The organism is Paenibacillus illinoisensis NBRC 15959 (assembly GCF_004000925.1).
GTDB classification, from domain to species: Bacteria; Bacillota; Bacilli; order Paenibacillales; family Paenibacillaceae; genus Paenibacillus; species Paenibacillus illinoisensis.
In genome coordinates, this window is the sequence record NZ_BIME01000001.1 from 1 (window position 1) to 115,343 (window position 115,343).

Sequence of the window (115,343 nt, forward strand, 5' to 3'; positions counted from 1 at the left end):
ACCGGCTGGACCTACTGCTCCAGTGGGACCCACCGGGCCTGCTATACCAGCTGGTCCAGGGAAACCTTGTGGTCCAATGGCTCCCGCTGGTCCAGGCTCGCCTTGCGGTCCTTGAGGTCCTATTAGCCCTTGTGGTCCGGGGATGCCCTGTGGTCCCATCGGACCTGCCGGACCAGCCTCACCCTGAAGGCCTTGTGCACCGGCTGGTCCAGGCTCGCCTTGAAGGCCTTGAGGTCCAATGAGGCCTTGCTCTCCAGGGGTACCCTGTGGCCCCATCGGCCCTGCAGGGCCAGCTTCGCCTTGTGGACCTCTTGCACCAGCTGGGCCAGGTTGCCCTTGAGCTCCTTGCGGACCTGCAGGTCCTCCTGCTGGTCCCGTTGGTCCAGGTGGTCCTTCAATACCTTGTTTCCCTTGAATTCCCTGTACACCCTGAGGACCAGGTTGCCCCTTAGGACCAACAACAGTTGGAGTAGAAACATTCACTTCAGGTGGAGGACATGTTACTCGTACTACTTTTTTAACAACTTTTACTCTCCGTTCTTTTCTTTTTCCTTTTGGCTGACATACAGATATGACTTTTTTCTTGCGCCTCTTTTTCTCTTCTGGACTACCCAAGTGTGGACACCTCCCTATGAACATAGATTACTGTACGTAGGTAGTTAGTTTGACGTATGGACGAACATCTATATTTAGCTAAACGGGAACCTAACTTTAAGAAAAAGGGCTACTTCACATGGAGGCTCTGTTCGTGAAATGCTGGAAAAGCCTTTATGAAGTAACCGATCTCCTGCCTTGGTTATACCTAAGTGTACACAAATAGACTCGAAAGATTGATTTGTAAGAAACACTACAGCAAATAGGATTGATACTCTCCTAAATAAATATTGCTTTTGGATTCAAATTGAAGTTCAAATCGTATTAGGTACTTGGAGTGCGTTAAGTATAATTATTTCAAATAAAAATCGCCCCCAATCGGGGGCGATCCGTTGATCTACCTACTTTTTCAGCTTGTTTGTTATTTATGCATACATCAGGTTCATGAAACCGCGAGTTGCTTCTGCTCCCTCCGCTTGTTCGGGTTCTTCTGGCTGTGCGTATTGTGCCATACAGGCCTTCACTTCTTCTTCGGTTGTGCAACGGTTGGCATCATCGCAATTGTAGCATAAGTGAAGCATGTATCTCGTTAATTCGTCCGCCTGCGTGAATTGAGTTTGTTCATTGGTTCTCATCTTCATCACTCCCATCTCTTCTTGAATTCAATATAACATCATTTAATATAAGTTATTGTGATTTATTTCACAAATTAGATAAAAAGAAAAGAAACACGACGGTTTCTCTTCTAAATAACGCCTATATTTAGCTTACCTACAGCACTTTCCACTGCATACCACCATCCACAGTCTGCAGGAGCAAGGATCTCTTGGTATCCGTATTCTCTACCAGAATCCAGCCCAGTTTCGAGGAAACCATCTGCAGCTTCACGATCTCCGGATAATCCTCCAGAATACCGTCCAGGACTTTACTGCCCGGAAGTGCCTTCCAGCTTTTTCCCGAATCCTTGGTCTGGTATGTTGTGCCCGACTGAACTACCCATCCTTCTGATGCATTCAGGAAAGCGGGAGTCAGATTACGATTGATTCCCTTCTGCTTATTCAGGCCGAAGGTCGATAATGTCCAGCTCTTACCTCCGTCATCAGTGAAGTATCCGTTGAACTTGGTATAATCTCCGCTGGAACAGGTTAAAGGCATCCAAGCCCCCTTCGCTTCCCGACCAAAAAACTGAGGTGAACCAATGTTGAAATTGCCACACCCATTGAAGTCGTTCCGGTCAAAAAATGTTGGTCCGGTCTTCCAATTCTCTCCGCCATCTGTTGTGACATACAGCTTCGGAGTTCCAAATTCAAGGGCTGTCAAGAAGCCGTGTTTCGGATCAGAAAAAGACAAGCCCGTTGTATATCCACGTGTCGGAATCTCGGCCGAAGCCGGCTGATCGTCCTCATCACTGGATGACATCTCCTTCCAGGTGATGCCTCCATCCTCGGTAACATACAGCTTTTTATCCTGCTTCCCGATGGAGGTATCCACCGTAGTCAGAATCCAGCCTTTCTCCGGGGATACAAAGGATATGGCAGTGACTTTGTCCGTCTGGGACAAGGAAGACAAGCTCCAGCTCACTCCCCCATTATTGGTGCGCAAGACCATCGTATCGGTTCCGCCCAGCCCTTCACGAACGATCCATCCATGGGTACGATCCACAAAATAAATGCTTTGCCCATACTGCGGATTGGCCGGAAATTGCACGTTCTCCGAAGGAGAAATATTCGTCCAGGTTACGCCCTGATCCTGAGTGTAGTATAAACGCAGTGCGTTTCTCGTAACACCCCACGCCAATCCTCCGTTGTCATTAAGCAGCTGGAAGTCGGTCAGACGTGTCTGGATCTGGTATTCCGCCGTATCCGTAGTCGCTTGTGTACTGTTATCAGGAGGAACAACCGTTAATGTCTGTCCGGTATTTCCGATCTCTTCCTGCTCTTGGGGCGGTTCTGCCACCGGGGTCTGACCTGTGTCGGTGCAGGCAGCCAGTAGGGCAGCTATTCCTATAGACAGCAATGCTGTCTGCGCGATTTTGGTCCATTGCAAACGCAAGTGGAGTTCACCTCTCTCATCCAATAGCAGGCGCGCATGCCTGTCCGATCGGTATACATTTTACGATTCATTCGAATCCACTTCTCCCATTCTACCACAAACCATGTCGAAAAGGCTCATCTTGGGTAACAGGGTGTCAAAAGGATCCCGTATCAAGTACTCGTTCCATAGTTGGATGCCCATGCCATACTTTCGACTCAATCTTCCTTAAACAGACAACGAAAGTGAAATATTTTATAGACATCGCTTTCTTTTCAAACATTTATACCTTAATATGGATGGAAGTCTACCCCAAAAAGGAGAGGATATGAACATGGTAAACAGTGCTTTGCTCAAGCCGAGTCGCGTAGTCATTATTGGCATGGGCGCGGTGGGAACAACAACGGGATATACGCTGATGTTAAGACAGCGCTCATCCGAGTTGGTATTTGTGGATGTGAATCATGATAAGGCTACAGGCGAAATGCTGGATATGAACCACGGGCTTCCATTTACCGGAGGCGTCAAAGTATGGGCTGGTGACTACTCGGACTGCAAAGACGCGGACATCATTATCATTACAGCCGGGGCCTCCCAGAAGCCTGGTGAAACCCGCATTGATCTGCTGAAGAAAAATGCCAGCATATTCAAAGATATCATTGAACGTATTACCGAAGTGAACTCTCATGGTATTTTGCTCATAGCCACCAATCCTGTAGACATATTATCTTATACGTCCTGGAAACAGAGCGGCTGGCCTGCTTCACGGGTGATTGGCTCCGGTACCTTGCTCGACAGCGCCCGCTTCCGCTACCTGATTGGTAAAAACAAAGGCATTGATCCCCGCAGTATTCATGCACACATCATTGGGGAACATGGTGATTCCGAAGTACCTGTATGGAGTTTAGCCAACGTGGCGGGAACAGATCTGGATCTCGACGAGGAAACGCAGCAGGATATCTTTGATCGCACCAAAAATGCGGCTTATGAGATTATTAATGCCAAAGGAGCCACTTCCTATGCAATCGCACTTGCTTTGGATCGTATTGTAGCAGCCATTTTGGGCAATGAAGGATCGGTCCTAAACGTATCTACATTGCTGGAAGACTACAATGGCGTTTCCGATGTTTATCTCGGAGTTCCATGTGTGGTGGATCGCAACGGAGTACGTGAAATATTACCGCTTCCACTGAATGAGACAGAGAAAGTCGCTTTCCAGGCTTCAGCAAACAAATTAAAGGAACAGATTGCAGGATTGGAATAATGTCATTATTTTAATATAACCAAAGGACCATCTGGATCGCATATCATGCTGATTCGGATGGTTCTTTCGTATGAAATCTATAATCGGTGGGCATATGATATGGTTCATTATCATTCGGTTTACATAACATTAGTTTCGTTAACCAAATGGATGTATTTGTCTTTAACCACACCCCGAACGAATACTGCGATTCATTGAATTGTTGATGTTGCACTGCTCGAAAATAAAAAAACCTGCCCTCATGGACAGGTCTGGATTGATACACGTTACTTTTCACTTGCAAACTCCGGAAGTTTGACTTCCAGCAGAGCCATCGCCTCTTCCTTCTCCCGGCTGGTAACGTGCGTATAAACGGTTGTGGTTTGAATCGATGCGTGACCGAGCAATTCCTGAACCGTACGCAGATCGGCGCCGCGTCGCAGCATCATGGTTGCGAATGAGTGTCGCAGCTTATGGCTTGAATAGTGCAGACGCTGATGAGTCGGAGACTCCAGTTGAAAACGTTCGAAGGTTTCCGTCGATATGAGCTGAATATTGCGAATGGATAATCGCTTCCCTTTTTGCGAAACAAACAAAGCTTCTTCCTTCGCCCGCCATGGAGATAATCTCTCTTCTACCGCTAAGGTTAACAGCTCAGCAACCATCTCCGGAACAGGGAGTGTACGCCATTTACGGCCTTTACCGAAGACGTCCAGCGTGCGCCGCTCCGCATTATAGTCTTTACAGTTGAGCGCATGGACTTCACCAACCCGCAATCCCATATAACCCATTAACAGAAAGATCGCAAGATTGCGTGTACGGTACTTTCCTTCTACCGATTGCAGGAATCGTTCCAGACCGCTCTCATCCAGAAAGACGGGGGCCCGATTTTTCTCGGTTTTGGATTTTTTGATTCCTGACGCAGGATTATTCGTTAACACTTCCAATTCAATGAGCGACTTGAAGAAGCAATTTACCGCTGCATGTTTGCGATTTCTTGTCGCATCACTAACTCCACGTTCGCGGGCACGTGACAGAAATGACAAGACATGCAGCTTCTTCACCTGCTCCAGCGACTTTCCTTGAATAGAAGAAAGAAATTCGGCGACGTCACCCGTATATGATTTTACAGTGTGTCCCGTGTAACCTGCGTCTTTCATCCATATGTGAAAAGCTTCAAGCTCATCAGCGTATTGCTCCTGAATTTCCTCGCTTATCATCGGTATTCGTCACCACAATTCATTCTAGTGTATAAGTAAGGCGAGCCATTTCGCTCACTTTATGTTCCTGAAATAAACTTTGTTTCATTTAATCAACAATGACGACATCAATGAGTGGGCTGATCTCCTTCGGACGACCTTCGCTGCGCGTTAGCACAAAGGATGGCAGCGGATTTTCATACAAACCGTTAACCGATTCGCAGATCTGCACATACAGGTCCATATGCAACGTCTCCCCTTCCCCTGATACATCGATCACGGGCCAATCCTTCGTGGCACATGCTGGCCAGTTGGCCAGTTCATGAGCAGGTACGATGCTTAACTGCTGTACAGCCGGTGCAATCCGGTAAACGCCTCTGAACTCAGGCTCCTCACCAAGCTTGTCCACTGCAAGTATGGAAGCCGCTTGCTTGTCGGGTGCGGAGTATATTGAGTAACACCACGGAGATACGCCCCACGCCATAGCCATGAGTCCTTCCTCCAATAAAGTGTCCGAGAGGTCACCCTCTCCGAATTGTTCAATCAAATTGTGATTACCAGAACCAATCAGCTCTTCCACTCGTTTTGACATGCGCGGCAGATCTGCCAATATAAATCCACCACTGCCATACCCGTCAAATACATGATGATCTCTGCTCCATGTGGATGAAACGGCAGATGAATGCCGATTTGCTTCTGCTGGAAATAAATTCATTAATACCGTAAGGACCTGAGCGTATTTTACCATAGCTTCTTGTTCAGGTTCCAGAGGACCTTCGGCAATCCGGGGAGTCTTCAGGTGCAAGGAAATCCGAAGCTCGTAATTACCTTCTGCAAAATCGGTCCATCCCCACTGTATAGGCTGCTGGATCCCATCTATGGAGTCTAAGAAAATCGTGCTTTCAGGTTTCAAAGAAACAGGATATTGAACGGAACCCAGTTCCTGACCATATATGATCGCAGCGTCATCCCGGTGAATCGGCGCATCAAGCTGCTGTGCAATAACGGATACTTTGCGTCCATCTTTCAACTTGCGATCCGGGTCAATTTCCAGCTGAGAGGCATTCTTCCCCTCAGGGTGTGAGATATTCACTTTTGCCTCTGCGAGTACGACAGAGTCTGCTAGTGCAAACCCGAAATTCGGATTCAGGTGAAGCTGATTCGTATGTATTGGTGTGTTCATGATACATCCCCTCTCCTATGTCTGATGGCATGTCACATCCCTCAATATATGGCATATTTGGACTAGCCGCAACCCCAAGCTGGGTATGGTCGAGTATGGACATGTACTTTAATAGATACCCGAATAGAGGTCTTAAGCCAACTTTTTTCTTTTTTCCCTTTGCTTTATAACAGAAAACCCCATATTGCTCTAGTGTAAGCTAGGCAGTATGGGGTAGTGAGTGCATCAGGATTATCTAGTGATACATAGCCATTTTATTTTATTATTTATTTCCCTTTGGCTTGACCGGCTGTTGATCAACAGCTATTGATCCCCGCCGCAGAGGATTCAGGTGACTGTAGTGACGTCCATACATGAAATAAATGATCAAACCGATAACCAGCCAAGCGAAAAACGTGATCCATGTCAGAGCAGCTAGACGGGTCATTAGATATACACAACCAATTGCACTCAGTATCGGAATCCATGGAACAAAAGGCACCTTGAAGCCGCGTTTGAGATCAGGGTTGTTTTTTCGCAGAACGATAATGCCCAGACTTACGACTGCGAATGCAAACAATGTACCGATGTTGGTAAGCTCGGCCAGATGACCGAGTGAGATGAACCCTGAGAATAGCGCAATGATGATACCTGCCACCCATGTACCTGTCGCCGGGGTTTGACTTTTACCACTGATTTTTGAGAATACCGGGGAGAGCAATCCGTCACGTGACATGGAATACAATAGACGGGTCTGCCCATACATCATAACGAGCAGAACGGTTGTTATCCCGGTGATTGCACCAAGAGCCACAATCCAGGACAGCCCATGCAGATTCACGAATTCAAACGCAAAAGCAACCGGATCACTAACATTCAGCATGTGGAAAGGCACGATGCCTGTCAAAATCAAGGATACAACGATATACAGCACGGTGCAGATCGCCAAGGAAGCAATAATGCCTATCGGCAAGTCGCGCTGAGGTCGTTTGACTTCCTCCGCTGCCGTGGAAACCGCATCAAATCCAATATAGGCAAAAAAGACCGTCGCCGCACCAGCGGTTACTCCTGAGATGCCAAACGGCAAAAACGGCTGCCAATTGGAAGGCTGTACATAAAACACGCCCACTCCGATAAAAATCAGCACAACAATAATTTTGATCGCCACCATAATGCCATTGGCACGGGCTGCCTCCTTGACTCCACGGGTGAGCAGAAAGGTGATCAGTAACGTGATGGCTGCTGCGGTAACATCGAAATAGGTCCCCTTTTCAGGATTGTATGCACTGCTGAGTGCATGCGGCAGCTGTAATCCGAAGCCTGACAGCAGCGACTGAAAATAACCGGACCACCCGCTGGCCACGGCCGCACTGGCGAATCCATACTCCAGAATCAGATCCCAGCCTAGAATCCAGGCAATGACTTCACCAAAGGCAGTGTAACTATACGTGTATGCACTCCCTGAAGCAGGTACGCTGGATGCGAATTCGGAATAGCATAGCGCAGCGAATGCACAGATGATGCCTGCAAGCAAAAAGGAGAGTACTAATCCAGGACCAGCATAATTTGCCGCTGCGACTCCTGTTAATACAAAAATCCCTGTACCGATAATTGCTCCTACTCCAAGCGTTGTTAAGTCCAAAGGACCTAGCGCTCTTTTTAACGCACTATTTTCTTCTCCGAAGGCAATTGTTTTTTTCCGAAGCAGCGAAGATCGTTTCTGATTCTCTGACATAGACATGTTCCTCTCATTACAAACGTAGAATGAAGTATACCTTCCAAGCTGCTTCATCTCGATCTGTTCTATAAAAAAGTCGTTTGTTCTATATTACCGATCACCTACAAAAATCTATCGTATTCTACACGTTGTCGCGTTGCTATACTAAATTTATTTTTGATCACTGTACTATTTTGTGCTTTCTAGGCGAATAATATCATGAACTGATGGATTGGTCGCATAATGAAAATCGATTTAAAACAAAACTGCGTATAATTTATATTATGCGCAGTTTTTTGAGTGCTTTTACAAAGGCATAAACCACTTTAATTCGTTGTTATAAGCATTATCATAAATAAAGGGCTTTTTCGTCTTTTTCTGCTGTCACTTCGCGCCATAATTCGTCTGAGGGCTACGCCATCCCCCTGCTCTCGTCTATAGTTAACTTCCTTTTGTTTAGATATAGAAAAAAGCCGCTACATTTAGCGGCTCCTTTCAATGCAATTTATTCTCGTGTCAGACAGGTATCTCTCGATAATTGTTTTGACTGAACGATTTATACGATCTCTACTCCCAGCTCAAATCCTGTCCATTGGTTTCAATCACCTTTTTATACCCGTAGAAACTGTTTTTGTTATTTGTCAACAACCCTTGCTTTAACCACGATTGGTTTTGAAAATACAACGAAATTGCTTATTCAATAAAAAAGAGCCGTGCCAAGAGTGACGGCTCTTTTACTTCACTTCTGCCCGATCCTTTAAGAAAATACAATCCGATCCGCATCAGACATCCGATACTGTGTTAATAAATATTCCTTACTTTCCATCGCTTTGCTTCGAATGTCGTCCAGGTTCACATGCAGCAGCTTACCATTTTGCTTCACAAGTTTTCCTGCAACAAAAACCGTGTCCACATTGGATGGATTGGCGAATTGCACAACAGCACCGATCGGATCGTGAACGGGGAACAAATTCAGATCGGTTGTGCGAATCATAATTAAATCCGCTTCTTTTCCCGGTGTGACTGAACCTGTTTTCCGCTCCAGCCCTAAAGCCTGTGCACCGGCCGAAGTTGCAAATCGCAGTACCTGACTCGCTTGCAAACTCAGCTCTCCCGGCATTTCAACTTGCGCCAGCAATAACTCGTTCGTTCTGGAACGCTCAGCTTGCAACGCAAATTTCATCTGTGAAAACATGTCTCCACCTGTCGAAGTCACCACATCCACTCCAAGCGTTGGCGTGCCACCATGTTCGAGAAAATATCCTGTAGCCGGATACCCATGTCCCATCATCATTTCTACTTCAGGCGTAACTGACAAAGATGCTCCCGTGTCTGCCAGCATTTTGAATTCATCCATGCCCATCGTATTGCCGTGAACGACATTAATTCGCGGGGTAAGCAGCCCTGCCTCGTACATTCGGTTAATGGAACGATCTGCAGATCCCCAGCTGCCAAACCCGACATGCATCGAACAAATTGCGTCCAGTTCTTCTGCGAGCTGAATGTCCTGCACCGTTGTATCCCAGTGGCTAAACTCTGGGCCGCGAATAGCAAGTCCATACGTGACCAATTGGTCACTAGAGGAGAAATAACGCTCCTTCACCCCTCTGATATTCTCCGGGTATGAAAGGGTACTTTCTCGATTCCAATAGGCGGTTTCCCCTGGAACACCGTGAGCAAAGACAGCCCGGATCCCTGCATCCTGCAGCCCACGAATAAGTCCATCGGTATGATCAGGTGAGTATGGCATGCTCCAATCAAGTACCGTCGTCACTCCCGCATTAAGCGCTTCCAAAGAACCCAGAAGATTGGCAATGTAGCTGTCCTGTGGTCGAAGCTTGCTTCCCATGGCACCATAGTACAGATTTTGCAAATACACGGGCAGCGACCAGTTCGTTCCAGCTGTTTTCACAAGAGATTCCCACATATGCCGGTGTGTATCCACGAGTCCAGGCATGACAATCATGTCTGATGCGTCGATCACCACAACATCTGCATCTGACACCTCGATATTCGGTTGCACGGCTGCAATCAACGAATCCTGAATAAGTACATCTGCCCTGTTAAACTGTCCAATACGAGCATCCATCGATAATACACAACCGTTTTTCAATAGATAACCTGTCCCCATGAGACACCTCTCCAATCGTAATGGTTTGTAAAATGATCTGATCCGCATTGCTTGTCCCTACATATAATTTGCGACTATATTTTCGCTAGTATATATACATTATATATCAGGTGTTAATATTTATCAAATCTGGACACCAAACTCCTATCTATAGTGATGACTAGTCTTACATCGTTAAACTTCATTCTTATCTCCGTTGGATTCCAGCTTACGTTTCGCTCGAAAACGTCTCACCTTCATTAGATTACCGCACATTTTATCATCGCAATATTTCTGTGTCCTACTGCGAGTATCGTCATAGAAGATCCAGCGGCAGTCCGGGTTGTCACAGCATCGAATTCTCTTTCCATCGCCCTCCACCAGTGTAGTTGCAAAGTCAGCAGCGACTTCTGCCATCACCTGAAACCAATGCGCATGGATGGGAACCAGCTTAACATCCAGTCTTTGATCCTCTGAAATTAGTTGTCTGATTACCCCACCACACCGCATAGAGTCATTTAACCATGCTTGATCCTTCTCCGTTAGGGGCGTTCCCGCTGACAAACGGATAGCCAGAAACTGTAACTCATCTCTAAAGCTTCTCATGGCGGATTCCTCTTCAGTCGATGCCGGAACTTGTGCTTCTAATTGCCAACGATTCAAGAAATCCTGCTGCCAGCCTGCTTTTCCCAGTCTGTCTTCAGATCGATCCCCGCCACGCCAATCATGATAGTCGCTATTTACAAAATCTGTCCATAATCTATCCATCTATACCTCCGGCATTGTAACTATCTAATTTTAAAAAAGATGGTTACTTTCTTTTGAATTGTGTTATATTAATTGTAACCATTTCAAACCATATTAGCTAGTTACAAGCATGAAGACGCAAGTCATGAGATGAGTTCCACTAGAGAGGAATGAACTTAAAAGATGACGTCTGTTACAACTGCATTAGATGTGTTGGTTATCCAAAAAGAAGATACCTGGGATCAATGTAACTGGATCGTCCCATTGTCAAAGGCGATTGAAGGGCTGACCGCAGAGCAAGCAGCTTGGATCCCTCCTTCAGGAGGACTAAGCATATGGCAGCTGGTCAATCATATGTATTATTACAACGAGCGGATCTTAGAGCGTCTTCAAGGTCATGCTCCATCTGTACCCGCAGCCGAATCGAATGAAGCTACGTTTGGCAAACCGGGTGACCCCTTGGACCAAATTGGCTGGAGCCAACTAGTGGAGCGAACCACTAAGCTGGCAGAGCAGTTGCACGATAACCTGGTTACGTTACAGGTTTCCAGACTTGAAGAAGCCTATTTGGATTCCGAACAAAATTGGGCTCAAACGCTTGCCCGCTGGGTTCTTCACGACGCTTATCACGCGGGTCAGATTGTACTTCTTCGCAGGCAGCAAGGAAGCTGGAACATCATATTCTAAAAAAATGCTTGAACTGCTAGCGCTTACAGGAATAAGATGAACTTATTAATGTTACAACTTGTACTATAACCTATAAATTGAATAGGATCTTCGGGGTAGGGTGCAATTCCCAACCGGCGGTGATGTTCCAATTGGAACCAGCCCGCGACTCGCTGTTGACTGCTTAGGACAACAGCGACTGACTTGGTGTGACTCCAAGGCCGACGGTACAGTCCGGATGAGAGAAGATCAACACATGACATACCGCCTATGGGAAGGTCTCTTTCCTGACGATATGTTCATGGATGAGCCCCCGTTTATTTGGTGTATGCCAAAACGGGGGCTTTTGTCGATTTTGCCAACTGAAGATTCCGTGTTCTGACGAAGGAGTCCTGAATATGGAAAAGACACAGCATGCATCAACCGTTTATCGCAAGGAACGAAGCAATACCGGATTTTGGCTCGTTGTTCTCGGTGCTGCCCTGTGGGGCGTAGATCCATTGTTCCGCATCATTTTGCTGCAAACAATGACCTCTACTCAAATTGTACTGGTGGAGCATATTATCGTGAGCTTAGTCGCTATACCCGTCTTATGGAAATTCCGCGCCGACCTGAAACAGCTGCGAGCCCGCCACTGGATCGCCGTTATCTTTATCTCATGGGGCGGCTCTGCACTGGCAACGGTATTATTCACGCTCGCACTGACACACAATGATCCGAATACCGTTTTGTTGTTGCAAAAAATGCAGCCCATCTTCGCGATTGTTTTAGCTAAGATCTTACTGAAGGAAACACTGCCGCGCCGCTTCGGCTGGTTATTCGTTGTTGCTCTTATCGGAACTTATCTGCTTACATTTGGGTTTACGCTTCCGCTTGGAAACTGGAACAACTGGATTCATGCGGGCAGCCTGTTGTCACTTGGCGCTGCTGCCTTATGGGGCGGTTCTACGGTGATGGGCCGACTGATGCTGGGGCAAACCCGTTATGAGACAGTCACCTCCCTTCGTTTCGTCGTAGCTCTGCCCTTGCTGATCTTCATGACCTGGAACGAAGGTGCAGCGTGGACCTTGCCTTCCGGTGCAGGAGAACAGGCAGCTGTTGCGCTCAACATTCTGGGGCAGGCGCTACTGCCAGGTTTACTTAGTCTATTGTTATACTATAAAGGTCTCTCGACCACCAAAGCTTCCGTAGCCACACTGGCTGAGCTGAGCTTCCCAATGGCGGGTGTGCTTGTGAACTGGATTGCATTCCGAACGCTCATCACATGGGAACAGTTGCTTGGATTCATTCTCATCTGGATTGCTTTGTTCGCTATATCCAAACAGCAGGAACGATCTACCACAGCTGCTGACGCAGCTCCTAAGCTTCGGACAGAGTAAGAAAGATCTTATTTATATCTTAAAGGCACTGCACATCCTTCTGGATCGGCAGTGCCTTTTGTCTTTTTATAATTCCAGTGGTACGATGACATATGGACAGGTATTTATACTATTTCATATTTTCGGAGAGGAACGATCGTCATGTCTTCATTTTCATATACGTCCTATGATGCCATAGGTCTGGCTGAACTGGTTCGCTCACGGGAAGTTTCCCCCCTTGAATTGCTGGAAGCGGCTTACGCTCGCCTAGAAGAAGTTAATCCGCTGCTTAATGCGGTCATTCGTACATATGAAACACGCGCACGCGAGGAAGCCGGCTATGTTCGTCCTGGTGAACAGCCTTTTGCAGGCGTTCCATTGCTCCTCAAAGACATCTCGCAATCGTTGGAGGGGGAAATTCTGACTTCCGGTTCCCGCCTTCTCAAGGATCATCGAGCTTTGCGCAATTCTAACTTTGTATCCAGACTTCGGGATGCAGGCTTCGTTATTATCGGACATACGAACACACCGGAATTTGGCCTCAAAAATATTACCGAGCCACGTCTTCATGGTCCGAGTCGCAATCCATGGAATACGAATCATTCACCAGGGGGATCTAGCGGCGGTGCAGCTGCCGCAGTTGCTTCGGGTATCGTACCCATGGCCGGAGCCAGTGATGGTGGGGGTTCGATCCGGATCCCCGCCTCCTTCAGTGGACTATTCGGACTAAAACCTACTCGGGGACGGACTCCTGTTGGACCAGGTGTAGGCCGTCAATGGCAAGGTGCATCCATCGACTTCGCGCTGTCCCGGACTGTGCGAGACAGTGCCGCCTTACTGGATACCCTGCAGGTCATTCAGCCTGAAGCCGCATTTCATGCCCCGCTCTTTCCAGGCAGTTACTTGGCCGATATGAACTATCCGCACCAACGCAAACTAAAGATCGCGTATACCACGGACTCACCAGTAGGCACCCCTGTTAGTGAGGATTCGAAGGAAGCAGTGTACAAGCTGGTTCGGTGGCTGGAAAAACAAGGTCATCACGTAGAGGAAAAATTGAGTCCGGTGAACGGTGTTCGGTTGATGGAGAACTATTATATGATGAACAGCGGTGAAATGGCGGCGATGATCGCCTCCATGGAGCATGCTATGGGCCGATCTTTGACTTCGGGCGATATGGAGATTGAATCCTGGGTGCTGGCTGAGGCAGGCAAAAAGGTATCGGCTGCGGAATTCGTTCACAGTCTTGCCGAATGGGACGTGGCTGCCGCACAGATGTCTACACTCTTCGAACGATACGACTTCTATATCACACCCGTTAATGCCTTTCCTGCACCAAAGGTTGGAGAGCTAACTCCTCATGAGGAGCAAATTCAGCATCTGATGCAGATTAGCGAATTGGATAAGGTGCATCAGCAGCAATTGATTTATGAAATGTTTGAACCAAGTCTCACCTACACTCCCTTCACCCAACTCGCCAACCTGACAGGCCAGCCTGCAATGAGTGTTCCGCTGCACCTCACAGCTGATGGCTTGCCGATGGGCGTGCAAGTGATGGCAACCAAAGGGCGTGAAGACTGGCTGCTCCATCTGGCTGGCCAATTGGAAGCATCCGGACTGTGGATCGGAATGAATGGAAACCCTCTTTTCCCTGCCTAAGTTAAAGAAAAAGGACAACGATCTAACTCCGTGACCACTTGAGTATATCAAGAGTCACGGAGTTAGTTGTGTGTTCGCTTTTATGGTAACAATAACATTGCGTTATGGATGTGTGTTCAATTTTCAGTTCCGAATTACGGACACCTATTCAGGGTATCCATTTTAGTATCCAATTGGTTTACATAATATATATTACGTAATAAAATGAGAATTTCTTAAATTTCAATGTCACATCCGTCAAAAGGTACATCTCGTTCAATGAGCTTAACAGCATTATCGATTGCGTTTAGTTGTTCTTCTGAAAGTAGATTTTCATCTCCATCCCAATCACCTAACCACCAGAAGAACGAGCTAATTTTGCGGTATTCCATAAACATAGGAATAGTCTTGATCCATCGTTAGCGAGAGCATGAATAAGCTGTGTAAGTACCAAGCCTCTTGGATGAGGTTTCTCGATATCATATTTCCCTGTGCAGCAAGGCATACCCGAAACATGTAAATCTACTAATCAGAACATTATTTATAGTGGTTATTACCGCTCACTAGCAAGTTATTATTAGATTACTCTACTGCCCCGGTGGCGGCGATCCGAAGATCAACTTCGACATCAAACTGGGCACGGGATAGCTCTTTTCCCCAATTGTCCTGCACTTCCTTGTACAACGGGTACTGATATGCCCGTGCATAGAACCCGAAACCGACAGGGTCTATTTCATGCTGCTGGAATTTTTCAATGATCTTCTCAATCGCTACTTTCATTCCCTCGCTCAATTTTTTTTCCATGCCATCGAAATCATCCCGGAGTTCAAATTCAAGAAACTTTTCCGTGATGGCAATAATTGATTTTACTTTTACCTTGTATCGGAATTTCCCGTTCTCATGAGAAGATTTAATCTTTACTGAGGTGCCTCCTAGAGTAAAACTTACTTTATCTATGTTATACGGAACCGTTTGTTGTAGTTTATCCACTGGAAAAGTAAGACTGATTCCGGGTCCCGCCTCCTTTTTCAAAATTTGAAGGAGCGACGTTTCCTGATAGGTTAAGGACGTTCGGTACTGGCCTTTCCGGGAAAGGAGAGTCGTTCCTTTAAGTAGGATCTTGTTATTCTCAATCTTGATTTCCGAGATGGCAGGGGTCATCGCCCGGTCATACAATTGTCGATGCAGCTCTTGCGCAGTTGTTGAGACCGTAGTCGAAATTTTGCTTCCTGATTCGACAATTGCTTTTAAAAAGATGAGTATTGGTGGCTGATCCTTCGATTGGAAGTTAAAAATATCCGAAACTGGACCATCAACTGCGATGATCTTGTCGGTAATTGTATTTCGCGGATCACGGAAAGTAACATCCAATACTTTAAACCAATCCTTGTATTTAAGTAGTTCTTTCCCTACAATAATAACCTGAAAATTCCGTCCTCCTACCGAACCTGGAAATTGAGCATCCTGCTGATTCTTGGACGATCTTAATCCCTCAGCTAACCCTGCCGCTTCGCGGCTTTTCTTTTGAATGTCTTTGCTGAATACAGGCGCGGAGACATAATAATGGAGCTTTTGGTCTTCGACATCCAAGCCCAATGCCAATGGAACGGTAGCATCTTCCAAATTGGTTTTGCCACTTCCGCACCCTGCGATTGAACACAACCATATGCAAAGTACAATAGAAATACCGGTTTTTTTAATCCATTTCATGTTCGTTTCCCTCCCTTCCATTTGTTGAAAATAACGACATACAAAAGAATGGCTGCAGGCAATACGAATTCCATCACAAATCCGATAAGATTGAGTGAATTGTTGATTTGTGCAGCTGCCATAAAACTCGGGCGATAGATGAAAAAACTGACCTGTATGACAATACACCATATAGCAAGGTGAATATTGTCCTTACCTTTTCCCAGCAACGAGACAGAGCATCTGGAAACAATGTGCATGGAGGGAATCCAAATACATGAGAAGATAAACAAATAAAATGCAATAAACAACACTTCGACCCGTTCGATAAATTGAAATTCAATAGACTTCAAAATACTGATCACCGGATCATTGTATTCTCCGATCTCATCAGGACTAAAATAAACAAAGCAAATAATGGTGATCCCCAAATATGCCAGGCAAGTAAGGGAATTGGAGATTACCATAGCCGTCATAGCCTTTTCTTTTTTCACTAAATGAGGGTACAGAAACAAAACCAGTACAATGCCAAGCAAGGGATAGATCATGATTTTTATGGAAGTAAATATGGGAAGCCAACCCTCTTTAAATAGCGGAAGCAAATACAGCCAATGAGCACGATTCAGCGTTGAAACATAAACCAGGGGAATCCACATGGAGAGCATCGAAACAATTTCGGTGTACCGCCCGATCACCTGAAACCCATGCTGCGCAATCTGATAGGTGGGAATCAGAAGCAGAAAGGCCAGAATATAAATTAACGTCGTCGGCAGCAACCAGAGTTTAATGACCAGCGTAGCAACCGCGTAACCGTCATATGCGAGCAGCAAAAAATAAATCATAAATAGAAAAGTAACCAGTTTTGCCGCCCATCGGCCCATATAACGCTGAACTAATTCAAGTATTGTATTGTCCGGATTATGGCTCATTAATTTCACCATTGCCATAGAGGCTAACATCGCGAGCCCCCATCCTAAAAAGACCGTCATCCAACCATCCGTTCCAGCATGTCTTGCAAGCTCTTTTGGAAGAGCCAGGAAGGCAACACTGATCTGGAAAGTAGAAATGATAAGGATGAATTGAAGCGTCGTTATCGGGCGATATGTCTTCATGTACTACTTCTTCTCCTTCCATTCCCTGCTATTTCCTTGTCGTCTTGTCTGGCGTGATCGCGTGCTGATCGGGCGCGTGTTCATCATCCATAACGGCAACCGGAGTAAGGTATCCTTCCAATCTACAGGTCTGAATGGAGCAATAGGTGTACTATAAGACGTGTTAAGCGAGTTTAACGTTATTAATCTGCCGATTATGGTCATCATGCCGACTACCAGTCCAATGAACCCGAACCAGGTGGCGAAAACCATCATCATAAAACGCATTAATCGTACAGCAGCAACCATATCCTGATTCGGAATAATAAATGAGGATATCGCCGTAAACGCAACAACGATAACCATGACATTGCTGATCAAACCAGCCTGTACAACCGCTTGACCAATGACAATACCCCCGACAATGCCCACCGTCTGACCAATTGGAGCTGGAAGTCGAACCCCTGCTTCCCTTAGCATTTCAAGAGTCAGTTCCATGATGATCGCTTCCACGAAAGGAGGAAACGGAACCTGGCCCCTTGATTCACCAAGCGTTAACAACAGCTTCATGGGTATAATTTCATAATGAAATGAAATAACGGAAATGAAAAAGCCCGGCAGAAAAATGGCGACAAAAAAAGCAAAAATTCGCAATGTTCTAAGAAATGACGAGATGGACCATCGGGAACTGTAATCATCAACCGTTTGAAAAAAGGACATAAACGTAACTGGAGCTACCACTACACTCGGCGAACCATCAACGACAACGACACACCGACCTTGCAGTATTTGCGAGGCAGCAGTATCCGGTCTTTCTGTCGTGATGATCTGGGGAAGCAAAGCTAGCGGTTGGTCTTCAATAAACTCAACTAATTCGCCCGTGTTAATAATGGCGTCTACATCAATGGATTGAATGCGTTCTTCAAGAACTTTTACGACCTCAGGATCAACCACATCCTCCAAATAAAGCAGGGATACGGCCGTCTGTCCTCGTCTCCCAACGATATACCGTTTAAGCTTCAGTTCTTTGTCCGCGATATAACGTCGAATCATGGCTATATTTTGAGAACCGTTCTCTATAAATCCTTGATGCGCCCCTTTCAGTGAAGGTTCTTGCTGTGGGTCCTCAATTGCGCGTTGAGGAATACCTTTGGTATCCAGTACATAGGCTTCACTACGCCCTTCAATAAAAAGCACACTATAGCCGATCATAATGGAAAGTTTGAGATCCTCCCATTTAGAATAAGGCTTTACATACCCGACTGTTGTGATGAAGTCTTCCGACGGGTTACCGGACTCTAGCTGAAGTGGAGCAAGGACATCATGATTAAGGATCGTTTTGTCAGTCATTTCGTCCATGTATATGATGGCAGCTTGTTCACCGGTTTGTTTAATGTATAGCTTCCGAATGATCAAGTCGGGAGTATTCGTAAAGATTTCTTGAATTCTGGCGGTGGATTCGTTCAAACTTGGTGTGATGTTATCATCTTTCGAGATTGTGCCAGATGGTTCGTTCATTTTTCACTTCACTCCCTTCTTCAAGCAGCATTTCCTTATTATGACGATTATTCTCGTGTATATGCATTTTGCTTTGGAAAGACACACTCCAAACTTGAAACAAAAAAGCCGCTAAACATAGCGACTTGTAATTGTGTACATTTTTTCCTGATCTGGCCGCTTCACCCGGATGATATAATGCAAGCAAATTAGTTTGCCTTGAGATGTCGGAGATCACTTTAATGATCTGTCCAATCTCCTGCGAGATCCGAACCAGATGATTGAGGCCATCCGACACATGGTTGACGGACTGATGGATGGTGCTCATTGGAGACCAACTTCAGATTCAATTCCAATGTAGATACTAACTACAGTTACCAATTAGACAATAAAATAAGAAACAGGGACACGTCATTACACGCGTCCCTGTTTCTTTCGTTATAAGGAAATATCTAATATACGATAATCTTGTAAAATTACATTTTCCAGCAAACTTGGTTTGATTACTGATGCTCTGCCTTCGCCGTTCAAATTATAGGCAGGAGTACACAACATTGCGCAAACGTCTCTGAACGTAAGGCTCTTGGCTATTAAGCAGATGCTGCGCATACATGACGGTGAGCCCGGAGTCGGGATCAATAATCGCCATGCATCCGGCAGCTCCGCTCCAGCCAAATTCGCCATGAGGGCTTAGTGAACCGCTCTCTGACTTGGATATATGCGTACGGACACCGAGTCCAAAACCATATCCGCCCATATGATCCCAAGAGTAATCAGGGCGCGTCATCTCATTCAGATGATCTGTCCGCATTAATTCCACGGATGCCTGCGACAAAATCCGAACACCTTCAGGGCTGGTACCATGACCAGTGAGTGCGTTCAGGAACAACGCATAATCGCGTACGGTAGATAACAGTCCTGCACCCCCGCTCTCCAATTCCGTACCAACACGGAACCCGTTACCGTCCATGCGGATGGCTTTTTCGAGTTCATCATTGTATGCGTATTGCGGAATCAGACGTGACTGCTGCTCATCGTTCAGATCGAAAGCTGTGTCGTTCATGCCGAGTGGTCCGGTGATTTCTTCCTGCAGATATGTCCCAAAACGTCTGCCGCTTACCACCTCAATCAATGCTCCCAGCACATCGTGACACATGCTATAGTTCCAATGTGTGCCTGGCTCAAACAGAAGCGGTTCCTTCGCGAGCGCTTTCGCAAACTCCCGTGTTGGCAGTTTTCCATCGGTGCTCTGCACGGCTTCTTTGATAGATGGCGCACCAACGTCATACGAGAAGCCTGCGGTCATCGTAAACAAATCTCGTACGGTAATGGCTCTTGTGGCTTTCTCCAATCTGATCTCACCATTCGGCATTATTTTCTTCACATTCATCTCTGCAAACTCCGGCAGATAGTCGGACACTGGATCACTGAGCAGCATATGCCCTCTTTCTACAAGTTGAAGTGCTGCAACGCAAGTCATGATTTTGGTCATGGAATAGAGATTGAAGATGGCCCCATCGGTGATTGGTGTGTTCTCCTCCAGATTAGCGTAACCATTACGATAGTGGAAAACGGTATCATTTTGATGGATGACCATCACCTCAGCCCATGGAATTCTCCAGGATGTGATGCGATCAATAAATGAAGCAAGCGGTTTAAAGTCCATGTTTATCCGTCCTTCTATGTAGAATCTTTTATTATTGCACACTGTGAACCATGGTCACGCCACGAATCACATATTACTACTATACGACCATTTGTAAGCGTTGACTACCATTCGAAATAACTTGTTCCACAAAAACAAAAAAAGCCGCTAAACTAGCGGCTTGAAGGTAACATACATGTCTCTAACTGCAACTAACTCTGTCTTAAACTTAATCTCATGCTGCCTTTTTGATGTTGTAACTACAACGACAAGATTTCAATATATCCTTCTGTTCCATGCACACGAATTCGCTGCCCGTCTTTTATACGTTTCGTTGCGTTCTCCACGCCAACCACTGCTGACAAACCGTACTCACGTGCAATAACGGCTCCATGGGTCATCAGTCCACCTACTTCGGTGACTAGCCCTTTGATGGACACAAATAGTGGTGTCCAGCTAGGGTCTGTAAAAGCAGTAACGAGAATATCTCCATCTTCCAGCTCAGCTTCCTCCATGTCCAGAATCACACGTGCACGCCCTTCGATAACACCGGAAGAGACAGCGAGACCCACTAATGCTTCGGCTGGGAGGTTATCTCTTTTATACTTACCTGTAATGATTTCGCCATCTGACGTGATCACACGTGGAGGAGTCAATTTTTCATATAGCTTATATTCGTCTTTTCGCCTGCGGATCATCTGGTCATCCACTTTACGGGTACTCACCACTTCACGAAGTTCTTCAAAAGTAAGATCATATATATCTTCTTTTTCCCGCAAAACACCCGCTTGAACTAGTCGCTCGGCTTCCTTGAGCAAAGCTTTCTTATAAATGAAGTAACGATGAACCATACCGTATTTGGGGTACTCTCTGTACCCACTCAAATTACGAATGATGTCGATCTTTTCTTTTGTTTCTTGTGCTTTCTGCTCTCCATCAGGCAGCTGCTTCAATCGCTTTAATAATTCCTCTTCTTTTCTCAAAGCCTCCTGTCGCCCTTGCTCAAACTTGCGGCTCCCTTCATTAGGTTTAAAGTTTTTGATATTACCCAGAATCAGTGGAACAAGTGTCAAAGGTTTTTCAATCCAGCGAGTTCGGGTTAGATCAATCTCTCCGGCACAGCGCATTCCATATCGCTCTAGATAGGCAATGATCGCTTCTTGTACTTCCTGGCCACCAGTGAATTGAACAAGATCATCCAGGAATTGATCCTTTTGTACATGTTGTAAGTATTGAACGACCTCAGGATAAGGACGAATCACATCTGCGACATCCAATAAGGCGAGCCCCATTTCGGAAGTGATATTGTTTGGAACAGACTGGGAGATCGCATCTGCTGCGTTTTTTTCACCTAACCATTCGTTCATCTTGTCATTGAGCCAGAATGAAGCATTCATACCCGTTGTTATTACAGCTGAACTTCGCGGGTCAAATAATATCTTTCTAAGTTCCTGGATATCTTCCTGAATAAAATCAATCAAGTCAGATCCTGATTTTGTATGAATCTTTTGTTTCAATTCTTCTATAGATTCTTCATTGTTCTTGATCAAATCCGTAACGATAGACGGATCCTGTTCATTGATTGGTGTTTGAGAGCCTGCTGGGGGCAAACCTCTATTACCTCTACCGGAATTCTCTACTGGGTTGTCGTTCGGTAATGATTTCACAAAATCTCCTCGCTCAATTACAGTCATTAAAGCGTCTTTGATAAGCGGATCGGATTTCCCAAGGGCATTCACAATGTTTTCTCTGGTGACAGGTGAGGCTAGCATAGGCGTTACATCCACGAACAACCTCCCGCCAGCTACACGCATGGGTGCAGGAGTTGTCATGAGATAAAATGACAGTCCGAGTGGTTTGATGGGATCAGTCATCATTTGTTGATGGGCAACAGAAACATACACATGATTTTCTTGATCATTCACTTCAGGGATCGGAAATAACCTTGTAATTGGTCGGCTCTGGACAATGTAGAACGTGCCATCGGACAAGCACCACTCAATATCCTGCGGGCAACCAAAGTAAGCTTCAATCTGTCTTCCTATCCGAGCTAACTCCAAAATGTGATGATCCGCGAGTGTTTGAGCTTTTTGCTGATCAGATTGAATTGTCCGCGTCTCAGTCCCGCCTTCTTTTCGAGCATAGATTGCGAGTTTTTTGGTTGCAATTCTTTTATCGACAATTTCTTCTTCCCTTACCTTATAACAATCAGCAGATACCAAGCCGGAAACCAGTGCTTCTCCCAAACCATAGCTGGCATCGATCGATAAGAGTTTTCGGCTGGACGTCATGGGATCGGCAGTAAATAAAATTCCTGAAGCCTGCGGGAAAATCATCTTCTGAATAATAACAGCCAAGTATACCTGGCTATGATCGAATCCGTTCTGCATACGGTAGATTACAGCACGATCCGTGAAAAGGGACGCCCAACATTTGCGAATATGCTCCAGTATGGCTTCCTTGCCGATGATGTTTAAATAAGTATCCTGCTGACCTGCAAAAGAAGCATGTGGCAAATCCTCGGCAGTTGCACTGGAACGCACCGCATATGCATGTTCATCTCCATACTGGCTGAGGTAGCGGCTTACTGCCTCGACAACCTCGTAAGGAATTTCTGAATTCATAATGATCTGCCGAATCTCTCTGCTGATTTCACCAATTTGATCTCGTTCTTCTACATGAAGCATGGTTAGTCGACTGAGCAAAGAGTGGTATGTCATGTTTTGTTCGATGGCTTTCTGGTATCCCAACGTTGTCACACAAAATCCCTCAGGAACTTGAATCCCTTCCCTCTTGGATAATGCTCCTAGATTCAAACCCTTCCCACCCACAAGCCAAAGCTGTGACTTTTCGATCTCCTGGAAACTGAGAACCATAGAACTCATTCAACATCTCTCCTAATCATCAAATTGAGAAAAAAATCCTTTGACAAGATATCAGCGGCATGCTAAAATAAAAATATAAGATAGACTATCTATACGTAAATACATAAATATACTCGTGAACTGATCATACCATCGTGTTACTTTATATGCAATAATTTTAAAAGGACCTGACTAAATGTCAGGTCCTTTTTTTTGCTATTTCGTTCAATTGTTCCTTCTTCATTTCCTTCCCCATGTGCCCCCTCTCAGACCTTTTTCAATACTCCCGAAAAACCTCACTCGACTTATTCAGTCTATATCAACAACCGCTTATATTTCGCGTTTAGAATCATTCCTCGTTTAGGGCGGTGAACAATTATGTCTTCAATTCTTTTCAAGCAGCTTGATTCGGTTATTCATTGAACAATTCGGAAATAATTTTCTCATACCGCCTATAGGAAGGAAGGACTTCATGAATTCCAACTCTCAATCAGAGAATGATGCTTATTTAAAAGAACTGGGTGCCTTATTTATCCCTTTGGACGAAATGGAGAATCTGGATCGAATGGTTGATGCAATCGGGGATGCAGATATTGTGCTCCTTGGGGAATCAAGTCATGGGACAGCCGACTTCTATCGATACAGGGCTGAACTTTCGAAAAAGCTGATTACAAACAAAGGATTTAACATCATCGGTGTTGAAGGAGATTGGCCCGCTGCTTATCGGTTGAATCGGTATATAAAAGGAGCACCGGGTGCCGATTCTTCGGCAGCAGACGCACTGGGTGATTTTACTCGCTGGCCGACTTGGATGTGGGCGAATACAGAAATTCGTAATTTTGCCGAGTGGCTGAAAGAACATAATGCAGCGAATCGGGATGGACACAATGAACGTTCGAAGGTTGGATTTTATGGAATAGACATGTATTCTTTGTGGGAATCGATGGAGGCCATTATCGGTTATCTGGAGAAAACCAAGTCTCCTCAACTGGAACAGGCGCGCCGGACGTATGCTTGCTTTGATCCATACAACAAGGATCATCAGAGTTATGGTATTGCAGCAGGGTTACTCTCCGAGAGCTGTGAGAATGAAGTGGTTGAACTGTTGAAGCAGATGCAGCAACGACGCATGGCGCACCCGGGTAGTGAAGAAGAATTGGACGCAGAGGTCAACATGCTGGTAACTTCCAGCTCAGAAGCATATTATCGAACGATGGTCCGCGGTGGCCCGGATTCCTGGAATGTACGTGACAGGCATATGGTGGAATCACTGAAGCGTATCATGTCCTATTACGGCTCCTCTGCCAAGGCCATTGTCTGGGAGCATAATACACACATTGGAGATGCGCGAGCAACAGACATGCTGGAAGATGGCATGGTGAATGTTGGTCAGCTGCTGCGTGAGGATGCACAACATCGGGTGTTTGCCGTTGGCTTCGGAACCTATAAAGGAGAAGTCCTTGCAGGAAGAGCCTGGGGAGATCCTGTTGAGAAAATGGTCGTTCCACCCGGGCAGCCGGGAAGCTGGGAGGATTACATGCATCAGGCAGGAGCTGGCCGTAATGGCATGGTCATGCTCTCCGAAGCGTCCTCGTTACTGCATAAAGTCATTGGTCACCGCGCCATCGGTGTGGTATATGATCCGAAGCTTGAACGCTACGGCAATTATGTACCTTCCAGCATGGCGGACCGTTATGATGCGTTTGTCCATATTGATCAGACAACCGCCCTTCAGCCTCTGCCGATCCATAAGGCAGTTGCAACGGAAGCACTTTTTTCGTCGTAACTCTGCTTGGATAAAGATCACATCTCAAAATAATATAAAAAGCGGCAGTCTCTGAATGCATCGATTCAATGATAGAGACTGCCGAAATGCTATTGGATACTACACGGGACCGTAAACCTCAAACTCCCAGATCGAATATCCGTATATGGTTGCACGAACGGTTCCATACATTCGAACATACCGTGCTTGCTCTTCGTCAAAGGTTATGGTCTCAATACCACCCTGACCTGTTGTGGTACTGTATACATCTCGCCAATTCCCCTCTTGACTCGGATCTTCGGCAACCTGTATTCGATAACTCTTGCCATAAGCAGTTTCCCAATACAACCTCACTTCATCTATTGTTTTAATCTCGCCTAAATCCACATATACCCAACCTGGGTCCACTCCCCGTTTTGAACCAAAGCGTGTAGTAAAATTCCCATCATTTACGTATGGGGCGGTATCTTCAACTCCATCACGAGATGAAGCTACTGCGGGACGATGAAGCGCTAAGTTGGTTCTGGGCAGTGGTTCCTCATCTTGAACAGGCCTGATTGTAATATCATCGTAATGTTCCTTGCTCAAAAAGTTCATCTCGTGAAGTGTAGTCGCCGGCTGGCTTGCTCCAGGCATATATATATTTTCAAAGGTCACATCCGTGATCTTGGCACCTTCCATGCCTTTCATTTTCGCAAAACTTTCGCCAGCGTCACGTACCGTAATATCCTTAATCTTGATATCACTGATGGGCCCAACACCGTTATTGCCAGCATTCACCGTAAATAGGGTCATCCAGGCACTATTGTCTTCGTTCTTCCCGCTAATGTCTTCCACATCCATGGATTCAAAGCGAACATCGCTCACCGTACCGGTGCCGTACTTGTGATGGATTGCGAACCCGACTGCTGCTTTATAAACAACGCCATTGCGAAATACGATATTGGACTGATTTTGCATAACACCTTGGCCTACCTTGTATCCATAGCATAACGTCCATGCAATCGTGTCCTCGAATAGCACATCGCGAACAGGCTCAGGACTACCCGGCCATGGCACTCTTCCGGAAGCGATATCCGTATCCGATTTCCATGATTTTGTGGAGAATGGATCATCAAGCGAGATACCAATGCTATTCTGTACAATGACATCTTGAGATTCACAAATATCGATACCATCGTTCTCCCCCATACCCAAACTGTTAAAGAGCTTTAGATTTCGGAAGACAAGATCATCTGAACGCACCGTAACCACAGCCCAGCCCGCTGATTCTCGGATGACAATGCCTTCCATCTCAAAGTGGGTCGTATCGATCGGAACAACCAGGTTATTAATCATTCCTTTTCCATTGGTACTTTTGTCATCATGCAGTGCTTGCCCATTACCGTCAATCGTACCTCGTCCATATATTCGAATGTTCTCGGATTGGAAAGCTGTGGAGATCCACCAGGTTGCCGGTCGTCCCATCGAATCCTTGAACCAGTGCTCCGTATAATCTGAAGTTTTGCCCGTACCTACCAGGGTGGCTCCGGGTGCCATATAGATCGCCGTATTACTTTTTAAGACCAGGTTGGCAATCAAATAAGTTCCTGCAGGTACATAAACTATCCCTTGAGTCCCTCCGCCTTTTAAAGTTCCGTAATGGCTGGCATCTTCTATGGCCTGTTGAATGGCCTGGGTCCTTGCTGAAACTCCAGTGGCTGACGAACCTGAGGATGCCACATGATACGGCGCGGCTCCGATATTAAAGATCCCCTCCCCACTTGAAGCAGGCACATCCGTTTCGAGTGGATCTGCAGCGATGACCATGCGGGTCTTTCGATTATTCATCATTACGATAAGGTATTCGTCAGATTGAGTCGTGAAAGTAATGGTTCTCCCCTCGATCTTGTCCGCTTGGATTCCGAGTTTCTTCGGACTTATCGAATACTCATGCACTTTGTCCGTGTTCAGGATCGTTAATTCGTAAGTGACGGGGCCATCTGACATCGAAAAATGCGCATAGTCATAATCGCTGAACCCCTTCACAACAGGAACAGGCACTCCGTTTGCCTTAAGCGTGTAATTCACGGAACGTGCATACCGGACCGATGGCTCGTAGGTTGTAATTGTCGCTGAACTCACCTGAAGATGCTGTTCTTCACTCTCCAATGCGTTAACGTGAGCATTCGAATAGGGTGTCAGCAGTAAAGCAAAAACTATAGTAAGCATAATGGTTGCACGAAAATGCGTTCTAACCCATGCCATTTCATATCGCCTCCAGTCATTTCATCACCTTAGAAAGCGCATACAATAATTCTCCAGCAAAATTATCCTTAGTTCTAATCATTCAGGAATACGAACCAATCTGGGAGTGGCAGAGAGTCCAAAAGGTACAAACGCATAACGCTCCTGGTAAATAGAAGTATTCGGATCCAGATCCTTATCCGTCCATCCCGGCTTATCCTTAAAGCTGTCTGGGCCTACTTTAACTGGCTCCCCTTTTATATGATGATGTGGCCCGAGCAAGTTCCTGCAGCTTCCGGTCAATTCCAGCTCAATGTGATTTTCTCCTGGTCTAAGAAAATCCGTGATATTGGAGACATACGGCTCCCATAAGAAAAGACGAATCTCTACTCCGTTAATCCTTAACCTGGTGACTGTTGCATCTGGTTGTGAACCAAAATCCCAAAGCCAGGAATCTCCATCACCGAATTGTATTTGGATCGTCTGCGCAACTCTAATGCTTCCTGCGAAGAACGGTAAACCCTGACTTACCAAATCGTCTTCCAGCGAGCATATTTGCAGAGAATCGGCGAGTATAAATGGTCCCTCCGTACATCTCACTCCATGTTCATGACTCACATAACCAGATTGGGAAATGACAGCAAAATCACCGATAATATATATGCTTTCAAGTTCCGTATCCAGTGTAAGCTTATTCGCTTCGGATTCGAATTGGTTTGCCCGAGCCATCGCTGCATACGTTTCAGGTGAATTCCAGAAGTACAGGCTGAACCTGATCTTGTTTCGTCCTTTGAATAGGCATCCTCCGATATTTATCTTTTGGAAAGAGATATCCCTCCACCAACCGCTGCTGATTGATTCAACATCTATTTCATTCACTACAATTTGCAGTTTTTCCGGGTTTTCCACGACTAAATACATCTCTTGCCCGTCAGCAGGTTCGAATGCAAGGTTAATGCTGAATTCCAACTCGATATGAACGGGGGAACCGATCTGCAGCAGCTTTTCCTGAATAAAAATAAGGGGCATTTCCGTAGACCATTCCCCATTCTTTACGCGATACCTGCAGGTATCCAGCGTGATGCTATTCACATCGATTTGCTCGATTTGCCACTGGTTATCCAGATGATAAATATGACTATTGCTTAGGTCCGTTTGAAGCAGATTTATTGGATCGGAGTGACTTTTCACATCATGCTGTGTAAGCAGGAACATATAGGACTGAACAGGATAGAGCGTCAATGCAACCCGCCTACCGCCATCAACCGTTCTTTGGTTCACTGATTTGAGGTCACCGCTTTCCAAATCAATAAGACAAAGCTTCCCCTTTTGATGAATGGTTATTTCAATATCAGAATATGACTCGTCACCTGAATTCACCAAATAGTATAGGTAAGAGTCGTCAAGCTTAAGTATCTGGACGTTAACCATATCAGATGCAATGGAGTTTCCCCACCTGTCATGTAATGAGATCGACGGCGCAACCTGACCGGATATCATCTCGGCTATGGATAAACGGGTATTGGCGGGTTTTAGGGCAGTTTGGATCAAACGATCGATTTCTTCATTCTGTTGTCCATCAATCAAATGAGGATAAGGCTCAAGTGCAATTAACATCCCCCCCTGGAGGATAAACTGATGAAGCAAATGGACTGTCGTGCTGCTTAATGTGACGCATGGAGGTATGACTACAACCGAGTAGCGGGCTTCCCCTACAACGAACTGTCCACCATCAATATTTCCATGTCGCTCCAACATCCCTTCACTTCCGTAATCATGTTCAATGAACGATTGACACAACCAGCGAGACAGCTGCGCAAACGATTGATGATACGGCTCTATCCCTGCTGAATCTGAACCCTGTTGTTCCACCCAGGCGGTGCTGATGGGATGCAGCAACAATACCTCCGCTCGCCTGGAGCCTTCGACCAGAAGCATCGATAACCGGGCAAAGTAATCGTTAAAGCGATGATAGTGTTCCCACCAAGGCTGCTGATAGAAGAGAGAAGGCGGATAATCTCGCTTTCGCAGACCTCTTAGCGAATATGCCTGCAAGTGCTGGCACATGAGATTCATTCCATGAACAAATTGCCACTCGCCGATTCGTTTCAGATCCCGAAAGCTGATATTCCACCCCGTACAACCGTAACTTTCAGTGATGGCCTTTTTTTGGCCGAGTTGACGTACAACAGAGCTGACCTGCTTGGGAACCAGCGGATCTTCGCCAACAGATCGGCCCAGCCAGTCACACCCTGGAATATGCAGGTACTCATAAAAGCAAAGAGGGTCGCCTACCGAGGTAACTTGACTCATAAGCGTTTGTTCGTCTACGACATGACCAACAGACATCCACCCTCTCTCACCGCACCACGTACCCACCTGCTTGGCATAGGCTTCTGTGAACATAGTAGTAACGCAAGACCAATAATCATACCTCATTTTGCGACAGTTATCCGTATCCAGAAACAGTCCTGGAAGAGCTTCAAGAATCGAATAACCGTAACGGCTCTCGAAGACATCCGCTAGCTCCAGTGACCACGGTAGATCACCTCGACCAAACTGCGGTTCATCCGTGAATATGCCTTTGATTGCAGAAGTGTATTTTGGCCCCAGCCTTAGCCAGTAAGCATCGTAAATCATCTCAATAAATGTGCTGACCACATGTTTGCTTAGCGTATCAATATAATACGGATTGACCTCATAATACACGCGGAAGTCAGGTCTGCGTGGATCATCTTGATCAAGGAGATGCAGCTGATCTTCAATCTGAATATAGCTGGCAATCGTCACTTTTTCTTCTTGATTAAAGGGTGCCCACTCGTACGACAGACGCTTTTGCTGATAGGAATGACCGAGGGCAGGCAGCTTTCCGTCTGCGTAACCGCTGGGCCAGCCATTTTCATCATACAGCCACACCTCCATCCCGAGTTCTTGGCACTTCTCGATACAGTATTGGTTTAAATCCATCCACTCCTCACCCATGTATGGTACCGTTAAGCCTCCTCGGGCGTGAATAAAAAAACCCCCAATGCCTGCCTCATGCATTGCTTCGATCTGCCTTAATAGCTCGTGCTTATTTAGATCGTCATTCCATGACCAGAATGGTTTTGTTCGATAACGAGCAGGCGGATCCTTTAGCAGGTTCCATACTGTCATAGTTTATCCACCTCGTTTTAATCGTTTAGGCATAGCTTGATCAGATCATCGATATGTGCCGTGGCCAAACATTCCACCGTATCCGCCGAGCCGTAATAGATTTTCACTTCACCATCAGATTCAAGGATCATCCCGCCAGGAAAGATTACGTTATTCCGGAACCCTCCCTCGATCTCGTAACTTACTTCTGGCGCCATTAAGGGTTCCTTGGCCCTGCCAATGATTTTCTTCGGATTATTCAGGTCAAGCAGCATCAAGCCAGCCGTATACCGCTTCTTCCAGGATGATTCCCATCCATTCTTCCCCCTTGCTGGATCAATATCTACGGCATGGAATGTGGTAAGCCACCCATGCTTTGTCTTGATTGGTGGAGCGGCAGGGCCGATCTTGTCATTGGCAAAAGCAACGTCTTCAACAGCCAGCAGCAAGTCGGAATTGCCCCAATATTTCAAATCCGGAGATTCGGATATCCACATATCGAACCGGTCCATTCCTCCTCGGCTGTACACGGTGAATGGCCGTTCAAGTCTCACGTAGTTTCCTCCGATTTTCTCGGGAAATAATACCATGTTGCGCAAATCCGGCGTGGATAGACTCAAAATTTCAAAGTTCTCAAAATCGTCCGTAACAGCAACTCCACCGCGAATACCATGCTTCGTATCCACGGCGAAACACATATAACAACGACCGTCTAGCACCGTAAGTCTCGGGTCATATGCCCGAATGATCTCTTGATCGCACAGCTTAAAACAAGGCTTAGGCCGTACTTCCCAATGGATACCGTCTCTACTGAAAGCGACTCCAAGGTCCGTGGTATGATGTGGTTCAAGTGTCATCTGTTCGGTGGAGCCGTAATCGTTCCGAAACACCATCACATACGTCCCGTTGAATTTGGTTACTCCTGCATTAAATACAAGTGCAGTCGGGTAAGGAACCCGGGATGCATCCAGAATCGGATTATCCGGATAACGTTGAATGACAGAACTTGAGGTCAAATCTCCGATATGAAGTGAATTCATGGCATATGCCTCCTGGTTAGATCGATTCCTGCTACCCCTTCAAGGAACCGGCGGTCATTTGCATAAAGGATTTGTTAGCAAAAATATACGCGATTAGAATCGGCAGAATAGAGAGGCACGCCCCAGCCATCATGAAGTGTGTCTGTGAAGCGGCGGCGACCCCGTATTTCAGATTGGCCAAACCGACAGTCAACGTCTGCAATTCAGGTTTGCTAAGCGTAAATACAAACGGGAGCAGATACTCGTTCCACGCGCCTCGGAAGGCAAACAATGCGCATACACCCAGCCCTGGCGTAAGCAAGGGAATGATGATTCTCCAAAATGTCCTTCCCGGTGAGCAGCCGTCGATCCGAGCTGCTTCGTCCAGCTCCCTGGGAATCCCGTTCATGAAACTAAGCAGGATAAAAAAGGCTGAAGCATGGGCGCTGATCAGAATCAGAATGACTCCCCACAGCGAGTCATGTAGATGAAGCTTAACCATAAGGTCAAATTGGGGTCGAAGCACAACAGCGCCAATGGCCACAAACATCGTGAATGCCTGAAGGCTGACGTAGATCTTTTTACCGATAAAATCCATGCGGTTCACGACATACGCTGCCATGGAAGCCACGAGTAATGTCCCGAGGGTCGAGGCACTTGCAACGAAGAGGCTATTCAGCGTGTACGTTGAAAAATTGGCCTGTTTCCATGCCTCAACGTAGTTGGAGAACTGCCAGTCAGCCGGCAGAAATGTGGCCCCGGCCGTTAGCTCAGCATTGGTTTTGAAAGAACCGAGAAAGGTGATTGCCACAGGGAACAGGGTCAGGAATGCAACGATGATTAGAAACGTCCATAGTGCGGTATTCCAAGCGATCTTCATGAACGTTCCTCCTTAATCGTTCTGACTCATTTTACGAGAGCCGTAGAAATAAAGTATTGTAATCACGCCGACAATCAAGGCCGTAACAAAGGCTGCGGCGCTCCCATACCCAAACTCCTGAATTTGCGTCGCCGCGGACCCGCCTGCCGGCGGGAAAAATAATTTGTACACGTAGAGGAACATGACATTCGTTTTCCCGATCGGACCTCCATCGGTCATGACCATGATGCTTTCATAACCTTTGAGTGCATTAATGATGGCGAGCATGATAATCATCTGCATGACAGGACCAAGCATTGGAATGGTGATGTATCTGAACTGCTGGAATTTGTTAGCCCCATCCAGTGCAGAGCTCTCGTACACATCTTGGGGAATGTTTTGGAGACCCGCCAGAAATAAAAGCATGTAATTTCCAATCGCTCCCCATACCGCCACAAGAATAACGGTCAGCATCGCATAATCCATGCCGAGCCAGTCGACGGCATTTTGAATAAAAAGATACTTCATCAGAAATTGATTCAGAATGCCATTATACGAGTTGAAGATTGTAAAAAAGACGACTGCCATGACCGCCGTACTTATAATCGTCGGCATGAAGAAAATGGCTCTAAGCAGATTTTTCCCTTTGATATTCCAGTTCAGAATCACAGCCAGGATTAAGGCAAGCGGAATCGATAGCAGAAGTTTGCCTCCGGCGTAAATGAACGTATTGGCAACGGACTCCCAGAACTGCTGATCTCCCATAATGCGTTTGAAGTTGGCCAAACCTACAAATCGCTCGGTGCCAAATCCTTTGTAGTCGTAGAACATATATCTCAGCGCCCATACCATCGGGTAAATGCCTAAAACCATGGTCAGAATAAAGCTAGGCAAAAGAAAACTGTATGAGAAGGCAGCATTCTTCGCTTTATTCATATCCTCTCAACTCCCTGTATTTCTTTCACTTTTTTTAATGGTAAGGATGGTATAAGCACCATCCCCGGTCTGCTTCTACTTCGCATATTGCCCCGCAAGATCAAGAGGATTAAAATCTGCTATTGGTTCCGCCTTCACATCCCCGCTTGCGATGGCAGCATCCAATGCGGCGTTATAACGAGTGTTCAAATCGCTAATGATGGAATCCAGATCGCCACCACTCAGCATATAACTGAAAAACGCATCATCCGACTTCATGCCTTGAACTGCTACAGACGGATATACTGGCCAGACACCGTCGTATTGATTTGGAAGGAATCCGTCAATCCCTTTCACTTCCGGCTTGGCGGCGACCGCACTAACGGAAGGAACCATGGATATGCCAAATCCTTTTTCCTGGTACTGTTTCAGGATGGATTCGTCGTACATGTACGTGAGAAATTTCCAGGCAGCTTCTTTATGTTCAGACTGAGAGCTGATGGCCAACCACTGCCCACCCAAGAATCCAGAGGCGCCATTGAATTGTCCATTAATGGATGGTACGGGTGCTGCGGCCCAGTCAATCTTCGCCGGGAATTGCGATTGGTAAACTCCTGCCTCTGCGGAAAAGGATAAATACATGCCAATTTTACCTTCTGCGAATTGTGCGCGCAGTGGGTCAATATCCAGCGACTCCACACCCGGCAGCATGCTGCCATCATCTTTGATTTTTTTGAAAGCCTCTATAATGGGCTTAAAACTACTGAAATCGTAGCGTGCGGTCTTAAAATCATATCCAAATCCCCCGTACCCGCTAACCTCTGCGATCACTCGCGCGGAGCGACCAAATGCACTCGAAGGACTCTTGAAATTCTGAGCGAATCCATAGGCTCCGCTGGCCTTCCCCACTTCGGTTATTTTCTTAGCTGTTTCGACCAGCTCATCCAAAGTGGTGGGGGGTTGCTTAATGCCTGCTTTGTCAAAAAGTTCTTTGTTATAGATCAATCGCATCGTCGTACCATAGTTAGGCAGGCTATAGCGTTTACCTTCAAAACTGTTCAAGTCCTCCATGACCGGGAACTTCTCCTTCATCTCGTCCGTCAAAAACTCATCAATGGGGGCAAGAAATCCTTTTTTATAGAACGTCTGGATGGTATTTTCCTTCACACGGATAATATCCGGCGGCTCTGAGGTCTGGTAGGACATATCCAGTGCCTGATCGAAATCGTCTCCCTTGATGACCAGCTCAACCTCGATGTTGTCCTTATTCGTTTGGTTGAATGTATTAATCGTTTCTTTGACATACTCGGAATCATGGCGATCTCCCGTCCAGTATGTGATTTTTGTCTTGGCATCCGCTTCTGTTCCCGATCCTTGTTCCGAAGGTTTTGGGCTGCTGCAAGCTGCCAAACTCCCTGTAAGCACCAAAAACATCACCGACATGAGAATTTTTTTGCTTATTTTCATCTACCTAACCTCCTCATCATATCTGCAATCTCGTTCTTTCTCCTTTAGTATAGGGGGTGCACTTCACTTACATAATGCGGGTAACCACACATCAAGGGCAGGTTTCTTCATCAATGTGCCATCATTCAAAAAAATAAGCCCTGCATCCTAATATCGTTCGGAAACAAGGCTTAATCTATAATGAGCAACTCTAGACCAGATCGGCAGGCGTACTGATTTTCCCAGTACTATATAGCTTGAACTCGGATGGAGTCATATTAGTATGCTTCTTAAACATTTCACTGAAATAGCGGCGATGCTCGTAACCAAGGCTTTGAGCGATCTCCTGAACCTGATAATCGTCGATCAGCATCTCTTTGGCCCTCTCCATCCGCTGGTGAACAACGAATTGTTGAAAGGATATATTCAGTACTTTTTTGAATAGATTCGAAAAATATCCGGGGCTGATATTAAACTCCTTGGCACAAACATCAAGGGATAAGTTCGTATGCAGATGTGTACATATATATTCTTTTGCCTGATAGATCAGTTTCGTGGATTCGTCGGATCGTTCATGTTCAATCCATGAACAAGCTTCAAGGCATATTCCCTTTACCGTCTCCCTCATCAATTGAAATGAAACATGACCTGAACGCCTTACTGCATTCCATTGATCTTCTAGCTTTTTCACCCGATCCGGTGGATAGTGCTCCGACATCACCCTACAGATTTTGGAGGATAGCTCATAGCATATGTTTTCGACTTGCTGCGGTTTCGGGAGGGGATCCCGCTGTAATAGATCATTAAAAATCTGCTCCAATATGAGCCGACACTTTTCGCGATGCCCGGAACGCAAGGAGAATAGCAATTCCTGTTCCGTCGAAACCGTATAATTCAAGAGCGTTTTCTCATCCTCCGAAGTGCTTATATAACTATTCATGCCATGGGTATAGAATTGATACTCCAGCGCATTTAAGGCCTTTTGGTACGAAACAGGCAGTTCATCAATCGCATCCACACAGGTTCCAACCCCAATGGAAATCGTTGAATGCGTGAATTGATACATGTTTGTTCGGCACGCTTCCGATATCCGTTCAGCCAGCTCGATGTCCCTGCAATTGATAAGACATACAAAACGGTTTAATGCCTCGCCAAAAACGACACCACGAGTGAAACCTCGAATCGTTTCCTCCAGAACATTTCGCAGACTGAAGCGAATGAGCTCCACTTCACGCGCAGGCTGCTGTTTATATTTGTCCATGAAACGATCCAATTCCACGATAAAGAGATTGAAGTCCCTAGAATCAAGCTGAATGCCGAGAGTTTGCCATCGGAGATAGGCAGTCGTTGCATTAGTTCGATGATGAATCAGGAGAGACAGGTGCTCTTGTTGCAGAGCGGGCAGGCTTTGCATCATATTTTGCTTCAGTTCCAACACTTTGCTATGTTCCTGCCATTCCTCCAAATAAGCCTTCTTCGCCTTTAATACGACTTGGACAATCTCGTCGATCGAGAACGGCTTCTTCACGAAGTCAAATGCACCTAAACGAATGGCCTGTCTCGTAAATGAAAAATCCGTATATGCACTTAGGATAACGATCTTGGTGGAAGGAGACTTTTCGAGGATTTCTTGAGTCATGGCTAGACCATCCTTTTTGGGCATACGGATATCGGTTAGCACAATTTCAGGCCTCTTTTCCTGCACAAGGCGAATACCTTCCTCACCATCCAGTGCTGTACCAACCACCTCAATGTGATGCTCCTCCCAAGAGGGCTTTCGTGCGATCATATCGACCACGCTTCGAATGTCATCGATGATGCAGAGTTTTATCATTTGCTGTTCAAGGATCATACTTCTACCTCCCCTTCTAGAATGGGCATCCATATTTCCGTTCTTGATCCTTTTCCAGGAAGACTGGTCAGTTTAATTCCGGCTTTTTCTCCATAAAAGAGGTTGAGCCGGTTCACAATGTTGTTCAAGGCATACCCTTTGTTGGTCATACGAGGTTCCCGCATCCGCCTGTCTACTTGCTCAACATCCATCCCTGTTCCGTTATCCTCTATGATTAGATGTAATAAGCGATCCTGGAGAGTGACATGCATTTGAATCCGGCCACCTGAGCTTATATCCTTAAAGCCGTGTTGAATGCTGTTTTCCACAATGGGCTGTAGCAAAATTTTCGGCAAGAGTGACGTTAATAGCGAATCGTGAGTCACCGTAACTTCAAAGTCAAACATCCCCTCGTAGCATTTTTGCTGAAGGAGGCAGTATTGTTTCACATGAAGCAGTTCTTCCTCAAGCGTGTTCCAGTCTTTCCCTCCGCTTAAACCTAACTGGAACATGTGGGACAAGGACATAATCATCTCGCTGACCTCATCATTTTCACCTAGTATGGATTTGCAATATATGGTGTTAAGGGTGTTGTATAAAAAGTGAGGTTCCATCTGCGCGGTTAACGCTCGCATCTCAGCCTTCCTTTTCCCGGATTCGCTGAGTTTCACATCATCGATGAGACGATTGATCTCATCCAGCATTCGGTTAAATTGATAGCCCACTTGAGCTACTTCATCGGTAGAACGGCTATTGAAGCGGACATTTAAGCGATTATCTTCTACCTCCTTCATGAGGCGCTGCAGCTTATAGAGCGGGTTTAACAGGAGTGCTGTCAATCGGGTGGATAAAAACCAGGTAAGAAGTAAAAAGAAAAGCATAATAAAAAAGGTGGTTCGTTTGACATTATTCATTTGCTCAAGCAGTTTATCCTTTTGCTGAATACCGAACAAACTCCAGTCATCCATAACGGAAGAACGGGTATAGTTCACCAGATAATCGGTATTGTCGAATGAATGAAAAAAGGAGCCCTGTGTGTCTTCGGATAAATTCATCAAAAGCATGCTGTCCTTCATCAGATTATGGCTGGAGGACCAAGCGGTTCGAATTACTTCCTCCCCTTTTGAATCAATGACAAAATAGTCACTGTCATCATTCAAGGAATGTTTGTTGACCGTACCAATCAATCCGCTCTCGTTCACGTTTACGACGATAAACACATTCGTATTGGAATTGTTATCTAGTGTTCCCTTCGTCACAAAGGATAGTGCGCGACTGTTACCAGTAAAAAACTTGTCAATGTGCCCCTTGATCCATATCCCCCCGTAGTTTTCCTTTACATCGTAATACATGCTGGACTCATAGAAGGAATGGTTTGGCGTACGCCGCTGCGATATTGGATAAAAGTCTCCGATGGGTGTAGCAATAAGGATGCTGTCGATTAGTGGTTCATTAAAGGAAACTTGGGAGAATACATACTGAAGTTCGGACAAGTGCACATAATAGTTCGATATATCTTTGCTCTGAACATCCAGCATCATGTCCTTAAAAGCGTAACTGAACATAAGAGAACGAACCGAATCGGAGATTCCCGACAGCTTATCGTCTAAGATTTGGTTCGTTTTGTTTACCGTCTCTTGGCTGGATTCAAACGCGTTCTTTTGAATTTCTTTGGAAGCAATCCAATACGTCGTCATGCCAACCGAACCTATTGCAAGCGTTATCATAATTATGAAGGCGAATCGAACTCTTTGTTTAAATGAGATGCCGTGAAGCCACCGGCTGAACGTTCCGGGTTCGAATTGAATTCGTTTAATCAAACTTCATCAACCTCTCCTGATCTACAAGACTTACCTTTCACCTTAAACTAATCGTTGCGAAAATATTGTACAATAGAATGCCATTTTAGCAACAGGTAAGTTTCCTCCAGAGCAACTTGGCCCCATGAACCTCCCATACAGCTAAAATCCTCCCAACATAGGATTTTTTTTGTTTGTACATGGTCAATCATTCGAACCAGTACCTCAAAATTAAAAAATGTCGCAGAAATCGCGACTTGGTCATCCTACTCTGCTTAACTATGACGAAAAAATCTCTAATAACATAAAATGCGTGTTTCCTGTCTTTTGAAAAAACGTTGTGACAGCATATTGCCATCATCAATCATCACTTTTAGCTTTCTTCAAGCAGACAACAGCTTTTCCGTTTACCCGACCTTCTCCCAGGTCACGAAGGGCCTGAGATGTTTCACTTAAAGTATATTCCCGACCAATACGGGGAGTAACCTGGCCTGATTCAACAAGCTCCTTCCAGATCATCTGGTCTCCATGGTTCGGTTTATGGATAAGAAGGCTTAATTTCTTCTTTTCCAGCCAAGAAACGAATGGACTCCCTACTAAGTTCAGCAAAATGTGCGGCATCAGTCCCCCGATCATGACATAGGTGCCTCCCTTCACTAACGCCCGCTTTAGTGCGAACGCAGAACGGTTGCCGACGACATCAAGAATCAGATTATAGCTTGGTCCGCTTGCCACGAAGTCTTCTTTGGTATAATCCAGCACATGATCGGCACCTATTTCAAGCAGCATATCCAGTTTCTCAGCACAATCAACCGCGGTCACTTCTGCTCCCAGCAATTTGGCATATTGAATAGCAAACGTCCCAACTCCGCCCCCTGCGCCATTAATCAGAACATGTTCTCCCTTTTGCAGATTCCCCTGATTTCTCAGTCCTTGCAGAGCCAGAACGGCTGCCTGTGGAATGGATGCAGCTTGCACATATGTGATCCCCGCTGGCTTGAGAGTCAGCGCCTCTTCGTTCGCGCACACATACTCCGCAAATCCGCCCCAACCGCAGCCGGACAGATCTCCGAACACTTCGTCACCCGGTTTGAATCGTTTGACACCCGATCCCACCGAGATCACTCTCCCTGCGATGTCTGCACCGAGAATCCGGTAACGCGGGTGACGAAAGGCACCTATCCGGTTAACAAACGGTTTCCCGCGAAGGAGATCCCAATCCCAGGAATTAACCGAAGTCGCATGGACTTCAATTAATACTTCGTTGTCCTTCGGCGCCGGAATGTCTACTTTTTCTACTCGCAGGACCTCTGGCGTTCCGTAGGTATCATAGACCACCGCATTCATTACTGTCGCGTTTAACTTTTCGGATATTCCGGTGTCAGTTAACCTCATTCCACTCATGGGCATTCTCCATTCAATAGAGATATCTTAGGCCTTCAAACAACTGATACGCTCGGAAAAAAGTGTCGTTTCATTTTGCGGATGCAGATGCCGATTTCATGTATAGATTTGAATGGTCCGGTTTAGAACAGCTATTCCAGCCGGCTTGACTCTGGTATTGTACCAGGGTTTATCGTAATCCATAGCAGATATGTTTTTTTACGAATCAGGAGGAATAATAATGTTTATCGATCCATTTGATCAAATATTTGAAATGATGAAGCAGTCATTTCCTGAATCAGAATACCGGGAATACGCGCAGCAGAAGAGATTGCTGGCTAATTCGCGTTATCAACTACTTACTGAGAAGAACGAGCAGAATGAAGTGATTGGCTTCCTCGCAGGATGGGAGTTCGAAAAATTCAGGTATATTGAGAATGTAGCCGTCTCCCCAGCTATTCGCGGTGGTGGCATCGGCAGACGGATGATGGAACGATTCATTAAGCAGTCCGACAAACCCGTTATATTGGAAGTTGAGTTGCCAGAGGATGAACTGAAACGCAGAAGAATCGGTTTTTATACACGACTGGGATTCCACTCGGAAGATTATGCATATGTTCAGCCAGCACTCCGTGAGGGGCAGCGGTCCTTTCCTCTTCAGATCATGAGTTATCCGAACCCTTTGACTTCAAGTGAGTTTGAAACGGTTCGAGACATATTGTATAAGGAAGTGTACGGCGTCTATGATTCTTACACGTACGTATTGAATAGATAAGTGCAGATAGAAGGGAAAACCATGAAAACCGATTATAAAATTAATGAAATCGCAAAGCTCTACGGCATAGGTGTTGATGCGCTTCGTTATTATGAGAAATTGGGGTTACTGTCTCCTGCGCGGGATAGCAACGGATATCGCCTGTATCGTCTTCAGGATATGTATAAACTGAATATCATCCGTGACCTGCGTCAGCTGGACTTCACCATGCAGCAGATCAAAGCGTATCTGGATGATCAAAGTGTTGAAAATACGCTTGAATTGTTGTTCAAGGAACAAGAGTTGATCCTGGCGCAGATTGCCAAGCTTGAAACGACGCAGCAGATCATCCAGAGCCGAATCAAGGTACTGACCGAAGCGATGCAGATCAAGACGGGCGTTTTTACCATCAAAACCTACTCCGATAGACCATGCTTGCAATTGAATACACGGATCACCAGAGATGAGGAGATGGATTATGCGGTTAAGAAGCTGCACCAGAAGCATAAAATTCATGTCTTGGATTTTGGTAATCAGTTGTACGGGGCATCAGTTTCTCTTGAGGACTTGAAGCATGGTATAAAAGATGTATTTAATTCAGTCTTCTTCATATTCAATTCAGATGAAGCAGAACGGATTGATTCTAATTATACGCTGCCTGCTGGTGATTATTTATCACTCTACTATCGGGGTCATTATCGTCAAAGTCACGAGAAAATGCTGGACGTGATTACGTATGCAAGCGAACAAGGGCTGAACATATCCGGAGATCCTTTTGAAATCTATGAAATTGATAATCGGGATACCATCGTTTCCGATCAATTCTTGACGGAAATCCAGGTGAGAGTCAAAACCGGATAAAATTAAGGTGAAGAAACAAATAAGCCGATCCAATAATGGATCGGCTTATTTGCGGGTTTCATCCGTTAAGCACGCTTGTTCTCAACAGATTTCATGCGGTTTTGATCGTCATCCTGCCGGTCATGACTGAATTCTTGCCCGGCTTCTACTTCGCCTTGACCTGAAACGCTTCGGGCAAAATTGGTGAACTGCCTTTTATGCTCATCCAGCTCGTGTTTTTGTTTAAGAAGTTCTTGTGGATCCTGATTCGTCATCTGCTAACCCTCCTACAAAATCAAAATGATCTCCACATTATGAGTTTTGCTGATGCTTGGATTCATCTTGAATTTCTTCACGGAATCCGGAAATGCTATGTTTACGGCGCTCATTCTTTTCCTCAATCTGACCTTTTTCCCGAGCTGGAATTTCATCTCCGAATTCTTCGAGATAATCCTCTGCTTCCCGGTAATTTTCGATTGTGTTTTGAACCGCATTTTGCAAATGCTGCACGTTGTCTTCACGGTTATCCGGTTTGCTCATACATCTCACCTCCCCAAAAATGGAATCCGTGCTGTTTAGTCGCACTACAGAAGTGTTCCATAAGAGAGCGAAGCTTATGCATGAAATTCAGTCTCCTATCCTTCGATAATGCAATGGCGAATGACCAGTGACTGCTTTGAATACCCGACCGAAATGGGTTACACTCCCGAATCCTACCTTCCTCGCAATCAAATTGACCTTGAGATTTGAGCTCTCAAGCTGCTTTTTTGCCTCCTTGATTCGCACACTATTGACGTATTCTACAAAAGCGAATCCTGTCGCTTCTTTGAACGATCGACTTAAATAAAAAGGACTGATATAGAACTGATCTGCCAGCAAATGAAGCGACAGTTCCTCCATGTAATGGTCGTTAATATAACGGACAATCTCTGAAATACGTTCATGCATGGGACTTGGAGATACCAGCTGTTCCGCATCATGCTGCCTGAATTGTCTACAGCACATGATAAGCAGCTGCACGGCAAGTGTCTGGGCATACAATTCGAAGCCGCTTCCGCGCTCCTTCATCTCCTGCATAATGGCTCTTGTGTGCATTTCAATCAGCTCTCTACTGCGCAGGGAACCTTTCAAAATCAAATAATCCCGCTGAAGTAGAGGTTGAAGCACTTCTTCATGGGAACCGTCCACCGAAAAATACTGTGCATGCATATTAATAATAAGCCGCTCATGCTTTGGCCGTTCCGCATTGGTCGTGCGATGCAGAACGTTGGGAGCAATAATAACCACGTCGCCTTCCGCGATGGTAATGGTCCGGTCCTGGATGAAAAATTCCCGCTGCCCAGACATCAACACATAGATTTCATACGTGCTGTGAAAATGGCTTACCGGCATATGATGGCTTAATGCTTTTCGGTGGGATACCAGAAATGTACTCTCCGAATTTTCAAAGTAAAGATTCCCCATAAAGTCATGCTCCCTTCCGTTCCGTCCTTGATGTTTATATTATATCGCAAGAAATAAGAAGAAATAGGCAATTTCCGCAAATCATGTACATAATCTGTTGGTAAAATGGGAGTACAACCAACCAAGGAGGAAGGAACCATGCAAACCACTTCATCTACCATGACGCCAATTCAATGGGCGTTAAAAGCCTGTGAAGCAATTATGGATACATTCGAGCCGGAGCATCTTCCGCCAGACCGATTCCATTATCATCAGGGTGTCTTTTTATCCGGGATGGAGAAATGTTGGCGACAAACCGGAGAACAGAAGCTCTATGATTACATGAAAGGCTGGGTTGATAGTCAGATTCTGGAGGATGGCAGCATCAAAAAGTATAAGTCTGACGAACTCGACGACATCCAGCCCGGTGTTCTTCTCTTCACTCTCTACGAACAGACGGGAGATGAACGGTACAAAAAGGCGCTTCACACCTTAGTTCCTCTGCTAAAATCCTGGCCCACAAATGCATCAGGCGGATTCTGGCATAAGGGACATTATCCGAACCAAATGTGGTTGGACGGTTTATATATGGCTGGACCTATCGCGGTGCAATTCGCCAAAACATTTGGTGAGAGCGATTACATCGATATGATGACCTATCAGGCGCTGCTTATGGAAAAGCATACAAAAGACCCTGTCACTGGCCTGCTCTACCACGGATGGGATGAGACAAAAGAAGCCAAATGGGCTGACCCTGTTACGGGTCTTGCTCCGGAATTCTGGGGCCGGGCCATTGGCTGGTATCCGGTAGCACTACTTGAAATGTTCGAATACATGCCTGAGGATCATCCGGACAAAGATAAACTCGTAACGATCGTACAGGATCTGCTGATCGCTCTGACAAATTACCAGGATCCTGCCACCGGATTATGGTATCAAGTCATCGACAAAGGGGATCATCCGGATAACTGGCATGAGAATTCCTGTACGGCTCTCTTTGCACATGCCATTGCCAAAGCCGTTCGATTCGGCTATCTGGACCCAAAATATTTGCAGTATGCATGGAAAGGTTACCAAGGCGTTATTGATACATTACACTTTGACGAGAACGGGAAGGTTATCATCGGTAATATCTGTATTGGCACAGGAATTGGCGACTATGAACACTATATTGCTCGGCCAACCAGTGAAAACGATCTACACGGGGCAGGTGCCTTCATACTCATGTGCGTCGAGATGAATTTGGCAGCAAAATAGGCTAAAACGCAAAGAAGACAGGGACAACAGTCTCTGTCTTCTTTATTTTCTTTTGTGTCTGAAGAAGGTAAACCATGACGATATTAAGCGGTCCTTCCTGTGCGTTTCCAAAATGCTCTGGACGTTGCTTTCCGGCGCATCAAGTTTGCTGATAACAACATTCCCGCAATGACGATAATACCACCAACCATTTGGGAAATCAGCAGTTCCTGACCAACCATAACGGATAGAATGGCAGTGAAGATGGGCATCAAATTCATTGTTATACTGGCTTTCCCCGGCCCTAGCTCCTTGACGCCCTGGTTCCAGAACAGAAATGAGCCGATGGAAGGGAATAAGCCCAGATATATAATACCGGTCATGCCAAAGGTCGTGATGTTATCCATACGCAGCGGCTGGAAAAATAACAACGGAATCATACATATAACACCGATAAAAGCTGTAAAGGCAACGAACGTAATTGGCGGGAGATGCTGTCCTCTTTTGCCCACTATCGAATAGATCGCCCATAAAAATACGGCCACCAGCATAATACCGTCTCCTTGGTTATAATGCGTACTGAATAACCCGAGTAAATGGCCTTTCGTTAGCACAGTCAGGACACCGAGGAACGATAATACCAACCCTGCGCCCTGCCATCCTGTTATTTTTTCTTTTAGGAAAACCAGGGACAACACGATCATCACGGCTGGAGTTAGACTGTTAATCAAGCTCCCGTTTGTAGATGATGTGTGCTGCAATGCCGTGTATGTGAGAAGTGTATAGGACACAACACCTACCAGGGATAAGAATAGCAGAATGCCCCAGTTATTCTTCCATACTTTCAGCCAGTTTGGTTTCTCCACCAGCTGCGCGAGCGGAATCAACACAATAGCCGCAATCACCCATCTTAGAAAAGACGCCCAGATCGGCGGAAAGTCGGACGTTACGGCCTTTCCAAACATCAGGTTTCCTGCCCAAAATAAATTAGCCAAGATCAAAAACAACCAGGCTCTTACTTTCATATCATCTTCCTCCTATCCGCTTGTATTCCAGATTCCGGATCTTTAGTGTGATGTGGAATCCGATACGTTTAGTTATTGCCTCTCTTTTCTGCTTTGCTATAAACATGATACAATACACTCGAATATAAATAAAATGAATATAACTTATGAGGGAGTTACCAAATTTGATATGAACAAATCTCTTCTGCAGTTAATCGTCACGATATCGGAGACCCGCAGTTTTACACTCGCCAGTGAAAAAATGAACATGACACAGCCCGCAGTCAGCCGTGCAGTCACAACTCTGGAGCGTGATCTCGGAGTTACACTACTTATCCGTGACCGTCGTCGCGGTGTTGCACTCACGCCGATCGGTGAACGTATCGTCCGGATCTTCCGGGAAATTCTGCAAGGTTTTGAGAAGATTGATCAAGAAATCTCGAGTGAAAAAGGATTGGAGATTGGCTCCGTCCGTATTGGTGCCTTCCCGGTAGCTTCGTCCTACTTTGTCCCAAAACTGATCCGTTACATGAAGCAGCAATACCCTAACCTGGAGTTCAGTATCGTGGAAGGCACGATTGCGGAGGTGCAGGATTGGTTGGATAATCGACAGATTGATGTTTGCCTGCTCATTCCTTCCGAAGAGACGACAGATTCGTTCCCTCTGTATCGTGAAGGCATATATGCTGTCATGAGAGAGGATCATCCTTTAACATCGAAAGACATCATTCACCCTGAAGATCTGCGGGAGGAGCCGATGCTTCTCTGGAAAGCCGGATACGAGCCGCCTGTCCTGAAGTGGTTTGAAAGTGCAGGAGTCACGCCACAAGTCGAATACATTCTATACAACTACAGAACGTCACTTCAGATGATTCTTGCCGGTGAAGGATTGGCTGTCATGTCCGAGTTGTCCCTCCTGGATTTGCCGCCGGGCATTTGTCTGAAACGCCTGTCACCTGAAGCCTATCGGGATATTCATGTTGCAGCGAGTCCTGAGAATGAACGTACCCTTGCAGTAAATGCCTTTATTGATGCTGCACAAGCCTTATTTCCATTTGAAGCGAATCGGAAGCCTTTGATTGACGTTTGAAAATACAAAATATAAAGAGCATTAAAAAAGGCCGCTATATTTAGCGACCTTTTGTTGTACCTATGTTTATGACTTTCCATCATGCTTAAGTATTAGTGAATATCTTTCTTTTTGAAGCTGCCACCCTTCACTTCTGCTACATCATACACAACTACAAAAGCGTTCGGGTCAATTTCATGAATGATCTCTTTAATTTTGCTCTCTTCCATACGGTTGATTACACAAGTGATTTCTTTAAACTGTTCATTGGAGTATCCGCCATATGCATCCGTATAGGTTGCTCCACGACCTAATCGGTCACGAATGGTTTCGACCATGATTTCGGGTTGATTGGTGATGATTTTAAACGTTTTGGAACCGCTCAAGCCTTCTTCAACGATATGAATAACTTTGGAAGCAATGAAATAAGCTAGCCCCGACAAGATGGCGCCTTGCAGACCAAACACAGATGAAACGACGATAAATACAAACATGTTTAGGAACAAGATTAGATCACTGGTACCAAAAGGAACCTTTCGTGAAAGCAGTACTGCGAGCATATCTATTCCGTCCAATGCCCCGCCATTACGAAGTGCCAGACCCATACCGAAACCGATGATAATCCCGCCGACAACGGTAACCAGCAAGGTGTCCCCTTCAATAATTGTAGGTACATGGTGCATCAGACTGGTACTTACTGCGAGTGAAGCAATACCGATAATGGAATAGAGAGCGAAGCTTTTACCGATTTGCTTATATCCCAGCCACACAAAAGGAATGTTGATTATACCGATCAGCATCCCCAGTGGCAATCCAAACAATTGTGAACCAACGATACTCAGTCCCGTCACACCACCGTCCGAGACATTGTTGGGAATCAAAATGGCTTCAAGACCATATGCCGTAATAAAAGCCCCGATGATGATCAATATAACTTTTGAAAAAATTCTTGCCTTATTCGATTTTGGTTTCTTTCTTTGATGCATTCAATTTCCTCCTTGGATAAGAACTCATAAAATATAGTTTATATTAATAATCACCATCTTGACAAATTTTTCGCATTAGTTATGACTGTTAGTATTGCTTTTTTTCGTTCTTGTTACCCGTTGTATCCCCTGACAAACCTTAAAAGTACGGTCATGAAATTTTCTAAAAAAACACAAACAAGCCGCTATATCAGCGACTTAAGGTGTGACGCATTTTATACCCACAAACACGCAATTACTTGTCATTAAGCCCCTTCCCATCAAGAATATGCGGGATGTACTTTTCAACTCTCGACTCTCGGGTCTTGGATTGTTTGGGTGAAGAAAAATGCATAATATATGCTCTCTGGCGTCCTGGTGTCAGTCCTTCGAAAGCTGTTTTCAGATCGGGTATTTCAACAAATTTGTTGGCTAATTCCTCAGGCAGGGTATACTCGTCATGCTTTTTAAGTTCAACTTGCAGACCCGCTTTCTCAATCTGAACGGCTTCCTCGATATAATCCTGGATGATCAGCTGCATTTCTTGAATCGTCTGAGCATTGGTGAACCGAAGCTGACGTGCTGCCTGTACATTCTCCGTTTGCTGAATCAGGATTCCATGAGGGTCTTTTAGCAGCGCCCCTTTGTGAAACAACAGGGCACAATACTCCTTAAAACCATGGATCAGAACGATATTTTTACCGTCCAAAGTATAACAGGGATGCATCCACTTAAAATCTTCTGTCAGCCCGCAATCCAGAACGATCTCCCGCAGCAGCTCGAATTCTTCTTTCCAATTCTTCAGCTTGTTGAAATAGGGATCAATTTTTGTATTTCTTTCACCTTTTAACATCGATGTCCCTCCTTAGATTATGCCAAAAGCTTCTCAAGCTCATCGCACCATTTACTCCAGCCATACTTGGCACCAGCCAGTGCTTGAGGATTGGAAATTCCGGTTTGTTCAAGGTGAAGGTTAACTTTACCGTTACCTAAATCTTGTAATGTCCATGTAACCATATGTTTCTCTCCGCTTTCCCAGGTATAGGACAGGCGATGTGGTTCTTCTACGATCAGAACTTCTCCTTTAATAATTCCGTCCCAGTACTCCGTTGCCTGCGTTCGAAATTGAAAACGGTGACCAACGACTGGTTTGAAATCATTCTCCATCCCTTGACCGGTATGAATATTGGCTACCCACTTGGCAAGCTTGCTTGAATCCGTTAAGGCTGACCAGAGCTTCTCGACCGACGTCGTATACTGATAATTCAATTCCAATGTTAAACTCATTCCTCTTCCTCCTTTAATAGTTGGTCCAGGCGCATCAGATTTATACTCCAGAACTTGCTGTAGAAAGCCACCCAATCTTGAACTTCTTGTAATGGTGAAGCATTGAGCCTATACCTCGTTTCCCTGCCGACTTTTCGGTCAACGACCAGATTCGCCTCTTTAAGAATGGTAAGATGCTTGGATACCGCCGTCCGCCCCATTTCAAATTGTGAGGTTAATTCATGAAGCGGTACCTCCTCTGCTTCGGTTAACATCTGCATGAGCCGACGTCTGGTTGGATCTGCAATGGCATCAAATACATCACGTGATCTTTGGTTCTCACTCACACCACTTCCCTCCAATCTGCTGTATCGGAACATGGATGATACGGAGGATTTGTTTTTAATGTCGCTATATATTTTTGTGATTGTTTTATTCAGACACCATTTGGTGTCGAATTGATTATATGACACCAAACGGTGTCATGTCAACACATTTGAAAATGAGCTGTGGAGAGACCTCCTTCTCTGTTAACAGCAAATCTTAAATAAAAAAACACCTCGTATGAGGTGTTTTTACGTTTTCAGTTAGCCAGTAGTTTTTTTATGAAACGGAAGATCCCAACCTGATTTGAACAGCTCCTAAAATTGTCTTATTCAGCGGGCATGCGTAATGCATCTGTCTCATAGGCTTGAAAAGCATTTTCCAAACCCAATCATGTATTGTACTCTTACATTCTTTTGTATCCATAGAACGAATAGCCTACAAAATTTCCGCATCTATGGGCTTCAACCCATTCCCCCTGTTTAAGTGCCTACATACAATACCCTAGACTAATGAACAGGAGTGATGATGTATGACATTTTTACCTCCCTTTGGACCGGGTGGCGGGTTTGGTGGTCCAGGCGGACCAGGCGGTCCTGGTGGAATTTTCGGGCCGGGTGGACCGGGTGGACCGGGTGGTCCTGGAGGACCATCAGGTCCTCCTTCGTTCCCCGGAGGTGGGGGCGGTGCACCGCAAGGCGTGCAACCCCCTCCCGGACCCCCGCCTTCATTCGTTCCACAGCAGTCGCCTTCATTGTATGCTGTAGATCCAAGAGCAATATCCGGTTGTCTGTTCCGGTACACGTATATTTGGCCGAATCAAGGTCCTGGCTTCTGGATGTACCCCGTATTTGTCGGCAGAAATTCGGTAGCTGGTTTCCGTTGGACTGGATTCTTCTGGGTGTACAGCGGCATTGACCTGCAGCGGATTAGCTCATTCAGCTGTTTCTAATACTTAAACACCCTGATTGTGGTTATTTGCACAATCAGGGTGTTTTACATTGAATCCAGACCATTGAGATTGCAAGTGACAGTTCAATAAAAACAATCCTTATCATTACATTTTTTTGATGTCAGAGTTTTCTACTTGAGATCGGAATCTGATAAACCCTTCAATTTACTCATCGACCAGAGCACGATCGGAAACCCTATGCCGAATATCATGGCGTAGTAAGGCCAGACCTGATTTATCTCAATGATATATGAAATGTTGGGCCAGATAAAATTGGCCGAGGCCAACATAATTAGTATCAAAGGAACGAATAGTGAATTCATGCTTCGAAGACGAAAAGCGTCTGCAAGTCCTTGTGCTGAAACATATAGAAGCAATGAAAGACGAAAAAAAATCGTGACGAACCAGACAATGGCTAGGATGATTTCAAACCGCTGAAGAAACTCCCCAATACTGATGGTCCGATCAATAAAAAAAGTAGGAAACGTCAAGTCCGCCACGACACCAGCGCTGATTACAGTGATGATCTGCATAACCATGAAAAAGTACATGGCTCCGCTAATCAGAGCACTTGTAATCACCGATTTTCTCCACTTTTTCGGATCCGGGAAGTGATGTGCAAAGAAAAGAAACAAAACTGCCTCCAGATATGGAAATGCAAAGAGATTGATGGATGCGAGAATAACAGGCTTCAATCCGTTCTCCAACATTGGCAGCAGGTTTTTGATATCTGCCTCTGAAAAAAGAGTAATCCTGACTAAGAAGTATAGGGCCAGAAGAAAAAAGATAAGAATCTCCGCACAACGCCCGATAACAACCGGACCCGAGCGAACAGCAAAATAGACGGCCAGGAGCATAATAAAATATACGGCATCATAGGGAGTTTCGGGCATAATTGAGGTCGTCACAAAGTCTCCCAGATTTCGAAGTGTCATGATGCACTCCAGAAAGGGAAAGGCAAGTATAAAGAGGATGCCAATCGTCCCGCCCAAGGGACCAAACACGCTTCGGAGATGCGCAACAAAGGATCTGCCTTTCATTTGCCTGACGATAGAAGTATATAACGGTATCAAAAGCAAATGAAAAGCAATGGAAATGGGAATGGAAAGCCAGGCATCCTGTTTAGCAACAGAACTTATGGCAACTGGAAGCACCAAATACGCACTTCCAATCTGATACAACACAAACCAAGTGATGGCTTGTCGAACAGTTAATTTGCTCCCCACTTCCGTCCCCCCTTTAAGATAAAATACGTGCAATGTACTGGCTTACCGGTTGGAAAACCCACCGGATACCTGTTAATGGACTCGGAAGTTCAACGTGTACTAGCTCCAGAATGATCAACGTCGTCCCTACGGTGAACAATGTTAAACTAACCACCATTTCACGCACACGATGCTTCTCCTTCAATTGACGAAACTCATAGAACATGGTCAGAATCGAGATGATTAGTACCGCATACAGCATATACATTCACTCCTAATGTTGCGGTTCAGAGTCAATAGGATTGGTAATTTTCCCAACCCGGTTTAAATGGAAACGGATATCCAGCTTTACCTCAAGCTTTTGAAATTTCTGCTTCCAATCCCCTCTCCATTGGTGCCATTGACGAGGGAACCTTTGATGAAAGGCTTCTCCGAATCCGAATATGTCGGAACCGATCTGCTGCGCCTTTTCAATACCTTCCTTCAGGATCTGTTCTTGTTCTTCTCTGGCTGCTGCCTGAAACTCATTAAATGTCTTGTCATCCTTCAGGTCAGCATCACATCCAACCTCGCCGATGTTGGCTTCAGTTTCCACGACAAGAGAGACAATCGGTTCATTATTTTTTATTTCCGGTTTCATTTTGACGTTGTTACGTATGACTTCAAAAGCAAATTCCCCATCTGAATTCGGACACATGACGGAAGCTACAGAACTGGAAACACGGTTTGATATATAGGTAAACGCCTTGCTTTTGGATTCTTCTATCCAGCCGATCAGACGATCTTCCTGAAAGACACCAATGCCGGTAAATAAATAGTTCGCATGTTGTGGTGATTTAGTCACATTATCCACCTTCAATCCTTTGTCTAGATTGTTCAGACGAATGCCAGTCAAGACCGGCTCAATGCCATCCTTTTTTAAACGCTGCAGAAGGTCTTTGACATTGACCGCAGAAGTGGGTGCCCATGTCTTTTCAGACACATTCAAAGCTTTATACATATCCATTGCAGGCAAAACCTCGGTTGGAGCCACAAACGTAACAGCATCCTTAGCTGAACTGCCTCTGACAACAGCCAAATGAAAATCAGGCCGAACTTCATGATCACGAAACAGGAAATCCAGCGGCTTCTTGATTCCTTTTTTTGCTGTATCTTCGTCAAAGATGACAAACTTTAGGTGAGACAGATACATCTTCCTTGATGATTCCGTGGTGAGTTTTCGAAGAGCTTCAAACAGCGTGTTTGCTCTGCTGGAAAAAACGATTGTAGGTGACCGTTCCATCGCTCGATTACGAGACATCTGAGACGGGTCAACCACTTGCAGACTAATCTCATACTGGTCATCTACGGTATCAATGCCCATAGCCATTACGACGGATATTTCGTTTAACTCCTTACTACTCCAACAACCCGTAACAATGACCATAAGCAAAATGTACACTATCAATGTAGACATGATGGATCGGTACGAGTTCATCGGCTTACTCCCTTGGTTTGTTGTGATGATTTGCTTTGTTCTTAAAAGGAAACCGCAGTAAGGCATCGCTTTGTTTCGACGATTGAAAATTGGCTACTGGACTCATATATGGCACACCGAATGAATGAAGACTATTCAAATGCACAAGGAGTATGAGTATGCCTACCGTCAATCCGTATACGCCAAACATGGCGGCCATTCCAATAAAAGCAAACCGTAATATCCGGATGGGAATAGCCATGGTGTAGGACGGGATGACAAAGCTTGAAATCGCTGTAATCGCAACAACTATGACCATAACTGGCGAAACGATGTTAGCTTCTACAGCGGCCTGGCCGATGACAATGGATCCAACAATCGAAACGGCCTGACCGACCGTTCGCGGCATTCGTAGACCAGCTTCTCTCAGGATCTCGAATATGATCTCCATAATCATTGCCTCAACAAATGCAGGAAAGGGCACACCCTCACGTTGCGCAGATAAACTCAGTAATAGAACCGTTGGGATCATGTCCTGATGAAATGTAGTTAGTGCCACATATATAGCTGGAGCCAGCAAACATATTGCCAGGGAGATGTACCTTAAGACTCGAATGATGCTGCTGTAAATAAAAGATTGATAATAATCCTCCGCGGATTGAATGAAATCAACAAATACTGCTGGCGCAAGGATGACAAAGGGAGTTCCGTCGATAAATATCGCGATTTTTCCTTCCATCACACCTGCTGCAATAGAGTCTGGGCGATCCGAATTATAAAATATAGGGAAAATGGTCAATTGCTTGTTCTCCACTAAACATTCTTCGAGGTACTCCCCTTCAAGAACGCGATCCACTTTCATATTTTTCAGTTTAGATATCACGTTTCGTACCAATTCATCATCAGCAACTCCATGCATATACATGACCGATATGTCTGTCTTTGTTTTTTCGCCAACCTTGACGTTTGTTAGGCGAACTCTTGTGTCCTTCACTCTGCGACGGACCATCGTTGTATTGGTACGAAGATTCTCCGTAAACGATTCTTGAGGACCTCGGATCACAGGCTGCGTCTTCGATTCCGTTATACTGCGTTCTTCCCAACCAGGTATGGAAAAGACTAACCCTTCCCCCATCCCGTCGATTAGCAGGAGCAGTCCGCCTGATAGAATCTGATCCAACGCATCTTCATAGTTTTGAACCAAACTTGCTTCTCCGACATCTAGTATGCTATTTTTCAAAAATGGCAAAGACAACTCATTGGAATCGGAAAAGGTGAATTCATGCAATGGACGAATCACGCTGTCCTGAACCTTTTGCAAGTCAACCATTCCATCCAAATAAAACAGAGCCGCTTGATTCCTCCCAATTGTGATCTCACGAACAACAAAATCAGAACTGTTTCCCATGAAGTCACAAATGAGATCGATATTCTCGCGAATTTGTTTAGAAAATTCAGGTTGTAACTTCATTTCCACAATCCCCCTTGGATATGTAGTATTGGTACTAATTCAAATATTAAAACAAAACGTTCTAAACTTCGTGCTGGTAGCTTTACTGGTGCAATCATAGTGACATAAACAAAAAAGACCGTCCTGTTGGACGGTCTTTTATCCGTACTATTCGTTTTTGAGGTTCATTCCAACCCTTTTTTGCCGTAGTCTGTCAGGAATTCAACGGTTTGCGGATCATAGTGGGAGAAAAATGCACTTTGCTCTGTATCAAGAGCAGTTATTTTTTCCATATCCTGAGCAGTTAATTGAAAATCAAAAACGTTTAAGTTCTGTTCCATCCGATCTTTATTGACCGTCTTCGGAATTACGACCACACCGCGTTGAATGAGGAAACGCAGAGCGACTTGTGCAGTCGACTTATTGTATTGATTTCCAATCTCTTGCAAAGTAGCGTTCGTGAACAGGTCATTTCTTCCTTCTGCAAAAGGACCCCACGATTCAATCTGCGTATTGTATTTCTTCATAATCTCATGTGCTTTAGCTTGCTGGTTAAAAACATGCGTCTCGACCTGATTGACTGCAGGTACAACCTCGCTGAACTGTACGAGATCGATATATCTGTCCGGATAGAAATTGCTGACCCCGATGGCTCTAATCTTACCGGCCTTATAGTATTCTTCCATTGCCCGGTATGTCCCATAGTAATCATTGAATGGCTGATGGATCAGGAGCAAATCCAAATAATCAAGCTGGAGTTTTCTCAGTGATTCCTCAATTGAAGCTTTCGCTTTTTCATAGCCAGCATTGGATATCCAGACTTTTGTCGTGATGAAGAACTCCTCTCTCGGCACTCCACTTTTCTTGATGGCACGTCCTACAGCTTCTTCATTACGATACGCCTGTGCAGTATCAATGGAACGGTATCCAACACTTATCGCATCTAGCACACATTTTTCACATTCGTCCTGATCTGGAATTTGATAAACTCCATATCCGAGAATCGGCATCTGTACCCCATTATTTAATGTTACATATTCCATTCTTCATTCCTCCTATTCAAGCTATAGATAATCCACGAAACGCCTAATCCTATTATGCAACAAATGAAATAATATCAGTTATCTCATTTGTCTCATATGTTTGCCTATTCCTCTTACGCAGATGGAAAAGTGTTGTTATCTCTATTACAGAAGAGACCGCTGTCCTTATGTTTAATGTGTATACTTCTATTCATTTTGTGAATGATCGTATAAATTTTTTGGAAAATGAGGCTGCTAGGTCACTTGATTTAGATACCATCTCAAGGGTCTAAAACTATTTGAATTTGATTATTCAACAATTCAATAAGGCGCAGACATGTTAATCGTTCAAAATGTACAGAGATGAATATATCCCCCAGTGTATTTATCAAATCCATTGATGGGGATCTACCAGCTGTAGAATTTATAGAATCAGTTATCAATATAAATAATAAAAGTTTACATAATAAATACTATGAATACTCCTTAATTTGAAGATGTGTTTTCTAAATAAAGTCACTCTCTCTTTTCTATACTAATATCCCTATAATGTTCAAACAAAAAAGAAAGCTATACAAAAAAGCCGCTAAAAATAGCGACTTTAAGGTGAGATGTGACCCATGAATGATTAATCCACATTTTAGCCTTACTTATCCTCCGTAAACAAGAACAACTATTTCGTGCCTACTGCATCACCAGCAACGATGTTTCTCCACCCTCCGAGATGAGACATATCCACCGCATTCTGAGCAGCCGAAGCTTCACATATGAATCCGGATACCACCCTGCCGTCCTGAAGCTTAATTTTCCCTATACCTAATGGAGCAGGAATGGCTGCAGTGAATGAACCAAAGGAGGATAGCGGCATGCTCCACAATTCCAGATCAATGGATGTCCCCTCTTCAAGGGAGTGCACTAAACCCGGTTTTGCAGGACTTGTGTTCAGTTTGTACAGACGATATTCTGGAGCGGTTCGGGTTTCCTCCACAAAAAAGGCTCCTAACCCAGTCAGCTGGGGTTCCAGTGACATGCCTCTCATATGCAGTCCGCAGACAGCAACCAAAAGACGTTTGTGATGCGGCTCAAGTATTCTTGCTGCTTCAACCATGGAAGCTTCCTGCTCAGGCAATGTGAACAGGGTTATTCCAAAAGGCATATCCTCTGCAGCCTTGCCTGCCGGAACAGCAATGGCACTCAAATCAAGCAAATTGCAATGATTCGTGTACATTCCCATGTGGCTGTTGGTTTGAATCGGATCCTGCTGCACTTGTTCTCTTGTCCATGTTCCTCCGCAGGTTGGCAATACAAGAACGGCGTTATGCAGCCATTCTGCAGTGCTTCGCCGAATTTCGGCTAGTCGGTGCTGTGCGCGGAATAGTGCAGCAGCCGTAAATGTTTCCTTGCTGCCTGTTCGGAGCACTTTCTCCGTTACAGGAAACAACGCTCCTGGATGCTGCAGGGCGAACATCTCCAGATCCGCCCATCGTTCTGCAACAAGCGGTCCTTCATACAGAAGTGCTGCGGCTTCTTGCAGCATGGATATATCAACCTCTACGACATGTACTCCTGACTGCAGCAAGGTTTGTTTGGCGGCTTGCCAAGCCGCCTCGTATGCTTCTGCAAAGGGACCAAAGAAGGTTAATTCTCCTTTGGGTAACAACCATTTGGCAGGTGCACGGGTTGGTCCCAAAGGACGTGTTTTGGAGAAAGCATCTTCGGCATGCGGGCCTCGTACGATCCGGTCAACGGAAACAGCATCTTCGAGATCATGGGTAAACACGGTGATGCAGTCAATGCTGCGGCATGCAGGCACCAAACCAGCGGAAGGCCATGCGCCTACTGCAGGTTTGTAACCAACCAGACCATGCAGTGCAGCCGGAATTCGGCCCGACCCGGCGGTATCTGTCCCAAGTGAGAACGCTGCTTGCCCCAGTGCCACCGCTACGGCCGAGCCTGAACTGGATCCTCCGCTGATCAGTTCGGGCCGCAATGCGTTATGTGTCTCCCCATAAGGACTTCTCGTACCGACCAATCCTGTGGCGAATTGGTCCAGATTGGTTTTACCGACAGGTATGGCACCTGCAGCAATAAGTCGTTCCACAACAATAGCATGTTGTTCCGAAACCGATGAGAACTCAGGACAACCAGCTGTTACCGGCAACCCTTGAACCTCGATGTTGTCTTTGATGGCAAAAGGAATGCCCCACAGCGGATATTCGGTAATGGACAAGTGCTGAAGTTTCTCCAGGTATGGCGTAATTCGTTCCCTAGACGGCGGCGTGATCCAGACATGGTAATCCTCCGTATCCTTTGCCCGCTCGATGATGCTCTCCACCACTTCCGCAGGTGTGAAGCTTCCTCGTAGATATCCTGTCCGCAGAGCACTGATCGACATCAATTTCGGGATGGCATTTACCGTCATCGTGCAACCTCCTCCTTAATCGTTGAAATGATGGCAGCAATCCAGTCTCCCGATTTAATCTGATCACCTGGCGAGACGTAAATGGAAGCAATAACTCCATCCGTAGGAGCGAGCTGCGGAAACTCCATTTTCATACTTTCTTCTATTATAATAGTGTCTCCCTTTCGCACTTCCTGGCCAGGCTCAACCAGTACCTTCCATACACTGCCCGACATTGAACTGCTCATGCCCAGACTCCCTTCCGGCATCACCACTTCTTCCAGCGCTGCCGCTGCTTCAGGTTCGGATACATACTCCGCTATACCGAGTTCCTTCCAGTAATTTCGTTCAGCCTGGAATGCACTCTGCTGCTGCTGACGAAAAGTTCCGGACTCGTTCTCAATCGTTTTCAACCAGTTCAGATAGGACCCCAGATGGAATGTGGTTTCCTCTACTTGAAGTTCAAATCCTCCTCGCGGGAATTCTTCACGCATGTTCAGCAGTTCAGCTTCCGAAACAGGATAAAATTGAAGCTGATCAAAGAACTGCAGCAGCCAAGGTTTTCCTGCCTCGAAATTGCTTGTTTCCCTGAACGAGTTCCACATTTGCACTGTACGACCGACAAATTGATACCCACCCGGGCCTTCCATGCCATACACGCAGAGGTACGCACCGCCTATGCCTACCGCATTTTCCGGAGTCCATGTCCGTGCAGGATTATATTTGGTGGTTACGAGCCGGTGGCGCGGATCCAGTGGTACGGCAACAGGTGCTCCCAGGTACACGTCACCAAGACCCATGACGAGATACGAGGCGTTGAATACAATTTCCGCTACCTCTTCAAGCGAACCGAGTCCATTCATACGCCGGATAAACTCCAGGTTGCTGGGACACCAAGGTGCATCAGGTCTAACGTTTTGCTGATATCGCTCAATGGCGAGCTGCGTCGCTGGGTCATCCCACGACAATGGTAATTTGACAATTCGCGAGGGTACCTCAATCGTTTCCAGCTCAGGAAGCTGCAGGTCCAACTCCATGATTCGTGCTGCCGCTTCTTTTACCGTCATGCGGGTAGCATCCAGGTGGATCTGCAGAGAGCGAATGCCTGGTGTCAATTCGATATAAGGAATGCTTCCATTCTCCTTGATTGCTTCCATAAGTACGTATGCCTGGAATCGGTATAACAGGTTCAACTCGCGTTCTCCGTATTCGACCAGAATATTTTCATCACCAGAGCAGCGTACAGTAATGGAGAAACGTCTGCCTTCCACCGCTTGGGCCAGAATCGGCATATACTCACCAGTTGATGTTTCGACTAAAACCGGTAACTCATGCGGAACGTCCAGTTCCCGCAAGTACAACTCTTGTTCTACTCTTAACTGCTCGGCTTCCTCAACGGTAATGAGTCTGAAACGGACTTCATCACCAGGGCTGAGTTGACCCAGCTTCCATAATTCAGCGGTGGCCGTTGTCACCGGACAGACAAAACCACCAAGACTGGGACCATCCGGACCGAGCAGGATCGGCATATCGCCTGTCAGATCCAGTGCACCGACGGCATAGGCGTTGTCATGAATGTTGGAAGGGTGAAGTCCTGCATCTCCACCGTCGGTTCTTGCCCACAGCGGAGCCGGACCGATCAATCGGACACCTGTTCGGGAACTGTTGAAATGCACTTCCCATGTCGTCTCCGTCAGCTGATTCAGATAAGCCGGAAGAACATATTCGTCCGTACAATGAGGTCCCGGTATCACACCAATCGTCCATTCATTGTTGTATTGTGGTCTACGTTCTGTACTGAGAGGAGCAAGCAGAGCCGGAGCATTTCCTCCTTTTTCATGCACACGGAGAACTGCACCCGTTCGCAGCGCACTCCCACGGTGTCCACCGAATCCCCCCAATGTGAAGGTTGCTGAGCTGCCAAGTGTGCTCGGCATGTCGAGCCCCCCGGATACGAGCAGGTACGTTCGCATTCCCTGTTTGGCCTCACCCAGAGTCAGCACAGCACCAGGAGATGCATTTGTCGGTGTGTAGGGTTCCACGTGAACGCCATCCAGTTCGGCTTCCATATCTGCTCCTGTCAGGCAGAAGGTCATTTCACCCCGGAAGCGATAAGTTCCCCCACGCAGCGTCATTTCCAGTCCGGCCGCTTGTACGTCATTGCCGAGCAGTCTGTTGCCAATGCGGAAGGCAAGCTGATCCATCGGGCCTGACGGCGGTACGCCGATATCCCAGTAGCCGATCCTGCCGGGACTATCCTGTACTGTCGTCTGAACACCTCCGTCCAGAACTTCGATCGCACGCTCCATTGGTTTAAAGCCCAAAAGCATTCGGGTATATACTTCTCCATTAGCGAAAGCATCGTTATCCAGAAATGCTTCGATATAAGCCTGATTGGTGGTGACACCGTATACCCGGAGTTCACGAAGAGCACTCTTCATTTTGTTTATAGCTTCCATGCGCGTGCTCGCGTGCACAATTAATTTTGCCAGCATCGGATCATACAAGGTAGTTACGTTTAATCCAGGCTGAATCCAGCTTTCAACTCGCACGTCATCAGGCCAGTGAATGGCATCAATGCGTCCATCGCTCGGCCGAAAATCATTCATGCAATCCTCAGCATACAGACGTACCTGGAGACTGTGTCCTGTTGGTGCGGGAACCGTAACGTTCAATGAATCGCTCTCGTGAGCTGCCTCCTTGACCATCCATTCCACCAAATCAATGCCAAGTACCTCTTCTGTCACCCCATGCTCCACTTGAAGTCTGGTGTTCACCTCGAGAAAATAAAACCGCTGCTCATCAGGGTCGTACAGAAACTCAACCGTTCCCGCGTTACGGTAACCTGCCGAAATCGCCAGTCTGCGGGCACACTCATGCATCTCTTGCCGGATTACATCCGGCAGGCATGGCGCAGGGGTCTCTTCAATGATTTTCTGATTACGCCGTTGCACCGAACAATCACGCTCTCCCAAAGCGACTGCTTCACCGTTACCTGTGCCAAAAATCTGAACCTCGACATGACGTGCACGTGCAATATACTTTTCTATGAACACGCCCCCGTCATTAAAATTGGCGGATGCCAAACGTGTTACGGATTCAAATGCCTCCCTAAGCACATCCTCGTGTTCACAGACCCGCATGCCGATTCCACCACCACCGGCAGTGGATTTCAACATGACGGGATAACCGATGATTTCAGCTTGTTTAACCGCATCATCCAGAGACTGTATCAGGCTTGTGCCTGGCAGTAAGGGTACTCCAGCTTCTGCAGCCATTGCTCGTGCCGTATGCTTCAAGCCGAAGAGCTCAATATGTTCAGGAGAGGGACCGATAAACGTAATACCTCGCTCAGCACACGTTCTGGCAAAAGCCGCGTTCTCACTCAGAAATCCGTACCCGGGATGAATCGCATCTGCCCCTGTCTCTGCTGCTGTCTGGAGTACCAATTCGGCGTTGACGTAACTCTCTCTGGCAGGCCCTTCTCCGATCAGTACTGCTTCGTCGGCAAGCTCAACATGTAGGCTGTCTCGGTCTGCTGTAGTGTAGATGGCTACACTGGAGATACCCATCAGACGCAAAGTGCGAATAATGCGTACCGCAATGGCACCCCGATTCGCAATCAGTACCTTTTTAAACATTGGCGCTCACTCCTTCTGCATCCCATATAAGGACTTTGGCTGGTGTTGGGTTGTAGGCATTACATGGATTGTTTAACTGCGGGCAGTTACTGATCAGCACGGTTACCGGTGCCAAAGCAAGGAGTTCAACATAGCGACCAGGAGCAGATAGACCATCGGCGAAGGTTAACTCTCCTTCCGGTGTCACTGGCACGTTCATGAAAAAGTTGACGTTTGGGGCGAGATCCCGCTTGGTATATTCATCTCGCTGAGAGAGCATTAACATAAAGGTGTCACGACAGTTGTGCATGGGCAATTTATCATGAGCATAGCGGACGGTATTGCTCTGAGCTGAGCAAGCGCCACCGATTGTGTCATGCCTTCCGCAGGTATCGGCTGTTATCCGCAACAACTCTCGGCCTGATTCAGCGAGCAGCGTTGAACCTGTTGTCAAATACAGATTGCCCTGGCGGGTAATGGTTCTCACTGCACTATAATGATCTGACGGATCCTCCGTGGAATAAAACAGCGTATCAACAGCTTGATTGCCTTCCATATCAACAATGCGAAGAACCTGGCCTGGGAGCAAATCATGTATCCAGCCATCACCCGCAGCGATGACTTGCTCATACAAGGCTTTTTCGGTCAGTAATGGACTCTGGACAGGTTGAAATGTACTCATATTAGTTGGCTCCCTTCAGCAAAGCATATGCGTTCCACGTATTTTCAAAGGCTCTCCGGTTCTCTGCACAATACAGTACACACGGGTCCATCTCAGAGACAGGCTCGGCATCTGTCACGGAAACAACGATGGATGCGTCCGGGTATTGTCCCGAAGGATCAAGTGGATGAGGTGTGTTCGATAACACGAGCAGCATATCCATTTCTGTGCGGATGGTCACTGAGCGTTCTGCCGTTTCCTGCAGCGAGTAATTCATCGTTCCGTCCAGCTCACAAACGACTTTGGAGAAAAAGTTGACCGGTACCCCGATATCGCGTGGTGACAGATTGTTCCGGAACAGTTCAACCTTTAAGTTCTCTTCCCCGCTTCTAAGCCAGTCATTGCGGTGATCCTGATATGTGGTCTTCCCATACTTTTCATCCGTACCCTCTCGGGTTGAATATCCCGATAAAGGATCATGCCAGCCTACCGAATCCTCCGTAATGGAAGCAAGCGCCTTTCCCTGATCTGTCATCAATATATTGCCTCTTGTCAAAAAAGCGGTATGTTGGGCTTTGAGCGTATCGGGCATGTTGTACCGTTCCGCTGGATCATGTGCATGGAAGAACAATGCCGACACATTGGCTCGATCCCGTGTTGCCTTTAATGTAATGCATTTTCCTCTTCCTACATGAGCAGACCATTTGCTTCCAGGCTGCATCGTCATTGTAAATAATGCTGTCATTGTTCATTCCTCCTGTAGAAAAGTATAGAAAAAAGCCCGGGAGAAACATCAAAGATTGCTCTTTGATCGATTCTCCCGGGCTTTTATCCCGCCGTGTACATCAGGTTTTAATCTCCCAATGCGTTTTCTCTCGGACCAGTCAGCCAGTGGACGGCTCGGAACCCTAGAAAACATTTTATTTAATTGATGTTATGAATACTAACACGTAAAATTACATTTCACAATACTTTTTTTAAAATATGCGATAAAAAAACCAATTACACTTGCACTTTTTTCATATTCTTCTCAAAATAACGAAATACGTACTATAGAAAATGCACTAATGTTCGTATATTTCTAAAAAATAACTTGATTTTTGATAAAACCCCTGTAAAAATGTGAAGTGTCATGACATAGCATTACGATGTATCATTCTCGATTCTGAAGGAGGTTTTATAATGTCACAAAATATAACACTAAAAAGAAATCTCTCCTTGAGCCATGTGGTGACCATGGGGCTGGCCTGGATGTCTCCCATGATTTTTTTCACAAGTTTCGGCGTGCTGCATGAGGGTTCACAAGGTATGCTCCTGGCTGCCTATGTCCTTGCTTTTGTAGCCATTTTATTTACAGCTGGCAGCTACGGGCAGATGGCCAAAGCTTTTCCAGTGTCTGGTTCGGCGTATACCTATGTAAGCCAGGCCATGAATCCGTTTATCGGTTTTCTGGTGGGCTGGGTGATTCTGCTTGATTATTTGTTTTCCTGCATTGTAGCTGTACTCATGTTTGGCATTAATCTACATGCTCAGTTTCCCTCCATCCCTTCTCCTGTCTGGATTGTGCTTCTAACCCTAATTGTGATGACCATCAACATCATCGGCATCAAAACGTCAGCAAACGTCAACAAAATCTTTGTTCTGATGCAGATCATTTTTATAGCAGGGTTCTGTGCATTTCTTGTATACAAAGCAGTGACACAAGGGGTATCCGCAGGATTTAATCCTCTTCATTCCGTAGAAGGAGTTCCTTTCTCCGCCGTAATGGCGGGTGCATCTCTTGTTTGTTTCTCTTTCCTTGGTTTTGACTCCATTACAACGATGGCGGAAGAAACGCGAAAACCCGAAAAAACGATACCTCGGGCCATCCTGATTATCGTCAGCGTCGCCGGGATCATGTATTTTGCAACAGCATATTTAATTCAACAAATGTATCCCTCGTTCACTTTTACACATATGGACGCTGCAGGATTCGAATTAATGCAGGTTATAGGCGGAGGAACGCTTGCATCCATCTTCACCTTTGTCGTAATTTTCTCCGTGCTCGCACAGGGCATGTCCTCCATGACAACCGTTTCAAGGCTGCTGTTTGTCATGGGTAGATCCTCCTTGCTTCCTCGGAAATTCAGTTCTGTTCACCCCAAATTCCGTACACCTGTGTTCAACATTGTGCTGGTCAGCATCATCTCCCTGGCTGCCTTATTCATTAGTCTGGAGACAGCCATCATGTTTGTCAGTTTCGGTGCGCTAACGGCCTTCCTGTTCGTTAATCTTTCCGTCATCTGTCACTACATCATTCGCGAGAAAAAACGCAGTGTGCAGGACTGGATTGTGAGAATGGTCTTTCCCTTGTTAGGCGCCTTGTTCATTCTATATCTCATCACTCAACTTGAAGCTTCCTCTTTGCTCCTTGGTACGGGCTGGATCGCTCTTGGCCTCGTTCTGTATGTGAATCAACGATTGAGATCCTCTTCTGTATCCAAGGCATTGCCAGAGATTGAAGAGGCCATGTGAGTGAAATCAATCATTAATTTTTCAGTATGCTTTCTCTCCCTGCGTGTACCATAAAAAAGAACCTGAATGCAGCATTCAGGTTCTTTTTTTTCTGTACTCATCTTTTGATTTCACAATGCAGGAACTGCGATGTATTGCTATGCTATACGAGAGTTTTACTCATAATAAAATCGGTTTGCTCTTCATCCCCCATATAAAAGGAATGAGCTCCTGTCTGGATAAATCCCATCTTGTTATAAAAAGCAATTGCCTTCCTGTTTTTCTCCCATACCCCTAGCCAAACTTTGCTTTTGTTCATGTCCATCGCTATTTCGATTGCTTTATTCAATAAATGCTTACCCAGCCCATGGTTTTGGAACTGGCTTCTAATATAGATCCTCTCAACCTCAAGGAACTCTTCCCCCATTTTCTCGGATTGTGCATCATCGACATTGACCTTTAAATAGCCAGCTAGTTCTTCGTTGAAATATACAAAATAAATGTATGAAGATGGATTAGCTAACTCCCTTTCCAGTTGTTCCGAGTGGAATGCTTTTGCCAAATATGCCTCCATATTCTCAGGCGTATTCTGATCTTTGAATGTATCACGAAACGTGTCTATACTGATTTTTTGGAGTGTCTGCAGATCTTCACGACTGCACTTTGTAATTTTTATTGTCATGTTAAGATATCGCCCCTTTATGAAATAAACAGTTTTTTCGTAGTCCTATTTCCGCTTTGAACCCTCACTTTTTTGTTGCAAATGCAATAAAAAGTGGTTATATTAAATCTACTCCAAACATGTTGTATTTGCAACAAAAAAACATAAAAAAGAGGTGGATTAAGTTGAAATATGTATTTTTTTGCGTTGGAATCTTGATATTGACTCTTGGTATCTCACTCACAATCCATTCCGATCTCGGGACATCCCCGTTTGACGCTCTTTTGGTAGGTTTATCTGTTCAGGTGGGGCTCTCTGTAGGCAGCTGGGAGATTATCATAGCGTTACTTCTGCTATGTTGTAATTCGCTCATACGGAGAAGGAGACCGGAAGTTTTAGGATTGTTGACCGCATTAGTTACGGGAATTGGCATCGATATGTGGCTTTTTCTATTGCATAGCTGGACTGTACCTGAGTTATGGCTAACTAAATGGGCATACATGGTCATCGGCTTGATCCTCATCGGAATAGGAACTGCCACATACTTATTGACCCATTTTGCACCGATCCCTTTGGACCGATTAACATTAATTATACAGGAACTTATGCGAACGAATCTCTTTGTAGCCAGAACGTGCATTTATCTTATTTTTCTTGGATTAGCGTTGATCCTAAAAGGACCCATCGGGATGGGAACGATCCTAACCGTTTGTTTAGGCGGATTCATGTTGAATATCTTCATGCCTTTGACCAAAAGAATTTTGGAACGTTTCATCCATCAATCCAGCTCATGGTCAGATTCATGAAATACTCCCGTGCGAACAGTAAACATAACAAACGGTCACGATTTCTATTATAATCATACTTATTCCACAAGCTAAATCGCATATATTCTTAGACCCATAAGGAGATATTCATGGACATACCCAAAGGTACATATGGCTTTCGATTCGCTGAAGATCCGGAACTGCAACTATGTATATTATATGCGGCAGGCTCTGATAGCATCAGCAATCCTTCCTATCATTGGGACGGATTGACACGAAGCGATGGGCCTCTCCTTCTTTTCCAGTACACGCTTTCTGGTCAGGGAGTATACGAATCAAGAGAACAGCTGCACCGCGTCTCTGCCGGACATGCTTTTCTTGCCGAGATCCCTGGACCCCATCGCTATTACTATCACCCTGAATCCAGAGAACCGTGGGAATTTCTGTTTTTGCTCTTCCGGCCGAATCTAATTCTGCCTCACTGGCGTAAATTTTTGCGCGAAGCAGGGGAAGTCCCCTATCTCCCTGCAGACTGTGCACCAGTTAAGTTGTTGCGAATGATTGTAAATGATGCAGCAGCAGGCCGAATCTCCGATCCCTTGATCGCATCCTCTTCGGTATATCAATTCATGACGGAGCTGGCCAGATTACAGGTTACGACTCTGCGAAACAAGCATACTTGGCCGGATAACGTCAAGCGTGCAGCTGAATTTATAGAGCAGCATTATTCACAAATGATTAGTATCGATCAGTTAGCCGAACATGTCTCTTTGTCCAAATATCATCTGATTCGGCGCTTCTCGGCCAGCACGGGACTTACTCCCGTAGCTTATTTAACTCGCATTCGCATTGATAAAGCCATGGAACTGCTTCGGGGAACCGAGCATAGCATTGACATGATTGCCGAGCGTATCGGGTATTCCAGCGGAAGTTATTTTATTAAAGCATTTCGTACCATGACCGGACTTACACCAGGGGAGTTCCGCAGCGGAGGCGAGAGCCTTGCTTATCGTAAACTGTTCTTTGATTAACAGCAATATAGTACTATTCAGCTTCCAAGATTACCATAGATATTGCTAGTCTCCTTGATTAATATGAACTTAACCAGAGCAATAATTAATCAGTAAAGGAGATTTCCCATGAATCACAAGCATGCAGCACCCACACCACCGCTTGGTTGGAACAGCTGGGATTGTTACGGTGCGGCCGTAACAGAAGAAGAAATTCGCGGGAACGCGGAATACATGGCTGAACATCTCAAACCCTTCGGCTGGAACTACATTACCGTCGACATCCAATGGTATGAACCTTATGCAAATTCCTCTCAATACCGGGCTTTTGTTCCTTTGGTGATGGACGAATATTCCCGGCTTATGCCTGCTGAGAACCGCTTTCCCTCTGCTGAAGGCGGTCAAGGATTCAAGCCATTAGCCGATTACGTACATAGTCTTGGATTAAAATTCGGTATTCACATTATGCGCGGGATTCCAAGGCAGGCTGCACATGCAGCTACCCCTATTCTGAATACCACCGTTACAGCACGTGATATTGCACATACCAATTCTATCTGTCCATGGAATACGGACATGTATGGTGTTGACGCATCGAAGGAAGGTGCGCAGGCCTATTACGACTCTCTTTTTAAACTCTACGCCGAGTGGGGCGTGGACTTGGTCAAGGTAGACGACATCGCTGCATCCAGGCTGTATGATACCCATCAGCCTGAGATCGAGCTAATCTCCAAAGCCATCCAACGCTGCGGCCGGCCTATGGTACTGAGTCTCTCTCCTGGTCCAGCTCCTGTGGAATACTCCGCGTTCTTCGCTGAACATGCCAATATGTGGCGGGTCACGGATGACTTCTGGGATCAATGGCCGCTGCTGCTGGATATGTTTGATCGCTGCCGAACCTGGCAAGGTATCCCTGAGGCGGGATGCTGGCCGGACTGCGACATGCTCCCGCTCGGCCATATCGGCATCCGGTCCGTTGACGGAGGTGGCGCGGATCGCTGGACTCGTTTCACACGGGATGAGCAGTTGACCATGATGTCGCTCTGGAGCATCTTCCGCTCTCCGCTCATTTTCGGCGGTGAGCTTCGCGACTGTGACGAATGGACCCTATCCCTGTTAACCAACAAGGAAGTGCTGCGGATGAATCAGGATAGCCATGGAGCCAAGGAAACGCTGCGCCAAGGTAATCTCATTGTCTGGACAGCAGAAGCCGCTGATCAATCCCGTTATGCTGCATTATTCAATGTAGGTGATTCAGAGCTCCCGGTAAGTCTGTCTGTTGATGACATCGGTCTTACGGGCTTCACCTCGGGCACCGAGCTGTGGAATGAAACGCCAGCCGAACTTACTGAAGACGTTCTACAGATGAATATTCCTTCGCACGGCGTACGACTCTATCAATTCTATTGATCATGGGTTACCTGGTTTAGAGCATCTCCATACCTAAATGAGCCAGTCGCGTGAATTATTTTGGCAACTGGCTCATTTCGTTTTATATCCGTTTTTTATTATCATACCGTTAGTTCTTCAATTGTTACAAGAAGCCTACTGATTTTATCCCTTGGTTGCTCCGGCAGAGATCCCCTTCACAAAGTATCTTTGCAGAGCAACAAAAACGATCAGCACGGGTACCACCGACAAGGCAGTTCCAGCAAATATCATATCCCATCTGGAGGAGAACTCACCGATATAGCGGTAAATTTCAACGACCATGGTTTTGGGCTCACCTGAAGGAAGAACGAGCATCGGCATGAGAAAATCGTTCCAGATCCCCAAACCGTTTAAAATAATCATACTAGCTGTCACCGGTCCGAGCAGCGGGAATACAATTCTCCAGAAAATGCTGTAGCGACTGCATCCGTCAATTTCCGCAGCTTCTTCAATTTCCTTTGGAATCCCTTTAACAAAGCTGGTGTACAACAGGCAACCAAATCCAATAGCTCCTGCGATATAAACCAATATTGGCCCAGCGAGGCTGCCATAGAGGCCCAGCATTTTCAATTCTTTAAATAATGGAATCATGTATGCCTGAAATGGAATCATCATCCCTGCCAGGAAGTAGAGAAATACAAAATTCGTCCATTTGGCATTTCTCCTTTCAATGGCATAACCAGCCATAGGAATGATCAATATCTGCATCACAATGGAGACTACGGTCAGGATCAGACTATTCAGGATCGCCCTCGGGAACTCCGTCTCGGTCAACAGATACTTGAAATTCTCAAGGTACAACGAAGTTGGTAATGAGAGTGCATTTCGCATGATTTCACCATTACTTTTGAAGGCAGACATTAAATTAAAGAAGATGGGAAAAAAGAACAGGATAGCGAATATCAGAATAACGACGAAGAGAATGACATCCGTTGTTTTTTTGCGTGTCTGCATAGTCATGTTAATACTGCACCTCCCGCTTGCGGAGGATTTTCACTTGAATCACGGTGATAACAAGAATAATCACAAATAACACCATGGCAAGAGCTGTCCCGAAGCCCTGTCTTAACTCCCCGAAACCGACTTTGTAGATGATATATGTCAGTGTTTCTGTTGCGAAACCAGGCCCTCCATCGGTCATTACTGCAATTTGATCGAATATTTTCAGTGCACTAATCATTGAAAGAACCATACATACGGTAACAGACCCGGCAAGCAGTGGGAAGGTAATGAATCGAAATTGCTGCCAGCCATTTGCACCGTCTATATTGGCTGCTTCGGACAGTTCTGCAGGAATGCTTTGAAGACCGGCCAAATAAATGATCATGTAGTAACCAGCCCCCTTCCAAACGGTAGACAAGATCACGGACAGCATAGCGTACTTGGGATCACCCAACCAATCCATTGTCCAGCTTCCAAGGCCAATATGGTTCAGAATTTGATTCACCACACCAAAGTTGTAATTCAGGATCATCGCCCAAACGAAGCCCATTACGATTCCGCTCAGTAAGGTAGGAAAGTAAAATATGCTCCGAAACAAATTTTTGAACCAACGGACTTTGTCCACCATGAGGGCCATGGCGATCGCAGCGATATTTTCCAGCACAACCAGGCTCACCGTCATGATAAGCGTATTTTTGAGGGCATTATGAACCCTCGGGCTGCTCCATATCTCAATAAAATTAGCAAAGCCGATATAGCGGATATCTTCACTTATGCCATCCCAGGACGTAAAGCTTAGATATGCACTTCCCAGAGTAGGCACAATAACAAATAGCGTGTACAGAATTAACGACGGAAGTATAAAAACAACAGCAAAAGGATGATGCTTTTTCTTCCGTCTTCGAGCGGATACAGCTGCCAAAGTTGCTTTATCCGTTGATGCAGGTATTCCCATTTCATATACTCCTTCCTTATCTAAGGAGGAACCACCCCGTAGCGGTCCCCCGCGAATTAGTTTACATCGAATTTGCCTTGACCTGGTTATCGTATTCCGTATCAACCTGTTCCATATACGTTTTCACATCACCATCATTCAGGACCATTTCCTGCAGCTTTTTATAGAACCAGTTTCGGAATTGTGGCGGTATTAAATTCTCTCCCCACCAATTGTTAATCGCCAAGGACTTTGTTACATTCGGATCTGACATCAGATCAAGGGCCGTCTGCATCGCTTCTCCAGTTTCATATGTCACTTCTGCTTGCGTAGAGGGGATTCCGTTAACACTTGCAAGATACTGAGAATACTGCTCCGGCTCGAAGAAGAAACGAATGAACTTCTTGATTGCTTCCGTCTTCTTCGGATCCTTGGCTGCCTCAGCAGAAAGTGTCCAACCGGCAGGTGATGGAAGTCCGATCACATTCACATGACCCTCCCGGTCCGGAACTGCATAGAAACCGTATTCAAAGCTTGGATCTGCTTCTTCGATCTGTGAGAACATCCAGGTACCCGAGTATAGTTGTGCCGCCTTTCCTGTGATTAGAAAAGAAGCTGTTTGGTTATCAGGAGTACTTAACCAACCTTTGTCTACATAATTTTGGAACAACACTTTGTAATCCGTCATCGCCTGCACGACGTTTTCATCTGCGAAGCTGACAGACTGCTCTGTCTTTTTGGAATTCCAATCCGGATCTTTTGCATATACCTCATCAATGAGAAACTTGTTCACCCAGAACCCCATATGAAAAATATCTTTGCCTCCAACAACGATCGGAGTTATACCAGAGACCTTCAGTTTTTCCTGGATAGCAATGAATTCATCATACGTTTTGGGAAGCTCACTAATCCCCGCATCGGCATATGCCTTTTTGCTGTATATGATTCCTTGGGGCACATTATTGGCTATAGGAGCATTCCAAATCTTTCCGTCAACCTCAGGTGGGGAATCAAACAGCTCAATCAAGTCAGAAGGAAGTTCCACGATTTTACCTGCATCGGCAAAGACCTCTGTATCCCTCATCTCAACAAGGTCAGGGAACTCGCCGACCGCATCCTTAGTTTTTAACCAGTCCAGGTAGGAATTGCTTGTGTTCTCGCTCATATCCTTAATTTCAATACTCGGATTAGCCTCCGTGAATCTTTTGATGGAATCAGCGATCGCTTTTTTGGCAGCAGGATCCCCTGAAGCATAACCAATGGTGAAACTTACTTTGTCACTGCTGCTTGTTGACCCGTTTTCATCAGAATTCGGACTACTGCTTGTGCTGCAAGCACCTAAGGTCATAGCCACTGCAAGCAGCAAAGCCGATAACTTGAATTTTGATTTCAGCATAACGTACATAACTCCCTTCCATATCAACAAAGTTCAAACAGCTTTTCCTTACAGGTAAGCGTTTTCGTATTTAGAATAGCACTGCCTGGTTTTGGTTTGTATGAACTTTTTAAAGCCTCATGTGCAGTAAATTTAAGAATAAAAAAAGAGCGGACAAGTTCATTCGCTCTTCAAGGGACCTATTCAGGAACAGGAAAGCTGAGCTGCACAGACGTCCCGATATTTTCCTGACTACTCACAGAGAGACCATAATTTTCTCCATACATCGATCGAATTCTTTCATGTACATTTTTCAGTCCCACTGATTTGTTATGCGGATTGGCCGTATACAGACCTTCATTAATGCTTTTCAGCTTCTCTTCGCTTATGCCTATACCATTATCATAAATAACAATGACCAGATTCCGCTCTTGCTTCTCTATCGTTATCCCTACCGTCCCCTTTTTCCTTTGACGAAGTCCATGCTGAATGGCATTTTCGACGATAGGCTGCAAACATAATTTCAAAATCGGCCATTCCATTTGCACGTCAGGAGCAATGTCATAATGCAGTACATATCTGTTTTCATAACGAATGGAGATGATGTAGAAATAATCATGCAGATGTTCAACTTCTCTCCATAGACTTACACGATCTTCTCCGTAGTCAATGACATATTTCAGTTGATTGGACAAAGAGTGAATCATGTCAGCGACTTCTTCCGCATCTTTGTCTACTGCATTCATGCGAATCACTTCAAGCGTGTTATACAGATAGTGCGGTCTGATTTGACTTTTTAGTGCATTTAGTTCAGTTTGCTTTTGCTTGATCTGAGCGATATAAGCTTCATCAATGTGGACTTGCAACCGCTCAACCATTCGATTGAATCCATGGGTCAGTCTGCCTATTTCATCGTTGCTGGTTACAGGGAGTCTGGCACTCAGCTTCCCGGACTCCACTACGGCCATCTGCTTGATTAGCTTGCGAATAGGTGCTGCGAGCCGCCGTGAAAACCAAGCTCCCATGACAATTAATACAACGGTGCAAATGAGGATGGCCAGATATACGGTAGCCCTGGCGGAGAAAAGCTGTTCAAACAACCCTGCTCGGTGAATAATTGCAACTAATTGACCTTCAATAAAAGGGATGTCTTCCCGGAGTACCAGCATTTCAGCATCCTTGCTTTTGGAGATGAATTCATCCAGTGTTCTATCCTTTTGGTTGCTGAAGTACATCTCATCCTGATCATTGAGCAGAACTAATTCATCCTGAGTACCGAGAGAGAGCTCATTCAGGAATTGCTGGAACATGGTGGTATCGACGTCCAGGAAGAGCGTTCCAACCACTTTAGGTTCACGTGTAAGACGTCCGGAGGTATCAATCAGATTGCGTGCAAGTGTAAATACTTCGCGTTTGGAACCAGTAAAGTAATCATCCTTATGCGTCGGAAAAAGCGCAGCCTTGGAAGGCTGGCTTCTCATCGTTTCTTTCCATTCATGAACCGGAAGTGCGTCCTCTGTCAGGCCTCTATTCTCTCTTTCTTGAGAGTAGATTTTGCCGTCTGACGATCTCATAAAATAAGCAGCTGATATATAATTGTCGCTAAACAATAATGTCTTCAGAAACGAGTCGATGGGAATTGAATTGATCTGCTCCAGCTCATTGACATTGAATGTCTGATTTTGATTTATGTTTTCGGCCAAACCCTCGTAGCGTACGTTATACATGAGCTTGGAAATATCATTATATTGTTGAAAAGCTGAATTCAGATTGTAACTCATATACATAATCATTTGTTGTTGATTACTCGTGGTGTACCGTTCCACGTAGCTTGAGAAGATTTGCACAGAGAAATAACTTAGCGCAAAGAGTGGGATTAGCCCCACCAAAATAAAAGAAGCTGAAAATTTGACAAAAATGCTTTTGGTCAAGAAACGCATGAAGGAAACACCTTCTTTATTCGTTATGTTTCGAACTGACGGAAAGACTGCCTATAGTCTTGCGGTACCTTTCCATATCTTTTCTTGAACATATCACTAAAGTGCCTTACGTTGTTGTAGCCCACACGATCGGCAATCTCATAAACCATGAGTTCCGTCTCCATAAGCAGCTTTAGCGCGTGACTCATACGCACTTCTGTGACGTAGTTTTTGAAATTTTGACCGGTGTGCTTTTTGAAGAAACTGCTGAAGTAGTAGGAGTTCATATAGACTAGGGCCGCCATGGATTCCAGTGTGATGTTACTGTCATAGTTTTCTTCAATATACGATTTGACTTTCGTAAGCAACGCACGTTCTTTTCCTGACAACTTACTCGCAAGTTTCTGCTGCATTTCCGTTAACACGGCTTCGACTTCTTGAGCAACATCTGCATAAGAGACACAGTCAGTCCATTTTTCAAGCAAGCCTCGTTGGTAACCCTCTAACTCTCCACCGAATTTCTCCAATTCCTGAATCAACGTCAAAACTGCATTATATACTCCTGTAAGCACGAGGTTTTTGTTGTTTCCCGCTTGTATCCTGATTTGTTCAAGGAGTTCCTTAATCAGCGGTTCGATCTTTTCTCGTTCCAAACACGTTAATGCATTTACTAAATGGGATTGAAGAACGGTTATGGACCTGTACTCTTTATTCGTGTCCGTGAGTGCTTCCCCATAACGAATAACCTGATTAGTTCCCGTAAAGAACTTACTATGAAGCGCTTTCAATGCTTCGCGGTAAGTTTCTTCTGCTTTCTCCATGCCTGCCATGCTCGTACCAACTCCGCACGAGACACTTAGCTTTAAATATTGCTGTAACCTATGACGAAGGTCTTGTGCTAATTGAAGAGGGTAATCCTTCTCCTCATGCTGAACCAGGATGGTAAACAATCCTTCCTTTTGAACTAGTAAGCCTGTTCCCTTCAACGGTTCCTGGTCCAATGTCTCTCGAATAATGTTGGACACTGCAAAGTTGACCAAGTGACGCTCGCGTTCTTCCCACCGGGAGGTGGCAGCATAATCGTCCATTTCCAAAACACAAACGGTAATAAATCGGCTAACTACGATCACACCCAACTGTATCAAATCAGCTATGGTATTCGTATCACCGTCCAGTAATCCGTCAAGAAGCTGCTCAATGGTATTGGCTCGATTTTTTTCTTCATAATAAGATAACATCTTTTTGTTCCGTTCACCGTCCGAGGTTTCGCGGATCATAGATACGGCTTTGCCAACTACCCTCTCCAGCTGAATTTTATTTATTGGCTTTACCAGATAATCCAGTGCCCCTAACTGAATCGCTTGACGTGCATATCCAAACTCTTGAAAAGCACTAATAAATATAACCTTGCCGCTGTACCCTTGTTCATTCAACTCCGTAATCACATCTATCCCACTTCCACCTGGCATACTGATATCGCTAATAATAAGTTGGGGATTATGTCTGGCTATCAAATCTCGTAGTTCGGTCCCATCATTAGCTTCAGCCACAATCCGGATTCCAAGCTGCTCCCAGGATATCAGCTTTTTTAATCCTCGCAATATGATGGGTTCATCATCTGCGAGTAATAGCTTTATGTATTCCATACAATCACCTTCCTTAACTAGGCCGAAAATGAACAACTTAACTCTTCATAGAGAACATAGGGCACAACCTAAACTTCGATCTATACCAAAATGAACATAAGCACACAAAAGGAGATATGATCTTATTGCATATCATTGTACGTTTTTTTTAGATTTTGTGCTGCACAATTTTCATTCGTCGATTATACAACGATATTGTTTCAGTAATCCTGAAACAACCCACGACTTTTTGGGTTGTGGGTTGTTTCTCTTCTTTATCGTTATCAATCTACCAAATATATAAATCCGTACCTTTTAGTTTGAATATTGCTTCAATAAAAAAATAATCTCCATAGATAATAGACTGATGGTGGCTTTTGGCGTGATACGCTGCCGAACCGTTTTGCAGAATACAATCGCAGCTGGTAGTCCAATCGGTTCTCAACTGTTCTAGTGTTTGGAGCAGCTTCAACGCTGCATTCAGATATAACTGTTTCTCGTGAGTTCCAACAATCTTGGCGATCTCAATCAAGCCACAGGCAGCGATGGCTGCTGCTGTTGAATCCTCCAGTACAGGTTCTGCCGGCTGCCTAAAATCAATAGGAATGATTCCGTGTTCAGGAATGTTCGCGATAAAATAGTGGGCTACTCGTTTAGCCGTATCCAGATACTCCTCTTTTTGCGTCCAGTTATAGCTCATCATAAAACCATACAATGCCCAGCTCTGTCCCCGAGTCCAAGAAGAACCCTCCGCGTATCCCTGTCCCCCGTAGGTTTTGATGACCCCACCCACCGCCGGATCAAATTCAACAATATGGTTAACTGAACCGTCTGGTCTTACAAAGGTATTCATGGTGGTATCGGCATGTTTCATTGCAACGTGCTGAAAACGCGGATCTCCTGTTTCCTTGGAGGCCCAATATAAAAGTGGTATGTTAAGCATACAATCAATGATCGCCCATCCCCTTGTGTCTTCACCCTCAATATCATTCCAGGCTCGGATGAATTCTCCTGCCGGATTGTACCGGCCAGCAAGCAGGTTGGCTGCATGCAGGGCCCTATTGCGGGAATCAGGATTCCTTGTAAGTTTATAATTCGCGACACTCGTCGGCAGCCACATAAATCCTACATCATGATGCAGCCCATCAAATTTCTGGAAGCAGCTATCCAATTTCACTTCAGAGATTTGAGCAATTTGTTTGTATTTGGGTTCTCCGGTTGCATTAAACAACTGCCACATCATGCCTCCCCAGAATCCATTCGTCCACCAGCATATTCCGTCGTCAGCCGAATGGGTTGAATTATGGACTGATCTGTCATCATGTTCTCCATCAATAGTCGTATATGGGATTTTGTTTTTGGATTTAACACTGACCCAATCCATTTTTGCTGTGATTTTGTCTACTACGTGATCTACCCATACCCTTTTGTCATCTAATGTAAGCATACAGCAGTCCTTCTTTCTTCTTGAGAAGTTGTCTTAGCCCATCTGGTACACATATCGAATTTAGAATACCACTCGTCACGAAATGTCTGTATGTACTTTTTTAAGCTTCCTATGCTATAAATTTAAGAACTTACGTGAAGGCAGAGCGAAGTCACCTTTATCCGAAACCACTAATCCTATAAATGCTTATATTAGCTCAAGAAGATCAGAATCGTGCTTCAAAATGAAAAAGAGCAGCTGCACGCTGCAGCTACTCTTCATTGATCTCTATTATGTAACGCTTCAAGGATGAATAACTTCTTATTGAAAAGATTTGCAGCCTCACTGCAACCTAGTCCCCTGACTCTTTTTTTTTGATCCAAGACCTCAACTATTCTTTCAAGCTTCATATAGATCGCACGCAAGTAAACAACAATAAAGAGCAAACCCAAAATTAAGGATGATAGCGAGCATATATTCCCTCCTCCATTAAATCCTTAATTATTAGTTACAAGCTCATGGATAAACCATTTCACACTCTAATTATACATAAAAAGGTAAATGTATGCAGGAAGCTTCTGTTGACCTATGCAGTGGTTGATAAAAATAAAAAACCGATAAACCCCATCTCTCAGGGTCTATCGGTAACGCACATATCCGAGCTAATCAGATCACTTATAATGTTTTCAAATACCAAGTATCACATGCATAATGTTCAGATCCATTCAAGGGCTTGTCTAATGCAATAAATCCATTTTTGGCATAGAACTTGTTGGCTGCCGTCATATTGCTCAGGGTTTCCAGGTAACATTGTTCATAATGATCTTTCGCATAATCAAGGACAACCTGCAGTAATTCACTTGAGATCCCTGTACCTCTGGTTTCTTGGAATGCATACATCTTTTGCAGCTCACAAATCTGAGGATAACCGTCAATCGGACCAATACCGCAGCCCGCTACGACCACAGCATCTTGCTCAACTACCCAATATTTAGACCCCGCATTCTGGTACAGATTATAGAAGTCTCCCAAATGTGGATCTGTCCAGGCTGTCCCTGGTTTGTTCGCACCAAATTCGATCAAACACGTTCTGATCAGATGTTCCACCTGTTGATTATCTCTTTCTTCAATCTCTCTGATCAACATAGAAGTAAACCTCCGTAAGTATGTTTCTGTTCCATTAAGTAAACAGTCATTAGACGTTCTCAATCATATGGCTGGACAGCCAATAATGTTTCAATTCATAGACAAGTATCGCCCAGTAATCGACTGTTCTGCACGGATGATCTGTGAAGGAATACCTTCATATACAACTTGTCCCCCCTTGCTTCCTCCATCCGGTCCCATATCGATAATCCAATCGGCCTGGCTGATCACATCGAGATTATGCTCAATCACAATAACCGTGTTGCCTGCATCCACGAGACGGTTCATGATATCCAGAAGATGACCGATATCCGACATATGAAGACCTGTCGTTGGTTCGTCCATTACATAAATACTACCTTTTTTGTGCAGTTCACTTGCAAGTTTGATTCTTTGGCATTCCCCGCCTGAGAGTGTGCTTAACGGCTGGCCAAGTGTAATATAGTTCAATCCGACATCGCTCATCGCCTGAAGCTTGCGTACCACTTCTTTTAATTGAAAAAACTCGAGCGCTTGCTCAACGGTCATCTCCAGCACTTCAGCAATCGACTTGCCACCAAGTTTGTATTCCAACACTTCGTCTTTGAACCTTCTGCCTTCGCATACATCGCATGGCAGCTTCACGCTGTCCAGAAAGGAAAGGTCTGTATATAAGACACCAAGTCCTTGGCAGTTGTCACACGCTCCCTTGGAATTGAAGCTGAACAAGCCCTGATTCACCTTATTTTCCTTTGCAAACGCTTTGCGCACGTCATCCATAATGCCCGTGTATGTTGCCGGGTTCGACCGTGTGGATACACCGACTGCTGACTGGTCGATTACTATTGCATCTGCATGCTGACTGAGAAACACTTCGTTGATAAGCGTACTTTTTCCCGATCCGGCAACACCTGTGACGACAGTAAGCACTCCGGTCGGAATATCAACACTTACATTCTGCAAGTTATGCAAAGTTGCATCTTTAATAAGCAGTTTGCCAGATGGCTGCCTGCAGTCGTGTTTTAATTGCAAAGGCCGCTTCATGTGTCTGCCAGTCAGAGTGCCAGATTCCAGCAATCCACTGAAACTTCCTTCATATACAATGGTACCACCGCGTTTACCAGCGTAAGGTCCGACGTCCACGATATGGTCCGCAACCTTGATGACATCCGGATCGTGCTCAACAACAATCACGGTGTTACCTTTGTTGCGCAGCTTTTGAAGCAATTCATTCAATCGGTGTACGTCACGAGGGTGCAAGCCAACACTGGGCTCATCGAAGATATAGGTGACATCGACAAGGCTGCCGCTTAGGTGCTTCACCATTTTGACACGCTGCGACTCGCCGCCGGATAACGTATCTGTCTCACGATCCAATGTCAGGTAGTCCAGTCCAATATCCACTAGATGCTGCAGTCGTTCCAACAAAGACTTAATGACCGGTGCTGCAACTGCATCATTCATTTCCCGGATGGTGCGAATAAGCTGGCCCACTTCCATGGCAGACATCTCCGCAATATTCAGTCCATGAATTCTGCAACTGAGTGCTGCCTGACTAAGTCGCGCACCGTTACAGCTGGAGCAAGGACCTTCAGAGATAAACGGCATAACCGCTTTTTGAGTACGTTCCGATTTCGTCTTCACATCCTGCTTGATGTACTTGTTCGTGAATTTCTCAATAACACCTTCTACGGTAATATTCGTTGCTTTACCAGCGAAATCCATCTTTACTTTTCTTGCCTTACCATATAAAAGAAGGTCCAATTCCGCTTCCGAGTATTCACTTAACTTCTTATTGGGATCAAAGTCTCCTGATTGCAGCACCATGTTCCAATCCCAGCCATCCACGGCATAATCCGGGAGCATCAGCGCCCCTTCGTTTAGAGATTTCTCCATGTCCACAGCCTTGCTCATATCCACGCCAAGTCTGCGTCCGATTCCGTTGCACTCAGGACACATGCCTTGCGGATCATTAAACGAGAACATGTTTACTGGCCCGACATAAGGCTGTCCAACGCGAGAGAATAGAAGACGAAGGATAGGTGAAATATCGGTGATTGTTCCCATTGTGGAGTGAGATCCGCCGCCGAGCCGCTTCTGATCCACAATCACGGCCATGCTCAGATTTTCAATGGCATCGGTATCTGGCTGGGGAACACGAGGCAGAAACGTACGAACGAACATACTGAAGTTTTCGTTCAACAATCGAGTGGATTCTGCCGCAATTGTATCAAAGACAATCGATGACTTGCCGGATCCGGATACTCCGGTGAAGATCGTAATTTTACGCTTGGGGATGCGCAAAGAAACGTTCTTGAGGTTGTTCTCCCTTGCACCAGTGAGTACGATGTACTCCTGATTAGATTCGCTCATGCGTTAGAACCCTCCGATTTATTTATTCATAGAATACAGCCATAACTTGGACATTCAAGTTTAACTTTATTGAGACGGATCCATCTTGATTTTCTATGGGTGTAGACGGTTGTGGGATTAGACACCATGTAATGACGTTTAGATTGTAAGACACCATTTAGAGCTGTGTCAACGAACCTGTATTCTTTTCCCGAAAAAGCGTACGTAACAAGCTGAGGCATATTTTATCTCCTAATGGTTCACCTTATCTGAGAAGAGAGGTGTACCTACTTTGACGGATTTAAGTTGTGCTGCACAAGATGCTTCCTCTTCATCTGAAGGTAAGGAGAAGGGAAACTTAAAATGGTGGCAGCTATCCCTGCTTGGCATCGGCTGTACGATTGGTACCGGATACTTTCTGGGTTCGGGAATAGGGATCAAACAGACCGGACCTTCAATGGTGTTATCCTTTTTGATCGCCGCTCTGGGTACCTACATTGTGTTTCACTTCCTGGCTAAAATGACTACTGCAGATCCTCAGGAAGGTTCGTTCTGTTATTATGCAGGCAAAGCCTTTGGGCGTTGGGCACGCTTTGGCTGTGGATGGAACTATTGGAGCACCAAAATTTTAATCATGGGAAGCCAGTTAACGGCTTTGTCCATTCTCTCCCGATTTTGGTTTCCTAATGTTCCTCTCTGGGTTTTTGCGGCGGGTTATGCCATACTCTCCATTTTTGTTGTCCTACTTGGGACACAATGGTTTGACAAGATAGAGAATGTTCTCGCTGTGGTCAAAACCGCAGCTATTGTCATGTTTATTCTGCTGGCTGCAGCAGCACTCTTCGGCTGGATCCATGGGGGAAGCAATGAACGGCCAGGCATGCCAAGTTCAGCTGCTGAACTGTTCCCAGGTAAGTTTCCATCCTTCTGGTCGTCACTTCTCTATGCATTTTACGCATATGGCGGTGTAGAGACCATCGGACTCATGTCCATCCAGTTACAGGATAAAAAGGATGCCCCCAAAGCCGGAAAGGTGATGTTAACCGGCCTTTCCATCCTTTATATGTTATCGATTGGCATGGCCGTGTTCATGGTGCACTATACGAAGATGAATGAAAAGGAAAGCCCGTTTGTTACGGCTCTATCGTCGTATCATTTGGAATTCTTTCCTCATGTATTCAATGGCGCCATCATCTTGGCCGGTTTTTCGGCCATGAGCGCTTCTTTGTTTGCTGTCGTCAACCTTCTGGTGACCATGTCCAAGGATGGAGACGCGCCTAAGCTGTTCAAAGCAAAATTAAAATTCAAACAACTTCCTCTACCTTCCCTTGTGCTTGCTGCGGTTGGCTTATGCGCCTCTATAGTGACAGCCCTGCTGCTTCCAGGAAAGATATATGAGTACATCACTACCGCAGCCGGTATATTGCAGATGTATAACTGGTCCTTTATCATTATCGCTGCCTTCAAAATACTTCAGATCCGCGCCAGGGATGTCATACTTGGCATTTCCGGTCTAGTCCTGTTATTGGGCGCGGTAAGTGGGACACTAATGAAACCGGACATCCGGGTAGGCTTTTATGTAAGTCTGATCATGATTTTTGTGATAGCTCTTTTCACCTGGATCATGACAAGATGGTGGAAAAAACATAAGGTCTCGACGTAGCAAAAAAAGAGGATATCCCGCGAAGGATATCCTCTTCCTGTTTCAAAACGCTTCAATCCATCTATAATAGAGGAATATTTCCCTCTTCGCATTCCCGCCACGTTCTGTCATTCCACACCGACGCCTGCACTTCTCCAACATGCGCTTTTCGCAGCAAAAACATACACAGTCTGGATTTACCAATTCCGCCTCCAATCGTGAAAGGAAGTACTCCGTTCAAGACAGATTGATGAAAATCAAGAGCGGCCCGTTCGTTCGCTTGACTCAGGTTCAATTGCTTTTCAAGTGCAGCGGCATCAACACGTATTCCCATCGATGAGACTTCCAGAGCCTGCTCCAGCACCGAAAACCATAATAAAATATCTCCGTTTAACGTCCAATCATCATAATCCGGTGAACGACCGTCATGCACAATCCCTGAATTCAGCAGCCCACCTACCTGCATGATAAACACCGCACCGTATTGGCGTGTAATCTCATTTTCGCGCTCTTTTGGGGTAAGATCCGGATATCGGTCCTCCAACTCTTGTGTTGTGATGAAGAAAATCTGATCGGGCAGAATGGGCTCAAGGCATGAGTATTGAGTATAGAGTTCTTGCTCTGTTGTTTGAATCGAACGATAGATTTTGCTTACTTCTTCCTTGAGGGTCGTTAGGTTGCGTTGATCTTCTGCTATGACCTTCTCCCAGTCCCATTGATCCACATAGATGGAATGCAAATTATCCATCCACTCATCTCGTCTGATGGCATTCATATTGGTGTATAATCCTTCACCCACCTGAAAGCCATATGTCTTCAGTGCTATCCGTTTCCACTTCGCTAGGGATTGAACAACCTCAATCTGTCCTTCTTCCATATCCAATGCATCGAAAGAAACGATACGCTCTATTCCGTTCAAATTATCGTTAATTCCTGTACCTTCTTGCAGAAGAACAGGTGAGGGTACCTGTATGAGATTTATATGCTGCTCCAATCGTTCCTGAAACTTCTTTTTTGTAAAATGTATGGCCTCGGCAGTTTCCCTTAGGTTCAGCATCGGTTGGTACTTGTTCGGTACAACAATCGTTCGCAGCATGAAAGTACATCGTCCCTTCAGTTTGATTATCATGCAGTTTTCTGCATAACTGATGAGAGCAGTCTATGTGCCTATCATGGCGGTGTCGCGTTGTCCCACTCCAGAATTGAAGCATTTGGGTGTACGCCCATCCTTTACGAGAACAATGCACGCAGCCCTTGAAGCGCAAAATAAACGCCGAACCCAACCAGAGACAAACCGGATACAACGGATATGATGGAGAGGCTTCTTTGATTGAGATAACGCCGCATTCCTGTAGTTAACCCTGCCACAAGCAAATCCCAGAGCGTCAATCCGATGAAGATCATACTGCTGTATATCAGCAGATGACTTGTCCCGAATGATACTGCCGTTTTGGCCAGAATGGATCCATAAATGCCTAACCAGAAAATGATGGACATCGGGCTGGTGATCGACATCAAAAATCCCAGCATGAAGCAGTGAAAGAGGGAATCCTTGCGATTTTTGGCCGAATGCAGCTTCACTTTGTTGATTTGCAGAATACTCTCGATGCCAGTATAGGTTAGCGTGAACCCGCCAACGAGCCAGAGGAGAATTTGTACCCAGGGGATATTGAGAAATTGAACCAAGCCCATATAAATCAACAGCATAAAGGCAGCATCGGCGATCATGGAACCCGCTCCGACCATCCATGCATGCCAAAAACCATTTTTGATGCCTTTGTCCAATCGGGCTGAATTGACAGGCCCAATGGGAGCAGCAAGCGTCAAACCAAGGAAAATATAACTGATCAGAAGTTGAACACTCAAGACTTCCTCACTCCTACTCGCTTGTCCAGTTTATTTCCCCATCTTATGATCCAATTACGCTTAACATGACAATATTACAACCATTTATATAGCTTTTATCTATGAAAAAAAGACTATTTCACAGACAGATAAACATGTCTGGAAATAGCCTCTATATAACGTCGTTATTTGATGCTTCTACATCGTACGATTTTTAGTTTGATCGATAACCCAAAAATCTTTTTACGCTATAGGTGTTCCTGGTGGTAGATCAATATCAGGTTTTAACAACACGACATCCCCTTTTTCGGGTACACCTCCTAGAACCAATACCTCCGACTTGAATCCGGCGATCCGGCGCGGAGGGAAATTAACAACAGCAATAACTTGTTTCCCTATGACCACTTCCGCTTCATATCTTTTCGTAATTTGTGCACTCGATTTCTTGATACCAATCTCTTCTCCAAAATCAATCTCCAGCTTGATCGCCGGCACTTTTGCCTCTGCAAAAAACTCAGCATGAAGTATTGTTCCAATGCGGATATCCAGCTTCATAAAATCATCAATGGTTGCCATGTATATAATCTCCTCATCTTTTGTTTTATTCCAATATAATACACTAAATCCATTCTTGTTTAGCTACGATGTGACTGGAGGAACGGAGCCAAAAGTACACGCCCATACCGAACAATGTAATCAATCCACCTGTTAATTGAAATGCGGTTATCGTTTCTCCCAAAAATAGATAAGCCAGAAGAATTGCCAGAACAGGTTCCCCAATAATCCCTACAGAAACTGTCGTAGCGCCGATCGTTTTTAATAGTAGGTTAAAAATATTCTGACCAAAAATGGTTGGAATTACGGCGAGCAACAAGAAATAGGTCCAATCCGAAGAACGGTAACCCACCAAAGGAATTTGATTGAACAAGCAATAAACCAGCATCACGGTCCCGCCCAGGAAAAAAACAAGGATACTGTATAAATTCGAGTCTATCTTACGGCTGACCTTCTGCCCTGCAAGCATATAAGCAGAAACCAAAATGGTTCCCAACAAGGATAGTCCGTCTCCTAATATCGCCTCTCGCGAAATCCCCAGATCCCCCCAAGCAATGATGATTGAACCAATGAGGGCTGCAATTAAGCAACAGATCGTTAGCATGCTGTTTCGTTCTCTGAACATAAAATAAGAGCCAATCATTACGAATAAAGGCTGCAATGACAAGATGACCATAGAACTCGCCACCGAAGTATGGACCAAGGATTCCATCCAAAATAAAAAGTGTAATCCAAGAAATAGCCCTGCTACCACTACGGTAACCCAGTCTTTCTTGTTCATCTTAGAGATCAGAAGGGCTTTCCAGGGTACAAAAGGAAGCATAATGATTACGGATATGTACAATCTGTACATTCCAGCCACAGCGGTTGCCGTATCTGATGATTTGATCATAATCGATGAGATCGAAACAGACAGGATGCTGATCAAAAGCAATATATACGGATGGAGCGGTAACGACGATTGTTTCATTTTCACATGTAAATCCTCCAGGATGTTTTATCCAATCGTCTGTGCACAGGATGTATTGATAACCTTAAGATCTGATATAATAATATCACCGCTTATCGATCATTAGTGCAATAATATCTTTCATTTATATCGATATATCGTCAATTGAAAGGAATCAACTCCATGGAGAAACCCTTGCATGAGACCATCCAATATCCCGATACTTCCTTCCCTTATATCATGTACACGCATACGGTCCACGATAGCATCCCTGAAGGAAGAGGGTTCAACGACCTGCATTGGCATGAAGATCTACAGATCACATTGGTTACCAAAGGAACACTGGTGATCCAGGTTAACGGGATGGATCATGAATTACATACAGGTCAGGCCATTCTGATCAATAAAAGCATTCTTCATGTTACGACCCATTTGACGCATAACGGACAGTATGTCAGTTTTAATTTTCCGGAGAAACTGCTAGCTTTCTACTCGGATAGTGCCATGGAGAAAAACTATGTCCTCCCCTATACCAACTCGTCCTTTGTATCCCTTGTAATCAAAGGCGAAGTTACATGGGAAATTCAAGTACTTGAAATGCTTTGGGATATGAAAAAAAAATTTGAGATGACCAAACAATGGGGCTGGGAGTACGAGGTTTCCATTCAGACGGTACAGCTGTGGCTGACCATAATCTCCAATTTTTCGCTATCGACAGAGGAAGCATCAGTGAACGTGAAGCGTCAACAGGAGAGACTTCAATTCATGCTCAGTTTCATCCACCGTCATTATGCAGATCCGATTACATTACAGGAGATCGCCGATGCATCTCATCTGAGTGTTTCGGAATGCACCCGAAGTTTTAAGCGTACAATTCATATGACCCCTTATGCCTACTTGATTAAGTATCGAATTAAAAAAAGCTGTGAGTTATTAAGCTCGACCGACTATACTATAACGGAGATAGCCCATAGAGTGGGCTTCAATCATGTGAATCACTTTATTCAGTCTTTCAAAAAACAGCATCAACAAACACCTAACGACTTCCGCAGGGGGCGAGTGAAATGATTGAAATTACGACTGAACTGGTACGTCAGCTGATCCAGAGTCAATTTCCCGAGTGGAAACACCTAACCATAGCACCCGTGGACAAAAGTGGACACGATAATCGGACCTATCGATTAGGAAATGAGATGACTGTTCGTTTACCGAGTCATGAGCGATATGCCTCTGCTGTTCAAAAAGAATTGACGTGGCTGCCCATTTTCAAGCCTTATCTCTCCTTGCCGATTCCGGCACCGATTGCAAAAGGTGAGCCTACGGCAGCATATCCTCTTCCCTGGTCTGTTAACCAATGGATTGAAGGCAGCACAGTCACAGTTGAAAATATAACGGATCTGAACACATTTGCTGAGGATCTCGCTGGTTTTCTAATTGAACTGGAAGCGATTGATGCAAGCCAAGGTATTCCCGCAGGCATCCAAAATTTTCATCGCGGCGGAAACCTGGCTGTTTATGACCAGGACACCAGATCCGTCATTGACGTTTTACCCAGTCCGTACGATCCAAAGCTGTTATTGGAAATATGGGAGCTTGCCCTTGCCACAAAATATGAAGCCACACCGCTCTGGCTGCACGGTGACGTTGCTGTAGGAAATCTGCTCGTACAAGACGGCCGATTGTGCGGCGTCATTGATTTCGGAACGATGGGCGTAGGTGATCCTTCCAGCGACCTGGTGCTGGCATGGAACTTTTTTGATGATAGGAGTCGTGATATTTTCCTCCGCCGAATGAATGCTGACCAAGATATGATTAACCGTGCGAGAGGATGGGCATTATGGAAAGCACTTATCACTTATGCCTGGAATGAACCAGGTTCGGAGTCATCCAACTGGGGAAAACGGGTTATAGATGTGATCATTCGAGATTATAAATCACTTTAGTCATATCGTCCTTGTAGTACTCCTAAGATAAAACATAAAAACCGGATTCCTATTCGTGGAATCCGGTTTTATTATTAATGATATACATAATAGCTAACTAAGCCAGTCTCATTTTGAAATCCTGATACCCGAATTCACGGACAACTTCACAATCGCCATCTTTGCGTTTTACAGCGATGGCTGGCAATGGCATTCCGTTGAATGTATTCGTTTTGACCATGGAATAGATCGCCATATCTTCAAAGACCAGACGATCGCCTTCTTTCAAAGGCTCATCAAACGAATAATCTCCAATGACATCACCAGACAAACAAGTTTGACCGCCAAGACGGTACAGGTGAGGCTTCTCTCCTGCTTCTCCGGAGCCAACGAGCGGCGGACGATATGGCATTTCCAGTACGTCTGGCATGTGACAAGTGGCCGACGTATCCAGAATGGCAATATCCATTCCGTTTTTGTGGAAATCCAGCACAGAAGTCACCAGATAACCCGCGTTAAGCGCAACAGCTTCCCCTGGCTCCAGATAAACTTCCAAGCCATATTTGTCCTGCATGCGTTTGATGCATGCTTCCAGTCTTGGAATGTCATAATCCTCACGTGTAATGTGGTGTCCACCACCGAAGTTAATCCACTCCATTTGAGGCAGCCATTGTCCGAACTTCTCTTCCACTGCGTTCAGCGTCGTTTCCAGATCGTCGGAATTTTGTTGACATAGTGTATGGAAATGCAAACCGGAGACGCCTTCCAGCAGCTCTGCACGGAAATCCTCCTGTTTGGCACCGAAACGTGAACCTGGAGAGCACGGATCATAAATCTCGTGCCCTTCTTGGGTCGAACATTCAGGATTGATACGCAAGCCAATCTTGCGGCCAGCCTGAAGTGCTTTATCCTTAAATTTCGCAAGCTGCGAAAAAGAGTTGAAAATAATGTGATCGCAGATTGAAATAATCTCATCGATCTCGTCTTCACGGTAGGCTGGTGCAAATACATGATTCTCTTTGCCCATTTCCTCGTGGCCCAGACGGGCTTCATATAACCCGCTTGCCGTTGCCCCGCTCAAATATTGTCCGATTAGTGGATACATCGCTGTCATGGAAAATGCCTTTTGAGCCAGCACGATTTTGGCACCTGTACGCTGCATGACACCGTTAAGGATCTTCACATTTTTCTCAATAAGCGCCTCATCAACAACAAAGCATGGTGTCGGTAATTGCTCAAACCGCATCTTAACGAACGAGCTCCGATTCTTTCACTTCTTCTGGCAGTTCGTCAACAAGAACCGGGTTGAAGTCTTCTACCCATGGAAGTCCCCATTTGTTCAGCTCTTCCATGAACGGATCCGGGTTGAACTCTTCCACGTTGTATACGCCTGGTTTGTTCCATTTGCCTGTCATAACCATAGCTGCGCCGATCATTGCTGGAACGCCTGTTGTATACGAGATAGCTTGGGAACCAACCTCTTTGTAGCACTCTTGGTGATCACAGATGTTGTAAACGTAGTACGTTTTGTCCTTGCCGTCTTTTTTGCCTTTGAAAATGCAGCCGATGTTCGTTTTGCCCACAGTACGTGGTCCAAGGGATGCCGGGTCAGGCAGTACCGCCTTCAGGAACTGCAGCGGGATGATTTGTTTGCCTTCGAATTCGATAGGTTCGATGGAAGTCATGCCCACATTCTCAAGTGCTTTCAGGTGAGTCAGGTAGCTTTGGCCAAATGTCATGAAGAAACGAATCCGTTTCAAGCCAGGAATGTTTTTCGCCAAAGATTCCAGCTCTTCATGGTACAACAGGTACATGTCTTTTTCGCCAACTTCCTTGAAGTCGTAGACACGCTTGATTTCCATCGGTTTAGTTTCGATCCATTCACCATTTTCCCAGTATCTTCCGTTTGCCGAAACTTCGCGGATGTTGATTTCCGGGTTAAAATTGGTTGCGAACGGATAGCCGTGATCGCCGCCGTTGCAGTCCAGGATGTCGATGTACTCGATTTCGTCAAAGTAGTGCTTCAGGGCATAGGCAGAGAATACGCCAGTTACGCCTGGGTCAAAACCGCTGCCCAGCAGTGCAGTGATTCCTGCTTTTTCAAAACGCTCTTTGTAATCCCATTGCCAGCTGTATTCGAATTTTGCAGTATCTTCTGGCTCATAGTTAGCTGTATCCATGTAGTGCGTTTTGGTTGCAAGGCACGCATCCATGATCGTCAGATCTTGATAAGGCAAAGCCAGGTTCATAACGATATCCGGTTTAACTTCGTTGATCAAAGCAATCAATTCGTCTACATTATCCGCGTCCACTTGTGCTGTAGTGATTTTTGTTTTGCCACCGTCCAGCTTCGCTTTGAGATCATCACATTTGGATTTGGTACGACTCGCAATACAGATTTCCTCAAAAACTTCGCTATTTTGAACGCATTTGTGTACTGCCACAGAAGCCACGCCGCCGGCGCCGATAATTAGTGCTTTTCCCATTTTTACATTCTCCTATCCCATATGTAGATTTTTTTGGTTTTTGATTCAATTGTCCGTTTCAAGGTCTTCTCATTGTTCAACTTCCGTCAATTCCTGACAACAAAAAAAGCAAGGTGAATAAATGCCGCAATCCGCGCATCATCACACTTGCTTGTCGATATACATCGTGAAAAAACGTAAAGTCTCCATAACCAAAAAAGTTCAAAGAACTCCTCTGGTGGAAAGCTCCCTCATGTATATCAATATCAGATCAGAGTCTATATAGCAAATAATTCGCCTTTACCACTCTTATTGACCGTTTCACAAGTTGATGTGCAATTGCACTGGTTGTAAAGTAACCAACTTATAAAATTTGAGCTTTTAACTCAATCAATAAGGCAACATAAGTTGCCAATCGGCGTTTGACCCGGCTGTCCGTATGGCCTTGACTCCCTCATGGAAGTGGTCAAAAATTATCTGCTGGAAAGTGCTCGTTCCAATTGATATAACTGCTTTCCAAAATCACAGGTTAAACAATAACAAACACTTTTAAAAAAATCAAGGGATAACTCAAAAAAACTTTTTTCCTCATTCTGGTCAGAGGATCCTTTAATCAGATATGGTTTTTCGTTTTAGCTTTCCGAGCGGGTTAATGACATCCATTATGGTTTTCTCTTCTGCTCTGATGCTTACTTGTAGTTTGCACAATGTAACAGGAACATATGAATGATCATCTTCTTCACTGTAGAAAGAACAATTTTATAAGGTCACGAACCATGTTCGCAAAAGTTGTAAGTCCTTTCTGCATTCCCGGATACAATAAGTTATTTATGGAATCAAGTTTACCAACAGACATTAGTATAGTTACTAAAGTTATTGAAACTTTACACCTTTACCCATTTATATTGTTCTCCCTTTTCTTTGTACTTATTTACTATAGAAATTATTGAAGTTTATGGTTTATTCTTCTCTCTCAATCTTGCCCGCTATAATTTGAGGTGGATCAGATTGCATGACATGATAAAACCCTTCTTCATTTACTTTGGGAGTAATTTTAACTTTGTCCCCTACTTCAAGCTGCTCAAGGAGCTCAGAATCTTCAACAATATAATGGATTAGGGTGACCTTTTTTTCTCTAAGATCGCCAAAAGGTTGATTCGCATCTTCTCTAGATATATTTTCCGCTACAAGAATTCGATCTTCTTCCTTCTGAAGAATGTAATCCCCAACTTCACTTGTCGAGAATACTTGGCATCCACTAAGTGCATATAGAAGAACGAGTAGCGTCACACCTATGACCGATATTCTCAATTATATTCCTCCTCACAACACAGCTACCTCCTATATTAGACGTTTGGATTAAAACGTTTGTTGCTTCTTCATCTAACATCCATTAACAAAAAAAGCCGCGATATGCGGCTTTAATGAGTTACCAAGGAAGCTGACTATCCATATAGTAGAAGCTGCCTGTTGGACCGTCTTCAGACAAGGTAGCCAGACGCACAGCCGTTTTGGCACCTTCCTCTGGGGATAGCTCTGCCTTTTCTCCGCCCATTTGTGTTTTAACCAAACCGGGATGTACGGAATTCACTTTAAGATTCGTTCCTTGCGCTTTTTGAGCCCAATATGCTGTCAGCATGTTTAATGCTGCCTTGGATGCAGAATATGCAGGTGTGGCAATCCGCTGCGCAAGCTCATTGGTCAGCAGAAATTGTATGGAACCGAGAGCACTGCTCTGATTAACAATTCGACCAGCCTCACTTTTCAGAAGCAGAGGCATTAATGATTCTGTGAGATGATAAGGACCGAATGTATTGACCTCAAACGTATCACGCAGTGCATCGCCTTCGTAATCCTCTTTTTCAGCCCACACCCCTGCATTATTGACCAGGATATCCAATCGACCATACGTGTCACTAATCCATCTGGTTACCTTCGCAGTATGCTCCGGGTTTGTCACATTCAGCTCCACACCCACGGCTTCGATGCCTTTCTTGCTTAGTTGGTTTGCTGTTTCATCAGCTATTGCTTGATTGCGTGCGGCTACCAAAACCGTAATGCCTAATTCCCCGAGCTGTCTTGCAACCTCATACCCAATTCCTTTATTTGCTCCAGTTATCAATGCAATTTTATTGTTTGTCATTTTTTGTTCCTCCTCAGATTTTATGATTATTTGTTAATGGTGATCAAACCTGATGTTTGCACATGTTTTACACTTCTTAGATGATCCACGTAAGCCTCTTGGCTAATGGCGATCTGCTCATCCGTGATATGATTGGTGTTATGGATAGCAACTGGCGGCAGATAATGGGCACCGACGTAGTTGGCGAGCGCCTCCATTGGTTTTGCAATATCCCGAATTGTAAACAGAATTAAACACTCCTTAATTTTTATATGAGAATGATCGTTCTAAAAACGGTGCACAAGAATGCTCTGTATTTGGTTAAGGCAGGAGCTGGCTCCTGCACTTAACTATCCGCCATTGCTTTTATTGAGTATGACCATTCTAAATATCACGTCAAGACGACACCACTTCATCTTATTTTTCTAACAAAAGCATGCTCATTGTGGAAATACGCTCTAGCTTTTCCTTAGGCACTGATGTCCGGGCCATTACCCTGATCCCGATTAAAGCATTATGCAAGTACTCCGCTAATTCTTGCGCGCCATACTGGCTTGAGAACTCCCCATTTTCTTGCCCCCAGGTGACGATCTCCACAAGAAGATGCTCCATTTTTTCAAAGGCCCCAACCGCTTTGGCATCTACAGCTTCATCCCGGCAAGCCATTTCCACTGCAGAATTGACAAACATGCATCCAGATGGCTCGCCCTCTTCAGTGCTGCTCATATAATCAAAGATAAAATGAAGAGCTTCCTTGGCTGTTTTGGCTTGCTTGACGCCTGCTGACATTTTGGCATCGGTACGATTACCGAACCGTTCCATTGCTTTGAAGAACAAGGTACGTTTATCGGTGAACGTATCATAAATGCTTCTGCGATGAATACCCATGTGCTCAACGAGATCACTCATTGACGTTTTCTCATATCCCTGCTCCCAGAACAGCTTCATGGCTTTATCTAAAACTTCATTTTCCTCAAATTCTTTGCTTCTCGCCATCTCAGGTTCCCCCCTTCACCAATTGTAATGTGTTTATAACGATTTAAAGAATATTCTACAGATGCTCATAGGTTTTTTCCTGTAAAATCATCCTAACAGAATGAGAACGATCAGTAAAGAATTATTTTTACCAATCGTTCTCATATTTCGTTTTCGCTTATTCCCTTGTCTTTTCAAGCCATTTATAGATTAATCGCCCTGATCACAATTTCATTTATTTACTGCTCATTAACATTCATGAAGATGTTACTTTATGGTTTGCCCAAACAGACATGCGTTTAATAGTGATCAAAACTAGCATCTCGGTATATGTCACGTCATAACGGCCACGGTATTAAGAGACTTCTTCTGGCAGGAGCAGCTACTCCCGTTTTTACCCGCCGGTCTGGTATGGAGTATGGGATGGAGCCTGACGAAGTAACAGCGCAGTTAATACATGCTACCTATGAGAACAGACCTGCCATGCTCAACAAATTCGGTTTGAAATTTACCAAAACAAAATCAAATCCGGGTATGCTGGTGTGGCTGGAATCGCTCTGTTATCAGGCATCACACCATGGTACGATTAAAGCTGCGGCTTCATTACGAGATGAGGATCTTCGTGAAGACCTGGCTGCAATACAAATCCCAACGGTTGTGTTCCACGGACAAAAAAACAAAATTGTTGAGCCTGAGTTGGGAGAACTAACCTCACAGAGCATTGCGGGTTCCCGCATCGTGAGATTTGAAGATAGTGGTCATGCCATGCTATTCGATGAACCGGAGAAATTCAACGAAGAATTGTTAACCTTCCTTGATGGAATGAAAATGGAGTATGATCTGTTGAATTCTGTAGAACCGCAGCGCAGCTTGTATCGATGACATCGAAGGAGCCTCATTTAGAACCTTTTGGTTGAGTACAACCAAGGGGTTCTTTCTTTTTCTAATGTATGGCTATACAAAGCTTAACTCTTATCACATGGTTAATTCATTATTACTACATAAACGTTAGCTGATTTTTTCCATATTAATTTCAGAGGATTTAACTGCGAATCATTCAATCTTCTCAGAAAAAGTGCTTGTGTTTTTCTTAAGGATCGTGAACTTTTTAAAACAACGAGGGTGAGCAGATATGAACACTTAGGTAGGTAGAAGCAAAGTACGTAGAAAGCTTTTATTATTGTGAATTTTTCATATGTTTAAATATTGTAACTAGGGATAAATTTAAACCTTTACTTCGTGGTTTCAAACCTTTTGCCATGAATTTTGTTCATTTATTGAAATAGTTGATGGTTCGAAAAAATTAGAAATTGGAGGATCTCTCTAATGAATAGACGTTATTATGGCATTTTCTCTGTTGTGATGACTGTGCTCTTGCTTCAATCTGCTTGTGCAGCATCCGGTGGAGAATCGATGAATGAAATTAACCAAACAAATCATTCAAGCAGCAAGCCATAACGTATTTCTTCACAAAGAACAAAGAAGGTAATTGGCTTATCGAAAACATTGATTAGATTAGCACTTGATTAGGAAGTTCATATGACTTTGAATAAAAACATGAAGCAGCTGACACTGCAGCTGCTTCATGTCCGAAATGAACTTTAATCGGATAATAATATTTTTTTAAATGCTACCTTTCCACAGTTTTCTTTTCGCCACTACATTGCTTAATAGAAGGAGTTGGAAAAAATTAAAGAAATCATCACAGCGCTAATCAGTCTAGTTTTACTAACCCTTATAGCATGGAAGCAAATACATCAATTAAAAAAAAAGTTCACCGAAGCAAATTATTGGAATGATTATTACTTACGGTTTGGCAATCTACGTCGCATTTGTTTCTATATACCTAGGTGGGAATTGGATTGCAGACCTAATGCCGACAAAAATCCTTAGCGTTGTAATGTTTGTTCTTGTTGTAATCACGACACTCTCCCTGCTGCAATTCTGTGTAGGTAAGATTTTGTACAAAATAACAAATGGAGTTTGGGGTTCTTAATAATCAAATGCCTATAAAATTTAAAAGCAGCCGATCGCACGGATCGACTGCTTTTACTATTTTTATGCTGTTATCTCGTCAATATCGATATCATAACCAATGAATGTACAAGAACGAACAAAAGCTGAAAATAACTTTTGGCTAGATGAATCCACTGTGTAGCTGTATTCCGGATGCCATTGCACTGCAAGTACAAATTTTTGGTTGGGCATAACCACAGATTCAACAATTCCATCCTCAGCGACTGCAGCTGCTTGTAACTTATCCGAGAGCGTCTTAATTCCTTGATGATGGTAACTGTTCACTTTCATCGTATCTGCTTGAATAATGTCATGCAGCAAATTACCTTTTTCAATATGTACATCGTGTACCAGATTCGTATAGGGTGGGCTTTGCTTATGATTAACCGTATTGCTTACTTGAAGCTGTGTAGGAATATCCTGATACAAAGATCCACCCAGTATCACGTTAAACAGCTGTAATCCCCGGCATATGCCGAAGGCGGGCTTATCAAGTTCAATTACTTTCTGAAATAGCAAGGACTCCATCATATCGCGTTCCATACATAACTCCCCGCAGGTATCCTCTGCTTTTTCATGATAAAGCTCTGGATTAATGTCATGTCCGCCCGTGAACAAGAACCCGTCAAACTCATTCGCCAAAGTTGCAATTATTTCTAGATTCGTTGTCAACGGCAGCATCACTGGAATTCCGCCCGCACTCTCGATTGCGTTCATATAATCTGGAAGTATCCAGTAACTTTTTTTGTTGGAATCATACAGCGGCAGGACTCCGATCATGGGCTTCTTCATTTGTTTACCTCCTAATGGGGTCATTTTCATGTCAATCGCTATGTGAGAAAACGGAAATCTTTTCATTCATTTTATCATTTCTCCTGATATACAAACTCACCAAATTATTGCATTATCCTACCCTTTGCCTATCTTAATCCTGCATACCTTATACAGATTTAGCTTCACTGGTAAACAATCCAATATGTTATTTATAGAATATCCCGGGTAATGATTAATCAAGATTCCGAACTTGGGAGGGATAGGAATGTTCTTGGAGTTAAGCATCAAACTAGTCATTAGCTTTTTCGGCCTGTGGGCCATCGCCTTTATTACCGGCAGAAAAACGCTAAGCCAACTTACACCGCTCGATTTCCTATCCTCGTTGGTGCTCAGTGAGATTGTGGGAAATACGCTGTATGATGATGAGATCAAGGTATCTCATCTATTATTCGCATTAGCACTCTGGACTGCACTCTCTTACCTTTTCGAGAAAGCCACAACAAGATTTGTGAAGTTCGGATATGTCGCGGAAGGACGAGTCGTGCTCTTAATTGATAATGGTGAAGTCAATCAAGGCTTGTTAAAAAAATACGATATTGAATTTAAGCAGCTGCTCTCCATGCTTCGTAAACAGAATGTATTTTCTATTCAGGAAGTGAAATACGCCATCCTCGAAACGGATGGATCGTTATCCGTGCTTCGCAAGCCCGAGTACGAACCTCCTACCGCAGAAGATATGGGTATGGAGACATCACCTGATCGTTTTGCGGTAACCGTAATTGATAAAGGAGAGCTGCTTAAGAAGTCCATGAAAGGTAAAAATATCGATATGGAGATGGTCAGGGTAGAAATTCAGAAGCAGGGCTATGACAATATAAAGGATATCGCCTATGCAGAATATGGTGACGACGGAGAACTCTACATTATTCCGAAAAGTAAAAGCGGAAAAGGTTAATTCAACCAATCTTTGGTCCATTATAAATATAAAGACCAGGTAAATGGTACGCCCATTTACCTGGTCTTATTTGGTACTCATGGATCTACGCAGCATTTGAAGTGGTCGCTTCATCCGCATTCAACTGAATGGACCGCTGGCATATTTTTGTAATTGCAAAAGCCAGCAAAGCTAATACCACGGCTACCGGCGGGACCCATGCCACACCGCCAAGGTTAACGGCAAGTCCACCGACCCCAGAACCGAGAGCAATACCCACATTAGCCGCCACAGGCAGCAGTGTGGATGCAAAAGCTTTGGATTCCGGTGCAATTGATCCAGATACATCAAACAGATATAACTGGGATGCTGCGCTCATTGACGACGACAGACAGCCGATCAGGAGCAGGAACGTCAAACCAAGCCACAGATTGGATACAGCGAAACTCAGTCCGAGGAAAATAACCGCTTGGATGACGAAAAGCCACTTAAGTTTGCGTAGAAAATCACCCTTTGCTATTTTGGCACCGATCCAATTGCTCAGAATACTGCATGCCCCATAGATCAGGAGTATAGCGCTAATCCAACGTACGGGCACCCCCATAGACTCACTGAGAAGCGGTGTAATATAAGTGAAAGTAACGAAGATACAGCTGTTGCCCAGCACGGGGATTAGGCAGGCTAACAAAATGCGAGGCTTCATAAAGAGAGCCATCTGATCACCAAATGAACCGGTAACGGTAGTCGTGCGGCGTGGTAGGATTCGGAACATGAAAACAAACGGCACGACACCGATGCAAGCAGTAACTACGAATGTCATGGACCAGGACAGATGCTGTCCAATAAAAGTACCAAGCGGCACACCTAGAACATTCGCGATGGAAAACCCGCCCAAAATCCAAGCGATGGCTTCCCCTCTCCGCTCCCGATGAACGGCGTCGTTTGCGATAGAGATCGAAAGCGATATCGTAAGTCCGCAAGCAACGGCCGAAACGATGCGAATAGCCATCAATGAAGGGAACGTTGTTGAGAACACGGTTAATACATTCAACACAAGCACAATGGCGAATCCAATTAAGATGGAGCTTCTTCTGGATATTTTGGCCAAGGATGCCACGGCGAATGGTGTCCCCACGGCATAAGCAATAGCGAATCCGGACACTAGGGCACCAGCAGCAGCGAGAGATACTTTCATATAACTCTCAATTTCTTTCAACACACCCACAATGACATACTCGGTTGTTCCGAGTACAAAGCTGACGAGCGTAAGCGTTAAAATAAGTAGATTTTCTCTAGTTCTGGTCATCAATTTAATTTCACTAATCCTTTCTAATGTTGCAAGCGCTTCAATTCTTAAGACAGCTCCTACTCTATGTATTTTCTGCTTTCCCATCCCTTCGATTTCGATATATAGTACATATTGGATAGTGAAATTGTACTGTCAGACGTGTCAGACGACAATCAAGGTTGTTGTGGATTTGATTCAAAACATGATGTATGTTGTCATTTTTCATCATAGAACCTCGAAGGGAAGACATAGATGGATACACGCCACGAACAAGGCCAACGATATGAAGATCAGGATTGTATCATTATTTATGTCGGGAAGCTGGCCGGCAATCCCCAGTGGAGTTTTCCGACGCATAAGCATGACGATCTGCACGAGATTATTTATGTTAATGAAGGAAAGGGATCATTCACCATTGATGGTGCGAAGCACTTGGCCCAAAAGGGAGACCTGCTCATATACAATAGAGGAACACTTCACGAAGAAAAGTCTGATCCGGAATATCCGTTATCCACCTTTTATTGTGGCTTTCGTTTCAGAGAGGATATTCAGAGCGACGCCGATTGGGTCGTACCTCCAGGTAGTGAACCAATCATTCGCGCAAACCGGTATTCGGAAGAGCTGCATTCGTTAATGCAGACCTTATTCAGTGAATTCTCCATTCGTGAGGATGGATACGAGCGCATCTCCCAGCATGTGTTGAAAGCCGTACTACTGATCATCGAACGCATGTCCGGCCTTCAACAGTCTTCTGGACAGATTATACGGAGCAACACCCTTGCTGAGAGTATTAAGGACTATCTGGATACCAACTACCGGCAAAACATTAAACTGAAGGAACTCGCTGAACAGTTTCATATCGATTTTTATTACCTCATTCATATGTATAAAAATCGCTACGGCACCTCCCCCTATCATTACTTGATCCAACGACGAATGGGTGAAGCAACCCGGCTATTAGTCTCGACCAAGAAGAAAATATGGGAGATTTCCAAGCTGGTTGGGTATGATAACCCCAATTACTTCACCATTCTTTTTACCAAAACGGTCGGTGAATCGCCGCGAAGCTTTCGCAAGCGAAATCAAAAAGATATGTTCGGGGATACTGCCTCCCATTTATAAAAGAGATATCTCCCTGATCTAGTCAACCCTTAACACACCATCACGGCTACTAAGATAACATGCAATAAGACGCTCCTGATAAGGAGCGCCTTTGTCATTCAAACCTAAACTTATATTTAACCTAGAGCGTGAATCGACGGACCAAGTTTTGCATATTTTCAGCCGTTTTGGATAATTGCACGGATGATGCAGCAATCTCCTCCATGGCCGCCATTTGCTCTTGGGCTGCTGCCGAAGTGGTCTGGGCACTGTCAGCAGACACTTTGGAGATATTGGCCATTTCTGCCACCGAAGCAGAGACTTGCTCCGTACTTGCTGCCAGCTGCTCTGATACAGCAGATACATCCTGAATTTGGTCCACAATATGAGCCGTATATTGTTCAATGTTCGATATGGTTGCAGAAGCCTCCCGGCTAATCCGCATCCCTTCGCCAACTTGATTTCGAACGTTATCATTCATTAATGAAGTGGATTTCTCGATCAAGTCAAACATTTTGCTGATGGTTGCGCCAATTTCTTCCGCACTTTGTTTGGATTGCAAGGACAGCATGCGTACTTCACCTGCAACGACAGCAAAACCTTTACCATGTTCTCCTGCTCTCGCCGCTTCAATTGATGCATTAAGTGATAGAAGATTCGTTTGGCGAGAGATATCCGCAATCGCCTCGTTCATTCTGTTGGCTTCTGCTGATAGATTAGACAGCTCGTTAATCAATGCTGAGGTTTCCTGGACGGCCACTAGGATGTGCTCCATTTGGTCGCCAACCTGGTTGATGGTTTTCCCACCGTTCGCGACAGCACGCTCTGTCTCCTCAGCCGAATCTACAATGGCACTGGCAGATTCAGCTATGGTACCAATCCCTCTGGCCATCTCTTCCACTGCGTTCGCTGTTTGTTCAGAACTTTCTGCACCGGCGACTGCCCTTTCAGCGGTCTGCTGGATCGTTTCAGCAACATGTTGAACAGAAGCGTTCGTTTGTTCGGTGCTTTCCTGTATCATTTGCGAGGTATGGTTTAGAAGCGACGATGTCTGATTAAGTTCTGTCACGACAGATTGTAATGATATGGTCATTTGGTCAAAGTCATTGGCCAATATGCCGAATTCATCTTTATTCCTAAGATCAACCCGTTCTGTCAAATTTCCTTCTCGAACACGACGGGTTGCCGTTCGTAATTTTTGCATAGGAACCATGAAGGATCTCAAAATAAAGAAAGTGATCATTCCAGCCAGCAATGTAGAAATGATAATTACGGTAAGACTAGTGACCAATATTGGTTTCGCTGCTGCAATGAAATCTTCATGCCCCATCAAAGCGATGACATTCCAGCCTGTTAACGCATTAACGCCGTTGTATACCTCCAAATCATATTCCAGGTCCGTTCGGACAAATTGGGAGAATGCCATGGGTTCATCAGGACTAGATGCTGTATTCGGATGGACAGGTATCCCGTCAATAAGCGCCCCGCCAAGCTCTCCTCCACCACCTTCAACAATAGCACCAGCCCAGGCGGCGATGGTTCGATTGGAGTCCACTACAATTAAACTTCCGTTCCCCCCAACATCCACGTAGGAGATCTCTTCTGCTAATGGTGCCAGATCAAGTTTTATGCTTGCTACGCCTTGTTCACTTGAGAGAGCCTGGGATATCTCCACATAAATCTCCCCGGAATCGGAGTCTTTCATAATGTTAGAAAAATAGACCGATCCGTTATTATTTTTACCATGGGTGTACCATTCCGTACTGCGTGGATCATATGTTGTCTCTCCGATCTCTGGAGATGTAATAAAGCTGCCCTGATCGTTACCTACAGTAATTGCGAGAATATCAGGATATGTATCTGCTAACTGGTTTAATTCTGCTTGCACTGCTTCAATGTTCACCTGACTGGCATCAGCACTTAACAACCCATCTATATAACTTAATAGTTCTGCTTTTGTCCCTACCAGATTATTAATATGCTGCCCTGCCATGGTTAGTATCGTATTCATCGGATCGGTCATGCTTTTTTGAACCTGTTCTTGTGCACTGTGATAAGAGAAATATCCGATAAGTGCTGTTGGAATGATAAGAACCGTTAGGAAAGCGGCTATGAGTCTGGTACTCATCAAACGTAAAACAGATGCTAGTCTCGTGAATAATGACCCTTTTTTCTTTTTCTTTTTTTCGTTCAAATGGATCTCCCTCTCTTGTTTAAATTATGAACAAAACTATATATCGGTATATCTAGTAAATAATTTAATTAATGGTATATATTTAATTTTATTAATAGCTAATAATTGCTCTGTAAACGACGTCACATCAGTGATGTAATTCCTGTAATTGTTAATGTATTACCGTATGTAAACGCAAAAAAACCCATATATATGCACACTCAAAGAAACGTTGAGCATACATATACACAGGTATTGCCTGATTAAAATCAGTAACAAGCCTTATTTGTTTTGTATTATAGCATAAATAGAACGGATATGTTAACCATAATTTGGTTTGTCATCGACATATACTCGGATCACAATGTCCTGATCATGGTTACCGAAACCGGCTCCGTACAACGTCAATCCCCCGACATGATCCGCTTGTTCTTCAACCGCAAACCTGAGTGTCCAGAACGGTTCACCCAGCCTCACATCATACAGCGTCACGTCTGACATCCAGTCTCCATCTATCGTTGTCCCCGAAGCATCCACTCGAATCGTCTTTAATAATCCATATTGATTCACGTTGCGATGCCACCATTGCGGTGTGTATTTGCCTCGTGCCGCCCTGCCGAAATCCGCCGGACTGGTCCAGGTTCCAAGCTTAATGCCATTAAAGGTGAAGGTAATATCTGATGGCCAATCATCTCTTAGACCTGGTGCTTCAGAAGCGATCTCCATGGAAATTTCCACAGCATCCGCACAGGGATTGGGATATAGATAGTTAGGCGTCTTATACTCCACATAACCTCTCCCGAACCACAGGATGGAAGCTTGGACCCGTTCAGGATCCAGGAAGTAGCGCGGATCGTCCCATACCCCGATTTCCTTTTCCCTTGTACCCAGACCACAAGTCGGATGAATATCAAACGCAGTATAATGACCAACCGAAATGGTCTGTTCCCTCATGTTGGTAACTCTGCTGGCTGCGGGCAGCTCAATTTCAATCTTTTTTTGTTTGAGAAAACACATTTTGTGTGTTCCTCCATTACGCCGGACTCTGCGGCTTCCGATTAATTCGGCTTGTTCTAATTTTCGAATATGCATTGTGACAATGGAAGGGCTAAGTTTGATCTGTGCAGCAATATCCTTAACACTCATCTCCTGATTGGCTATCAACTCCATAATCCGCCAGCGTACTTCACTAGCCAGCGCATCGTATAAAGGCATAAACCGGGACTCCCCGTTCGATTGAATCATTTTTTCACTCTCCTGATTACTCAGTGAAATCACATTTATATAAATTTAAAGAATATAAATTGAAATTACAAGTCCCTTCTATTGAAATAAACAGTGGGTTGGTGTTTAATTTCAGTAGCTTCCTATTATTAGAATTCTTATTTTTATGAATTTATCATCGAGGTGAAAGAATGAATGCAGTTTAACAATCCCGTCATCAAAGGGTTCTATCCAGATCCGAGCTTATGCAGAGTAGACGATACGTATTACCTGATATGCAGTTCATTTCAATACTTTCCCGGAGTACCCATTTTCGAGAGCAAAGATCTGATTAACTGGGAACAGATTGGTCATTGTCTAACAAAAACGAGTCAGGTACAGCTTGCACATGTAAACAGTTCAGGAGGCGTATTTGCTCCTACCCTTCGGCATCATAACGGGCGATTCTACATGACGACCACGAATGATTCGACCCGCCAGAACTTCTATGTGTGGACAGACGATATCTATGGCGAGTGGTCTGAGCCCATATTCGTGGACCAGGGCGGAATCGATCCTGACTTGTATTTCGAAGACCAAAAAGCATACTTTATGAGTAACGGTTCTGACGATTTTGGTGTCTCGGGGATCGTTCAATGTGAGATTGAGATTGAAACCGGCAAAAAGCTTACGCCGAGCCGGACCATATGGCAAGGTACTGGTGGACGTTACCTGGAAAGTCCTCATATGTATAAGATCAACGGTCTTTATTATCTGCTGGCTGCTGAAGGAGGCACCGAATACGGTCACATGGAAACGTATGCACGCGGATCCGCTGTCTCCGGTCCTTTCGAAGCCTATCCTCACAATCCGGTGTTAACTAACCGTAACCTGGGCGGTTATGAGCTGCAAGGTGTTGGGCATGGCGATCTGGTTCAGGACGTTGAGGGAAATTGGTGGCTCTTCCACTTGGGATTCCGGCAGATCGGACAATGGCAGACGTTTCACCATCTGGGCCGCGAAGTTTTTGTAGCACCTGTAACATTTGATGAAGACGGCTGGTTTACAGCAGGTCACCATGGAACGACTCTATTAACTTTTGAAACAGACCGGATATCCGAATCTGTCGTTCAGGTGGAGAAGAAGTCATTTACTTTTGACAACACGGAATGGGACAAGGACTGGTGTTATCTCAGGCATCCTCATTCAGAGAATTATATGCTGCAATCCAACAAGCTAACGCTTAAAGGAACAGACGTCTCACTCGATCAACCGGGCACTCCAACCTTCATCGGTATACGGCAAAAGGACTTCAATGCCAATATTTCTTGTGATGTTAATCTTACAGATGGAGAGGCAGGCATCACCCTGTATATGGATGAGCACCATCATTATGATCTGGCTATAAGGAAAGATGCTGAAGGTTACAAGGTAATCGAGCGCCTTAATATTGGAGATATCAAATCAGTTGAAAACGAAGTGGATCTCGGAAGCCGTAATCACGCCACATTGAAGATCCGGGCAACCAATGATCGTTATACCTTTAGCTTGGATACCCAGGGCGAGGAGATTGAAGTAGGTCACGCACATACGAAATACCTATCCTCCGAGGTAGCCGGCGGGTTTACTGGCGTAGTTATTGGTTTATATGCCTATGGCGAAGGAGCTCAAGCAGAATTCTCTGAATTCAAGTGCGACTATATATAAAAGAAAACCTACGAGTTAAACAATAGAAAATATACATTTCTAACTAAAAATAAATGCCAGTAAAAAAACGAGGATGTCCTCAAAGTTAACACTTTGGAGACATCCTCACAGTCTTTTTACATGAAGTTTAATTTCAATTTAGCACTTACATCGTGCTTGTATCAATAACGAATCTGTACTTCACATCCGAAGCAAGTACGCGTTTGTAAGCTTCGTCGATTTGATCAGCTGAGATCACTTCGATTTGAGGTGTGATATCATGTTCCGCACAGAAGTCCATCATTTCCTGGGTCTCACGTATGCCACCAATCATGGATCCGGCAAATGAACGACGGTGGCCGATTAATGACATGACGTTTACTGCGAGAGGCTCACCAGGTGCACCTACGTTTACAAGTGTGCCATCCAGCGTGAGCAATCCGAAATAAGCGTTAATGTCGATATTGGCACTTACCGTGTTAATGATCAGATCAAAAGAACCCGCAAGCTTCTCGAACGTTTCAGCTTCACTTGTGGCGTAATAGTGGTTTGCACCAAACTGCAAACCATCTTCCTTTTTACTCAGGGATTGGGACAGAACAGTCACCTCAGCACCCATGGCATGTGCAATTTTGACAGCCATATGGCCGAGACCGCCCATACCTACAATCGCTACTTTTTTCCCTGGAGCTGCTCCCCAATGTTGAAGCGGAGAGTATGTCGTAATACCTGCGCAAAGTAACGGTGCAGCGGCTTCGAGTGCAATGTTATCCGGAATCCGAATAACGAAATTTTCGGTTACAACGATGTGAGTCGAATATCCACCTTGTGTGGGTTCACCGTATTTATCAACCCCACCGTACGTTTGAATATTGCCTTTGAGGCAATACTGCTCTTCGCCTCGGCGACAATTTTCGCATTCCCCACAGGAGTCAACCATACAGCCTACGCCTACTCGATCACCGACTTTATATTTGGAAACTTCGCTTCCTACTTCCGTCACAATTCCTGCAATTTCATGACCAGGAACCAGCGGATAATTCACAGGACCCCACTCACCGTGAGCCGTATGAATGTCAGAGTGACAAATGCCGGCATATTTGATTTCAATCAGGACATCATGTGTGTCCAGATCGCGTCGTTTAATTTCAGCTGACCGGAACGATTGATCCGGTCCGTCCACAGCACGTGCTTTAGCAGTAATCATCATTAAAACCTCCTAAGATGTTCATTTTCCAAGAGAACACACCCATTCAGGGGCAAGAATCACAATTGATACATTGACCAATCATTCCTTCTTTTTCTCTCGCAAAATTATCTTAATCCCTCTAGTTAACTCTAGGTCAAATATCTTTTCTAAATTTTTTTATAGAAATAGATAAAGATATTTCTAAATCCCCATTATGTCTTTGCTGACTTTGACATCCTGTATTTACCGTGATAAGATTCCCCACAGAAGCTAGAGTTAACTCGAAGTCTATGCCGTAAGTAAAGGAGACCTGTATGACATACTCAATTAGCGAAGTTGCCAAAGAATTGAATCTCACCGTATATACATTGCGTTATTATGATAAGGAAGGACTTATGCCTTTTGTCGAACGTACCCCGAGCGGAGTGCGCAAGTTTAAAGAATCGGACATTGATTTTCTGAAAATTATTCAGTGCCTGAAACTCACTGGTATGCCGATTAAGGATATCAAGGATTTCATTGAATGGTGCTCCGAAGGCGACTCCACACTGCAGGAGAGATACGACATGTTCATTGAACGTAAAGCCAGTGTGGAAGCACAAATGGAAGAACTGAGAAAGACCATGGAAGTCATTGAACACAAATGCGCCTATTATAAAACCGCCATCGCAGCAGGGACGGAAGATATCCATAAAATGAATAAGATGGGTCAATCGGTGACCAACTAAAGAAACACCAAAAACCTAGTTTCCTTTCGGAGCTAGGTTTTTTGCTATTTTTTACTGCAAAATTACAGATTCCATTTTATTTCTCTCGTACATGAATTTAATTATGATAGCCATTGGTAGGTATCAATTCTTTGTATTCCGTAGGGCTGTATCCTGTATACTCCTTGAACACCTTAGAGAAATAATGCTGATCACTGAAGGATAGAAGGTCCGATAATTCCTTAAACTTCATATCAGGTTGCTGTTCCATCAGCCTGCAGGCTTCCTGAATTCTCAGCCGGGTATAATACTGAACAAAAGTGGCTTGCGTTACGTTTTTGATCACTCGGCTAACATAAGATGGACTGACGTGAAACTTCAAAGCAATGTCGCTGATGGATAAATGGGAATATTTATTAAGCTTGATGTACTCATCCATCTGCTCGAATAGGAGCTCCTTGCTTTTTCGGATATGCGACTGCAGCATATCAAAACACTGCCCTGTCCATTCCTGTAGTTCCTGGCAGAAGTCTGCATATGTCGGTGCTTCCAAGAGCTGTTTGGCCCGATGCTCAAGACCAAGCCTGATCCCCGATCCTTGTTCTTCGTACAAATGAGCGAATGTATCCACCAATAATCCAATGAAACGTTCCACCTCTCTCACATGCACATGCTGCTCCGACCATCGGTCCAGCAGCTCGGAGAGCTTCAGAGCAAACCGATCTTTCTGATAAGCCTGTATCATTTGCACAAATGTGGATTCCAAGGTGGAATCCAGACACCCTGATTCCAGCCTGGCCGTCGAAACTGGATTTCCAGTATCAAGTGCCAATCCTTGGTTCAACCGCTGCTGTGCAGACAGTATCGACGTTATTTGATGGTAGACTTCTGGCAGATGTCCCGAATCAGAGGAGAGCAGCTGCCCTCCAATCATCACGTCCATTTGATACGTAACCAAATGCCGCCGTAATGATTCCAGACATTCATGCATGGAGGAATAAGCAGCAAGCGCTCCCTTGTTTACGAAAACGATAAATTGATCCGACGTTCGACTCTGTAACACATGACAAGGCTGCGGGGCAAAGAGAACCTCCACGAAGCCAAGAAGCGTCTGCTGTGTCCATAGTTCCTTCCCTGGTGTAAATGGCTGCTTACGCAAAATGATCATCATCTGAGAAAACAGCGATAATTCCTCCCCCTTTTGCACTTCAGCATAACACTGAGGGTCGACAATCTCTTGCAAGTCATTCAGTTTTTTGGATTTCTGTTGATCAAGCTGGTTAATCACCCGTCTCATGACCTCTTCTAACGCTTCTTGCTCCACCGGTTTCAGCAAATAGTCGAACACCTGCAGGTTGAGCGCTTTTCGTGTGTATTCAAAGTCGCTATAACCACTAATCAGAATCACTTTCAAGTCCGGGTTCACCCTCTTCGCTTGCTCAATCAACGATAACCCATCCATCTTCGGCATCCGAATATCGGTCAGCAGCAGATCAATGGGTTCAAGCTGAATTGCAGCCAGGGCATCCTCTCCATTCGTTGCCGTAGCCGCCACATGAATGGGCAGGTTAAGCGCATCCAAAAGCATTTTTATATTACGCAGTATTGGTTTGCTGTCCTCTACAATCATGATGTTATACATCACATGTCTCCCCTTTGCCTAGTAAAAATCCTTTGTCAGCGAGCCGATGATTTGAATGGTGGCTCCGTTGTCGCCATGTGCGTGATTGTTGAAAATGTTGAAAAAAAGCCGATTGCTATACATCAGTTTAAGCCTGTTGATGCTATTGAGCATCCCCATATTACCAAGGGACGTTGGATGATTGAGAAGATGGTTCTCTCCAGCAGCGGATTCCTGAACCTTCGCGAGGATCTCCTGAATTTTATCAAGTGTGAAGCCTTCTCCGTTATCTTTAATCTCCAGAGCCCATAGTCCGTTATATTGTTTCACCGTAATTTGAATGCGCCAAGGCGGTGCCGTATTGGAAAAGGCATGTTCAATGCAATTCTCTACAAAAGGTTGAATGACCAGCCTCGGAAGTCGAATTTCACTAGCCAAAGCGTCAGCATGAATCTCCCACTCCAGATCTTCTTCATACTTCTGCTGCACAAGTGATAAGTAGTGTCTGGTATGCTCCAGCTCATCTGCCAAAGTCACATGTGCGTAAGGCGAGGAGACAATATAGCGCAGACTGTCCGAGAGATGTTTGCACATATCCGATACAACCTTGGTCTTTCCCTCCTGTGCTGCGATGCTGATGAGATACAGGACGTTGTGTATAAAATGAGGAGCAATCTGAGCTTGCAAAGCCGAATTGCGCGCCATGACTTCTTCATGTAAGGCTGCCTTTTCCCGGTCTATGGATTGCTGCAATCGTTCCATCAAATCCTGAAAAGCTTCATTCAGCAGCAGCAAGTCATTGTTCTTCGGTCTCTCATCCACCTTCAGATTCATGTTGCTGTAATTGATACGCCAGATCTGACTGCGAAGCTTGCGGATCGGAAGCAGCAAATTGCGTGTGGTCAAGAGGATGTACACAAAAGACACCAGCATCAAGGCTGTAATCAATAGGATCGACATGCTTTGTACCGAATGGATTGAGCCTAGTACCGACTGTTTCGGTGTAACGATATAGGTAATCCATCCCGTGCTGGGGGAGGTCGAATGCGTGACGTAGTTGTTCTGTTTGTCCACGTCCAATCCTTCGTCGGATAACGGCTTGGTCCATTTCGACAACGTGGTTCCTGATTCCGATCCGGTCATTTGATTACCTTGCTGATTCAGAATATACACCTCGCCTGCAGCAATTCCCTCAGTGAGTTTTTGGATATAAGCCTGATCCATTTGAATACTCAGATAACCGTACACCTTCCCGTTCTGATCATTGATTGTGCGGACAAAGGAGATCGTATCCTCTTGGCGCACCAGAATGAATCCGTTCCCTTCCCACTCTCGTCCATCGCCGCTGTTAGCCATCATGCTGCTGAGCATGGCGGGAAGATCTCCACTTCCCAGGTACGAGGTGAGCAGCACCCCTTCCTTGTCATAGATCGTCATGTCCTTCATATTCATGCTGGGTCCGATGGCCTGAAACATGATGTCTTTCAGCTTCCGGATCTGATTCAGCCTCTCGTAATTACTGTGAGCCGCGGAACTCTTCTCCATCGTTGCAAAGATATCCTTGCTGGCCAAAATTCGCTGGGACAACTGGTTCTGCTGCTCAACATAGAGATCAACCTGTTCTCTGACTTTAGTCGCTGTCACTAGCATATCCTGCTCCGTTTTTAGTTTCAGTGGGCGGATAACGATAACGTTTACATAAACGATAAAACAGCCCAGCACGAACATTAGCAGGGCCAGAAATGTCAAGAATACCTTTGTTTGCAAACTGAATTGAGTTGCCCGATGTATCAGCTTTATCATCCTTCCAAATGTCCTCCTGTTCCCCCAACATGATGCGTCTCTCAACCATTTATGTCCTACTGTATCATGTGAACGTTTGAAATGATAGCGATTTCAAGTTCAGAATATTACACATGAACGTTCAAGCACAGACATGTACCGGGAACAGATAAAAATTTATAATCGAGTTTGTAAACGGATTCATTAAACGTTTTAGAGGGGGATTTGCATTGAAGAATCATAAAAGAAAAAAAGCAGCATCCATCGTTTTGGCCAGTTTGTTATCCATATCATTAACCGCATGCGGATCTGGAGGAAGTGATTCCGGAACAGCTGCTGGCGGAGACAGCAAAGGTTCCAAGGTCACATTGGAACTCGCCATCTCCAAAAGCTCGCAGGACTCTGCCTTTATTCAGCAGGACATTCTGGATGAGTTTGAAAAACAGACAAATGTACGTGTGAATCTGCAGCTTATTCCAGCAGAACAGACCACGACCGTACTGCAAACCAAGCTGGCTGTTGATGAAACGCCTGATATCATTCAATACAATCTGGCGAGTGCTGTGACGGACCTGAACCTGGAACGTAATTTTGAAATTCTGGATAACGAGCCTTGGGCGAGCAGAATTGTGAACAAGGACGTCCTTTCTTCCGGCGGTCATCTCTACAGTTTCCATGTCAGCCAGGATACAGGAATGCAAGGGGTTGTTTACAACAAACAGATCTTTGAAGACCTTGGTTTGTCCATTCCGACAAACTACGAAGAGTTTCTGGCTATATGCGAAAAAATCAAGGCGAGCGGCATCACACCCGTGTTTATGCCTTACAAAGATGCCTGGGCAGCCAATATCTGGCCTGCAGCAGCTTTTGCTGACTTTGTAGCCAAGAATGATCCTACGTTCTTTGATGACCTGAACAGCAATAAGAAAAAATGGTCCGATATTCCGGAGTTCAAAACCTTTCTGGAGCAGCAGTACGAAGTATACACCAAAGGCTACACCAACACAGACGTGCTTAGTGACAGCTACGATATGGCCGTGGGTAAATTCCTGAACAAGGAAGTCGCCATGATGTTTATGGGTGACTGGTTGATCGAAGGTGTGGCCGAGCAGGATCCTAGCATGGAACTCGGCGTCTTCCCCATTCCGTCTTCCCAGGATGCGAGTCTGGGTGCGAGTCCACTCGGCGGGCAACTGTTCATTCCGAAGAAATCCAAACATCTGGAAGAAGCCAAACAGTTCCTGGACTTTATTGCTTCGAAGGACGTTGCTCAGCAGATCGTTGATTCGAAAGGTTATGTATCCAATTTCAGTGACGTAACAACGCCTGAGCTGCCTGCCTATAAACAGGATATCGTAGACAATTACATTACGCCTAAGAAAACGGTGCTAACTACTGATGCTTATATGCTCGTGGACCGCAGTGAATTGTACAGATTGCTGCAGGATCAATTTGCAGGCGGACTGACACCGGAAGAAGTACTGAAGGCGTGGGACGAGAAGTTCAGCCAGCTGATGCAAGACAAAGGTGTAGCCGGTTTCTAAGAAGATAAAAAACCGGGCAGCATAGAATCTTGTTATCTATGCTGCCCGAGCTATAACGGAGCGTGAGACATGAAAAGGGCTAAAAATCTGTATTCGTACTACATGATCTATCCGGCATTGCTGATCTACTCCATCTTTTTCGTCATCCCTGCCATCGCAGGATTCTACTATTCATTTACGGATTGGCGGCTGGATCGACTGGAACTTCAGTTCATTGGCTGGGACAATTTCAAGAAGATCTTCTCTGACAAAACGCTGATTCTGGCACTGCAAAATACGGCGATCTTCGCGATTGTCACTGTCGTTGGCAAAAATGTCATCGGTCTATTGCTGGCTGTAGGACTTAACATGAGATTAAGAACCAAAAATCTGCTGCGTGCCATCTTCTACTCCCCTTCCATTCTGAGCATTCTCGTCATCAGTATTTTGTTTACACCGATGCTGCGAACCGAAGGCACGATTAACAACTTGCTCGAAGCTGTAGGCTTGCACTCATTAAGCCAGGCTTGGCTAACCAATCCGTCCATCGTCATCTGGACCATCGCCATCGTCTCCATTTGGCAAAGCGCCGGATTTCAAATGGCCATCTATCTGGCCGGGCTGCAATCCATTTCCCAGGAATATTACGAAGCTGCTACCATTGACGGGGCTAGCTCATGGAAAAGCTTCTTTAAAATCACGCTGCCACTGCTGCTGCCAGCCATTAATATCAACCTGATGCTGACCCTGATCGGTGGACTCAAAGTATTTTCGGAAGTCTACGTCATGACCGGTGGAGGTCCGGGTAATGCTTCACAGGTTGTGGGTACCATTATTTTGCGCTCCTTCGGTGAAGGCAACTGGGGACTCGGTACCGCAGTCAACACACTGCTGTTCGTCGTTGTCACCATCATCGCGATTCCGCTGCTGATTTTTATGCGTCGTAAGGAGGTTACCGAATAACATGGGCTATACTCGCAAACTTGCCATCCGCAATTACATTGTGGAAGGATTTCTAATTCTGGCCTCCCTGATTGTTCTCCTGCCGCTCGTGATTCTGATCTTCGGTTCATTCAAAACAAGCGCCGAGGTACTCAGCTTCTCCCTTAGTTTACCTGATACATGGCAGTTCTCGAACTACGTGCGGGTCTTCGAAGAAGGCGGCCTATCGAGGGCTTTTCTCAACAGTATCTGGATTACTGGCGTATCCTCGGTAATCAATATCGTGGCATCTTCAGCTGCATCATTCATTCTTGCTCGCAGAGAAACGAAAGTCTCCGGAGCGATCTATATGTATTTCTTCATGGGACTCATTGCTCCAATGTCGATCATTACAACGATTCGGGTTGTACAGGGCTTGGGCTTCTATGGAAGCATTACAAGCGTTATCCTGATCTATGCCGCTCTTAATACGGCGTTCAGTGTATTCTTGTACAGTGGTTTTATCAAAACCATTCCAAGAGCGCTTGACGAGGTTGCATTTCTGGAAGGTGCAAGCGTGTTCGGCGTATTCTTCCGGATCGTCACGCCACTCATTCTGCCTGTTAACGCGACGGTAGCCATCATGGTGTTCATGTCGGTATGGAATGACATCACGATTCCGGTTTACTTCCTGACAGACAGCTCCACGTGGACGATGCCGCTTTCGATCTACAATTTTTACGGCAAGTACAGCCGGGACTGGAATTTGATTTTTGCCAATCTTGTACTGACTTCGCTGCCCGTATTCATCCTGTACTTATTTGGTCAGAAATACATCGTAAGCGGCCTTACGGCTGGAGCAGTCAAAGGCTAAACAGCTCTACAACCGGAGCTCATTTTCTTAAAATGCCACCCAAAGAAACCTACCTAACAAGGTGGGTTTTTATCTTTTAACCTTTTGACTTCAACTTAATGGGGATCTAATATCCTGCACTAAGCTTCGCTCTTCTTTTTTACCCGCTTGGGCCTTGTCAATTCGTAACTGTGCTTAATCATTCCTTGCACATCCTCCAGAGGCAAATTACCTTCCACATTAACGGTGTTCCAGTGTTCCTTGTTCATATGGTAACCGGGAATCACCTCCGGGAATGCATTTCGCAGGAAATCTGAACGTTCCGGATCACACTTCAGATTTACACATACATGTCCATTATAATTGTGCAATATGAGTGCAAATAATTTTTGGTTTCCTTGGTGGCGTATCGCCGTCCATCCTTCTCCAAATGGATGATCTTCATATGAACTGGGATACGACAAGCAGTATTCCGTTAATTCTTCTAACGTCATGATCTGTTTCCTCCATTATCGTTCTCTGAGTTTACTCCATCCTCGCTGCATTGAATCAGTCGATTCGAACGACCTCAGTATAGAAATCCTTCCATCTCATTTTGTATGAACCGTTGGTTATATGCAAGGTTACTTCATCGTGTAAGACAAAAAAAGAACCGGCACTTCATGCCGATTCCTGTGAATTGCATATATGAAGCTGCTGCTGTATTACACCTCTTGGGCCACTTGCGGTAATTTATCCGGTGCTTTGTGGTTCATGATTGGAATCATGGCCAATGCACCGATGAGAAATAGAAACCCTGCTCCGCTGTAGATGGTGCTCAGTGAAAAGGTATCTTTTAACGCCCCTGCGAAGGACATGGAAATGACCATCATGCCTACAAACATCGGATTCAAGACGCCATTCACACGGCCGACAATGGAAGCCTCCGACCATTTCAGAATCATGGTGCTGATTCCTATATGAATGCAAGGGAACACCAGTCCATTCAGAAATTGAACGGTCAGCGTGACGGGGACACTTGTCGAGTAACCCACGATAGCTGTACATACCGCTCCGGCTACCATTCCAATTGCCAGCAGAATTTGTGGTGGAACCTTCTTCGCAAATGTGGCTACTATTCCCCCACCAATTAGCATAGCTGCACCATTCACCATCAGAAGATATTGCAGGAATTCCTTGCTCCTGCCAAGCTGCTCGGTAACAATGAACAGGTTGAGCGCTTGAGCTACACCAACGGAGAGACCAGCAAGTATAAACGCCAGCCCGAGCATCCGGAGCACCTGACTTTGCCAAACGTAACGAAACCCTTCCACGAATTCTTTTCGAAACTGTCCTTTAACCGCAGCCGTTTGTGTCTGCATCTGATCCTCGGGCAGACGAACAAGAACGAGTGCGGACAGCAGGAAAACGATGCCCATAACAGCGATGGATATTTCCAGGCCAAACGTGCTGTATACGAAGGTGCCAAGCATCGGGCCAAGCACCATAAAGATGGCCATCAGCGATTGGAATAGAGCCATGCCCTGCTGCAGCTGTTCTTCTGCAACATGATACTTAAACAATCGCATGCTTGAAGGTTGGGAGAACTGCGACAGAATTGCCGAAATAAATGCAACAAGGTAGACGGAATGCCATGAGCCATAATGTATGGTCAGGAGAACTGCAAATACCGATACGGCAGATAATACATCACACCATATCATCGTTCGTTTTGGCCGCCAGCGATCAGCAAAGGTACCTCCGATGAACGAAAACACAAAAATCGGGGCAAACTCGGCCACACTAATGAGTGAAATGGCGTATGGATCATTATTCGTTGTCTCCGCCACATACAGTAGAATTGCAAAATTCCGAACCCAGATGCCGATCTGTAGGAGAACGCTGGATAACAAGATTGTCTGAAGAAACCGATTGCGAAACAGGCTTGGTGCATTAGTGCCTTGGACTTGCCTATTCAATCCCCTCAACCTCCATTTGTCGTAAAGATGTCCATACTTTAATGATCTGACGTCTCCCTTCAAATCATAATTATACGGACATCATCTTCCCACGCCTCCGACTAAAGACTGATTTTTCCAATTCGAATGTTTTCCTTAAATTTCACATTAAAGTCTACTCAGCGCTTCGGACCATGCGAACGCAGCTGTTCATCCAGCCATATCAGAGCAGATTGCAGCCTATCTTCCGGCACGGTTTCATATCGGTCTCCCAGAGAAAGTTCAAATGAACAATGCCCGGTCTCGCTGTTTTCGTTTAGATACGAAGTTAACCCTATTCCAAACTGCTGCGTCATTCTGCTGAGAATCGGTTCAGCCTCAGCTGGGGTTCGTTCGATGTACACATGAAACATATTCGACACGGGTACTTCGGGCAGCGTGCGTACTCCATAACATTGATTCAGCAATGAAGCGAGCTGCTTCGCTTGTTCATAATAGATTCCCATTTTATTAATACGTTGATCATAATAATATTGGGCACTTAGAATATAAGGATACAGACCGATCAGATCCCCGCCAAACCGACGTTTCCAAACTCGGGACTCCTTAATCATATCCGTATCTCCAGCCAGTATGGCTCCTGCAATACCGCCAATGCCTTTGTAGAAAGACACATACACACTATCAAACAAGCTGCAGATCTCTGCTGCCGACTTCTGATAGTAAGGTGTGATCTCAAACAGTCTGGCTCCATCCAAATGCAGCTTGATTCCGCGTTCACGGCAATAAGCCGAAATGGCTTCGAGTTCTTCGTATGCAGGCAGCTGGCCGCCAATCTCCCGCTGGGGCAATTCAAGCAATAGACAGGCTATCTCACCTTCGATAGCTTGTACATCTTCCAATCGTATCAATCGGTCCTTGTCACCAAGCAGAACCGCTTCAATCTGATGAAGCTCCTTCAACGTATTCTCTTCATGAATTTCAATGTGACACAGGGGATGATACGCTACACGCTTCAGTCCCTTTTGATCACAGTAAATCCGCAGCGCTATCTGCTGTGACATGGTCCCACTTGGGAAAAAGATGGCTGCCTCCTTGCCCAGTACTTCAGCCATCTGCCGCTGGAAATGTTCAATGGTTTCTCCGCTCCCGTAATGATCGCTGTCCATCTCACCGTCAATGTGCTGAAATGCTTCCTGGAGAACCTTGATTTTGCGACTGCCATGACCGCCAACGATATACTCGGCCTTCATGAACGCTTCCATTAATGAATCCGGTGTATCGCTCAAGCCATATCCTGCAGTCTCTTCAGCAGATGTCTCTTCGATATCACCTTTAGTTTGATTACCCGTATGTTGCCCCATCTGGCTCACACCTTTCTATTTAAACTTTACTTAACTAGTGTCATTTGTGAAACGCCGTTATATCATGCTTTGCTTTTACTTCCGCCAAAAAGTCGAGCAGTCTGCCTTGTCTGTAATATTAAAAGCAATGATTCTCTCCAGCAAAGAAAAATCTACGGGTTGACTCCATTTGATTCGAATCAATTCCTTCGTATGATCATAACCAGCCTCCACAATCTCATCTGAAAACTGAAGAATGCCTGCCTTCTCGGGAGCAATCGCCATATGCTGTTTGGCAACGCTGAATCCAATAATGAAGGTCTCATGATCAGTAAACATTGGCTGATTCCATGCAATCTTGGCCTTGAGGTTAGGAAATTTCGCAGCCACCCAATTCAGCACTTCTTCGGCTCGGGCACGCTGTTCGGGGTTATCCATCCGTGCCAGAAAATCTTCAAAT

General features: G+C 45.1%; 95 protein-coding genes, 1 pseudogene and 2 riboswitches. Of the genes and pseudogenes, 26 read left to right on the forward strand and 70 right to left on the reverse strand.

What is annotated here, in order from left to right:
• The 3 genes and pseudogenes from PIL01S_RS00005 to PIL01S_RS00015 form a co-directional block, all read right to left on the reverse strand.
• Positions 1–615, reverse strand: a pseudogene (locus tag PIL01S_RS00005) (collagen-like protein); the annotation flags it as partial.
• Positions 616–1,019: 404 nt separating this feature from the next.
• Positions 1,020–1,229: a hypothetical protein gene (locus PIL01S_RS00010; RefSeq protein WP_127535694.1), complete on the reverse strand. Its 210-nt coding sequence runs from the start codon at positions 1,227–1,229 to the stop codon at positions 1,020–1,022.
• Between the two features lie 136 nt (positions 1,230–1,365).
• On the reverse strand, positions 1,366–2,646 hold the full coding sequence (locus PIL01S_RS00015; protein ID WP_127535695.1) for a VPS10 domain-containing protein: 1,281 nt from the start codon (positions 2,644–2,646) through the stop codon (positions 1,366–1,368).
• A 313-nt stretch (positions 2,647–2,959) separates the two neighbouring features.
• Between PIL01S_RS00015 and PIL01S_RS00020 the strand changes: the two genes are divergently transcribed.
• Positions 2,960–3,889: an L-lactate dehydrogenase gene (locus tag PIL01S_RS00020; RefSeq protein ID WP_127535696.1), complete on the forward strand. Its 930-nt coding sequence runs from the start codon at positions 2,960–2,962 to the stop codon at positions 3,887–3,889.
• Positions 3,890–4,155: 266 nt separating this feature from the next.
• Here the strand turns inward: PIL01S_RS00020 and PIL01S_RS00025 are convergent, their stop codons facing one another.
• From PIL01S_RS00025 to PIL01S_RS00045, 5 genes are all read right to left on the reverse strand, one after another.
• Positions 4,156–5,088 carry a tyrosine-type recombinase/integrase gene (locus tag PIL01S_RS00025; protein WP_127535697.1) on the reverse strand — a complete coding sequence of 311 codons (933 nt, stop codon included), beginning with the start codon at positions 5,086–5,088 and terminating at the stop codon, positions 4,156–4,158.
• An 88-nt stretch (positions 5,089–5,176) separates the two neighbouring features.
• Positions 5,177–6,250 carry a hypothetical protein gene (locus tag PIL01S_RS00030; protein ID WP_127535698.1) on the reverse strand — a complete coding sequence of 358 codons (1,074 nt, stop codon included), beginning with the start codon at positions 6,248–6,250 and terminating at the stop codon, positions 5,177–5,179.
• A 262-nt stretch (positions 6,251–6,512) separates the two neighbouring features.
• Complete coding sequence (locus PIL01S_RS00035; RefSeq protein ID WP_127535699.1) at positions 6,513–7,964, reverse strand: amino acid permease; 1,452 nt, start codon at positions 7,962–7,964, stop codon at positions 6,513–6,515.
• A gap of 739 nt (positions 7,965–8,703) precedes the next feature.
• On the reverse strand, positions 8,704–10,077 hold the full coding sequence (locus PIL01S_RS00040) for an amidohydrolase family protein (protein WP_127535700.1): 1,374 nt from the start codon (positions 10,075–10,077) through the stop codon (positions 8,704–8,706).
• A gap of 174 nt (positions 10,078–10,251) precedes the next feature.
• Positions 10,252–10,824, reverse strand: coding sequence for a CGNR zinc finger domain-containing protein (locus PIL01S_RS00045; protein ID WP_127535701.1), 573 nt, complete (start codon positions 10,822–10,824; stop codon positions 10,252–10,254).
• Between the two features lie 162 nt (positions 10,825–10,986).
• Between PIL01S_RS00045 and PIL01S_RS00050 the strand changes: the two genes are divergently transcribed.
• The 3 genes from PIL01S_RS00050 (at position 10,987) to PIL01S_RS00060 (ending at position 14,486) form a co-directional block, all read left to right on the forward strand.
• Positions 10,987–11,490, forward strand: a complete 504-nt coding sequence (locus PIL01S_RS00050) for a DinB family protein (protein WP_127535702.1) — start codon at positions 10,987–10,989, stop codon at positions 11,488–11,490.
• Positions 11,491–11,572: 82 nt separating this feature from the next.
• Positions 11,573–11,723, forward strand: a riboswitch (FMN riboswitch).
• A 144-nt stretch (positions 11,724–11,867) separates the two neighbouring features.
• On the forward strand, positions 11,868–12,848 hold the full coding sequence (locus tag PIL01S_RS00055; protein WP_127535703.1) for a DMT family transporter: 981 nt from the start codon (positions 11,868–11,870) through the stop codon (positions 12,846–12,848).
• Between the two features lie 141 nt (positions 12,849–12,989).
• A complete protein-coding gene (locus PIL01S_RS00060; RefSeq protein WP_127535704.1) occupies positions 12,990–14,486 on the forward strand; it encodes an amidase in 1,497 nt (498 codons plus the stop codon).
• Between the two features lie 561 nt (positions 14,487–15,047).
• Here the strand turns inward: PIL01S_RS00060 and PIL01S_RS00065 are convergent.
• The 6 genes from PIL01S_RS00065 to ppsA all read right to left on the reverse strand — a co-directional run bounded on the left by PIL01S_RS00065 (position 15,048) and on the right by ppsA (position 23,272).
• Positions 15,048–16,175 (reverse strand): Ger(x)C family spore germination protein, encoded by a 1,128-nt coding sequence (locus tag PIL01S_RS00065; RefSeq protein ID WP_127535705.1) that lies wholly within the window; start codon positions 16,173–16,175, stop codon positions 15,048–15,050.
• Positions 16,172–17,266: a GerAB/ArcD/ProY family transporter gene (locus PIL01S_RS00070; RefSeq protein ID WP_127535706.1), complete on the reverse strand. Its 1,095-nt coding sequence runs from the start codon at positions 17,264–17,266 to the stop codon at positions 16,172–16,174. Before PIL01S_RS00070 ends, PIL01S_RS00065 begins: the two co-directional genes overlap by 4 nt.
• 3 nt (positions 17,267–17,269) lie before the next feature.
• The gene (locus tag PIL01S_RS00075; RefSeq protein WP_127535707.1) at positions 17,270–18,763 is read right to left on the reverse strand and encodes a spore germination protein; all 1,494 of its coding nucleotides are present in this window, start codon (positions 18,761–18,763) and stop codon (positions 17,270–17,272) included.
• On the reverse strand, positions 18,729–19,070 hold the full coding sequence (locus PIL01S_RS00080; protein ID WP_127535708.1) for a methyl-accepting chemotaxis protein: 342 nt from the start codon (positions 19,068–19,070) through the stop codon (positions 18,729–18,731). The genes PIL01S_RS00075 and PIL01S_RS00080 overlap by 35 nt, the downstream gene beginning before the upstream one ends.
• A gap of 204 nt (positions 19,071–19,274) precedes the next feature.
• Complete coding sequence (locus PIL01S_RS00085) at positions 19,275–20,408, reverse strand: serine hydrolase domain-containing protein (protein WP_127535709.1); 1,134 nt, start codon at positions 20,406–20,408, stop codon at positions 19,275–19,277.
• 239 nt (positions 20,409–20,647) lie between these two features.
• On the reverse strand, positions 20,648–23,272 hold the full coding sequence (gene ppsA / locus PIL01S_RS00090) for a phosphoenolpyruvate synthase (protein WP_127535710.1): 2,625 nt from the start codon (positions 23,270–23,272) through the stop codon (positions 20,648–20,650).
• 451 nt (positions 23,273–23,723) lie between these two features.
• Between ppsA and PIL01S_RS00095 the strand changes: the two genes are divergently transcribed.
• Positions 23,724–25,037, forward strand: a complete 1,314-nt coding sequence (locus PIL01S_RS00095; protein ID WP_127535711.1) for an erythromycin esterase family protein — start codon at positions 23,724–23,726, stop codon at positions 25,035–25,037.
• Between the two features lie 99 nt (positions 25,038–25,136).
• On the opposite strand, the gene PIL01S_RS00100 is transcribed toward PIL01S_RS00095, so the two are convergent.
• The 9 genes from PIL01S_RS00100 to PIL01S_RS00140 form a co-directional block, all read right to left on the reverse strand.
• Complete coding sequence (locus tag PIL01S_RS00100; protein ID WP_127535712.1) at positions 25,137–27,263, reverse strand: galactose-binding domain-containing protein; 2,127 nt, start codon at positions 27,261–27,263, stop codon at positions 25,137–25,139.
• 78 nt (positions 27,264–27,341) lie between these two features.
• Positions 27,342–30,398 carry a glycosyl hydrolase gene (locus tag PIL01S_RS00105; RefSeq protein ID WP_127535713.1) on the reverse strand — a complete coding sequence of 1,019 codons (3,057 nt, stop codon included), beginning with the start codon at positions 30,396–30,398 and terminating at the stop codon, positions 27,342–27,344.
• Positions 30,399–30,415: 17 nt separating this feature from the next.
• Complete coding sequence (locus tag PIL01S_RS00110; protein ID WP_127535714.1) at positions 30,416–31,417, reverse strand: glycoside hydrolase family 130 protein; 1,002 nt, start codon at positions 31,415–31,417, stop codon at positions 30,416–30,418.
• A gap of 31 nt (positions 31,418–31,448) precedes the next feature.
• Positions 31,449–32,276, reverse strand: a complete 828-nt coding sequence (locus PIL01S_RS00115; RefSeq protein WP_127535715.1) for a carbohydrate ABC transporter permease — start codon at positions 32,274–32,276, stop codon at positions 31,449–31,451.
• A 12-nt stretch (positions 32,277–32,288) separates the two neighbouring features.
• The gene (locus PIL01S_RS00120; protein WP_127535716.1) at positions 32,289–33,191 is read right to left on the reverse strand and encodes a carbohydrate ABC transporter permease; all 903 of its coding nucleotides are present in this window, start codon (positions 33,189–33,191) and stop codon (positions 32,289–32,291) included.
• A gap of 75 nt (positions 33,192–33,266) precedes the next feature.
• Entirely contained in the window at positions 33,267–34,637 is a 1,371-nt protein-coding gene (locus PIL01S_RS00125) for an ABC transporter substrate-binding protein (RefSeq protein WP_127535717.1), read from the reverse strand.
• A gap of 190 nt (positions 34,638–34,827) precedes the next feature.
• Positions 34,828–36,468 carry a response regulator transcription factor gene (locus tag PIL01S_RS00130; protein ID WP_127535718.1) on the reverse strand — a complete coding sequence of 547 codons (1,641 nt, stop codon included), beginning with the start codon at positions 36,466–36,468 and terminating at the stop codon, positions 34,828–34,830.
• The gene (locus PIL01S_RS00135; RefSeq protein ID WP_127535719.1) at positions 36,465–38,267 is read right to left on the reverse strand and encodes a sensor histidine kinase; all 1,803 of its coding nucleotides are present in this window, start codon (positions 38,265–38,267) and stop codon (positions 36,465–36,467) included. The genes PIL01S_RS00130 and PIL01S_RS00135 overlap by 4 nt, the downstream gene beginning before the upstream one ends.
• A 339-nt stretch (positions 38,268–38,606) precedes the next feature.
• Positions 38,607–39,650, reverse strand: a complete 1,044-nt coding sequence (locus PIL01S_RS00140; protein WP_246058047.1) for an NAD(P)-dependent alcohol dehydrogenase — start codon at positions 39,648–39,650, stop codon at positions 38,607–38,609.
• Positions 39,651–39,870: 220 nt separating this feature from the next.
• On the opposite strand from PIL01S_RS00140, the gene PIL01S_RS00145 reads away from it, so the two are divergent.
• Both PIL01S_RS00145 and PIL01S_RS00150 read left to right on the forward strand, forming a co-directional pair.
• Entirely contained in the window at positions 39,871–40,404 is a 534-nt protein-coding gene (locus PIL01S_RS00145) for a GNAT family N-acetyltransferase (RefSeq protein WP_127535720.1), read from the forward strand.
• Positions 40,405–40,425: 21 nt separating this feature from the next.
• A complete protein-coding gene (locus tag PIL01S_RS00150) occupies positions 40,426–41,244 on the forward strand; it encodes a MerR family transcriptional regulator (protein ID WP_127535721.1) in 819 nt (272 codons plus the stop codon).
• Between the two features lie 65 nt (positions 41,245–41,309).
• On the opposite strand, the gene PIL01S_RS00155 is transcribed toward PIL01S_RS00150, so the two are convergent.
• From PIL01S_RS00155 to PIL01S_RS00165, 3 genes are all read right to left on the reverse strand, one after another.
• Positions 41,310–41,498 (reverse strand): hypothetical protein, encoded by a 189-nt coding sequence (locus tag PIL01S_RS00155; RefSeq protein WP_110822176.1) that lies wholly within the window; start codon positions 41,496–41,498, stop codon positions 41,310–41,312.
• A gap of 37 nt (positions 41,499–41,535) precedes the next feature.
• Positions 41,536–41,763: a small acid-soluble spore protein Tlp gene (tlp, locus tag PIL01S_RS00160; protein WP_095358074.1), complete on the reverse strand. Its 228-nt coding sequence runs from the start codon at positions 41,761–41,763 to the stop codon at positions 41,536–41,538.
• 87 nt (positions 41,764–41,850) lie between these two features.
• Positions 41,851–42,687: an AraC family transcriptional regulator gene (locus tag PIL01S_RS00165; RefSeq protein WP_127535722.1), complete on the reverse strand. Its 837-nt coding sequence runs from the start codon at positions 42,685–42,687 to the stop codon at positions 41,851–41,853.
• 138 nt (positions 42,688–42,825) lie between these two features.
• Between PIL01S_RS00165 and PIL01S_RS00170 the strand changes: the two genes are divergently transcribed.
• The gene (locus PIL01S_RS00170; protein ID WP_127535723.1) at positions 42,826–43,923 is read left to right on the forward strand and encodes a glycoside hydrolase family 88/105 protein; all 1,098 of its coding nucleotides are present in this window, start codon (positions 42,826–42,828) and stop codon (positions 43,921–43,923) included.
• Between the two features lie 83 nt (positions 43,924–44,006).
• On the opposite strand, the gene PIL01S_RS00175 is transcribed toward PIL01S_RS00170, so the two are convergent.
• Positions 44,007–44,927, reverse strand: coding sequence for a DMT family transporter (locus PIL01S_RS00175; RefSeq protein WP_127535724.1), 921 nt, complete (start codon positions 44,925–44,927; stop codon positions 44,007–44,009).
• A gap of 169 nt (positions 44,928–45,096) precedes the next feature.
• Between PIL01S_RS00175 and PIL01S_RS00180 the strand changes: the two genes are divergently transcribed.
• The gene (locus tag PIL01S_RS00180) at positions 45,097–45,996 is read left to right on the forward strand and encodes a LysR family transcriptional regulator (RefSeq protein ID WP_127535725.1); all 900 of its coding nucleotides are present in this window, start codon (positions 45,097–45,099) and stop codon (positions 45,994–45,996) included.
• A gap of 92 nt (positions 45,997–46,088) precedes the next feature.
• Here PIL01S_RS00180 and PIL01S_RS00185 read toward each other — a convergent pair whose 3' ends face one another.
• The 4 genes from PIL01S_RS00185 to PIL01S_RS00200 form a co-directional block, all read right to left on the reverse strand.
• Positions 46,089–46,961, reverse strand: coding sequence for a YitT family protein (locus PIL01S_RS00185; RefSeq protein WP_127535726.1), 873 nt, complete (start codon positions 46,959–46,961; stop codon positions 46,089–46,091).
• Between the two features lie 235 nt (positions 46,962–47,196).
• Complete coding sequence (locus PIL01S_RS00190; RefSeq protein WP_127535727.1) at positions 47,197–47,793, reverse strand: YdeI/OmpD-associated family protein; 597 nt, start codon at positions 47,791–47,793, stop codon at positions 47,197–47,199.
• A gap of 17 nt (positions 47,794–47,810) precedes the next feature.
• Positions 47,811–48,227: an SRPBCC family protein gene (locus tag PIL01S_RS00195; RefSeq protein ID WP_127535728.1), complete on the reverse strand. Its 417-nt coding sequence runs from the start codon at positions 48,225–48,227 to the stop codon at positions 47,811–47,813.
• Complete coding sequence (locus PIL01S_RS00200; RefSeq protein ID WP_127535729.1) at positions 48,224–48,553, reverse strand: ArsR/SmtB family transcription factor; 330 nt, start codon at positions 48,551–48,553, stop codon at positions 48,224–48,226. The genes PIL01S_RS00195 and PIL01S_RS00200 overlap by 4 nt, the downstream gene beginning before the upstream one ends.
• 509 nt (positions 48,554–49,062) lie before the next feature.
• Between PIL01S_RS00200 and PIL01S_RS29400 the strand changes: the two genes are divergently transcribed.
• Entirely contained in the window at positions 49,063–49,482 is a 420-nt protein-coding gene (locus PIL01S_RS29400) for a collagen-like protein (protein ID WP_164764141.1), read from the forward strand.
• Between the two features lie 131 nt (positions 49,483–49,613).
• Here PIL01S_RS29400 and PIL01S_RS00210 read toward each other — a convergent pair whose 3' ends face one another.
• The 9 genes from PIL01S_RS00210 to PIL01S_RS00250 all read right to left on the reverse strand — a co-directional run bounded on the left by PIL01S_RS00210 (position 49,614) and on the right by PIL01S_RS00250 (position 62,042).
• A complete protein-coding gene (locus tag PIL01S_RS00210; RefSeq protein ID WP_127535731.1) occupies positions 49,614–50,708 on the reverse strand; it encodes a GerAB/ArcD/ProY family transporter in 1,095 nt (364 codons plus the stop codon).
• A gap of 13 nt (positions 50,709–50,721) precedes the next feature.
• Positions 50,722–50,949 (reverse strand): hypothetical protein, encoded by a 228-nt coding sequence (locus PIL01S_RS00215; protein WP_127535732.1) that lies wholly within the window; start codon positions 50,947–50,949, stop codon positions 50,722–50,724.
• A gap of 12 nt (positions 50,950–50,961) precedes the next feature.
• Positions 50,962–52,164 carry a Ger(x)C family spore germination protein gene (locus tag PIL01S_RS00220; RefSeq protein ID WP_127535733.1) on the reverse strand — a complete coding sequence of 401 codons (1,203 nt, stop codon included), beginning with the start codon at positions 52,162–52,164 and terminating at the stop codon, positions 50,962–50,964.
• Between the two features lie 4 nt (positions 52,165–52,168).
• Complete coding sequence (locus PIL01S_RS00225; RefSeq protein ID WP_127535734.1) at positions 52,169–53,614, reverse strand: spore germination protein; 1,446 nt, start codon at positions 53,612–53,614, stop codon at positions 52,169–52,171.
• 164 nt (positions 53,615–53,778) lie between these two features.
• Positions 53,779–54,636, reverse strand: a complete 858-nt coding sequence (locus tag PIL01S_RS00230) for an aldo/keto reductase (protein ID WP_127535735.1) — start codon at positions 54,634–54,636, stop codon at positions 53,779–53,781.
• A gap of 652 nt (positions 54,637–55,288) precedes the next feature.
• Positions 55,289–57,037: an allophanate hydrolase gene (locus tag PIL01S_RS00235; RefSeq protein ID WP_127535736.1), complete on the reverse strand. Its 1,749-nt coding sequence runs from the start codon at positions 57,035–57,037 to the stop codon at positions 55,289–55,291.
• The gene (gene uca, locus PIL01S_RS00240) at positions 57,034–60,657 is read right to left on the reverse strand and encodes an urea carboxylase (protein WP_127535737.1); all 3,624 of its coding nucleotides are present in this window, start codon (positions 60,655–60,657) and stop codon (positions 57,034–57,036) included. Before uca ends, PIL01S_RS00235 begins: the two co-directional genes overlap by 4 nt.
• On the reverse strand, positions 60,650–61,318 hold the full coding sequence (locus PIL01S_RS00245; protein WP_127535738.1) for an urea amidolyase associated protein UAAP2: 669 nt from the start codon (positions 61,316–61,318) through the stop codon (positions 60,650–60,652). The genes uca and PIL01S_RS00245 overlap by 8 nt, the downstream gene beginning before the upstream one ends.
• A 1-nt stretch (position 61,319) precedes the next feature.
• Positions 61,320–62,042 carry an urea amidolyase associated protein UAAP1 gene (locus tag PIL01S_RS00250; RefSeq protein ID WP_127535739.1) on the reverse strand — a complete coding sequence of 241 codons (723 nt, stop codon included), beginning with the start codon at positions 62,040–62,042 and terminating at the stop codon, positions 61,320–61,322.
• A gap of 70 nt (positions 62,043–62,112) precedes the next feature.
• A riboswitch (guanidine-I (ykkC/yxkD leader) is annotated at positions 62,113–62,220 on the reverse strand.
• 259 nt (positions 62,221–62,479) lie between these two features.
• Here PIL01S_RS00250 and PIL01S_RS00255 point away from each other — a divergent pair.
• Positions 62,480–63,811: an APC family permease gene (locus PIL01S_RS00255; protein WP_127535740.1), complete on the forward strand. Its 1,332-nt coding sequence runs from the start codon at positions 62,480–62,482 to the stop codon at positions 63,809–63,811.
• Between the two features lie 142 nt (positions 63,812–63,953).
• On the opposite strand, the gene paiA is transcribed toward PIL01S_RS00255, so the two are convergent.
• A complete protein-coding gene (paiA, locus tag PIL01S_RS00260) occupies positions 63,954–64,472 on the reverse strand; it encodes a spermidine/spermine N(1)-acetyltransferase (protein ID WP_127535741.1) in 519 nt (172 codons plus the stop codon).
• A gap of 164 nt (positions 64,473–64,636) precedes the next feature.
• Here paiA and PIL01S_RS29790 point away from each other — a divergent pair, with 164 nt between their 5' ends.
• The 3 genes from PIL01S_RS29790 to PIL01S_RS00275 all read left to right on the forward strand — a co-directional run bounded on the left by PIL01S_RS29790 (position 64,637) and on the right by PIL01S_RS00275 (position 67,638).
• Positions 64,637–65,257 (forward strand): YczE/YyaS/YitT family protein, encoded by a 621-nt coding sequence (locus PIL01S_RS29790; protein ID WP_127535742.1) that lies wholly within the window; start codon positions 64,637–64,639, stop codon positions 65,255–65,257.
• Between the two features lie 110 nt (positions 65,258–65,367).
• Positions 65,368–66,249, forward strand: coding sequence for a helix-turn-helix domain-containing protein (locus PIL01S_RS00270; protein WP_127535743.1), 882 nt, complete (start codon positions 65,368–65,370; stop codon positions 66,247–66,249).
• 108 nt (positions 66,250–66,357) lie between these two features.
• Positions 66,358–67,638 (forward strand): glycoside hydrolase family 27 protein, encoded by a 1,281-nt coding sequence (locus PIL01S_RS00275; protein ID WP_127535744.1) that lies wholly within the window; start codon positions 66,358–66,360, stop codon positions 67,636–67,638.
• 144 nt (positions 67,639–67,782) lie between these two features.
• Here PIL01S_RS00275 and PIL01S_RS00280 read toward each other — a convergent pair whose 3' ends face one another.
• From PIL01S_RS00280 to PIL01S_RS00315, 8 genes are all read right to left on the reverse strand, one after another.
• On the reverse strand, positions 67,783–68,619 hold the full coding sequence (locus PIL01S_RS00280) for a carbohydrate ABC transporter permease (protein ID WP_174818652.1): 837 nt from the start codon (positions 68,617–68,619) through the stop codon (positions 67,783–67,785).
• 1 nt (position 68,620) lies between these two features.
• Complete coding sequence (locus PIL01S_RS00285) at positions 68,621–69,556, reverse strand: carbohydrate ABC transporter permease (RefSeq protein ID WP_127535745.1); 936 nt, start codon at positions 69,554–69,556, stop codon at positions 68,621–68,623.
• A 61-nt stretch (positions 69,557–69,617) separates the two neighbouring features.
• Positions 69,618–70,931, reverse strand: a complete 1,314-nt coding sequence (locus PIL01S_RS00290; RefSeq protein ID WP_127535746.1) for an ABC transporter substrate-binding protein — start codon at positions 70,929–70,931, stop codon at positions 69,618–69,620.
• A gap of 179 nt (positions 70,932–71,110) precedes the next feature.
• Entirely contained in the window at positions 71,111–72,850 is a 1,740-nt protein-coding gene (locus tag PIL01S_RS00295; protein ID WP_127535747.1) for a cache domain-containing sensor histidine kinase, read from the reverse strand.
• Between the two features lie 23 nt (positions 72,851–72,873).
• Complete coding sequence (locus tag PIL01S_RS00300; protein ID WP_127535748.1) at positions 72,874–74,475, reverse strand: response regulator; 1,602 nt, start codon at positions 74,473–74,475, stop codon at positions 72,874–72,876.
• Positions 74,476–74,743: 268 nt separating this feature from the next.
• Positions 74,744–75,901, reverse strand: a complete 1,158-nt coding sequence (locus tag PIL01S_RS00305; protein WP_127535749.1) for a glycoside hydrolase family 88 protein — start codon at positions 75,899–75,901, stop codon at positions 74,744–74,746.
• Between the two features lie 654 nt (positions 75,902–76,555).
• The gene (locus PIL01S_RS00310; RefSeq protein WP_127535750.1) at positions 76,556–77,026 is read right to left on the reverse strand and encodes a GNAT family N-acetyltransferase; all 471 of its coding nucleotides are present in this window, start codon (positions 77,024–77,026) and stop codon (positions 76,556–76,558) included.
• Positions 77,027–77,116: 90 nt separating this feature from the next.
• The gene (locus PIL01S_RS00315; RefSeq protein WP_127535751.1) at positions 77,117–79,378 is read right to left on the reverse strand and encodes an ATP-binding cassette domain-containing protein; all 2,262 of its coding nucleotides are present in this window, start codon (positions 79,376–79,378) and stop codon (positions 77,117–77,119) included.
• Positions 79,379–79,649: 271 nt separating this feature from the next.
• Here PIL01S_RS00315 and PIL01S_RS00320 point away from each other — a divergent pair, with 271 nt between their 5' ends.
• Positions 79,650–81,020: an amino acid permease gene (locus PIL01S_RS00320; RefSeq protein ID WP_127535752.1), complete on the forward strand. Its 1,371-nt coding sequence runs from the start codon at positions 79,650–79,652 to the stop codon at positions 81,018–81,020.
• A 61-nt stretch (positions 81,021–81,081) separates the two neighbouring features.
• Here PIL01S_RS00320 and asnA read toward each other — a convergent pair whose 3' ends face one another.
• From asnA to PIL01S_RS00340, 4 genes are all read right to left on the reverse strand, one after another.
• A complete protein-coding gene (asnA, locus tag PIL01S_RS00325) occupies positions 81,082–82,095 on the reverse strand; it encodes an aspartate--ammonia ligase (RefSeq protein ID WP_127535753.1) in 1,014 nt (337 codons plus the stop codon).
• 134 nt (positions 82,096–82,229) lie between these two features.
• Positions 82,230–82,865: a LysE family transporter gene (locus PIL01S_RS00330; RefSeq protein WP_127535754.1), complete on the reverse strand. Its 636-nt coding sequence runs from the start codon at positions 82,863–82,865 to the stop codon at positions 82,230–82,232.
• 222 nt (positions 82,866–83,087) lie between these two features.
• The gene (csaA, locus tag PIL01S_RS00335; protein WP_127535755.1) at positions 83,088–83,420 is read right to left on the reverse strand and encodes a chaperone CsaA; all 333 of its coding nucleotides are present in this window, start codon (positions 83,418–83,420) and stop codon (positions 83,088–83,090) included.
• A gap of 43 nt (positions 83,421–83,463) precedes the next feature.
• Positions 83,464–84,369 carry a DMT family transporter gene (locus PIL01S_RS00340; protein WP_246058087.1) on the reverse strand — a complete coding sequence of 302 codons (906 nt, stop codon included), beginning with the start codon at positions 84,367–84,369 and terminating at the stop codon, positions 83,464–83,466.
• A gap of 162 nt (positions 84,370–84,531) precedes the next feature.
• Between PIL01S_RS00340 and PIL01S_RS00345 the strand changes: the two genes are divergently transcribed.
• Positions 84,532–85,416 carry an AraC family transcriptional regulator gene (locus PIL01S_RS00345; protein WP_127535757.1) on the forward strand — a complete coding sequence of 295 codons (885 nt, stop codon included), beginning with the start codon at positions 84,532–84,534 and terminating at the stop codon, positions 85,414–85,416.
• A complete protein-coding gene (locus tag PIL01S_RS00350; RefSeq protein WP_127535758.1) occupies positions 85,413–86,291 on the forward strand; it encodes an aminoglycoside phosphotransferase family protein in 879 nt (292 codons plus the stop codon). The genes PIL01S_RS00345 and PIL01S_RS00350 overlap by 4 nt, the downstream gene beginning before the upstream one ends.
• A gap of 97 nt (positions 86,292–86,388) precedes the next feature.
• On the opposite strand, the gene nspC is transcribed toward PIL01S_RS00350, so the two are convergent.
• The 6 genes from nspC to PIL01S_RS00380 form a co-directional block, all read right to left on the reverse strand.
• Positions 86,389–87,516 carry a carboxynorspermidine decarboxylase gene (gene nspC / locus PIL01S_RS00355; RefSeq protein WP_095287195.1) on the reverse strand — a complete coding sequence of 376 codons (1,128 nt, stop codon included), beginning with the start codon at positions 87,514–87,516 and terminating at the stop codon, positions 86,389–86,391.
• 1 nt (position 87,517) lies between these two features.
• Positions 87,518–88,756, reverse strand: coding sequence for a saccharopine dehydrogenase family protein (locus PIL01S_RS00360; RefSeq protein WP_127535759.1), 1,239 nt, complete (start codon positions 88,754–88,756; stop codon positions 87,518–87,520).
• Between the two features lie 939 nt (positions 88,757–89,695).
• A complete protein-coding gene (locus tag PIL01S_RS00365; RefSeq protein WP_127535760.1) occupies positions 89,696–90,046 on the reverse strand; it encodes a DUF3221 domain-containing protein in 351 nt (116 codons plus the stop codon).
• Between the two features lie 118 nt (positions 90,047–90,164).
• Positions 90,165–90,878, reverse strand: coding sequence for an SDR family oxidoreductase (locus PIL01S_RS00370; protein ID WP_127535761.1), 714 nt, complete (start codon positions 90,876–90,878; stop codon positions 90,165–90,167).
• A 26-nt stretch (positions 90,879–90,904) separates the two neighbouring features.
• On the reverse strand, positions 90,905–91,075 hold the full coding sequence (locus PIL01S_RS00375) for an NADPH-dependent FMN reductase family protein (RefSeq protein ID WP_246058048.1): 171 nt from the start codon (positions 91,073–91,075) through the stop codon (positions 90,905–90,907).
• 199 nt (positions 91,076–91,274) lie between these two features.
• Complete coding sequence (locus PIL01S_RS00380) at positions 91,275–91,853, reverse strand: TetR/AcrR family transcriptional regulator (protein WP_127535762.1); 579 nt, start codon at positions 91,851–91,853, stop codon at positions 91,275–91,277.
• 309 nt (positions 91,854–92,162) lie between these two features.
• Here PIL01S_RS00380 and PIL01S_RS00385 point away from each other — a divergent pair, with 309 nt between their 5' ends.
• Together PIL01S_RS00385 and PIL01S_RS30000 are read left to right on the forward strand one after the other, a co-directional pair.
• Positions 92,163–92,714 (forward strand): alpha/beta fold hydrolase, encoded by a 552-nt coding sequence (locus tag PIL01S_RS00385; RefSeq protein ID WP_127535763.1) that lies wholly within the window; start codon positions 92,163–92,165, stop codon positions 92,712–92,714.
• 444 nt (positions 92,715–93,158) lie between these two features.
• Complete coding sequence (locus PIL01S_RS30000; RefSeq protein ID WP_281280750.1) at positions 93,159–93,290, forward strand: hypothetical protein; 132 nt, start codon at positions 93,159–93,161, stop codon at positions 93,288–93,290.
• A gap of 600 nt (positions 93,291–93,890) precedes the next feature.
• On the opposite strand, the gene PIL01S_RS00390 is transcribed toward PIL01S_RS30000, so the two are convergent.
• Entirely contained in the window at positions 93,891–94,640 is a 750-nt protein-coding gene (locus tag PIL01S_RS00390) for a gamma-glutamyl-gamma-aminobutyrate hydrolase family protein (RefSeq protein WP_127535764.1), read from the reverse strand.
• Between the two features lie 247 nt (positions 94,641–94,887).
• Between PIL01S_RS00390 and PIL01S_RS00395 the strand changes: the two genes are divergently transcribed.
• A complete protein-coding gene (locus tag PIL01S_RS00395; RefSeq protein ID WP_246058049.1) occupies positions 94,888–95,577 on the forward strand; it encodes a DUF421 domain-containing protein in 690 nt (229 codons plus the stop codon).
• Between the two features lie 85 nt (positions 95,578–95,662).
• On the opposite strand, the gene PIL01S_RS00400 is transcribed toward PIL01S_RS00395, so the two are convergent.
• Positions 95,663–96,862 carry an MFS transporter gene (locus PIL01S_RS00400; RefSeq protein ID WP_164764142.1) on the reverse strand — a complete coding sequence of 400 codons (1,200 nt, stop codon included), beginning with the start codon at positions 96,860–96,862 and terminating at the stop codon, positions 95,663–95,665.
• A 234-nt stretch (positions 96,863–97,096) separates the two neighbouring features.
• On the opposite strand from PIL01S_RS00400, the gene PIL01S_RS00405 reads away from it, so the two are divergent.
• Complete coding sequence (locus PIL01S_RS00405) at positions 97,097–97,966, forward strand: helix-turn-helix domain-containing protein (RefSeq protein WP_127535766.1); 870 nt, start codon at positions 97,097–97,099, stop codon at positions 97,964–97,966.
• A gap of 121 nt (positions 97,967–98,087) precedes the next feature.
• On the opposite strand, the gene PIL01S_RS00410 is transcribed toward PIL01S_RS00405, so the two are convergent.
• Together PIL01S_RS00410 and PIL01S_RS00415 are read right to left on the reverse strand one after the other, a co-directional pair.
• Complete coding sequence (locus PIL01S_RS00410; protein ID WP_127535767.1) at positions 98,088–100,139, reverse strand: methyl-accepting chemotaxis protein; 2,052 nt, start codon at positions 100,137–100,139, stop codon at positions 98,088–98,090.
• Positions 100,140–100,439: 300 nt separating this feature from the next.
• Complete coding sequence (locus tag PIL01S_RS00415) at positions 100,440–101,363, reverse strand: ArsR/SmtB family transcription factor (protein WP_127535768.1); 924 nt, start codon at positions 101,361–101,363, stop codon at positions 100,440–100,442.
• A 174-nt stretch (positions 101,364–101,537) separates the two neighbouring features.
• Here PIL01S_RS00415 and PIL01S_RS00420 point away from each other — a divergent pair, with 174 nt between their 5' ends.
• Entirely contained in the window at positions 101,538–103,028 is a 1,491-nt protein-coding gene (locus PIL01S_RS00420; RefSeq protein ID WP_127535769.1) for a glycoside hydrolase family 43 protein, read from the forward strand.
• Between the two features lie 145 nt (positions 103,029–103,173).
• Here PIL01S_RS00420 and PIL01S_RS00425 read toward each other — a convergent pair whose 3' ends face one another.
• The gene (locus PIL01S_RS00425; protein ID WP_127535770.1) at positions 103,174–104,214 is read right to left on the reverse strand and encodes an NAD(P)-dependent alcohol dehydrogenase; all 1,041 of its coding nucleotides are present in this window, start codon (positions 104,212–104,214) and stop codon (positions 103,174–103,176) included.
• 296 nt (positions 104,215–104,510) lie between these two features.
• Between PIL01S_RS00425 and PIL01S_RS00430 the strand changes: the two genes are divergently transcribed.
• Positions 104,511–104,924, forward strand: a complete 414-nt coding sequence (locus tag PIL01S_RS00430; protein WP_127535771.1) for a MerR family transcriptional regulator — start codon at positions 104,511–104,513, stop codon at positions 104,922–104,924.
• 97 nt (positions 104,925–105,021) lie between these two features.
• Here the strand turns inward: PIL01S_RS00430 and PIL01S_RS00435 are convergent, their stop codons facing one another.
• Together PIL01S_RS00435 and PIL01S_RS00440 are read right to left on the reverse strand one after the other, a co-directional pair.
• Positions 105,022–106,545, reverse strand: a complete 1,524-nt coding sequence (locus PIL01S_RS00435; protein WP_127535772.1) for a response regulator — start codon at positions 106,543–106,545, stop codon at positions 105,022–105,024.
• An 18-nt stretch (positions 106,546–106,563) separates the two neighbouring features.
• On the reverse strand, positions 106,564–108,327 hold the full coding sequence (locus tag PIL01S_RS00440; protein WP_127535773.1) for a cache domain-containing sensor histidine kinase: 1,764 nt from the start codon (positions 108,325–108,327) through the stop codon (positions 106,564–106,566).
• Between the two features lie 209 nt (positions 108,328–108,536).
• Between PIL01S_RS00440 and PIL01S_RS00445 the strand changes: the two genes are divergently transcribed.
• The 3 genes from PIL01S_RS00445 (at position 108,537) to PIL01S_RS00455 (ending at position 111,624) form a co-directional block, all read left to right on the forward strand.
• Positions 108,537–109,850, forward strand: coding sequence for an ABC transporter substrate-binding protein (locus PIL01S_RS00445; RefSeq protein WP_127535774.1), 1,314 nt, complete (start codon positions 108,537–108,539; stop codon positions 109,848–109,850).
• Between the two features lie 69 nt (positions 109,851–109,919).
• On the forward strand, positions 109,920–110,792 hold the full coding sequence (locus PIL01S_RS00450) for a carbohydrate ABC transporter permease (RefSeq protein WP_095287215.1): 873 nt from the start codon (positions 109,920–109,922) through the stop codon (positions 110,790–110,792).
• Position 110,793: 1 nt separating this feature from the next.
• Entirely contained in the window at positions 110,794–111,624 is an 831-nt protein-coding gene (locus PIL01S_RS00455; RefSeq protein ID WP_095287216.1) for a carbohydrate ABC transporter permease, read from the forward strand.
• A gap of 119 nt (positions 111,625–111,743) precedes the next feature.
• Here the strand turns inward: PIL01S_RS00455 and PIL01S_RS00460 are convergent, their stop codons facing one another.
• From PIL01S_RS00460 to PIL01S_RS00475, 4 genes are all read right to left on the reverse strand, one after another.
• Positions 111,744–112,097, reverse strand: a complete 354-nt coding sequence (locus PIL01S_RS00460) for an MmcQ/YjbR family DNA-binding protein (protein WP_127535775.1) — start codon at positions 112,095–112,097, stop codon at positions 111,744–111,746.
• Positions 112,098–112,307: 210 nt separating this feature from the next.
• Complete coding sequence (locus PIL01S_RS00465; RefSeq protein WP_127535776.1) at positions 112,308–113,561, reverse strand: MFS transporter; 1,254 nt, start codon at positions 113,559–113,561, stop codon at positions 112,308–112,310.
• A 158-nt stretch (positions 113,562–113,719) separates the two neighbouring features.
• The gene (locus tag PIL01S_RS00470; protein WP_371859913.1) at positions 113,720–114,829 is read right to left on the reverse strand and encodes a threonine aldolase family protein; all 1,110 of its coding nucleotides are present in this window, start codon (positions 114,827–114,829) and stop codon (positions 113,720–113,722) included.
• A 150-nt stretch (positions 114,830–114,979) separates the two neighbouring features.
• On the reverse strand, positions 114,980–115,321 hold the full coding sequence (locus tag PIL01S_RS00475; protein ID WP_371859914.1) for an iron chaperone: 342 nt from the start codon (positions 115,319–115,321) through the stop codon (positions 114,980–114,982).
• Positions 115,322–115,343: the final 22 nt, after the last annotated feature.

Excerpts from the sequence above, each read along its gene's own strand:
- PIL01S_RS00010 (WP_127535694.1), bottom strand. The coding sequence starts at position 1,229 with ATGAGAACCAATGAACAAACTCAATTCACGCAGGCGGACGAATTAACG.
- PIL01S_RS00020 (WP_127535696.1), top strand. The coding sequence starts at position 2,960 with ATGGTAAACAGTGCTTTGCTCAAGCCGAGTCGCGTAGTCATTATTGGC.
- PIL01S_RS00025 (WP_127535697.1), bottom strand. The coding sequence starts at position 5,088 with ATGATAAGCGAGGAAATTCAGGAGCAATACGCTGATGAGCTTGAAGCT.
- PIL01S_RS00030 (WP_127535698.1), bottom strand. The coding sequence starts at position 6,250 with ATGAACACACCAATACATACGAATCAGCTTCACCTGAATCCGAATTTC.
- PIL01S_RS00035 (WP_127535699.1), bottom strand. The coding sequence starts at position 7,964 with ATGTCAGAGAATCAGAAACGATCTTCGCTGCTTCGGAAAAAAACAATT.
- PIL01S_RS00040 (WP_127535700.1), bottom strand. The coding sequence starts at position 10,077 with ATGGGGACAGGTTATCTATTGAAAAACGGTTGTGTATTATCGATGGAT.
- PIL01S_RS00045 (WP_127535701.1), bottom strand. The coding sequence starts at position 10,824 with ATGGATAGATTATGGACAGATTTTGTAAATAGCGACTATCATGATTGG.
- PIL01S_RS00050 (WP_127535702.1), top strand. The coding sequence starts at position 10,987 with ATGACGTCTGTTACAACTGCATTAGATGTGTTGGTTATCCAAAAAGAA.
- PIL01S_RS00055 (WP_127535703.1), top strand. The coding sequence starts at position 11,868 with ATGGAAAAGACACAGCATGCATCAACCGTTTATCGCAAGGAACGAAGC.
- PIL01S_RS00060 (WP_127535704.1), top strand. The coding sequence starts at position 12,990 with ATGTCTTCATTTTCATATACGTCCTATGATGCCATAGGTCTGGCTGAA.
- PIL01S_RS00065 (WP_127535705.1), bottom strand. The coding sequence starts at position 16,175 with ATGAAATGGATTAAAAAAACCGGTATTTCTATTGTACTTTGCATATGG.
- PIL01S_RS00070 (WP_127535706.1), bottom strand. The coding sequence starts at position 17,266 with ATGAAGACATATCGCCCGATAACGACGCTTCAATTCATCCTTATCATT.
- PIL01S_RS00075 (WP_127535707.1), bottom strand. The coding sequence starts at position 18,763 with ATGAACGAACCATCTGGCACAATCTCGAAAGATGATAACATCACACCA.
- PIL01S_RS00080 (WP_127535708.1), bottom strand. The coding sequence starts at position 19,070 with ATGAGCACCATCCATCAGTCCGTCAACCATGTGTCGGATGGCCTCAAT.
- PIL01S_RS00085 (WP_127535709.1), bottom strand. The coding sequence starts at position 20,408 with ATGGACTTTAAACCGCTTGCTTCATTTATTGATCGCATCACATCCTGG.
- ppsA (WP_127535710.1), bottom strand. The coding sequence starts at position 23,272 with ATGAGTTCTATGGTTCTCAGTTTCCAGGAGATCGAAAAGTCACAGCTT.
- PIL01S_RS00095 (WP_127535711.1), top strand. The coding sequence starts at position 23,724 with ATGAATTCCAACTCTCAATCAGAGAATGATGCTTATTTAAAAGAACTG.
- PIL01S_RS00100 (WP_127535712.1), bottom strand. The coding sequence starts at position 27,263 with ATGGCATGGGTTAGAACGCATTTTCGTGCAACCATTATGCTTACTATA.
- PIL01S_RS00105 (WP_127535713.1), bottom strand. The coding sequence starts at position 30,398 with ATGACAGTATGGAACCTGCTAAAGGATCCGCCTGCTCGTTATCGAACA.
- PIL01S_RS00110 (WP_127535714.1), bottom strand. The coding sequence starts at position 31,417 with ATGAATTCACTTCATATCGGAGATTTGACCTCAAGTTCTGTCATTCAA.
- PIL01S_RS00115 (WP_127535715.1), bottom strand. The coding sequence starts at position 32,276 with ATGAAGATCGCTTGGAATACCGCACTATGGACGTTTCTAATCATCGTT.
- PIL01S_RS00120 (WP_127535716.1), bottom strand. The coding sequence starts at position 33,191 with ATGAATAAAGCGAAGAATGCTGCCTTCTCATACAGTTTTCTTTTGCCT.
- PIL01S_RS00125 (WP_127535717.1), bottom strand. The coding sequence starts at position 34,637 with ATGAAAATAAGCAAAAAAATTCTCATGTCGGTGATGTTTTTGGTGCTT.
- PIL01S_RS00130 (WP_127535718.1), bottom strand. The coding sequence starts at position 36,468 with ATGATCCTTGAACAGCAAATGATAAAACTCTGCATCATCGATGACATT.
- PIL01S_RS00140 (WP_246058047.1), bottom strand. The coding sequence starts at position 39,650 with ATGAGTGGAATGAGGTTAACTGACACCGGAATATCCGAAAAGTTAAAC.
- PIL01S_RS00145 (WP_127535720.1), top strand. The coding sequence starts at position 39,871 with ATGTTTATCGATCCATTTGATCAAATATTTGAAATGATGAAGCAGTCA.
- PIL01S_RS00150 (WP_127535721.1), top strand. The coding sequence starts at position 40,426 with ATGAAAACCGATTATAAAATTAATGAAATCGCAAAGCTCTACGGCATA.
- PIL01S_RS00155 (WP_110822176.1), bottom strand. The coding sequence starts at position 41,498 with ATGACGAATCAGGATCCACAAGAACTTCTTAAACAAAAACACGAGCTG.
- tlp (WP_095358074.1), bottom strand. The coding sequence starts at position 41,763 with ATGAGCAAACCGGATAACCGTGAAGACAACGTGCAGCATTTGCAAAAT.
- PIL01S_RS00165 (WP_127535722.1), bottom strand. The coding sequence starts at position 42,687 with ATGGGGAATCTTTACTTTGAAAATTCGGAGAGTACATTTCTGGTATCC.
- PIL01S_RS00170 (WP_127535723.1), top strand. The coding sequence starts at position 42,826 with ATGCAAACCACTTCATCTACCATGACGCCAATTCAATGGGCGTTAAAA.
- PIL01S_RS00175 (WP_127535724.1), bottom strand. The coding sequence starts at position 44,927 with ATGAAAGTAAGAGCCTGGTTGTTTTTGATCTTGGCTAATTTATTTTGG.
- PIL01S_RS00180 (WP_127535725.1), top strand. The coding sequence starts at position 45,097 with ATGAACAAATCTCTTCTGCAGTTAATCGTCACGATATCGGAGACCCGC.
- PIL01S_RS00185 (WP_127535726.1), bottom strand. The coding sequence starts at position 46,961 with ATGCATCAAAGAAAGAAACCAAAATCGAATAAGGCAAGAATTTTTTCA.
- PIL01S_RS00190 (WP_127535727.1), bottom strand. The coding sequence starts at position 47,793 with ATGTTAAAAGGTGAAAGAAATACAAAAATTGATCCCTATTTCAACAAG.
- PIL01S_RS00195 (WP_127535728.1), bottom strand. The coding sequence starts at position 48,227 with ATGAGTTTAACATTGGAATTGAATTATCAGTATACGACGTCGGTCGAG.
- PIL01S_RS29400 (WP_164764141.1), top strand. The coding sequence starts at position 49,063 with ATGACATTTTTACCTCCCTTTGGACCGGGTGGCGGGTTTGGTGGTCCA.
- PIL01S_RS00215 (WP_127535732.1), bottom strand. The coding sequence starts at position 50,949 with ATGCTGTATGCGGTACTAATCATCTCGATTCTGACCATGTTCTATGAG.
- PIL01S_RS00220 (WP_127535733.1), bottom strand. The coding sequence starts at position 52,164 with ATGAACTCGTACCGATCCATCATGTCTACATTGATAGTGTACATTTTG.
- PIL01S_RS00225 (WP_127535734.1), bottom strand. The coding sequence starts at position 53,614 with ATGAAGTTACAACCTGAATTTTCTAAACAAATTCGCGAGAATATCGAT.
- PIL01S_RS00230 (WP_127535735.1), bottom strand. The coding sequence starts at position 54,636 with ATGGAATATGTAACATTAAATAATGGGGTACAGATGCCGATTCTCGGA.
- PIL01S_RS00235 (WP_127535736.1), bottom strand. The coding sequence starts at position 57,037 with ATGACGGTAAATGCCATCCCGAAATTGATGTCGATCAGTGCTCTGCGG.
- uca (WP_127535737.1), bottom strand. The coding sequence starts at position 60,657 with ATGTTTAAAAAGGTACTGATTGCGAATCGGGGTGCCATTGCGGTACGC.
- PIL01S_RS00245 (WP_127535738.1), bottom strand. The coding sequence starts at position 61,318 with ATGAGTACATTTCAACCTGTCCAGAGTCCATTACTGACCGAAAAAGCC.
- PIL01S_RS00250 (WP_127535739.1), bottom strand. The coding sequence starts at position 62,042 with ATGACAGCATTATTTACAATGACGATGCAGCCTGGAAGCAAATGGTCT.
- PIL01S_RS00255 (WP_127535740.1), top strand. The coding sequence starts at position 62,480 with ATGTCACAAAATATAACACTAAAAAGAAATCTCTCCTTGAGCCATGTG.
- paiA (WP_127535741.1), bottom strand. The coding sequence starts at position 64,472 with ATGACAATAAAAATTACAAAGTGCAGTCGTGAAGATCTGCAGACACTC.
- PIL01S_RS00270 (WP_127535743.1), top strand. The coding sequence starts at position 65,368 with ATGGACATACCCAAAGGTACATATGGCTTTCGATTCGCTGAAGATCCG.
- PIL01S_RS00275 (WP_127535744.1), top strand. The coding sequence starts at position 66,358 with ATGAATCACAAGCATGCAGCACCCACACCACCGCTTGGTTGGAACAGC.
- PIL01S_RS00280 (WP_174818652.1), bottom strand. The coding sequence starts at position 68,619 with ATGACTATGCAGACACGCAAAAAAACAACGGATGTCATTCTCTTCGTC.
- PIL01S_RS00285 (WP_127535745.1), bottom strand. The coding sequence starts at position 69,556 with ATGGGAATACCTGCATCAACGGATAAAGCAACTTTGGCAGCTGTATCC.
- PIL01S_RS00290 (WP_127535746.1), bottom strand. The coding sequence starts at position 70,931 with ATGCTGAAATCAAAATTCAAGTTATCGGCTTTGCTGCTTGCAGTGGCT.
- PIL01S_RS00295 (WP_127535747.1), bottom strand. The coding sequence starts at position 72,850 with ATGCGTTTCTTGACCAAAAGCATTTTTGTCAAATTTTCAGCTTCTTTT.
- PIL01S_RS00300 (WP_127535748.1), bottom strand. The coding sequence starts at position 74,475 with ATGGAATACATAAAGCTATTACTCGCAGATGATGAACCCATCATATTG.
- PIL01S_RS00305 (WP_127535749.1), bottom strand. The coding sequence starts at position 75,901 with ATGCTTACATTAGATGACAAAAGGGTATGGGTAGATCACGTAGTAGAC.
- PIL01S_RS00310 (WP_127535750.1), bottom strand. The coding sequence starts at position 77,026 with ATGTTGATCAGAGAGATTGAAGAAAGAGATAATCAACAGGTGGAACAT.
- PIL01S_RS00315 (WP_127535751.1), bottom strand. The coding sequence starts at position 79,378 with ATGAGCGAATCTAATCAGGAGTACATCGTACTCACTGGTGCAAGGGAG.
- asnA (WP_127535753.1), bottom strand. The coding sequence starts at position 82,095 with ATGCTGCGAACGATTGTTGTACCGAACAAGTACCAACCGATGCTGAAC.
- csaA (WP_127535755.1), bottom strand. The coding sequence starts at position 83,420 with ATGGCAACCATTGATGATTTTATGAAGCTGGATATCCGCATTGGAACA.
- PIL01S_RS00340 (WP_246058087.1), bottom strand. The coding sequence starts at position 84,369 with ATGAAACAATCGTCGTTACCGCTCCATCCGTATATATTGCTTTTGATC.
- PIL01S_RS00345 (WP_127535757.1), top strand. The coding sequence starts at position 84,532 with ATGGAGAAACCCTTGCATGAGACCATCCAATATCCCGATACTTCCTTC.
- PIL01S_RS00350 (WP_127535758.1), top strand. The coding sequence starts at position 85,413 with ATGATTGAAATTACGACTGAACTGGTACGTCAGCTGATCCAGAGTCAA.
- nspC (WP_095287195.1), bottom strand. The coding sequence starts at position 87,516 with ATGCGGTTTGAGCAATTACCGACACCATGCTTTGTTGTTGATGAGGCG.
- PIL01S_RS00360 (WP_127535759.1), bottom strand. The coding sequence starts at position 88,756 with ATGGGAAAAGCACTAATTATCGGCGCCGGCGGCGTGGCTTCTGTGGCA.
- PIL01S_RS00370 (WP_127535761.1), bottom strand. The coding sequence starts at position 90,878 with ATGACAAACAATAAAATTGCATTGATAACTGGAGCAAATAAAGGAATT.
- PIL01S_RS00375 (WP_246058048.1), bottom strand. The coding sequence starts at position 91,075 with ATGGAGGCGCTCGCCAACTACGTCGGTGCCCATTATCTGCCGCCAGTT.
- PIL01S_RS00380 (WP_127535762.1), bottom strand. The coding sequence starts at position 91,853 with ATGGCGAGAAGCAAAGAATTTGAGGAAAATGAAGTTTTAGATAAAGCC.
- PIL01S_RS00385 (WP_127535763.1), top strand. The coding sequence starts at position 92,163 with ATGTCACGTCATAACGGCCACGGTATTAAGAGACTTCTTCTGGCAGGA.
- PIL01S_RS30000 (WP_281280750.1), top strand. The coding sequence starts at position 93,159 with ATGAATAGACGTTATTATGGCATTTTCTCTGTTGTGATGACTGTGCTC.
- PIL01S_RS00390 (WP_127535764.1), bottom strand. The coding sequence starts at position 94,640 with ATGAAGAAGCCCATGATCGGAGTCCTGCCGCTGTATGATTCCAACAAA.
- PIL01S_RS00395 (WP_246058049.1), top strand. The coding sequence starts at position 94,888 with ATGTTCTTGGAGTTAAGCATCAAACTAGTCATTAGCTTTTTCGGCCTG.
- PIL01S_RS00400 (WP_164764142.1), bottom strand. The coding sequence starts at position 96,862 with ATGACCAGAACTAGAGAAAATCTACTTATTTTAACGCTTACGCTCGTC.
- PIL01S_RS00405 (WP_127535766.1), top strand. The coding sequence starts at position 97,097 with ATGGATACACGCCACGAACAAGGCCAACGATATGAAGATCAGGATTGT.
- PIL01S_RS00415 (WP_127535768.1), bottom strand. The coding sequence starts at position 101,363 with ATGATTCAATCGAACGGGGAGTCCCGGTTTATGCCTTTATACGATGCG.
- PIL01S_RS00420 (WP_127535769.1), top strand. The coding sequence starts at position 101,538 with ATGCAGTTTAACAATCCCGTCATCAAAGGGTTCTATCCAGATCCGAGC.
- PIL01S_RS00425 (WP_127535770.1), bottom strand. The coding sequence starts at position 104,214 with ATGATTACTGCTAAAGCACGTGCTGTGGACGGACCGGATCAATCGTTC.
- PIL01S_RS00430 (WP_127535771.1), top strand. The coding sequence starts at position 104,511 with ATGACATACTCAATTAGCGAAGTTGCCAAAGAATTGAATCTCACCGTA.
- PIL01S_RS00435 (WP_127535772.1), bottom strand. The coding sequence starts at position 106,545 with ATGTATAACATCATGATTGTAGAGGACAGCAAACCAATACTGCGTAAT.
- PIL01S_RS00440 (WP_127535773.1), bottom strand. The coding sequence starts at position 108,327 with ATGATAAAGCTGATACATCGGGCAACTCAATTCAGTTTGCAAACAAAG.
- PIL01S_RS00450 (WP_095287215.1), top strand. The coding sequence starts at position 109,920 with ATGAAAAGGGCTAAAAATCTGTATTCGTACTACATGATCTATCCGGCA.
- PIL01S_RS00455 (WP_095287216.1), top strand. The coding sequence starts at position 110,794 with ATGGGCTATACTCGCAAACTTGCCATCCGCAATTACATTGTGGAAGGA.
- PIL01S_RS00460 (WP_127535775.1), bottom strand. The coding sequence starts at position 112,097 with ATGACGTTAGAAGAATTAACGGAATACTGCTTGTCGTATCCCAGTTCA.
- PIL01S_RS00475 (WP_371859914.1), bottom strand. The coding sequence starts at position 115,321 with ATGGATAACCCCGAACAGCGTGCCCGAGCCGAAGAAGTGCTGAATTGG.